The following is a 112741-nucleotide window of genomic DNA, read 5'->3' as shown; positions in this document are numbered from 1 at the left end:
CAGTGTTGATCTGTGAACACATTCAACGGTGGGAGCTGGCTTGCCTGCGATGGCGATTCAAAGGCCACCGCACAACCTTAAATAGGTGACATTTCCTGCGCCAACCCCAGAAACGCCGCCGGCAACCGCGCGCCTTTACGCTCCTTGAGGCAGTACAAATACTCGGGAATCTGCGGCGCATTCTCGATGGTCAACACCCGCAACTGTGGATCATGCGGCACTTCCTGGCGGGCGATGATGCTGATGCCGATATTGCGCAACACCGCCTCGCGAATCGATTCCCGGCTGCCGATTTCCAGCAGCGGGCCGTAGCTCACGCCTGCATCCTGTAGCATTTTTTCGGTCAGGCGCCGCGTGGTAGAGCCGGCTTCACGCATCAACAAGGTATGCCCGGCCAATGCAGTGAGCGGTACATGATCGAGCTTGGCCAGCGGATGGTGACGATGCACCGCGAGCACCAAAGGATCGGTGCCCAGCACACGGCGAATCAGGCGCGGGTCTTCCAGCAGTTGAGAGGAGGCGGCGAGATCGACGCGGTAATCATCCAGCGCTTCGAGCACCTGTTGAGAGTTGCCGATTTCTACCGACACTTCCACGTGGGGCAAGCGTTCGCGAAAGGCTTTGACCAGGTCGAGAATGTAGTAAGGCGCCGTGGCGGCAATCCTCAATGCGCCCTGGACCTGGCCACTGTTGCGCAGGAAAAACTCGATGTCCGCTTCCTGCTGCAACAGCGCCTTGACCATAGGCAGCAGGCGCGCGCCCTCGTCGCTGACGGTGAGGCGGCGGCCGCCGCGGTAGAACAGCTCGACGCCGTATTGGCTTTCCAGGTTACGGACCTGGGTGGTGACCGTGGGTTGACTCAGGCCGAGTTTTTTTGCCGCCTGGGTGATACTGCCCAGGCGGGCGACCATGAAAAACGCCTTTAACTCGGCACTCAGCACACCACCCTCTCATCGTCTATTTGCGCAACAGGCGCAAGCCATTGAACACCACCAGCAGGCTGACGCCCATGTCGGCGAAGACCGCCATCCACATGGTGGCCATGCCCAGGAAGGTGACCGCAAGGAAGATCGCCTTGATCACCAACGCCAGGGCGATGTTCTGCTTGAGGATACTCGACGTTTGCCGCGACAGACGAATGAATGCCGGAATCTTGCGCAAATCATCGTCCATCAACGCCACGTCCGCGGTCTCGATGGCGGTGTCGGTGCCTGCTGCGGCCATGGCAAAGCCGATCTCGGCACGGGCCAACGCCGGGGCGTCGTTGATGCCGTCACCCACCATGCCCACGCGGTGGCCTTGGCCGTAGAGGGTTTCGATGGCTTGCAGTTTGTCGGTCGGCAACAGGTCGCCCTGGGCTTGGTCGATGCCGACCTGGGCGGCAATCGCCTGGGCGGTGTGGGTGTTGTCGCCGGTGAGCATCAGGGTCTTGATGCCCAGATCGTGCAGTTGCTGGATGGCTTCGCGGCTGCTGTCCTTGACCGTGTCGGCCACGGCGAACAGTGCCAGCGGGCCGGACTTGTCGAGCAACAGCACCACGGACTTGCCCTGTTTTTCCAGGGCGAAGAGTTTTTCTTCCAGCTCAGGCGAGCACAGGCCCAGGTCTTCTACCAGGCGGTGGTTGCCCAAGTGATAGGTTTCGCCGTTGATGTCGCCACGCACGCCTCGCCCGGCCAGGGCCTCGAAGTTATCCACAGCGTGGCTCGGCAGGTTTTTATCCACCGCGGCGTTGGCGATCGCCAGCGACACCGGGTGATCGGAACGCCCGGCCAAACTGGCGGCCAAGGCCGGCGCGCTGTCTGCGACATTGGGGAACAGTGCCAGGTAATCGGTTTGCACCGGCTTGCCATGGGTGATGGTGCCGGTCTTGTCGAGGGCCAGGTAGTCGAGCTTGTATCCGCCTTCCAGGTACACGCCGCCCTTGATCAGGATGCCTTTGCGCGCAGCCGCCGCGAGGCCGCTGACGATGGTCACCGGAGTGGAAATCACCAGGGCACACGGGCACGCCACCACCAGCAGCACCAAGGCGCGGTACACCCAGTCGAACCAGACACCGGCCATGAACAGCGGCGGAATCAGCGCTACGCCCAGGGCGAACAGGAACACGGCTGGGGTGTAGATTTTCGAGAAGCTGTCGACAAACCGCTGAGTCGGCGCACGCGCGCCTTGGGCCTGTTCCACCGCGTGAATGATGCGCGCCAGGGTGGAGTTGTTGGCCGCTGCGGTGACTGTGTACTCCAGGGAACCTGCCTGGTTGATGGTGCCGGCGAAGACTTTGTCGCCCACGGTCTTCTCGATCGGCAGGCTTTCACCGGTGATCGGCGCCTGGTCGATGGTGGACTGTCCAGCCGTGACCTCACCGTCCAAGCCGATGCGCTCGCCGGGTTTTACCCGCACGATCGCCCCTAACTCAATGCTTTTGACTTCCTGTTCAGCCCACGAACCGTCGGTTTGCTGCACGGTGGCCTGCTCCGGCGTCATCTGCATCAAGCCACTGATGGCATTGCGCGCACGGTCCAGGGACTTGGCTTCGATCAACTCGGCCACGGTGAACAGGAACATCACCATGGCCGCTTCCGGCCATTGCCCGATCAGGATCGCACCGGTGACGGCGATGCTCATCAAGGCATTGATGTTCAGGTTGAGGTTTTTCAGGGCAATCCAGCCCTTTTTGTAAGTCGTGAGGCCGCCGCTGAGGATCGACACCAAGGCCACCAACGCGATCACCCACGTCGGCGCAGCATTGGCGAAATGCAGCACTTCGGCCCCCAACGCGCCAACGCCGGACAATGCCAGCGGCCACCAGTGTTTCTTGGCAGGCGGTTCAGCAGCCGGAGTGCCTTCCTCGATAGGATCAGCCTGCATCCCCAAGGATTTGATCGCGTCGATGATCGGCGCGGTGCTCGGCAAGTCGTGGGTGACGCCGAGGATACGGTTGATCAGGTTGAATTCCAGTTGCTGCACGCCGGCCAGCTTGCCCAGTTTGTTCTGGATCAGCGTCTGCTCGGTGGGGCAGTCCATGGCTTCAATGCGAAAGGTGCTCAGCCGCGAACCGGCGGTGGGCGCTTCGCTCAGTTGCACCAACGCAGGGGCTGGGGTGCCGGAACAGCAGGAGCCGCCGTGGCCGTGGTCATGCACGGGGGGCAGTTTTTTCGGACCATGGTCGTGATCATGGTCGTGATCGTGTTTATGCGGGGTGTGGATGGAGTCGCTCATTCTGTCGCGTCCGTAAAGGTGCCTGTTGCCAAGTAAAGACCCTGTAGCCACTATAGGGTCAAGCACCCATTTGGAGATTGCTGCGATGAAGATCGGCGAACTGGCCAAACTGACCGACTGCCCGGTGGAAACCATCCGTTACTACGAAAAGGAAGGCCTGCTGCCGCCCCCGGCGCGCACTGACGCCAACTACCGCGTGTACACCCAGGCGCACACCGAGCGGCTGATCTTTATCCGCAACTGCCGCAGCCTCGACATGACCCTGGAAGAAATCCGCAGCCTGCTGGGCTTGCGCGACAGCCCCCAGGACCAGTGCGAAAACGTGAATGCGTTGATCGACGAGCATATCCACCACGTGAAAGCGCGCATCGATGGGCTGCTGGCATTGCAGGAACAGTTGCTGGACCTGCGCCAACGCTGTGGCGGCGGGGATCAGTGCGGGATTTTGCAGCGGCTGGAGGTCAGTGGGAGCGTGCAGGCCAGCGAGGCGGAGCCTTCGCATGTGGGCAGGAGCCACGGCCACTAACTCAAGTGAGCACCGACCAACTGTGGGAGCTGGCTTGTCGGATCGCCGCATTGCTGCGATAGCGGAGTGTCAGCACCTGATTAGGTGACTGATGTACTGCTATCGCAGGCAAGCCAGCTCCCACAGTTTAGACCGAGGCAGTTTTTAGATCGCGACGTCAGCCTTGATGCTTGGGTCGGCGTCGTAGCCCACGATCTCGAAGTCTTCGAACTTGTAGTCGTAGATCGATGCAGGTTTGCGCTTGATCACCAGTTCCGGCAGTTTCTTCGGCGTGCGCGCCAGCTGGGTGCGGATCTGTTCCATGTGATTGCTGTAGGCGTGGGTATCGCCGGTGGTGACGATGATCTCGTGGGGGATCAAGTCGCACTGCTGGGCCAGCATATGAGTGAGCAATGCCAGCGCGGCGGTGTTGTACGGCAGGCCGAGGAAGACATCGGAGCTGCGGATGTACAACTGCATCGACAGGTGGCCGTCGTGCACGAACGCTTGGTACAGCAGGTGGCACGGCGGCAACGCTTGCTTGCCGTTGCGCGCGTTTTCCTGGGGGCTCTTGGTCTCGTCGGGCAGGTACTCGACGTTCCAGCCGTGGAACAGGATACGGCGGCTGTTGGGGTTGGTCTTGAGCGTGTGGACCATGTAGTCGATCTGGTTGATCGTGCCGCCGTCCTTGGTCGGCCAGGCGGTCCACTGTTCGCCGTACACCGGGCCCAGGTCGCCGTCTTCGGTGGCCCATTCGTCCCAGATGCGCACGCCGTTCTCATTCAGCCACTTGATGTTGGTGTTGCCACTCAACATCCAGATCAGCTCGTTGGCGATACTTTTGAAGTGAAGCTTCTTGGTGGTCAGCAGCGGGAAGCCGTCGGCCAAGTTATGCCGATACTGACGGGCAAACACGGCCTTGGTGCCGGTGCCGGTGCGATCGCCCTTGGTCAATCCATTGGTCACGACGTCGTTCAGTAGTTCGAGATATTGCTTCATTTGGGTACCCGTATCGTTGAAGCCCGGACCCTACGGCCCGGGCATTCGAATTTAAAGCGCGGTGTTCTTCAAAGGTTGCGGGCGATTGTACGCCCACCACAGCAAGCCCAGGCCGCCAAGGATCATCGGCAGGCTGAGGATCTGGCCCATGGTCACCCAACCGAACGCCAGGTAGCCCAGCTGCGCATCCGGCACGCGCACGAACTCGACGATAAAGCGGAAGATCCCGTAGAACAACGCGAACATGCCCGACACCGCCATGGTGGGGCGCGGTTTGCGCGAGAAGATGTACAGGATAAGGAACAGCGCCACGCCTTCCAACGCGAACTGATACAGCTGCGACGGGTGGCGTGGCAGTTGCGCGGGGTCGCTGAACGGCGGGAACACCATGGCCCACGGCACGTCGGTCGGCTTACCCCACAGCTCGGCGTTGATGAAGTTACCGATACGCCCGGCGCCCAGGCCGATCGGCACCATTGGCGCAACGAAGTCCATCAGTTGGAAGAACGACTTGCCATTACGACGGCCGAACCACCAGGCGGCAATCATCACGCCGATAAAACCGCCGTGGAATGCCATGCCGCCTTTCCACACTTCAAAGATCAGCGTCGGATTGGCGATGTACGCCGAGAGATCGTAGAACAGCACATACCCCAGGCGCCCGCCGACAATGACCCCCATCGACAGCCAGAAAATCAGGTCGGAGAGCTTCTCCTTGGTCCAGGTCGGATCGAAACGGTTCAGGCGTCGAGAGGCCAGAAACCAGGCACCGCCGATGCCGATCAGGTACATCAACCCGTACCAGTGGATTTTCAGCGGACCAATGGCCAGGGCCACCGGGTCGATCTGCGGGTAAGGCAGCATTGCGACTCCTCGTTAAATCATTCGTTATGGCGTCCGGACCATGCCCGGGCGCGATTAAGACTGCATTACTCAAGTTTTTCAAAACAAAAAATTTATGCCGACACAGAACAACAGCCCGGCGAACAACCGCTTGAGCAGACGCGGCGACAATCGATGTGCCAAGCGTGCACCGAAGCGGGCAAACACCATGCTGGTCAGGGCAATGCCCAGCAGTGCCGGCAAATACACGAACCCTAGACTATGCGCGGGCAACAACGGGTCATGCCAGCCCAGAATCATGAAACTTAACGCACTGGCCAGCGCAATCGGCAGGCCACAGGCGGATGAAGTGGCCACTGCCTGCTGCATCGGCACACTGCGCCAGGTCAGGAACGGCACGGTCAGCGAGCCGCCGCCAATGCCGAAAATCGCCGAGGCCCAGCCGATAAACGTACCGGCGACGGTCAGGCCGAGTTTGCCCGGCACCGTCCGGCTGGCCTTGGGCTTAACGTCCAGTGCAAGTTGAACGGCCACCAGCAAGGCGAACACGCCGATGATCTTTTGCAGGTGAGGGCCGGAAATCGCCTCGGCCGTCAGTGCGCCAAAACCGGCGCCGATCAGGATACCCACGGTCATCCACACAAAGATCGGCCAACGCACCGCACCCCGCCGGTGATGCTCGCGTACGGCATTCACCGAGGTAAAGATGATGGTCGCAAGGGACGTGCCCACAGCCAAGTGGGTCAGCACCTGCGGGTCGAAGCCCTGCAAGGTGAAGCTGAACACCAGCACCGGCACGATGATGATCCCGCCGCCCACGCCAAACAGCCCGGCGAGTACACCCGCACAGGCGCCAAGCAGCAAATACAGCAGAAATTCCATGGGAGCCCCCGAACCAAGTCCGGCATGTTAACGGATGGAAGGCATGCGACCCAACTGGATACGATGGAACGCCTGTGCTTGAGTGGGTAGAGTGGCAAAAAACACAAAAGGGATCGCCTGATGTGCCTGATTGTTTTCGCTTGGCGACCGGGCCACGCCCAGCCGCTGATCGTCGCGGCCAACCGCGATGAGTTCTACGCCCGCCCCAGCCTGCCGTTGGCCCAGTGGGAGGATGCACCCACTGTCTATGCCGGCCGCGATCAGGAAGCAGGCGGCACCTGGCTGGGGGTGAACGCCGAGGGGCGCTTTGCCGCGCTGACCAATATCCGCGATCCGCACCAACCGCCGGCCCGCAAGTCCCGTGGCGAGCTGGTCGCGCGCTTTCTCAACGGTTCACTGCCGGTTGAGCAGTATTTGGCCGACGTTAACGGCCGTTCGATTGAATACGCAGGGTTCAACCTGCTGGTGGGCACACCGGGTGAGCTGTGGCATTACAACGCTAATCACACAGAGCCGACGCAGTTGAAAGCGGGCGTGTATGGGTTATCCAATGCAGGGCTGGATACACCTTGGCCGAAACTGCTTAAGGCCAAAGCCGCGCTGAGTGAGTTGCTGAACGATCCCCAGCCCGAAGCGCTACTGGAGATTCTGAGCGATCCACAGATTGCACCTTTTGCCGAGCTGCCGGATACCGGCGTGGGGTTGGCGACGGAGAGTTTGCTGTCGAGTGTGTTTATCGCCAGCCCGAGTTATGGGACACGGGCGAGCACGGCGTTGATTGTGAATGCCGATGGCACGCGGCGGATGGTGGAGCGAAGCTTTGGACCCCATGGTGGGCGGTTGGGCGAGGTAGACATCAACCTGTAGGAGCGAGGGGGACGCCTAGTTCTTGCTCGCGAAAAACCTGAGAACGCCGCGGGTAATCAGGCACCCCGCGTTATCGTTGACGTTCTTCGCGAGCAAGCTCGCCCCTACAAGGTTTTGGCGGAAGCCGGATTGATCATCCTTGTCAGCCCCAGGTTCTTCAGCGCCAACTGCAGCGAACTGTGGATAACTTGCGGGTTGTCGATGGTCATCAACTCCGCCAGCAAGTCTTTGGCCATGCTCAACTCAACCTGGCGCAGCATCCACTTCACCTTCGGCAAGTTGGTGGCGTTCATCGACAAGCTATCGAAGCCCATCGCCATCAACAGCACCGCCGCCGCCGGATCGCCGGCCATTTCACCGCAGATGCTCACCGGCTTGCCTTCGGCATGAGCGTCGCGCACCACGTGTTGCAGGGCTTGCAGCACCGCCGGGTGCAGGTAGTCGTAGAGGTCGGCCACCCGCGGGTTGTTACGGTCCACGGCCAACAGGTATTGGGTCAGGTCGTTGGAGCCCACCGACAGGAAGTCCACCTGCCGCGCCAGCTCCTTGGCCTGGTACACCGCTGCCGGGATTTCAATCATCACGCCAATCGGCGGCATCGGTACGTCGGCGCCTTCGTCGCGCACTTCGCCCCACGCACGGTGGATCAAGTGCAGCGCCTCTTCCAGCTCGTGGGTGCCGGAGATCATCGGCAGCAGGATACGCAGGTTGTTCAGGCCCTCGCTGGCCTTGAGCATGGCGCGGGTCTGTACGAGGAAAATTTCAGGGTGGTCGAGGGTCACGCGAATGCCGCGCCAGCCAAGGAAGGGGTTGTCTTCCTTGATCGGGAAATAGGACAGTGACTTGTCGCCGCCGATATCCAGGCTGCGCATAGTCACCGGCAACGGGTGGAAGGCCTGCAGTTGCTCGCGATAAATCGCCAGCTGCTCCTTCTCGCTCGGGAAACGCTGGTTGATCATGAACGGCACTTCAGTGCGGTACAGCCCCACGCCTTCAGCGCCGCGCTGTTGCGCCCGGGCCACGTCGGCCAGCAGGCCGGTGTTAACCAGCAACGGCACACGGTGACCATCGGTGGTCACGCACGGCAGTTCGCGCAAGGAATCGAGGCCCAGCGCCAGTTGTTTCTCTTCTTCAACTACTTCGGCGTATTGCTTGCGCAGTACTTCGCTGGGGTTGGTGAACACTTCACCGCGATGGCCATCGACGATCATGCCAATGCCGTCGACCTTGGCATACGGCAGGTCTACCAGGCCCATCACCGTCGGGATGCCCATGGCACGCGCCAGGATCGCGACGTGGGAGTTGCCCGAACCGAGTACCGAAACCAGCCCCACCAACTTGCCCTCAGGCACTTCGCCGAGCATGGTGGCGGTCAGTTCCTCACTGACCAGGATGGTGTTGTCGGGGTAAACCAGGTTGGTGGTGCGGTCTTCCTGCAGCTTGGCCAGCAGACGGCGACCCAGGTCGCGCACATCCGAGGCCCGCTCACGCAGGTAGTCGTCATCCATCATTTCGAAACGGTTGACGTGATCGGTGACCACCTGGCGCAGTGCGCCCTGGGCCCACTGGCCGGTCTTGATCACGGTCTTGACTTCGTTACCCAGGGACGCGTCATCGAGCATCATCTGGTAAACGTCGAACAATGCGCGCTCTTCGGGGCGCAACTGGGTGGCCAGCTTGTTCGACAGGTTGCGCATGTCGGCGCGCACGCCTTCCAGGGCAGTCTTGAACAGTTTGATTTCAGCGTCGATGTCGCTGACGGTCTTGTCCGGCACCACATCCAGATCCGCCGGCGGCAACATGACCACCGCCGTACCGACCGCAGCGCCCGGTGAACCCGGCACGCCCACGAATTTGGCTTCCTGGATGCCCTTGCCCTCACGGCCCAGGCCGCGAATCGAACCGGTGGCTTCGGCGTGAGCGATAACCCCGGCGAGCTGCGCGCTCATGGTCACGAGGAAGGCTTCTTCACCTTCGTCGAACTGGCGGCGTTCTTTTTGCTGGATGACCAACACGCCGACAACGCGGCGGTGGTGAATAATCGGGGCGCCGAGGAACGAGGCGTAACGCTCTTCGCCGGTTTCGGCAAAGTAGCGATAACGCGGGTGATCGGCCGCGTTTTCAAGGTTCAGGGGTTCTTCACGCGTCCCCACCAGGCCCACCAGACCTTCATTGGGCGCCATGCTGACCTTGCCGATCGAGCGCTTGTTCAAGCCCTCGGTGGCCATCAGCACAAAACGGTTGGTCTCGGGGTCCAGCAGGTAAACCGAGCAGACCTGGCTGCCCATGGCTTCCTTGACGCGCAACACAATAATCCCCAACGCCGCCTTGAGATCCTTGGCGGAGTTAACTTCCTGGACGATCTTGCGCAGCGTATTGAGCATGGCTCGGGGTCGAACTCCGTCGTCAGTCGCGCGCTAAAAGGCGCGGGGCAAGCTCTTTGAGAGCGCGACGATAAACTTCGCGCTTGAATGTCACCACCTGGCCCAACGGATACCAATAGCTGACCCAGCGCCAACCATCGAACTCCGGTTTACCGGTCAAATCCATCCGCACCCGCTGCTCATTGGAGATCAGGCGCAGGAGAAACCACTTCTGCTTCTGGCCGATGCACAGCGGTTGGCTGTGGGTACGCACCAGGCGTTGCGGCAAACGATAGCGCAACCAGCCACGGGTACAGGCCAGAATTTGTACATCTTCGCGCTCAAGGCCGACTTCTTCGTTCAACTCACGGTACAAGGCGTCCTCAGGGGTTTCGTCGGGGTTGATTCCACCTTGAGGAAACTGCCAGGCATCTTGGTTGATTCGGCGAGCCCATAGCACCTGTCCGGCATCATTCGTAAGAATGATCCCGACATTAGGACGGAAACCATCGGGGTCGATCACGGCAACAACCTCGCAAACGCATGTCGCCGCATTGTTCCACAAAGGTTGATGAAGCGGCAACGAGGCTTCTTACCTTATGTGCACTCTTGTGAAAAGACCGTATTCTGGACGCCTTTTTACAGACTTTTCAGCGAGTAACTGCAATGCGCCTGGCTTTATTCGACTTGGACAACACCCTCCTCGGCGGTGACAGCGACCACGCCTGGGGCGATTACCTCTGTGAACGCGGGATTCTCGACCCGGTTGCCTACAAGGCCCGCAACGACGAGTTCTACCAGGATTACCTGGCCGGCAAGCTGGACAACGCTGCCTACCTGAACTTTTGCCTGGAAATCCTCGGCCGCACCGAGATGGCCCAGTTGGAAGAGTGGCACAACGACTATATGCGTGACTGCATCGAGCCGATCCTGCTGCCGCTGGCCACTGAACTGCTGGCCAAACACCGCGCCGCCGGTGACAAGCTGGTGATCATCACCGCCACCAACCGTTTCGTCACCGCGCCGATTGCCGCACGCTTGGGCGTGGAAACCCTGATCGCCACCGAATGCGAGATGGAAAACGGCCGCTACACTGGCCGCAGCACTGACGTGCCGTGCTTTCGCGAGGGCAAGGTGACGCGCTTGAATCGTTGGCTGGAAGAAACCGGGTACAGCCTGGAAGGCAGCTACTTCTACAGTGACTCGATGAATGATTTACCGCTGCTGGAGCAAGTGACTCATCCAGTGGCAGTGGATCCGGATCCGAATTTGCGGGCTGAGGCCGAGAAGCGTGGCTGGCCGGTGATTACCCTGCGCAGCTGATGACGCCTTCGCGAGCAAGCCCGCGCCCACATTTTGACCGCATTCTCATGCTGGAACTCGGTCAAGTGTGGGAGCTGGCTTGCCTGCGATGAAGTCGACACGGTCCCAAGCCCTACATAGGCTTGGCGACCATCAAGTAGAAAATCGCCACAAACGCGAGAAACGCCGGCCACCCCAGGCCAAACCACCAGCGCATGTACGTCGCGGCCTTGATCGGCATTGCCGTACCCTCCCGCAACGCCTGCTCCGCCATCTTGTGTACGCGAATCTGCAACCACACCACCGGCAGCCAGCAGATCCCCGCCAACCCATACAAGCCGAACGTCCATTGCAGCCAGCTCTGCTGCAGCGACCAGCCCGCCAGGTACATCAAGCCGATGCCACTCAACGGCTGGAACACCGCCGTGGTCGCGGTAAACGCCCAGTCGGCGAATACCAGGTGCTTGAAGGTCACGGCGATCACTTCCACGTTGCCAGTGCGCCAAGCGCGCAACGCGTAGTAAGCCGAGCCCGCGCCCAGCCCGAACAGGATCGTCGACGATAGGATATGCAGGGTTTTCAGCAGCAGGTAAGCGCTCATCTAAACGGGTTTGGCGCCCATCAACCCGGCAATCGCCACGAACCCCACCAGGCTGACCACCGCCAGCACCAGCGTGAAGTTCAAGCTACCACCCTCGCCTTTGCGCAGGCGATTGAGCCGCGCCACCAGCCAGAACCAGGCCAGCGCCGCCACGCTGTAGAGGATGCTGGAGCCCAGAATCCAGGTCTGCCCCAGCGGCCAACCGATCAGGTGCACCAGCCACCAGCCGGTAAACGGCATGCTCACCACACACACGCCCATCAACAACCAGACGAACGCCCAGGGGCGCTGCACGGTCACTGCCGGGCCGGCGCTGCGTTTGCGCCAGGCGAGCAATGCCAGGCCCAGGCCGCTGAGCAGCAGCAATACCGTGGCCGCGATGTGGATAACTTTCAGGGTGGTCAGCGTTTCCATGTCTCGTCTTCCTTAAAGGCCGCCCCAATCAGCGTAGTCGCTCAACCGAGGAACAGTGTGTAGGCCGGGTTATCGCTCTCATCCCAGTACGGATAGCCGATGGCTTCCAGGGCCGCCGGCACCAGGTGACGCTCGTCCGCCGGCACTTGCAGCCCAGCGACCACACGACCGTCGGCCGCGCCGTGGTTGCGATAGTGGAACATCGATATGTTCCAGCGCCCGCCCAATTTGTTAAGAAAGTTGAACAAGGCCCCCGGACGCTCCGGGAATTCGAAGCGAAACACCACTTCATTACTGACGTGGGCTGCATGGCCACCGACCATATGGCGGATGTGCAACTTGGCCAGCTCGTTCTCGGTCAGGTCCAGCACGGGGAAACCCTGGCGGGTGAGACTGGCGATCAGCGCGCTGCGCGGGTCGTTTTCCGGGTGGGTCTGCACGCCGACAAAGATGTGTGCTTCGCTGCCGGAGTGAAAGCGGTAGTTGAATTCGGTGATCTGGCGCTTGCCCACGGCCTCGCAGAACGCCTTGAAGCTACCGGGCCTCTCGGGAATGGTCACGGCGATGATGGCTTCGCGGCCCTCACCCAGCTCCGCGCGCTCGGCCACATGGCGCAAGCGGTCGAAGTTGACGTTGGCGCCGGAATCGATCGCCACCAGGGTCTGCCCGGTGACGCCACGGGTCTCGACGTACTTCTTGATCCCGGCCACGCCCAATGCCCCTGCCGGCTCGGTGATCGAACGGGTGTCATCGTAGATGTCCTTGATCGCCGCACAGATTTCATCGGTGCTCACGGTGATCACTTCATCCACATAGTCCTTGCAGATGTCGAAGGTGTGCTGGCCGATCTGCGCCACCGCCACGCCATCGGCAAAGATGCCGACGGTCGGCAACACCACGCGCTCGCCCGCCGCCAGGGCGGCTTGCAGGCAATTGGAATCGTCTGGCTCCACGCCGATGATCTTGATATCCGGGCGCAGGTACTTCACATACGCCGCAATACCGGCGATCAGCCCACCACCGCCCACCGGGACGAAAATCGCGTCCAAAGGCCCTGGATGCTGGCGCAGGATTTCCATCGCCACGGTGCCCTGCCCGGCAATGGTGTGTGGATCGTCGTAGGGGTGGATGTAGACGTAGCCTTTTTCGTCGACCAGTTTCAGCGAGTAGGCCAGGGCTTCCGGGAAGGAATCACCATGCAGCACCACTTTGCCGCCACGCGAACGCACGCCTTCGACCTTGATCTCAGGCGTGGTCTTGGGCATCACGATGGTGGCCTTGACCCCCAGCACCTTGGCGGCCAGGGCCAGGCCCTGGGCATGGTTGCCGGCCGACGCCGTGACCACGCCGCGCGCACGCTCTTCAGCGGTCAATTGGGTCAGCTTGTTATAGGCGCCGCGAATCTTGAACGAGAACACCGGCTGCAAGTCTTCACGCTTGAGCCAGACCTGGTTGCCCAGCCGCTCGGAGAGCTGACGGGCGGTCTGCAACGGGGTTTCTACGGCAACGTCGTAAACGCGCGAGGTGAGGATCTTTTTGACGTACTGTTCAAGCATCGGCGGATATCACTGGGCGGGTTGGGCAGGGCCAAGGAGTCTAACCCAGCGTTTGGGCGGGCGACCACACGAATCCAGAGGTTTTGTTGGGTTATACTCGCGCCCCTCGATAACTCCCCGCCCGTTCCGGAGCCCGCATGACCCAGGATCAACTCAAACAGGCAGTGGCCCAGGCCGCTGTCGATTTAATCCTTCCTAAACTCGACGACAAGAGCATCGTCGGTGTCGGCACCGGCTCCACCGCCAACTGCTTTATCGATGCGCTGGCCCAGCACAAGGGCGCATTCGACGGCGCCGTGGCCAGTTCCGAAGCCACCGCCGCACGCCTGAAGGGCCATGGCATTCCGGTGTACGAGCTCAACACCGTGAGCGACCTGGAGTTCTACATCGACGGCGCCGATGAAAGCGACGAACACCTGAACCTGATCAAGGGCGGCGGCGCGGCCCTGACCCGCGAGAAGATCGTCGCAGCCGTGGCCAAGACCTTTATCTGCATCGCCGATGCCAGCAAGCTGGTGCCGGTGCTCGGCGCGTTCCCGCTGCCGGTGGAAGTGATTCCGATGGCCCGCAGCCACGTGGCCCGCGAGCTGGTGAAACTGGGCGGCGACCCGGTGTACCGCGAAGGTGTCTTGACCGACAACGGCAACATCATCCTCGACGTGTTCAACATGCAGATCACCAACCCGGTCGAGCTGGAAACTCAGATCAACGCGATCGTCGGCGTGGTCACCAACGGCTTGTTCGCGGCGCGCCCGGCCGATGTATTGCTGCTGGGCACCCCCGAAGGCGTGAAAACCCTCAAGGCCTAAGCAAGCCGGCTCCACATTGGTTCAGCCGTGTGTTCAGGAACTCGGTTTTTTGAACACATAGAACAGGTTCGGCTCGCTGACGAGGTACAACGCGCCCTCGTCATCCATGGCGATCCCTTCGGCCTGCGGAACCCGCTTCTTCAGGCCATGGCGCCCGTTCAGCAGTGACAGACTGCTCAACGGGCGACCGTCGATATCCAGTTCCAGCACCAGAAACGACTCATCCGACAGCGCCAGCAAATGGCCGCTGCGCTCGTCATATTGCAGGCTCGACAGGTCGCGCACAAACAGTCCGGCGTCACGCTTGGGGTTGTTGATCACGTGTACCGAGTAGGTTTTTTCCGGTTTGAAGTGGGGAAAGCCGTGAACCTCGTAGATCAACATTGGGTCGCGCTCCTTGGCCACGAACAGGCGCTTGCCCACCGAATCGTAGGCCAGGCCTTCAAAGCCCTTGTTGCCACCGACGTGCACGCCCAGGGTCATTTGCTCGGCATCGGCGGCGTCGAGGAACTGAGTGTCGTCGTTCACATGCACCTTGATCAGCCGCTGCTGGCGTTCATCACTGATGACATAAATGTTGTCGCTGATGAACTCCACGGCTTCGGCATCGCCAAACCCCACCAAGGGAATACGCCGCAGAATCTTGCCCTCCAAGGACAGCTCGATCAGCTCGGCGTTTTTGTTAGTGACGGTGAACAGGCTTTTGCGTACCGGATCGTAGGTCAGGGCCGACACATCGTCATCAAGGCCCTCGATTACCTGAGCCTCCAGCGCCACCCGGTAATCCGCCAGGCCGATGGAACGCTCATTGGTCGGCTGGCGCCACGCCTGCCAGTTGAACCAGGCGCGCTCGAACAGGCGAAAATGCTGTGCAACGACCCCGGCGCTGACTAGGGCGATCAATGCAAGCGTAAAGAACAGGGGTTTGGGGCGGGCTAGTCGTCGCATCGGGCGGGCTCAAAGTCAAAAGTGGCGAATGAATATCACGCCCGTCTGAATTTAAACTTAAACACGCCCTGATGTCTGGCGAATGCCGTTCACAGAGAAACATCCGACGTAATTGATCCGCTATTTCTGCTTTTCGAAGCGATAGAACAGATTGGGCTCACTGACCATGTACAGCGTGCCGTCCTCGTCCATGGTCACCCCTTCGGCACGCGGAATCGTGTCTTTCAGGCCATTGAAGCCACCAAGCAACGTCATGAAACTGACTTGCTCGCCCTTCTCGTCCAGCTCCAGCAACAGATGGGAGTCGGCCGACAACGCCAGCAGATGCCCGGTGCGCGGGTCGACAGCGAGTGCGGAGAGGTTACGCATGTCCAGCTCGCTGGTGACCTGTTTCACCTTGTTGCCCGTCAGGGTCTGGCTGCCGTCGCTTTTCCAGGTAAACAATGCCGGTGGACGCTCTTCACCCAGCACCAACTGCTGGTTGCGCTTGTCCCAAGTGATGGCTTCAAAGGCTTTGTTCTGGTCCTTGGACGGGCCCAGGTCATAGCTCTGGAAGTCGGCCTTGTTCAGTGCCGTGGTAGCGGCGTCGACCTTGACGATGGTCAGGCTGTGCTGGCGCTCATCGACCACGGCCATCAGGCCGTTTTCCAGCACCGTCAGCCCTTCGGGGTTGTTCCAGCCATTGAGCGGCATCTTGCGCAGCACATCGCCTTGCAGGGTCAGCTCGACCAGGAACGGATTTTTGCCCATGACGGAGAACAGGGTCTTGGTCTGGGGGTTGTAGGCCAGGTCCGAGGCTTCGTCCTTCTCCATGCCCGGCAGCAACTTGGCGTCGATGACCGCGTGATAGTCCGGCAGCCATACGCTTTCCTGGCGTTCGGCCGGCGTTTCAAAACGCTCCAGCATCCACAGCACGCCGCGATCATCCCAGTGCATGGCCCAGGCGATGCCATACACAATGGCCCCGGCGAGAAACAGCCATGAATACCAGCGCAGGGCAAAACGGGAACGCAACTTGGGGGTGACGGTAGGCAGGGGCACGGCCATTGGGCACTTTATCCGGGAAATCAGCGTTAGGTGATAGCACAGGTTCAGCGGAACCGCGCGCTCGAGCCTGAAGGATTATCCGGATGGCGTGTGAAAAAAATGCAAAAGCACGCAATGGGCGGCTGCACATAAACCCTGTGGGCGTCGAGCTTGCCCGCGATGCAGACGACGCGGCGTGTCAGTGACACCCCGCCGATACTATCGCAGGCAAGCCAGCTCCCACAGTTGAGCGGTGTGCTGCGTTTAACGCACGCTGCTTTCGAAGCGGTTCACACCTGACAGCTCCAACACCAGCTCATCGCCCACATTCAGCGGGCCCACACCGGCCGGGGTGCCCGTGAGGATCACATCGCCTGCCTGCAGAGAGAAGCAGCCGGCCATGTGCTGGATCATCGGGACGATCGGGTTGAGCATCTGCGCGCTGTTGCCATCCTGGCGCACTTCGCCATTGATGCTCAGGCGGATGCCGATGTCGGTCACGTCCGGGAAGGTGCTGCCCACCACGAACGGTGCGATAACGGCCGCACCGTCAAAGGACTTGGCGATTTCCCACGGCAGGCCCTTGGCTTTCAGCTCGGCCTGCTTGTCGCGCAGGGTCAGGTCCAAGGCTGGAGCGAAGCCGGAGATGGCGTCGAGCACTTCCTCGCGGCTGGGCTTGGTCGACAGTGGCTTGCCGATCAATACCGCGATTTCCGCTTCGTAATGCACCGAACCGCGTTCGGTCGGGATGCTGAAACCGCCTTCCAGCGGCACCACGCAGCTGCCTGGCTTGATGAACAGCAGCGGCTCGGTCGGGACCGGGTTGTCCAGTTCCTTGGCATGTTCGGCGTAGTTACGCCCGATACACACCACTTTGCCGACTGGAAAGTGGATGTTGGTGCCGTCGACATACTTGTGCTGGTAGTTCATGGAACGACTCCTTCAAGGCGATTAAACAGCGAAGATCTTGCCAGGGTTCATGATTCCGTTCGGGTCGAACACGGCTTTCACTGCCTTCATGTATTCGATTTCAACCGGCGAGCGGCTGTAAGTCAGGTAGTCACGTTTGGTCATGCCCACACCATGTTCGGCGGAGATCGAACCGTTGTACTTTTCGACGGTTTCAAAAACCCACTTGTTCACGGTGGCGCATTTGGCGAAGAACTCATCCTTGCTCAGGTTTTCCGGCTTGAGGATGTTCAAGTGCAGATTGCCGTCACCGATGTGGCCAAACCAGACGATTTCGAAGTCGGGGTAGTGTTCACCGACGATCGCGTCAATTTCCTTCAAAAACGCCGGCACTTTGGAGACAGTCACCGAGATATCGTTCTTGTACGGGGTCCAGTGGGAAATGGTCTCGGAGATGTACTCGCGCAGTTTCCACAGGTTGTGCAGTTGGGTTTCGCTCTGGCTCATCACGCCGTCCAGCACCCAGCCCTGCTCCACGCAATGTTCGAAGGTTTCCAGCGCGTGGTTGGCGACTTCTTCGGTGGTGGCTTCGAATTCCAGCAGCGCGTAGAACGGGCACTCGGTTTCGAACGGCGCCGGCACGTCGCCACGGCCCATGACCTTGGCCAAGGCCTTGTCGGAGAAGAATTCGAAGGCGGTCAGGTCCAGCTTGCTCTGAAAGGCGTGCAACACCGGCATGATCGAGTCGAAGTCGGTCGTGCCCAGCACCATCGCGGTGAGGTTTTTCGGCGCGCGGTCCAGGCGCATAGTGGCTTCGACCACAAAGCCCAGGGTGCCTTCCGCGCCGATGAACAGCTGGCGCATGTCGTAGCCGGTGGCGTTCTTGATCAGGTCGCGGTTCAACTCCAGCACGTCGCCCTTGCCGGTGACGACTTTCATGCCGGCTACCCAGTTGCGGGTCATGCCGTAGCGAATCACCTTGATCCCGCCGGCATTGGTGCCGATATTGCCGCCAATCTGGCTGGAACCGGACGACGCAAAATCCACCGGGTAGTACAGGCCGTTTTCTTCAGCGACGTTCTGCAATTGCTTGGTGACCACCCCCGGCTGGCACACGGCGGTGCGGTCGGTAAGGTTCACGTCGAGGATCTGGTTCATATAGTCGAACGACACGACCACCTCGCCATTGGCCGCCACAGCAGCGGCCGACAAGCCGGTACGCCCGCCCGATGGCACCAGCGCCACCTTGTGGGTATTGGCCCAACGCACGATGGCCTGGACCTGCTCAGTGGTCTTGGGAAACACGATGGCGGTCGGCGCGGGTGCGAAGTGCTTGGTCCAATCCTTGCCGTAAGCCTCCAGGGAGTCAGCATCGGTCAGCACTTTGCCGGGCTCAACCAGGGTCTTTAGCTCATCAATCAGGGCAGGATGGGTCATCGACAGAACTCTCGAACAATTCATGGTCATCCTGAGAACGCTTCACGTCGCAGGAATAGGTGTTTAGCGGGGCGCGTATGCTAGCATACCGCCCCCGCAGGACAGAGCCCAAGGGCGTTTCTGCGGTGACGGCTTTCCTGCCGTCCGGGTCAGCTTGTGCTGCTCGATTCCCTGCCATTTTTCTCCGGGATACAGGTTTACGCAGATGAGCAAGACTTCTCTCGATAAGAGCAAGATCAAGTTCCTTCTTCTGGAAGGCGTCCACCCATCGGCTGTCGACGTTCTGAAAGCCGCCGGGTACACCAGCATTGAGTACATCACCAGTTCTCTGCCGGAAGCCCAACTCAAGGAAAAGATCGCCGACGCGCACTTTATCGGCATTCGCTCCCGCACTCAGCTGACCGAAGAGATCTTCGATCACGCCAAGAAACTCGTGGCGGTCGGCTGTTTCTGCATCGGCACCAACCAGGTCGACCTCAACGCAGCGCGCGAGCGCGGCATCGCGGTGTTCAACGCACCGTACTCCAACACCCGTTCCGTTGCGGAGCTGGTATTGGCCGAGGCCATCCTGCTGTTGCGCGGCATTCCTGAGAAGAACGCTTCCTGCCACCGTGGCGGCTGGATCAAAAGCGCAGCCAACTCCTTCGAAATCCGCGGCAAGAAGCTGGGTATCGTCGGTTACGGCTCGATCGGTACTCAGCTGTCGGTCCTGGCTGAAGGCCTCGGCATGCAGGTGTTCTTCTACGACACCCTGACCAAGCTGCCATTGGGCAACGCCACTCAAGTGGCCAGCCTGACCGAGCTGCTGGGCATGTCCGACATCGTGACCCTGCACGTTCCGGAAACCGCTGAGACCCAGTGGATGATCGGCGAGAAGGAAATCCGCGCCATCAAGAAAGGCGGCATCCTGATCAACGCTGCCCGTGGCACCGTGGTCGAGCTGGACGCCCTGGCCGACGCGATCAAGGACAAGCACCTGATCGGCGCCGCTATCGACGTGTTCCCGGTGGAGCCTCGCTCCAACGACGACATCTTCGAAAGCCCGCTGCGTGGCCTGGACAACGTGATCCTGACCCCGCACATCGGCGGCTCCACCGCTGAAGCCCAGGCCAACATCGGCCTGGAAGTGTCGGAGAAGCTGGTCAAGTACAGCGACAACGGTACCTCGGTGTCGTCCGTGAACTTCCCGGAAGTGGCCCTGCCGGCTCACCCTGGCAAACACCGTCTGCTGCACATCCACCAGAACATCCCTGGCGTGATGATGGAGATCAACAAGGTCTTCGCGGAAAACGGCATCAACATCTCCGGTCAGTTCCTGCAGACCAACGAGAAGGTCGGCTACGTGGTGATCGACGTCGACGCCGAGTACTCGGACTTGGCGCAAGAGAAGCTGCAGCACATCAACGGCACCATCCGTAGCCGCGTGTTGTTCTAACGCTTCAACCGCACCACGAAAAAGGGAGCCCCTCGGGCTCCCTTTTTTGCATCTGAACAAATCTTACTTAACGTTAACCGTGATCACTTTCGAGGCTACAGTCGGGTTGAACTGCATGTGCAGTTTGTCGCCGGCGACCAGCTGCAAGGTGTGTTTGCCTGGGGTGAGGGTCAGTTCGGTTTCAGTCTGGGCCTTGCCGTAGTGGATCACGGTGTCGGTGGCCGGGATCGGCACGCTGGCGTCAGGCAGGGCTTTCTGGTCGACCAGCAGGTGGTGGTGACCGGTGCCGGGTTCCTGGTCAGTGGCCGGGGCCAGTTTCAGGCCTTCCATGCCGAATTTGACAGTGAAGGTCTTGTCGACGGTGGCGCCGTCTTTTGGCGACACGATAAATACTTTGGCGCCTTCAGGTGGCGCGCTGCGCGGGATACCGTCGGCGGCTGTGGCCAGCATGGAAGCACCCAACAGCAGGGAGGTCAGGGTTGCACGGGACAAAAGGGCTTTCATTCGCTTCTCCAGTTTTTCTGTGAAATCTGTAGGGTTATGACAACTTCGCGACAAATTGCTGTCCAAGGCACTCAACACCATAGCAAAGCGATGCTGAACGGCGCCTCGCACATTAAAAATCTCTAGGAGTGACCATGCGCTTTTCGCCTGGCCTGTTACTGCTGCTGCCCCTTCTGAGCCCCTTGGCTCATGCCGAACTGATCGATGATGTATTCGACCGTGGCGAACTGCGCATTGCCCTTGAAGCCAACACCCCGCCGTTCAACTTCAAGGAAGGCGACAAACTCACCGGCTTCGAAGTGGAGTTGGGTGAACAACTGGCTAAAGAGATGGACGTGCGCCCGTCATTTATTACCACCGATGACGCTGACCTGCTGCCGGGCGTGGAAACCGGCAAGTACGACGTGGCCATCAACCATATCGCTATGACTGCCGAGTTGCAGGATCGGTTCGATTTCAGTGAGCCTTACAGCGAGAAGCCTGAGCTGGCGATTCCGTTCCAGAAGGGCAATCCGGCGTTCAAGGCGAGTTTGGATAAGGCGCTGGGGCGTGTGAAGGCCGATGGCCGATTGAAGGCGTTGGCGCAGAAGTGGTTTGAAGACGAGAAGCCCGTCGCCAAGGCGCAGTAATTTTTCGGATTTGACTCGGTCAGCTCCCACATTTGATCTATACAGGTTTCGTTAGCTGCGTCAGAGCCGCTGCCGCCTCGGGCAACTCCAACTCACTGAACACCTGCACACCATGCTGCTTGAGCAACGCCGCCGTCACGCCCTCGCCTGTCACCTTCACGCCGCTGAACGTGCCGTCGTAGGTGTGCAGGTTGCCGCACGACGGGCTATTGGCCTTGAGCACGGCGATGCGGATGTTGTGGCACTGCACCAGCGCCAGGGCCTGGCGAGCACCGTCAAGGAACGCGGCGCTGAAATCTTCGCCCTCGGCGGTCAGCACCTGGGCGCGGCCGTCCCAGACATCCACACCTTGCCCGCCGGGTATTTCGGCAGCGGGTCGGGGCGTCGGCAAACCACCTGATACTTCCGGGCAGATCGCAACCACACGCCCCTCGGCCTGCCACGCGGCCAACGGATCGAACGGCCCGCTGGCCCCGCCGTCGTAGCGAACCTTGTGCCCCAGCAGGCAACGGCTGACCAGAATCTTTTCCATGTTTAAAACGGCTCGTTGCCCCGCCGACGAAACCACCCTGTCAGGGACAGGCGTTCGCGCGTGGCGGGCATGACTTCATGGGGCACCTCGCCCGACAGGAACACCACCAGGCAACCGCCGGTGGGCACCACATCGTATTCGACGCCGTCCTTGAGGTACATGCGCAATTGGCCGCCATGTTCGGGCAGCCAGGCGTCGTTCAAGTAAATCACCGCCGAGACCATGCGTCGGTCATCGTCGCGGAAGCGGTCCAGGTGCTTGAGGTAAAACGCCCCTGGCGGGTACATCGCGAAGTGGCTTTCGAAATCTTCCAGGCCCAGGAAAAGGCTGCGGTTCATCGCCAGGCGCAGGCTGTCCATCAGCGCCATATAGGTGTCGCAGACCGCCGCGTCACCGTCCTCCAGCCACTGGATATGATCACCGCGAATACCTTCGCGAATCTCCTGGGCCGGGCCACGCCCCACCGCCGCCGGGGCCAGCTCACCCTCTGCCGCACGTTTACGGCACTCAGCCGCCAGTTCCAGTGTCAGAGCCTGGGGCAGGAAGCCGTTCTGCCGGGACCAGCCCTTCTCGGCCAGGTCGTCGACAATACGTTGCAGCAAGGGGTGATCGAGGGGTATTTGCATGGCGCGCATAGTATCCATACGCCTGTGAATCCGACAGAGCCGCCGGGCGTCTGAATACACTTTAGTCAGGTGACTGATAGGACTTCTCGACAAATCCTACGCCCGACACGGACAATAGTGGCCGACTGACAGGAGTCCATATGCGTCGTTTGTTTTTTTCCTTGCTGATGTTCTGCGTTTTGCCCGCCTGGGCAGACGGCCATGACCAGTTGTACAAGGTCGCCGGCTGGGCCGAACAACGTGCGCATTTTAATGACGCTCTCAATGCTGCCCAGCAACGCTACCGCAACAGCCTGCCGCCAGCGGTGTACCAGGCGCTGGTGGACAACAGCAATAAACGCTTCGCCGCCCAGGCCGTGGACCAGCGCGCTGAAGCGCAATTGCGCAAGAACCTCGCAGACCCCAAGCCTGCCCTGGCGTTTTTTCAATCGCCCCTGGGCCGCAAGATTGTCGCCGCCGAGCTGCTCGCCACCCGTCGCGACCAACTGGCGAAGAACGCCCAGGGCCTGCCGAAAATCGAAGCCGACGCTACTCGCAGCCTGATCATCGGTCATCTGGCCCAGGCCCTGCCGGCCCGTGAAGCAGGCGCGGAAGTCAGCCTGGCGATTGCCGGTGTGGCGGCCGATAGCCTGAGCCAGATGATTCCCGGCCTGTTGGGGGGTGGACAAGCCCAAGGCATGCTGAACGGCCAGCGCGAGCGGTTGATGCAGCAGATCGACAAGGATCTGAACAACACGCTGCTGTATGTCTACCAGGATTTGTCCGACCCAGAGCTGGAAGAGTTCGCGACGTTTGCCGAGTCCCCGGAGGGCAAAGCGTATTACCAAGCCGCCCTTGCAGCCATTCGCGCCGGCTTGGCGGTCGGCCAGAGCACCTCAAGCCTGACGCCGTAGCCCGTTCCCGCATTTACACCTTATGACGTCAGGTGATCCGTCAGGTACTTAAAGTACTCATCGCGAATCTGCGGAATCTCATTCGCCAAATGATGCCTGCCACGCGGCAGCATCAACACCTCGGGCTGGTCGAACTTGCCGCGCAACACTTGCAGGTTGTGCTGCCAGTCCACCGTCATGTCTTCCTCACCCTGAACGATCACCGGCCGCCGGGCACTGCGCGGTGCGGCTTCGATGCGTTTGATCCAGCGCGCCAGGGCGCCCACCCAGGCGGTAGGCAATTGGCGCGGCTGCAGCGGGTCGGCTTCCAGGAACGGCTTGAACGCCGGGTCGTTAGTGTTCTCGCTGAATCGCCGTGCGATGCCTTTGACGAACGGGCGCAGCAGGTAATAGCTGACCTGCGACCATCCCCAGGCACGTGGCCGCACCAGGGGTGACAGCAGGAAGGTCTTGCCCTGGGCAGGGCTGTCGGCGCCATGGTTGAGCAGATGATCCACCACCACCGCACCGCCGGTACTTTGCCCGAACAGGTGCCAGGGTTGCGGCAGTTGCAGGGCTTGCGCCTGGGCAAACAGCGCCTGCAACACCTGTTGATACACCGCAAAATCATCGATGCTGGCACGCACGCCACTGGACAGACCGTGCCCCGGCAAATCGCAGGCGATCACCACGAAGCCTTGGTCAAGCGCCCACTTCAGCACATGGCGATACAGCCCCATGTGGTCGTAGAAACCGTGGAACATGAATATCGTCGCCACCGGCGTGGGCGGCCACCACACTTGCGCCACCACCTCAAATCCATCCACCTCGAAGCGCCCCAGGCGGCTCACGGCCTGGTCGAGCCCGTAGAAACGCTGATAGACCCGCGCCTCGGCTGAAAGCGGTTGCGCATCCACCAGGGGTCGCAAGCTTTCGCGCAGATGATCAGGGTCAAAGGTAACGGGCATAAAGGCTTCCAGACTTGCGGCAAAGATGAATATCGAGCTGCGATATTCATCTGTCAGGACAAGCATGGCAAGCTACGCGACCTTCGAGGATACATCTGAATGCGACAGCCCTACCGCACCGCCTTGTTTGCCAGCCTGATCCTGATTATCTGCGCCGGCATGCTGTGGGCGGCGTATGACTGGTTCCAGGGCCGCTACCTGCGTGCCTTCAGCGAGCACACGGCGGTGTTTTCCGGCGACCCATTGAAGTTGCCTGCCAACCTCGCCGGCCCCGGCCCGATCCGCCTGGTGCACTTCTGGGACCCGGCCTGCCCGTGCAACGTCGGCAACCAGCAGCACCTGGGCGAATTGATCGAGCAATACGCGCCCCAGGGGGTCGAGTTCTACGCCCTGCAAAAACCCGGCAGCCACGGCCAATTGCCCGACAACCTGCGCACGATGAAAACCCTCACCGCCCTTCCCGGCGCCGAGCAGGTGCCGGCCAGCCCGGCCGTAGGCATCTGGGATCGCAGCGGCAAGCTCGCGTATTTCGGGCCCTACAGCGAAGGCCTCACGTGTAATTCCAGCAACAGTTTTATTGAGCCGATCTTGAAGGCCCTTGAAACAGGACGTGAGGTAAATGCCACGCACACCCTGGCGGTGGGCTGCTATTGTTCGTGGCCAAAAGGCTCTTAAATCGCCCCCCACTCTTGGTAAGGAATGTTCATGAAGCGCGTCTTGCGGGTTCTCGCGGTTCTTGTCGTGCTGGTCGCCCTCGGTGCCGGTTGGTACGTGTACAGCAAGCAGCCCACCCGCCAGGGCACGGTCACACTGGCCAACCTGCAAGGCTCGGTCACGGTGCGTTACGACGACCGTGGCGTGCCGCACATTCAAGCCGAGAACGAGACCGACCTGTACCGCGCCCTGGGCTATGTGCACGCCCAGGACCGGCTGTTCCAGATGGAGATCATGCGGCGCCTGGCCCGTGGCGAGCTGGCCGAGGTGCTGGGGCCCAAGGTGCTGGACACCGACAAGCTGTTCCGCAGCCTGCGCATTCGCGACCGCGCGGCCACTTATGTAGCGCAACTTGACCATGAGTCGGCGCACTGGAAGGCCCTGCAAGCCTATCTGGACGGGATCAACCAATATCAGGACAGCCACGCCCGCCCCATGGAGTTCGACGTGCTGGGCATCCCCAAGCGGCCGTTTACCGCTGAGGACACCATCAGCGTCGCCGGGTATATGGCCTACAGCTTTGCCGCCGCGTTTCGTACCGAGCCGGTGCTGACTTTCATCCGCGACCAACTGGGCAGCGATTACCTGAAAGTCTTCGACCTGGACTGGCAGCCCAAGGGCGCCCTCAACCTCGCCGCCAGCGATTGGCAGACCCTCGGCGCCATTGCCTCCCTGAGCGAACAGGCCCTGGCCGACAACGGCCTGCCGCAGTTCGAAGGCAGCAACGCCTGGGCCATCAGCGGCAACCGCACCAAAAGCGGCAAACCGTTGCTGGCGGGTGACCCGCACATCCGTTTCTCGGTGCCGTCGGTGTGGTACGAGGCGCAGCTGTCGGCGCCGGGTTTCGAGCTGTATGGCTATCACAACGCACTGGTGCCGGTGGCGTTCCTGGGGCACAACCTGGATTTCGGCTGGAGCCTGACCATGTTCCAGAACGATGACCTCGACCTGATCGCCGAGAAGGTCAACCCCGATGACCCCAACCAAGTCTGGTACCACGACCAGTGGGTCGACATGACCCGCACAGAGCAACAGATCGCCGTGAAGGGCCAGGCGCCGGTGACGCTGATCCTGCGCCAGTCACCCCACGGCCCGATCATCAATGACGTGCTGGGCGAGAACGCCGGCAAGACACCGATTGCCATGTGGTGGGCATTCCTCGATACCCAGAACCCGATCCTTGAAGGTTTCTACCAGCTCAACCGCGCCGACACCCTGGTGAAGGCCCGTGCGGCGGCAGCCAAGGTGTCTGCGCCGGGGCTGAACATCGTGTGGGCCAATACCAAGGGCGATATCGGCTGGTGGGCGGCGGCGCAGTTGCCGATTCGTCCAGCCGGGGTCAACGCCGGTTTTATACTCGACGGCAGCACCGCCCAGGCCGACAAGCTGGGCTTCTACCCCTTTAGCGCCAACCCCCAGGAAGAAAACCCGGTACGCGGTTACGTGGTGTCGGCCAACGCCCAGCCCGTCTCGCCGACTGGCCTGGAGATCCCCGGTTACTACAACCTCGCCGACCGTGGTCAGCAGTTGAACGCGCAATTGAGCGACAAGAGCGTGAAGTGGGATGTAAACAACAGCCAGGCCTTGCAGCTCGGCACCACCACCGCCTTCGGCCCGCGCCTGCTGGCGCCGCTGTTGCCGGTGCTGCGCGAGGTGGTCAAGGACCCGGCGCAACTTAAACTGGTGGAGCAACTTGCAAGCTGGAAGGGTGACTATCCGCTGGACTCCACCAGCGCCACCCTGTTCAACCAGTTCCTGTTCAACCTGGCCGACGCTGCCTTCCACCCGAAGCTCGGCGACAATCTGTTCAAGACCCTGCTCGGCACCCGCGTGATCGACGCCGCCCTCCCACGCCTGGCCGCCGCGCCGGATTCACCATGGTGGGACGGCAAGCGCGCCGAAACCGTCAAGCTTGCCTGGGACAACAGCCTCGCGCACCTAAAGGCCACCTTCGGCGATGACCCGAGCCAATGGCAGTGGGGCAAGGCCCATACCCTGACCCACGGCCACCCACTGGGCTCGCAGAAACCGTTGGACCTGATCGTCAATGTTGGCCCGTTCCCGGCGCCAGGCACCCACGAAGTGCCGAACAACCAATCGGCCAATATCGGTCCGGCACCGTGGCCCGTTACCTACGGGCCTTCGACTCGCCGCCTGATCGATTTCGCCGATGTAGCACACGCATTGACCATCAACCCGGTCGGCCAAAGCGGCGTGCCATTTGACCGACACTATGGCGACCAGGCGGAAACCTACATCGAGGGCGGCTACGAACAGGCGCACTTCACCGATGAGGAAGTGACCGCCAACACCCGTGGCATCCTCAAGCTGCTACCCGCCCGATGAACGCAGGCGCCCCGGCGCCTCGCCATAGGTCTCCTTGAATTTCTTGCTGAACGCTGCCTGGGACTGGTAGCCCACCTGGGTGGCGATATCCAGCAGGCTCAGGTGCGACTGGCGCAACAGGTTGAAGGCCAGCTCCATGCGCAACTGCGTCAACAGCCCCCACGGCGACACGCCCGCCACCTTCACGAACGCCCGCATGAAGGTGGCGCGTGACATCGTCGCGGCAGCCGCCAGGCTGTCGATGGTCCACTCATGCCCCGGATCGGCCAGCATGGCTTGCCAGGCCTTGCTCAGGCGCTTGTCGACGAGCAACGCGAAGGTGCCGGCAACAGGTGTCTGGCGGGCCAGCCAGGTGCGCAGGATCAGGGTGAACAGCGCCGATGACAACGCATCGATAAAGGAGCGCGCGCCCAGTTGCTGGCCGTCCGCCTCGCTGCGCAATAACGCGATCAACGCCGCCAGTTGGCCGTCGCCCTGCCACTCTCGGCTGGACACCACCAGGTACTCCGGCAACGCGCCGAGCAGCAGTGACTGGCGGTTGTAGTGGAAGCTGCCACACAGCATGTCCAAGTCCGGTCGGTCACCGCCCAGGCGGTGCACTTTGAGTACGCCGCCTTCAATCACCTTGGGTTGTACCGGCCGAATCCGCGCGCCCTGACTGCGCAACAAGTGAGTGGCACCGCCAGGCATCAGCAGGATGTCACCCTCCTCCAGCGTCACGTGCTGCCCGCCGGACAACTCGGCACGACAGGTGCCGCTGAGCACGATGTGGTAAGGCGCCACGCCGAGGGTCTCCGGCGGGTGGTCCAGCGCCCATTCCCCTTGAAACTGACACCGTAAATCCAGACTGCCGCGCAGGTTGGCCAGCGCGATGAGCGTGTCGATCGAGTTCATTTGCGAGCATCGGTCAAAAAGATGAGCGGATTGAACAATAACGCCGCCCTCGAACGGAAGAGACTGGTTCCACACCAACCCTCGTTCAGGAGTTACCGCAATGTTCAATAACTGGTCCGACTTGCTGCCTACCGTGAAGAAAGCCTTTGGCGCGCTGGGCAAGAGCAACCCGAAGATGGTCAAAGCCTACATGGCGCTGGGCGAGGCTGCCGAGGAAAACAACGTGCTCGACGCCAAGACCCGTGAACTGATTTCCATCGCCGTGGCCATCACCACTCGCTGCGATGGCTGCATCGGTGTGCATGCGGATGCTGCGATCAAGGCCGGTGCCACCCGTGAAGAAGTCGCCGCAACACTGGCCACCGCCATCTCGCTGAATGCGGGTGCGGCGTATATCTTCTCGCTGCGTGCGCTGGAAGCCTACGACACGCTCAAACCGGCGCCGCAAAATTAAGCCGGAACTGTTGCGGCGTGACGCCCAGCCTGCGGTTGAACACACTGCGCATGTGCTGGGCGTCGCGAAAGCCGCACTGATAGGCGACGGTCTTGAGCGGTGCGCGGCTGCTTTCGAGCATGACCCGCGCCGCATCAACCCGCGCCCGTTCGACAAATTCCGCCGGTGTGATCCGCGCCTCACGGGCAAACACCCGAGAGAAATTGCGCGCGCTCATATTGGCCGCCTTGGCCAGGTCGGCAATGGTCAAATCCCCGGTGAGGTTCGCCAACACGTACAGCTGCACCAGCGCCACTGCCGAGGTGGTTTCGGCGTGGGGCGTGAGAAACGGGCTGAACTGCGACTGCCCGCCCGACCGCTGGGTAAACACCACCAGGCGCTTGGCCACGCTCAGTGCGACTTCCGGGCCGTGGTCCTGAGCCAGCAGATACAGCGACAGATCGATGCCCGCCGTGACCCCGGCCGATGTGTAGAGGTTGCCGTCCTGCACGTAGAGGCGGTCGGCGTCGACCTGGGCCGTGGGGCACAGGCGCGCCAGATCGGCCGCGTCATTCCAATGGGTGGTGACGGTTTTGCCATCCAACAGCCCGGCGCGCGCCAGCATGAAGGCGCCGTTGCAGATCGAGCCGAAGCGTTGCGCGCGAGCAGTGGCGCTGCGCAGCCAGTCATCAAATTCGGCACCGAAGTCTTCGAACGGCAACTGCGGGCCGCCGGCGACCAGCAATAGGTCATAGGCTTGCAAGGCCTCGCTGTAATGCCGATGGGCCTGCAATGACAGGCCGTTGGAGGCCGCCATGCTGCCGTGGCCCAGACCGATGACGTCCAGTTGGTAATGATCCTGCGGCGACAGAAAACGATTGGCCTCGCAGAACACATCCAGGGGGCCGGTCACGTCCAGCGACTGGACGCCAGGAAAGATCAGAATGGCGACGGTTTTATGCATGGGTAAACCTTTATATCCGGGCGGACGCAAACCCTGTGGGAGCCGGGCTTGCCCGCGATGCTGGCGACTCGGTCCATCAGGTATACCGAGGTGACGCTATCGCAGCAATGCGGCGATCCGACAAGCCAGCTCCCACATGTGAGCGTGCCTGGCGCTGGCACGATGTGACGGCACATTGGCCGACATCGCTCCCTCGCCGCGATAGCCCCCTGACTGGCGCGCGACCAGACTGGGGACTTTACAGAGGAGAACACCCATGAGCACCACCATCGCCGGCATCCAGATCCCGGACAGCGCCCTGGCCAAAGCCACCACCGAATACATCCGCGACGTCGAATCGGACCTGCTCTACCACCACTCCCGCCGGGTCTTTCTGTTCGGCGCCTTGAGCGGCGAACGCAAGCAACTCGCCTACAACCCGGAGTTACTCTACGTCGGCGCGATGTTCCACGACCTGGGCCTGGTCGAAGGTCATCGCAGTGACAACGAGCGCTTCGAAGTCGACGGTGCCAACGCCGCCGCTGCCTTCCTCAAGCCTTACGGGCTGAGCGATGACGATATCGAACAGGTGTGGCTATCCATCGCCCTGCACACCACGCCGGGCGTGCCGCAGCATCTGCGCCCGACCGTGGCGCTGGTGACGGCCGGTGTGGAAATGGACGTGCTGGGCATGGACTACGCCGCGTTTTCAACCGTGCAGCGCGAAGCCGTGGTGCATGCGCACCCACGCGGTGAAGGGTTCAAGGAGTGCATTATCTGCGCCTTTGCCGACGGCTTGCGCCATCGCCCGCAGACCACGTTTGGCAACGTGAAGACGGATGTCTTGGTGGATCAGGAGCCGGGGTTCAAGCCGATGAATTTTGTCGAGGTCATCCGCACATCCCCCTGGACGGCTTAATCAGCCTGAAACGCAATCAAATGTGGGAGCGGGCTTGCTCGCGAATGCGTTGGATCAGTCGATACATCTGGTGACTGATACACCGTATTCGCGAGCAAGCCCGCTCCCACAGTTTGATCCGGATCAGACCGGTGCAGGCGCCCGGCGCTTGTCCGGCTGTTTCCAGCCATCTGCCGCCGCTTCTTCAATCGCTTGCTGGATGGCTTTCTTGCGGTGTTCTTCGGCACGACGGCTGAAGAACCACACCAGGAAGGTCACCAGCGACACTGCCAACAGAATCAGGCTGGCCACGGCGTTGATCTCAGGCTTAACCCCAAGGCGCACCGCCGAGAACACTTCCATCGGCAGGGTGGTCGACCCCGGACCCGACACGAAACTCGCCAGCACTAGGTCATCCAGGGACAGTGCGAACGACATCATGCCGCCCGCCGCCAACGATGGCGCGATCATCGGGATGGTGATCAGGAAGAACACCTTCCACGGCCGCGCCCCCAGGTCCATCGCCGCCTCTTCGATCGACAGGTCCAGCTCACGCAGGCGCGCCGACACCACCACCGCCACATACGCCGCACAGAACGTGGTGTGGGCGATCCAGATGGTGACGATGCCACGCTCCTGGGGCCAACCGATCATCTGTGCCATGGCCACGAACAGCAGCAACAGCGACAGACCGGTGATCACTTCCGGCATTACCAACGGCGCGGTCACCAGGCCGCCGAACAGCGTGCGGCCCTTGAACTGGCTGATGCGCGTCAGCACGAAGGCCGCCAACGTACCCAACGCCACTGCGGCCACCGCCGTGTAGCAGGCAATTTCCAGGGAGCGCGCCACCGAGCCCATCAACTGGGTATTGTCCAGCAGGCCTACGTACCACTTGATCGACCAACCGCCCCACACCGTCACCAGCTTGGATTCGTTGAACGAGTAGATCACCAGGATCAGCATCGGCAGGTAGATAAACAACAACCCCGCCACCAGCATGAAACTCGAGAAACTGAAGCGCTTCATATCTTGCCCTCCATCTCTTTGGCTTGGCTGCGGTTGAACAGGATGATCGGCACGATCAGGATCGCCAGCATCACCACCGCCAGGGCAGAGGCCACCGGCCAGTCACGGTTGTTGAAGAATTCTTGCCACAACACTTTACCGATCATCAGGGTTTCCGGGCCGCCCAGCAGTTCCGGGATCACGAACTCGCCCACCACCGGGATGAACACCAGCATGCAGCCGGCGATGATGCCATTCTTGGACAGCGGCACGGTGATCTTCCAGAAGCTGTTGAAGGTGCTCGAACCCAGGTCGGATGCGGCTTCCAACAGGCTCTGATCGTGCTTCACCAGGTTGGCGTACAGCGGCAGGATCATGAACGGCAGGTACGAATAGACCACGCCGATGTACACCGCGATGTTGGTGTTGAGGATCTGCAGCGGTTCGTTGATCAACCCCATGGACATCAGGAAGCCATTGAGCAGGCCGTTATTGCTGAGAATGCCCATCCACGCATACACGCGGATCAGGATCGCGGTCCAGGTCGGCATCATGATCAGCAGCACCAGCACGGTCTGCATCTCTTTGCGCGCACTGGCAATGGCGTAGGCCATCGGGTAACCGATCAGCAGGCACAGCAGCGTGCTGAAGAACGCCATTTTCAGCGAGCCCAGGTACGCGGCGATGTACAACTCGTCGTCGCCGAGCATCGCGTAGTTGCCCAGGTTGAGCACCAACTGCAGTTTCTGCTCAACGAACGTGTAGATCTCGGTGTACGGCGGAATCGCGACGTCGGCTTCGGCAAAACTGATCTTCAGGACGATGAAGAACGGCAGCATGAAGAACAGGAACAGCCACAGGAAGGGAATGCCAATGACCGCATGACGGCCACTGGGCGTTATTCGTTGCAGGCGGCGCTTGAGCTTCTTCATGTTCATGAGCGAAGTACCACGCCGCTGTCGTCTTCCCACCACACGTAGACCTGGTCACCCCAGGTCGGCCGCTGCCCACGACGCTCGGCGTTGGCAACGAAGGACTGCACCAGTTTGCCGCTCGGCAGCTCCACGTAGAACACCGAGTGGCCGCCCAGGTAGGCGATGTCGTGCACCTTGCCGCTGGACCAGTTGTGCTCGCAGGTCGGCATTTCGGTGGTGACCAGCAGTTTTTCCGGGCGAATCGCGTAGGTCACCGACTTGTCTTCCACCGAAGTGGCGATGCCGTAGCCCACGTAGATGTCGCGGTCCAGGTCCGGGCACTTGAGCACCGCGTGGCCTTCGGCGTCATCGACCACTTGGGTGTCGAAGATGTTGACGTTGCCGATGAACTCGCACACCAGACGGCTGGTTGGCGTTTCGTAGATGTCGATCGGGCTGCCGATCTGGGCGATCCAGCCCAGGTGCATGATCGCAATGCGCTCGGCCATGGTCATGGCCTCTTCCTGGTCGTGGGTCACCATCACGCAGGTCACGCCGACGCGCTCGATGATTTCCACCAGTTCCAGCTGCATCTGCGAACGCAGCTTCTTGTCGAGAGCGCCCATGGGCTCATCGAGCAGCAACAGTTTCGGGCGCTTGGCCAGGGAACGGGCCAGGGCCACACGCTGACGCTGACCGCCGGACAACTGGTGCGGCTTGCGCTTGGCGTACTGGCTCATCTGCACCAGCTTGAGCATCTCGGCCACGCGGGCGTCGATCTCGGCCTTGGGGATCTTGTCCTGTTGCAGGCCGAAGGCGATGTTCTGAGCCACGGTCATATGTGGGAACAAGGCGTAGGACTGGAACATCATGTTGATCGGCCGCTCGTAGGGCGGCATGTCTGTGATGTCTTCGCCGTCGAGGTAGATACGGCCCTCAGTCGGGCGCTCGAAACCGGCGAGCATGCGCAGCAAGGTGGACTTGCCCGAACCCGAACCGCCGAGCAGGGCGAAGATCTCGCCTTTCTTGATTTCCAGGGACACATCGTCCACGGCAATCGTCTCGTCGAACTTCTTCGTGACCCGGTCGATTTTGACCAGCACCTTCTTCGGTGTCTGGTCCCCTTCGAGGGCTTTCTTATAGGCGCCGGAGGCAACTGCCATTTACGAAACTCCCAGAAAAAAAGAGTGCAGAACGTCCAATACGGACGAACCTTGGATAGGTTGAGCCTTACTTGCCCGTCTTGACCTTGGTCCAGCTACGGGTCATCAAACGTTGCACTTTCGGGGGTAGCTCGAAGTTGACGAATGTCCTGTCGAGTACCGCCTGCGGTGGGTAAACCGCCTCGTCCGTGCGTATCGATTGCTCCATCAGCTTGTCCGCCCCTGGGTTAGGGTTGGCGTAACCGACGTAATCACTGACCTGGGCGATCACCTCAGGTTGCAGCAAATAGTTGATGAAGGCGTGGGCCTCTTTGACGTTGGTGGCATCCTTGGGGATGGCCAGCACGTCGAACCACAGGTTGCCGCCTTCTTTCGGAATCGTGTAGGCGATGTTCACGCCCTTGCCGGCCTCCGCCGCGCGGGCCTTGGCCTGGAACACATCGCCGGAGAAACCTGCCGCCACGCAGATGTTGCCGTTGGCCAGGTCCGAAATGTATTTGGAAGAATGGAAGTAGGTCACGTACGGCCGCACTTTCAGCAGCTTCTCTTCGGCCTTCTTGTAATCGTCCGGGTTCGTACTGTTAGGGTTCAGGCCCATGTAATTGAGCACCGCCGGCAGCATTTCATCCGCCGAGTCTATGAACGACACACCGCAGGTCGCCAGCTTCTTCATGTTCTCCGGCTCGAACAGCACGGCCCAGGAATCGATATGGTCGACGCCCAGCACTTCCTTCACTTTATCGACGTTGTAGCCGATGCCATTGGTGCCCCACAGGTACGGCACGGCGTACTGGTTGCCGGGGTCATTCTTTTCCAGGCGTTTGAGCAGCGCCGGGTCGAGGTTGGCGTAATTCGTCAGCAATGACTTGTCGAGTTTCTGGAACGCCCCGGCCTTGATCTGCTTGCCCAGGAAGTGGTTGGACGGCACCACCACGTCGTAACCGGTACGCCCGGCCAGCAGCTTGCCTTCCAGGGTTTCGTTGGAATCAAACACGTCATACACAGGCTTGATGCCGCTGGCCTTTTCGAAGTTGGTCAGGGTGTCGGTGCCGATGTAATCCGACCAGTTATAAATATGCACAGTCGGTGCGGCCTGCACGCTCAACGTCAGCGTGATACCTGCACCCACCAGCATGGCTTTGCGAAATAAAGAAATTGGCAAGTGGAGGTCCTCTTAAATAGTTGGGCCCAAAGTTGTTGCCCGGCAACAAAACCGGCGCGCAACTTACCCTCGATAAACCGATCCGGCAAAACTTTCTGTCATTTAATTGTTTCGATAACCACCGCGCCAGGCGCGGTGGTTAGCAAAGACCGGTTATTTACCGGACTTGATCTTGGTCCAGCTGCGTGTCATTTCACGCTGGGTCGCAGCCGGCAGGTCAGCAATGGCGTAGAGCTTGGCCTGTACGTCCGCTGGCGGGTAGATGCCCGGGTCGCTGGTGATTTCCTTGTCGACCAGTGCGGTGGCTTTCTCGTTACCGTTCGGGAAATGCACGCTGTTGGTGATTTCAGCCATGACTTGCGGCTTGAGCAGGTAGTTCATGAACTTGTAGGCGGCGTCGACGTTCTCGGCATCCTTGGGGATGGCGACCATGTCAAAGAAGCTGCCAGCACCTTCTTTCGGAATGTCGTAGGCCACTTTGACCTTGCCACCGGCTTCAGCCGCACGGGACTTGGCCTGTTCGATGTCACCCGAGTAACCCACGGCCACGCAGATATTGCCGTTGGCCAGGTCGGAGATGTACTTGGACGAGTGGAAGTAGCCGATCGAAGGACGGATTTTCAGGAACAGGTCTTCGGCCTGTTTCAGATCAGCTTTCTTCTGCGTGTCGGTTGGCAGGCCCAGGTAATGCAGTGCAACCGGCAGCATTTCGGTCGGCGAATCGAGGAAGCTCACGCCGCAGCTTTTCAGCTTGGCGATGTTCTCTGGCTTGAGCAGCACGTCCCACGAATCGATCTTGTCCACGCCCAGCGCGGCCTTGACCTTCTCCGGGTTGTAGCCAATGCCGATCGAGCCCCACATGTACGGGAAGGCGTGCTTGTTGTCCGGGTCGCTGACCGACACGGCTTTAAGCAGGGATTTGTTCAGGTTGTCGTAGTTGGACAGCTTGGACTTGTCCAGCTCCTGGTAGACACCGGCCTTGATCTGCTTGGCGAGGAAGTTGTTCGACGGTACGACGATGTCGTAACCGGACTTGCCTGCCAGCAACTTGGCCTCCAGGGTTTCGTTGCTGTCGAACACGTCGTACACCACTTTGATGCCGGACTCTTTTTCAAAGTTGGCGATGGTGTCCGGTGCAATGTAGTCGGACCAGTTGTAGACGTGCAGCACTTTGTCGTCTGCCTGGGCCGCGCCCGCCATTGCGCCCATCAGGGACAACGCGAGGAGGGTCTTGCCAGCGTTCTTCAAACCTAATGCCTTCATTTGGTGATGCTCCAATTTTTTCTTTTTTGGGCCACAAGCTTCATATGTTTCGAGGCCCAGCCAAAGGGCAACAAAACAGGGCGACAGTCTGGCAAGTTCAAGGGCCGGCTTTCAACCAAGGCCCTCATATTTCTGACTGCTCAGACGCAGCGCCCGAAAGCCGCTGCGTCCTGAGCCTAGCACTTAGCCCTGCAGTGCCGCCAAAGTCAGGTCCAGGCACTGACGAGCCTTGGTCACCAACTCGTCGATTTCTGCCTTGCTGATCACCAGCGGTGGCGAAATGATCATGGTGTCGCCCACGGCGCGCATGATCAGGCCATTTTCAAAGCAGAACGTACGGCAAATCATGCCAACGCCCTTGCCTTCGTAACGCTTGCGCGTGGCTTTGTCCTGTACCAGTTCAATGGCACCGAGCATACCCACACCACGCACTTCGCCCACCAGCGGATGATCCGCCAATTCCCTCAGACGTTTCTGCAAATACGGTGCCGTTTCGTCGTGCACACGATTAACGATTTTTTCATCACGCATGATGCGGATGTTTTCCAGCGCCACTGCCGCCGCAACCGGGTGACCGGAGTAAGTGAAGCCGTGGTTGAAATCACCGCCCTCGTTGAGGACTTCCACCACTTCATCGCGAACGATCAGGCCGCCCATCGGGATGTAACCCGACGTCAGGCCCTTGGCGATGGTCATCATGTGCGGCTTGAGGTCGTAGAAATCGCTACCGAACCACTCACCGGTGCGGCCGAAACCGCAGATCACTTCGTCGGCAATGAACAGGATGTCGTACTTGGCGAGGATTTCCTTGATGCGCGGCCAGTAGGTCGCAGGCGGCACGATCACGCCACCGGCGCCCTGGATCGGCTCGGCAATAAAGGCACCGACGTTGTCCACGCCCAATTCCAGAATCTTTTCTTCCAACTGGTTGGCGGCCCATACACCGAACTCTTCGGGGCTCATGTCGCCGCCTTCGCCAAACCAGTACGGCTGTGCGATGTGGGTGATGCCCGGGATCGGCAAGTCGCCCTGCTCATGCATATAGGTCATGCCGCCGAGGCTGGCGCCGGCCACCGTGGAGCCGTGGTAGCCATTCTTGCGGCTGATGATGGTTTTCTTGTTTGGCTGGCCCTTGATCGCCCAGTAGTGGCGGACCATACGCAACATGGTGTCGTTGCCTTCGGAGCCGGAACCGGTGAAAAACACGTGGTTCATGCCGGCCGGCGCGATGTCGGAAATGGCTTTTGCCAGCTCCAGCACCGGCGGGTGAGCGGTCTGGAAGAACAGGTTGTAGTACGGCAGTTCTTTCATCTGCTTGGCGGCGGCGTCTGCCAGTTCATCGCGACCGTAACCGATCGCCACGCACCACAGGCCGGCCATGCCGTCGAGGATCTTGTTGCCTTCGCTGTCCCACAGGTAGACGCCGTGGGCTTTGGTGATGATGCGCGGGCCTTTCTCTTTCAACTGCTTGAAGTCGCTGAACGGCGCCAGGTGGTGATCACTGCTCAAGGCTTGCCATTCACGGGTTTGCGGGTTGTTGCTGGACATACCAATCTCCTAGACTTTTCAGGTGAGGGCGCGCCGTGTGAAGGACGCGCCCGGCGCATCAGACGGCGAAGAGCAGGAATTCCCGCTCCCACGAACTGATCACGCGCTTGAAGTTTTCATGCTCGGCCCGCTTGACCGCGACGTAGCCCGTGATGAATTTTTGACCCAGGTATTTTTCGATGGTCTTGCTGTTTTCCATGCGCTCCAAGGCGTCTTCGATGGTCAACGGCAGGCGCAGGTTGCGCCGTTCGTAACCACGACCCACCACCGGCGCGCTCGGGTTATGGCCTTCGACCATGCCGATGTAGCCGCACAACAGGCTGGCGGCGATCGCCAGGTACGGGTTGGCGTCAGCGCCCGGCAGGCGGTTTTCCACGCGACGGTTCTGTGGGCCGGCATCCGGAACACGCAGGCCGACGGTGCGGTTTTCTTCGCCCCACTCCACGTTCACCGGCGCCGAGGTGTCCGGCAGGAAGCGGCGGAACGAGTTCACGTTGGGGGCGAACAGCGGCAGCAATTCAGGGATGAATTTCTGCAGGCCGCCAATGTGGTTGAGGAACAGCTGGCTCATGGTCCCGTCTTCATTGGAGAAGACGTTCTTGCCAGTAGCGATGTCGATGATGCTCTGGTGCAGGTGCATCGCGCTGCCCGGCTCGCCAGTCATCGGCTTGGCCATGAAAGTGGCGGCCACGTCGTGCTTGAGCGCGGCTTCTCGCATGGTGCGCTTGAACACCAGGATCTGGTCCGCCAGGGACAGGGCATCGCCGTGACGGAAATTGATTTCCATCTGCGCGGTGCCGTCTTCGTGGATCAGGGTGTCGAGGTCCAGCTCCTGCAGCTCGCACCAGTCGTAGACGTCTTCGAACAATGGGTCGAATTCGTTGGCGGCTTCTATAGAGAAAGACTGCCGGCCGGTTTCCGGACGGCCGGAACGACCAATCGGCGGTTGCAGCGGGAAGTCCGGGTCTTCACAGCGCTTGGTCAGGTAGAACTCCATCTCCGGCGCCACAATGGGCTGCCAGCCTTTGTCGGCGTAGAGCTTGAGGACTTTCTTGAGCACGTTGCGCGGCGACAGCTCGATCGGGTTGCCTTGCTTGTCGTAGGTGTCGTGGATCACCTGGGCGGTGGGCTCGATGGCCCAGGGCACCAGGAACACCGCGTTCTGGTCGGGGCGGCAGATCATGTCGATGTCGGCCGGGTCGAGCAATTCGTAATAGATGTCGTCTTCGACATAGTCGCCGGTCACGGTCTGCAACAGCACGCTCTCGGGCAGGCGCATGCCTTTTTCGGCGATGAACTTGTTGGTCGGCGAGATCTTGCCCCGGGTGATACCGGTGAGGTCGCCAATCATGCATTCGACTTCTGTGATCTTGTGGTCTTTCAACCAATCGGTGAGCTGGTCGAGGTTGTTACTCATAAATGCCTCTGGGCTGGGTTTCCTGGCATCCATTAAAGGCCAGGCGTTGGTTGACGCAGCATCCGCGTCGTTTTTTCATTCAGGGTAGGAGCTTACCTGCCATTTGCTGCTGCGTTGCATTCCTCACGCCAAAGTTGTGCGCAATCTTGAGCAGCAGGCGAGGCGCATGCCGTTCTGTGGCAAATGAGGAGGCAAGAAAGAGGTCGGCCCGGGCGTCAAGAATATTGGCCGGTGCGCGGGCATTCACGCGGGAGGATTGGACGGGTGACACAGCCTGACTGAAGCAGGCCAAGACGCCGTTGGGCGGCAGGTGACACATGAAGCACCCCGGTATTATTGCTGTTATGGGTTTGAATCGAGCTTAGCCTTGTTCATTTTTTTACACAACACCCCCGTAAAAAATACAACACGGCCCGCTCAAGCCTGCGAGTCCCAAGCCCTTCAAACCCAAAAAACCGCCCCAAAAAGCCCCAAAAAAGCCTTCGCGGCGCTTTTTTAGGGCAAAAAAGGCCTCGCTTGACTTCGGCATGCCGTTCGGGTTGACTGAAACCAGAAAAGATCAATGATTGATATTTTTAACAACAAAGGTGTTGCATCATGTCGGTACCCCCGCGTGCCGTTCAGCTTAACGAAGCGAACGCGTTCCTTAAGGATCATCCTGAGGTTCTGTACGTAGACCTTCTAATTGCGGATATGAATGGTGTGGTGCGCGGCAAGCGCATCGAACGCACCAGCCTCCACAAGGTTTACGAGAAGGGCATTAACCTGCCTGCCTCTTTATTTGCCCTGGATATCAACGGCTCTACGGTGGAAAGCACCGGCCTGGGCCTGGACATCGGTGATGCTGACCGAATCTGTTATCCAATCCCCGACACCCTGTGCAATGAACCTTGGCAAAAGCGCCCTACCGCGCAATTGTTGATGACCATGCACGAACTTGAAGGTGAACCTTTCTTCGCCGATCCGCGCGAAGTGCTCCGCCAAGTTGTAAGCAAATTTGACGACCTCGGTCTGACCATCTGCGCCGCCTTCGAGCTTGAGTTCTACCTGATCGACCAGGAGAACGTGAACGGCCGCCCACAACCGCCCCGCTCGCCTATCTCCGGCAAACGCCCGCACTCGACACAGGTCTACCTGATCGACGACCTCGACGAATACGTCGACTGCCTCCAGGACATTCTGGAAGGTGCAAAAGAGCAAGGCATCCCGGCCGACGCCATCGTCAAGGAAAGTGCCCCGGCGCAGTTCGAAGTGAACCTGCACCACGTGGCCGACCCGATCAAGGCTTGCGACTACGCGGTGCTGCTCAAGCGCCTGATCAAGAACATCGCCTACGACCATGAGATGGATACCACCTTCATGGCCAAGCCTTACCCAGGCCAGGCAGGCAACGGTTTGCACGTGCACATTTCAATCCTGGACAAAGACGGCAAGAACATCTTTGCCAGCGAGGATCCCGAGCAGAACGCCGCATTGCGTCACGCGATCGGCGGTGTGCTGGAGACCCTACCCGCCCAAATGGCGTTCCTGTGCCCCAACGTCAACTCCTACCGTCGTTTCGGCGCACAATTCTACGTGCCGAACTCGCCGTGCTGGGGCCTGGACAACCGTACCGTGGCGATCCGCGTACCGACCGGCTCGTCCGACGCGGTCCGTATCGAACACCGCGTGGCCGGCGCCGACGCCAACCCTTACCTGCTGATGGCTTCGGTCCTGGCAGGCGTGCACCACGGCCTGACCAACAAGATCGAGCCGAACGCACCGGTGGAAGGCAACAGCTACGAGCAGAACGAACAGAGCCTGCCGAACAACCTGCGCGATGCCCTGCGTGAGTTGGACGACAGCGAGGTGATGGCCAAGTACATCGATCCTAAGTACATCGATATCTTCGTCGCCTGTAAGGAAAGTGAGCTGGAAGAGTTCGAACACTCCATCTCCGACCTTGAGTACAACTGGTACCTGCATACCGTTTAAACGGTTGCTGCAAAAAAACGCCGCAGACCTTAGGGGTTTGCGGCGTTTTTTTGTGTTTTTTTCAGTTAGATCGAGTTGGCTTCATCGCAGGCAAGCCAGCTCCCACATTCGAATGTATTCACAGATCAAAATGTGGGAGCTGGCTTGCCTGCGATGGCGGCCTGGCAGACAACACACCTTCCTGCTCATACAATGCCCGCTGCCTTGTAGGAGACTTCCATGACCACCCGCCCCGCCGCCCCTCGCAAACCCCGCGCTCGCAGCCAGGCCCGGATCGACGCGATCCTCGACGCTGCCCGCACTTTGCTGGCTGCCGAAGGCGTGGCGGGTTTGTCGATCTACAGCGTGGCCGAGCGGGCGCAGATCCCACCGTCGTCGGTGTATCACTTCTTCGCCAGCGTGCCCGCATTGTTGGAGGCGTTGACCGCTGACGTGCACGCCGCTTTCCGGGCAGCCATCCAGGCGCCCATCGAGCATGACTCACTCAAACACTGGCGCGACCTGTCCTACATCGTCGAGCAGCGCATGCTCACTATCTATGATCATGACGCCGCCGCGCGCCAGTTGATCCTGGCGCAGCACGGGCTTACCGAAGTGACCCAGGCCGACCGTCAGCATGACCTGGAACTGGGTGACTTGATGCTCACCGTGTTCAACCGTCACTTTGAAGTGCCGACATTGCCCAGCGATGTGGACGTGTTTGCCTTGGCGCTGGAGTTGAGCGACCGCGTGTATGCGCGCTCGGTGCATCAGCATGGGCTGATTACGCCACGCATGGCGGATGAAGGGATGCGGGTGTTTGATGCGTATGTGGGGCTTTATTTACCGGCGTATTTGCCTAAGCGGCCGGCTGCGCACTAAGTCTTGTACCGATTGGGGCGGCCTCTTCGCGAGCAAGCCCGTTCACACATCAAAATGTGGGAGCGGGCTTGCTCGCGAAGGCGATCTCGAAAGCGACAACGATCCTCGATCACAACTTGGCGATCGACACCTCGGTGGACTTCACAAAGGCAATCACTTCGCTGCCAATCACCAGCTCCAGCTCTTTGACCGAACGGGTGGTGATCACGGAAGTGACGATGCCGGAAGCGGTCTGCACGTCGATCTCCGACAGCACGTCGCCTTCGACGATTTCTTTGATGGTGCCTTTGAACTGGTTACGCACGTTGATAGCTTTAATAGTCATGTCGTTCTCTCTTCATGGGACAAGTGAGTTATTGAGCCCAGCGCAATTGCGTAGGCAGCGGTGAAACAGGTTCGGGTTCCGGCGGTGAGCCCGGCAGGGACAACACACGGTTGAGCACTTCGGCTTCCAGCGCGGCCAGGCGATGTGATCCCCGGGCACGTGGGCGTGGCAGGTCGACGATAAGGTCCAAACCGATTTCACCGTCTTCGATCAGGATCACCCGGTCGGCAATCGCCACGGCTTCACTGACATCGTGGGTGACCAGCAACACGGTGAAACCGTGCTTCTGCCACAGGTTTTCGATCAGTTGCTGCATCTCGATACGGGTCAAGGCATCCAGCGCGCCCAACGGCTCATCCAACAGCAACAAACGCGGTTGATGGATGAGCGCGCGGGCCAGGGCCACGCGTTGCTTCTGCCCGCCGGACAGCGCCGCCGGCCATTCATTGGCACGTTCAGCCAGGCCGACCGCTTCCAAGGCTTCCAGCGCTTTGGGGCGCCAGTCGCCTTTAAGCCCCAGCCCCACGTTGTCGATGATCTTCTTCCACGGCAGCAGCCGTGCTTCCTGGAACATTAGCCGCGTGTCTTCAATCGCTTCGCTCAATGGCGCGGAACCGGCCAGCAGCTCGCCGCCGCTGGCCTTATCCAGACCGGCCAGCAGGCGCAGCAAGGTACTTTTGCCGCAACCGCTGCGCCCGACCACCGCCACGAATTGGCCGGCCGGAATATGCAGGTCGATGTCCTTGAGCACTTCGCGCGCGCCAAAGGCCTTGCGCAACTTGCGTACCGCCAGGGGAATGCCCTTCAGCAGGCGCGGGGGTTGTTGAGCTGTCATGCCACACCGCCTTTGTTCACTTGATACGCCGGGTGCCAACGCAGCCACACACGCTCCAGGCCACGAGCCGCCAGGTCCGCGAGTTTGCCGAGGATGGCGTACATGACGATGGCCAGTACCACCACATCGGTTTGCAGGAATTCACGGGCGTTCATCGCCAGATAACCGATACCGGCACTGGCCGAGATGGTTTCCGCCACGATCAGCGTCAGCCACATGAAGCCCAGGGCAAAGCGCACGCCCACCAGGATCGACGGCAGCGCGCCCGGCAGGATCACCTGGCGGAACAGGCTGAACCCGGACAAGCCATAGCTGCGCGACATTTCCACCAGTGCCGGATCAACGTTGCGGATGCCGTGATAGGTGTTGAGGTAGATCGGGAACAGCGTGCCGAGGGCGACCAGGAAAATCTTCGCCGTCTCGTCAATGCCGAACCACAGGATCACCAGCGGGATCAGTGCCAGGTGCGGCACGTTACGGATCATCTGCACCGAGCTGTCCAGCAGGCGTTCGCCCCACTTCGACAGGCCGGTGATGAAGCCCAGGGCCAGGCCGATGCTGCCACCGATCAGGAAACCCAGGCCGGCACGCCAGCCACTGATGGCCAGGTGGGTCCAGATTTCGCCGCTGGCGACCAGGTTGATACCGGCTTCAATCACTGCGCTGGGGGCCGGCAGGATACGGGTCGACAACCAGCCCGCCGATACCGACAACTGCCACACCACCAGCAATAGAACCGGCAGTACCCAGGGCGCCACACGGTGGCTCAATTTTTCATAGTTCATGGCGCTGCCTTAGCTCTGTGACGCAGCTTTGGGAAGGATGTCGTTGGCGACCATCTCGCCAAACGGGCTCACGTAGCCGGCGCTTTTCGGCAGCTCGGGACGCTCGATATCCAGGTGGGGAAACAGCAGCTCCGCGACGCGATACGACTCTTCCAGGTGTGGATAACCGGAGAAGATAAAGGTGTCGATGCCCAGCGCTGCGTACTCCTTCACGCGTGCCGCCACCGTTGGGCCATCGCCCACCAGCGCGGTGCCCGCACCGCCACGGACCAGGCCGACGCCGGCCCACAGGTTGGGGCTGACTTCGAGGTTGTCGCGGTTACCACCATGCAAGGCGGCCATGCGCTGCTGGCCGACGGAATCGAAACGCGCCAGGGAGGCCTGGGCACGGGCGATGGTGTCGTCGTCCAGATGGGAGATCAGTTTGTCGGCGGCTTTCCACGCTTCATCGTTGGTTTCACGCACGATCACATGCAGGCGAATACCGAAGCGCACGGTGCGTCCGACTTTTGCGGCCTTGGCCCGCACCTGTTCGATTTTTTCCGCGACGGCCGCCGGCGGCTCGCCCCAGGTCAGCACCATTTCCACCTGCTCGGCTGCCAGGTCCTGGGCCGCTTCGGAAGAACCACCGAAGTATAGCGGCGGGCGCGGTTGCTGGATCGGCGGGTAAAGCAGCTTGGCGCCTTTGACGCGGATGTGCTCGCCGTCGTAATCCACGGTTTCGCCTTCCAGCACACGGCGCCAGATACGGGTGAATTCCACCGAGGCCTGGTAGCGCTCTTCGTGGCTGAGGAACAAGCCGTCACCGGCCAGTTCTTCCGGATCACCGCCGGTGACCAGATTAAACAACGCACGGCCACCGGACAGACGATCCAGGGTTGCTGCCTGACGCGCCGCTACCGTCGGGGAAATGATCCCGGGGCGCAGTGCGACAAGGAATTTCAGACGCTGGGTCACCGGGATCAGCGAGGCGGCCACCAGCCACGAGTCTTCGCAGGAGCGCCCGGTAGGGATCAGCACCCCGCCGAAACCCAGGCGATCAGCGGCCTGGGCCACTTGCTGCAGGTAACCGTGGTCAACGGCGCGAGCGCCTTCGGCAGTGCCAAGGTAATGGCCGTCGCCGTGGGTAGGCAGGAACCAGAAAATAGTGAGGCTCATGGAGTTGTCTCCTGAAGAAGTCGGATTACGGCGCTGTGGCCACGGCGGCGGGTGGCGTCCAGATCACGTCCTTGATGTTCAAGGGCTTGGGGATCAGTTTGAGTTGGTAGAAGCTGTCGGCGATCTTCTGCTGGGCCGCCACCACTTCAGGGGTCAGGAACAGTGCACCGTAGCCTTGGCGTTTCACCGAGGTCAGGGTGATGTCAGCCGGCAGGCCAAGCAGCGGCGCCACTTGTTCAGTCACTTCCTGTGGGTTGGCCTTGGACCATTCGCCCACGGCGCGTACCTCCTCCACCAGCGCCTTGATCACTTCGGGGTGCTGTTGGGCGTATGGCTTTGTCGCCAGGTAGAACTGGTGATTGTCGGCGATGCCGGTGCCATCACGCAGGGTGCGGGCTTGCAGTTGTTTTTCGGCGGCGGCCTGGTACGGGTCCCAGATGACCCAGGCGTCCACGCTGCCACGCTCGAAGGCGGCACGGGCATCGGCGGGCGGCAGGAACACGGCCTGCACGTCGGTGTATTTCAAGCCGGCATCTTTCAAGGCACGTACCAACAGGTAATGCACGTTGGAGCCTTTGTTGAGCACGACTTTCTTGCCCTTGAGCTCAGCCACGGATTTGATCGGTGAATCTTTCGGCACCAGGATCGCTTCGCTGGTCGGTGCAGGCGGCTCGTAGGCCACGTAGAGCAAGTCGGCACCGGCTGCCTGGGCGAAGACCGGTGGGGTTTCGCCGGTCACGCCGAAGTCGATGGAGCCGACGTTCAAGCCTTCCAGCAATTGCGGGCCGCCAGGGAACTCAGTCCACTGCACGTTCACGCCTTGGGCAGCCAAACGTTTTTCCAACGTGCCCTTGGCCTTGAGCAGCACCAGCGTGCCGTACTTCTGATAACCGATCCGCAAGGTCTCGGCGGCTTGAGCTTGAACAATGGCGCCGAAGGACACAGCCGCAGCAAACAGTGCGACCAGACCACGACGCAAGATGACAGTGCGCATGGCGCTCTCTCCAAATAATGCGTTTAGGGGGTTGGCTGCACCTGCTTGGCCGTTGGCGGCTGAGTAAGGTGAGTTTTTTACATTTCGGTTTTACATTTCGATGTGGCTTAAATGCTCCAGCGAGCACTCAACAAACGTTCATTCAACACGTGGGGGTCCAGCGGTTTCGGGCGACGGGCCATGGCGTCGTACAGCGTCTCCAGTGCCTCGTGCAAACGGTGTTCGAGTACCGGCACCAGTTGTGCCTGGGCACTGCCTTCGCCGTAAGCGATCTGACTGTCCTCGGCAAAGATACCGTGGAGCAACTCCTGTGCCTTCAGCGCCGACAGCACCGGCTTCAAGGCATAGTCCACGGCCAGCATGTGGGCGATGCTGCCACCCGTGGCCATCGGCAACACGACCTTGTGGGCCAGGGCGCGCTCGGGCAGCAGGTCCAACACGGTTTTCAGCGCGCCGGAGAACGAAGCCTTGTACACCGGCGTGGCGATCACCAGGCCATCTGCATTAGCCACTTGTTGCAGCAGGTCGATGACCTTGGGACTGTCGAAGCGCGCATGCAGCAGGTCTTCAGCCGGGAAATCCCGTATCTGGTAACTCACCACTTCGACGCCTTTTTCTTGCAACCACTGACGGGTTTTATCCAGCAGCACCCCTGAGCGGGAGCGCTGGCTGGGACTGCCTCCAAGTGTTACGACCAACATGCAGGAATTCCTTGCGCAGGTGTCAGCGGTTCGCTGTGTGGCGATAGCGCCAAGATGGAACAGACCTTATCAGCTGATTTATATATCTATAAATCTTATTTTTTCATTTGTTTATTCCTTAAAGAAATATACAGATGATGAATCGCCGGACGAAAAAAAAGGCCGTAAAAACGGCCTGAAAACCCCTGCTGTGTGAGCCTTGAAATGCGATTTACATGTGGGAGCGGGCTTGCTCGCGAAAGCGGTGTGTCATTAAAGGATGCATCGACTGACAGCCTGCCTTCGCGAGCAAGCTCGCTCCCACATTGGGCCTGCGTTAACGATTCGGCTGAGGGGTAAGCCGCAGATACGGCTTCACCGCCCGGTAACCCTTCGGAAAGCGCTGCTTGATCTCGTCCTCATCCTTGAGCGACGGCACGATCACCACCTCATCACCGTCCTGCCAGTTGGCGGGCGTGGCGACCTTGTGATTGTCGGTCAGTTGCAGCGAGTCGATGACGCGCAGGATTTCGTGGAAGTTGCGGCCGGTGCTGGCCGGGTAGGTGATGGTCAGGCGGATCTTCTTGTTCGGGTCGATCACGAACAAGGAGCGCACGGTGAGGGTGTCACTGGCGTTGGGGTGGATCAGGTCGTACAGGTCGGACACTTTACGGTCGGCGTCGGCCAGGATCGGAAAGTTGACGACCGTGTTCTGGGTTTCGTTGATGTCTTCGATCCACTTGTGGTGCGAGTCCACCGGGTCAACCGACAGGGCGATAGCCTTGACGCCGCGCTTGGCGAATTCGTCCTTGAGCTTGGCGGTGAAACCCAGCTCGGTGGTGCACACCGGGGTAAAGTCCGCCGGGTGGGAAAACAACACACCCCAGCTATCGCCCAGCCACTCGTGGAAACGAATTTTGCCGGCGCTGGAATCCTGTTCGAAGTCGGGGGCGATATCGCCCAGTCTTAGGCTCATGGTGTGGCTCCTGATGAGTGCTTATGGAACCCACTGTGCATGGTTTGCGGATTATTTAAAAAGAATAAATATCGATTTATCTAGACGATAAAGGAATATTAAAAATCTGTTCATTGGACGTAGGCAAAGGCGAAGAGCAACATCGTTTCCAAGGTTCGAGAAGGCCTTGAGACGCTGTACAAAGAGGGGTTCAGGAAGGGCTTGCGGGGGTTTAGCCCGACTTGAACGGCAAGACACCCTGCCCGGCGTTGCGCCGGGCAAGGTTTTACAGGCTTACAACAGCGGGATCGAGTAGCTGACGATCAGACGGTTTTCGTCTTGATCACGCGCGCCAGCGATGTCGGTGCGCCACATAGCGTTCTTCCACGCCACGCCGAGGTTTTTCAGCGGACCTTCTGGAATCACGTAGGCAACGGTGATGTCACGTTCCCACTCGGACTGACCGTTGAACTGTGTACGAGAAGCGGTGTTAGCTACGGTGTCGATGTCGCTGCCTTTGAGGTAGACAACACCGGCGGTCAGACCAGGAACGCCAACCTTGGCGAAGTCATAAGCGTAGCGAGCTTGCCAGGTACGTTCGCCGGCACGGGCAAACTTCTGGATCTGCATGTCAGTGGTCAGGTAAGCCGACGAACCGTCGCCCTGGTTCAACCAAGGGAAGTCGCTGCTGCCGTTGCTGACTTGATAACCACCACCGAAGGTGTGACCGGCAACGGTGTACAGGAACAGGCCGCTGTACAGATTGTTGTCGACCTTGCCCTTACCGGCGCGGAAGCCTTGGTAGTTGCCAGTGGTGAAGTAAGCGGATTCGTTACCGTTGGCGCCATCATCGGAGCTGTTGAAGTAACGCAGATCAGACTTCAAAACACCCGGGCCGATAGCCCAGTTGTGGGTCAGACCCAGGAAGTGCTGCTTGTAGAAGTCTTCCAGATTGCCGTAGTAATACTGGGCAGTCAGGTCTTTGGTGATCTTGTAGTCACCACCGGCGTAGATGAATTTGTTGCTGTCACGCCAGGTAGCGCCACGGCTGTTAGCACCCGACAACGACAGGTTTTCGTTGCTGCTGGAGTTACGGCCCTTGGCTTTTTCGATCTGACCGCCGACCAGCGTCAGGTCCTTGATATCGTTGGTAGTGATCTGGCCACCCTGGAACGTCTGTGGCAACAGACGACCATCGTTGGTGATGATCACAGGCAACTTAGGCTGCAAGGTACCCAGCTTCAGTTCGGTCTGAGAGATCTTGGCTTTGGCCGTCAAACCCAGGCTGGAGTAGTCATTAACGGCCTTGCCGTTATGCTCGCTAGGGAAGATGGTGCCGCCGTAGGAGCCTGGGTTGGCGCCGCTTGGCTTGGTGGCGCCGTTGGTGCCGCCGCCCGAATCCAGGCGAACACCCAGCAGGCCAATAGCGTCAACACCGAAGCCAACAGTGCCTTGGGTATAACCGGAGATGAAACGCAGATCGAAGCCTTGACCCCATTCTTCGTTCTTGTTCGCGCCGGTACCGTTACGGTTGTCGGTATTGATGTAAAAGTTACGCAGACCCAGTGTTGCTTTACTGTCTTCAACGAAACCGGCAGCGCCTGCTTGCTGAGCGATTGCGCCCAGGGCTACAGCCAGTGCCAAGGTGGACTTCTTCATGTACCGCTCCTCTCATTTCTAATTTTTGTATTTCTTTGGTCTCGGGTCTGACGCCCTCGATCCACAGATGCGCGATTAGCGCCAGATAGTGACTACCAAGTCAATCGTAACCTTGTATGTCTACTACCTTCGTCTAATCGCAGTTGATTTGGTCCCTGCAGGGTAATGAGTTTTTCATACACCCAAAAAGAATTATTTCATTCTTTTTCATACGATTTGGGAATAAGCCTTTCCATGATGCTGGCCTGTCAGGTTAGACGAACCGCTCCATAAGCTAATTCCTAAAGGGTATTTGTTAGCGCTTTTTTAGATCGATTAGTGTGGCCGTACAGTTGCATACGTCACCCACGATCAAAAAGGCGACGCCATCATGGCCAAACGCACATCCTCCCGTCAATTTGTTACAGTTTTTGTGTCACTAATACTTTCTTTTGGTGTCGAAGCGGCCGATTTAACCATCGGCTACCAAACCGGCATCGATCCCAGCAAAGTCCCACAGGCCGACGGCCTCTATGAGAAGGCCATCGGCGAGAAAATCGCCTGGCGCCGTTTCAACAGTGGGCCGGAAGTCGTAAACGCTATTGCCTCAGGCGATGTGCAGATTGGCAATCTCGGTTCCAGCCCCCTCGCGGCAGCGGCTTCTCGCAATCTACCCATCGTCGCGTTCATCGTATCGGCCCAGATCAATACTTCTGAAGCATTGGTGGTGCGTAACGGCAGCCACATTGACGCACCCAAGGATCTGATCGGCAAAACCATCGCTACGCCATTTGTCTCAACCTCGCATTACAGCCTGCTCGGCGCACTGAAGCACTGGGGCCTGGACACCAGGCAAGTCAAGGTGGTGAACCTGCAACCGGCCGAAATTGCCGCCGCGTGGAAACGCGGCGATATCGACGGTGCATTCGTGTGGTCGCCGGCCCTGGGCGAAATCCGCAAGACCGGCAAGACCCTGACAGACGCGGCCCAGGTGGGTCAGTGGGGCGCGCCGACGTTTGAAGTGTGGGTGGCGCGCAAGGATTTTGCGGAAAAACATCCTGACATAGTGGCCAAGTTCGCCAAGGTTACGCTGGATTCATTTGCCGAGTATGCGGCCCATAAGGACGGCTGGACCGTGGATTCCGAGCCGGTCCAGAAAATCGCGAAACTGACAGGCTCAAATGCTGTGGACATTCCTGAACTGCTCGCCGGGACGACGTTCCCAGACGCGCAAGCACAGCAAACCGATGCGCTGCTTAAAGGCGGGACAGCAACGGCGATTGGGGAGACGGCGAAGTTCTTGAAGGAACAAGGGAAGGTTGAAACGGTATTGCCGGATTACTCGGCCTTCGTGACCGACACATTTATCTCGAAATAAATGCGCTCCCTGTGGGAGCTGGCTTGCCTGCGATGCAAGCGCCTCGGTGCTCAGTTGAACCGAGGTGATGCTATCGCTGGCAAGCCAGCTCCCACACAAGCCAGCCCCAGCTTTTAGTTACAGCGCCTTTTCGAAAATCTTCGAATTGCGCTGATAGTTGTACAGCGAAGCCCGCGCCGACGGCAGACGGTCCACGCTGCTCGGCTCAAAACCTCGCTCACGGAACCAGTGGGCGGTGCGGGTGGTGAGGACAAACAAGGTCTTCAATCCCTGGGCTCGGGCACGGGATTCGATACGCTCCAGCAACACATCTCCGCGCGCGCCGTGGCGATATTCCGGGTTCACCGCCAGGCACGCCAGCTCCCCCGCATTCGAATCCGCGATCTGATACAGCGCCGCGCAGGCGATGATCATGCCTTCGCGCTCCACCACGCTGAATTGCTCGATCTCGCGCTCCAGCACTTCCCGCGAACGGCGCACCAGGATGCCCTGCTCTTCCAACGGGCTGATCAGGTCGAGCAAGCCACCGACATCTTCAATCGCCGCTTCGCGCACCAGTTCGAATTGCTCCTGGGCCACCAGCGTACCGCCCCCGTCGCGGGTGAACAGTTCGGTGAGCAACGCGCCGTCTTCGGCGTAGCTGACAATATGACTGCGCCCTACTCCGCCACGGCAGGCCTCCGCGGCCGCATCCAACAGCTCGGCCTGGTAGTTGCTGCTGCCCAGGCGCTGCAGGTGTGCGGGCACTTGTTGCGGACGCAGTTCGCGCACCAGACGACCGTTTTCATCGATCAGGCCCATGTCTGCGCCAAACAGCAGCAGCTTGTCGGCACCCAGGTCGATGGCGGCGCGAGTGGCGACGTCCTCGCAGGCCAGGTTGAAGATCTCACCGGTAGGCGAGTACCCCAATGGCGACAGCAGCACGATGGAACGCTCGTCCAACAGGCGATTGATACCCTTGCGATCGACGCGGCGCACTTCGCCGGTGTGGTGGTAGTCCACGCCTTCCAATACTCCGATAGGACGCGCGGTGACCAGGTTGCCGCTGGCTACCCGCAGGCGCGAACCCTGCATTGGCGACGACGCCATGTCCATGGACAGGCGCGCTTCAATGGCGATACGCAGTTGGCCAACCGCGTCGATCACACACTCCAGCGTTGCCGCATCAGTGATGCGCAAGCCTTCGTGGTAAGCCGGGGTCAGGCCACGGGCTTCAAGGCGCGCTTCGATCTGTGGGCGCGAGCCGTGGACCAATACCAGGCGCACGCCGAGGCTGTGGAGCAACACCAGGTCGTGGACGATGTTGCCGAAGTTGGGATGTTCCACACCGTCGCCGGGCAGCATGACCACAAAGGTGCAGTCGCGGTGCGCGTTGATGTAAGGGGAAGCGTGACGAAGCCAATTTACGTAGTCGGGCATGGAACCTGGGCCTGTAATAAAAAGCAGCCGAAAAAGGATGAGTCGTGAAAACGCACAGCGGGCTGATGGTTATCGTCGGAACAGGCTTGGCGACACGCTCACTCTCCTTCTATGTACGAACAATCAGGGGTTAATTTATGCAGGCTTCAGGCAGTAATGTTCGATCAGTTCCCGCAATAGACGCACTGTAGGCGTCAAGCGTGACATTTCGAGGTACTCGCCCGGCTGGTGGGCGCACGCGATGTCGCCGGGGCCGAGCACCAGGGTTTCACAACCAAGGCGCTGAAGATAAGGCGCTTCGGTGCCGAACGCTACTGCTTCGGCACGATGGCCGGTCAATCGTTCCGCCACCCGCACCAGTTCGGCGTCTTCCGGTTGCTCGAAGGGAGGGACTGCGGGGAACAGTGGCGCGTAGTCGATCTTGACCTGATGGCGCTCGGCGAGCGGTTCAAGCTTCTGCCGGATCGCGGCGCGCAGCACCTCGGGATCCATGCCCGGCAAAGGCCGCAGATCAAACTCCAGGGAACACTGGCCGCAGATGCGGTTGGGGTTATCGCCGCCGTGGATGCAGCCGAAGTTCATGGTCGGCTGCGGCACGCTGAATTGGGGGTTGCGATACTCGCGCTGCCAGCCCAGGCGTAGGCCACGCAGTTCGCCGATGGCGTCGTGCATGGCTTCGAGGGCGCTGTGGCCCAGGCTGGGATCCGACGAATGGCCGCTTTGACCGAGAATGTCGATGCGTTCCATCATCACGCCTTTGTGCAAGCGGATCGGCTTGAGCCCGGTCGGCTCGCCAATCACCGCTGCACGGCCCAGCGGACGCCCTGCCTCGGCCAATGCACGGGCACCGGACATGGAGCTTTCTTCATCGCAGGTGGCGAGGATCAGCAGCGGCTGCTTGAACGGCTCGTCCAGCAGGGGCAGCACCGCTTCGATGGCCAGGGCGAAAAAGCCTTTCATGTCGCAACTGCCCAGTCCCACCCAGCGGCCGTCGACTTCCGTCAGCTTGAGCGGATCGGTCTTCCACAGTGCGGCGTCATAGGGGACCGTGTCGCTATGCCCCGCCAGCACCAGGCCACCGGGACCACTGCCGAAGCTGGCCAGCAGGTTGAACTTGCCAGGGCTGACTTGCTGGATGTCGATGGCGAACCCCAGGTCCCCCAGCCAACTGGCAAGCAAATCGATCACCGGGCGGTTGGTCTGGTCGAGAGATGCCTGGGTGCAACTCACAGAAGGCGCTGCAATCAATGCGGCGAACTGCTCTTTCATGGACGGTAACGGCATGCGCGGTCTCTCAGCTTCCCGGATGAACCTCACTATAGAGCCATCTGCACGACACAATAAACCGTTGCGGCACGTTGCCGGGCTCACTCCTGTACACTGCACGACCTTGGCAGCCACTCTTTTCCCCGGCTGCGCTCCCGATCCTGGATGTACCGGCCATGCAAAAAGAAACTGAAATCAAACTCCGCGTCAGCCGCGAGACCCTCGCGGCGCTGCGTGAGCACCCGCTCCTGAAAAAACGCAACAAAAGTGGCTGGGAACGCCGTGAGTTGATGAACCAGTATTTCGACACCCCCGAGCGCGACCTGGCCCAGGCCAAAGTCGCCCTGCGCCTGCGCAAGGACGGTGACGACATCATCCAGACCCTCAAGACCCGCGGCCAAAGCGTCGCCGGCTTGTCGGAACGCAACGAATACAACTGGGACCTGCCCAAAGCCAAGCTCGACGTGAAAAAACTCGACGGCGAATGCTGGCCCGAGCAATTGGCCGAGTTGGACAAAAAGACCCTCAAGCCGATCTTCACCACCGACTTCGTGCGCGAACGCGCCGAAATCGCCTGGGGCCGCGGCAAGGCCAAGGTAGTCATCGAAGCCGCCCTGGACCTGGGCCACGTGGTCGTCGGCAAGCAGAAAGAAGAGATCTGTGAGCTGGAGCTGGAACTGCGCGAAGGCGAACCGGCTGCATTGCTGGAGCTGGCCGCCGAACTGGCCGCCACCCTGGCACTGATGCCATGCGATATCAGCAAGGCCGAGCGCGGCTACCGCCTGTACGACGCCAGCAGCTATTCCCTGAGCCTGCCGGCGCCACAGCTGCACGCCGAAATGCCATTGGACGACGCCTTCGCCGCGATCATGTGGCACCTGCTGGGCAGCAGCCAGCGCCTGGCCGAGCAGTACCGCTTCAATGGCCACTGGCGCCTGCTGCAAGACTGGGTCGACAACCTCGGCGAACTGCGCGCCCTGGTCGGCAGCCTCGGCCAGGCCGCACCGCGTCAATCCACCAGCGAACTGCGCAGCGCACTGGATGCCCTGCTGGAAGACTGGCGCCCACTGGTTCAAGCCGGTGACGACGACGAAGACATCCGCAAAGCCGCGCCGGAACAGTTCACCGAAGAACTGGAAGACGTGCGCTGGGGCCTGTTTTCCCTGAACGCCTCGCGCTGGCTGCTCGCCCGTACCTGGACTGCCGACCGCAACGTGCGTGGCAACCGCCAGGGCGCTGCGCAACTCACCAACTGGCTGCCGCGCCTGCTCGCCGAGGACGCCGTCGCCCTGCAACTGCCGCGCTACCAGCAACAGCCGGAAGACCTGGCCGAGCAACTGCCGCGTATCGAACGCATCCAGGCCTGGCTGCACCATGCGCGTCAGGTGGTGGACATTCCGGAGCTGGACCGTTTGTACGGTGAGCTGAACAAGTTGGCCCAACTGGCCAACCAGCCGATCACCGATGAGTCGCTGGATGCGCGGATGCATCAGGCGATTGCGGTGTATCAGAACCGGGCCTGGAAGACTTTGTTGCGTCTGTAACGATGTCATCGCGGGCAAGCCCGGCTCCCACGCTGATTGTGTTCACAGACAGGTAGCTGTGAACTCAATCCACTGTGGACTTGCCCGCGATGAGGCCGGCCCTGTCAGCGCAACACTGGCAGGCTGGTGGTGGACTTGATCTCCGACAACGCCACAATCGAATTGACCTCCTGAATCCCCGGCACCATCGACAACTTCTCGAAGAAAAACCGCTCATAGGCCTCAATGTCCGAGGTAACGATGCGCAGCAGAAAATCCACCGCCCCCATCAGCACATAACACTCCAGCACTTCCGGAAACCCGCGAATCGCGTCGGTGAACTCGGTGAAGTTGGAGCGCCCGTGGGCGTTGAGTTTGACCTCGGCGAAGATCTGCGTATTGAGGCCGATCTTCTTGCGATCCAGCAAAGTCACCTGGCCGCGAATCACGCCCTCTTCCTTGAGACGTTGAATACGCCGCCAGCAAGGTGACTGAGAAAGGCCCACCTGTTCGGCGATCTGTGCGCTGGACAGCGAGGCGTCCTCTTGCAGCAAGGCCAGGATACGGCGGTCGTAAGCGTCCAACTCGCTGTGCATATAAATACCTTCAATGGTGCCTATCTTGAATTGATCAATTCGATCATTCCTAAAACAGGCTCATCTTAGATAAGAAATCTCCGCTGGCGAATGTAAAAATTTCTCCAGTCGAATCTGGAGCTTTCCCATGCACGCCGTCGAAACCAACTACCCCGTTACCCGCGTCGACGCGTGGGCCGTCAACAGCGTTCATTGCCAGGCGCATTACCGAATCGTCGCCGAGGCGGAGCCCGACCTGTTGTGCCGGGTCCTCAACTATTTCGCCCTGCAATTCCTCACGCCGCGACAGGTCATGGTGAACCGCGAAGAGGACCTGCTGAACATCGACATCGTGATGGACGGCCTGAGCTGGCACCGGGCCCAGGTGATCGGTGAAAAGATTCGAAACCTGATCAGCGTGTGCACTCTGGATATGTGGTCGGCTGATTCCGTAGGGCCTCAAGCGGTGGTGGCGGTCGCCCAGTAAAAGCCTGCAATACACACTGGGAGGAAGATATTCAGCGGCTGGCTAGCCTGGGACTTACGCCCTCAGCCACCCAGGAAAACCTTCATGCCGGTTGATCAACGATTGGAACTGCATCAACTGTTGCCGGCTTTGGTCGAAGGGCGGCTGATCACGCCAGAAATCGCCCAACGCTTGTCGGCGCTGCCGGCCAGCAACACCCTGCACCCATTGGAGAGCATCGCAGCCCAAGGCCTGTGCCTGGAAACCCTGACCGAATGGCTCGCCCAACGGGCCGGGCAACCTTATCTGCGCATCGACCCATTGAAAATCGACGTGGCGACGGTAGTGCCACTGATGTCCCACGCGTTCGCCCAACGCCACGCCATCCTCGCGGTGGCGGTGGATGCCCAAACCGTCACCGTCGCCAGCGCCCAGCCCCATGTCACCAGTTGGGAAGCCGGGCTTTCGCAGGTGCTCAAGCGTTCGATCAAACGCGTGGTCGCCAATCCCCAGGACATTACGCGCTGTATCGGTGAGTTCTACCGGCTGGCGAAGTCCGTCAGCGGTGCCGATCAAAAGGTGGTGGCACCTGGCAACGTCGATCTGCTCAACCTCGGCGCCCGCGAACAGGAACCGGATGCCAATGACGCACACATCGTCAATATCGTCGACTGGCTGCTGCAGTACGCTTTCGCCCAGCGCGCCAGTGATATCCACATTGAACCGTGCCGTGAACAGGGGCGTGTGCGCTTTCGTATCGACGGGCTGCTGCATGATGTCTACCAGTTTCCGCCCCAGGTAACGATGGCGGTAGTCAGCCGCCTGAAAAGCCTGGGCCGCATGAACGTGGCAGAAAAACGCAGGCCCTAGGACGGCCGGGTCAAAACCAAAAGCCCGACGGGCGCTGAGGTTGAGCTACGCCTTTCCACCTTGCCCACGGCATTTGGCGAGAAGTTGGTGCTGCGGATTTTCGACCCGCAGGTGTTGCTCAAGGGCTTTGACCAGCTTGGCCTGTCGGCGGATGACCAGCGACGCTGGCAATCCATGACGCGCCAGACTCACGGCATCATCCTGGTGACCGGCCCGACCGGTTCGGGCAAGACCAGCACGCTCTACACCACACTCAGGCAACTGGCGACCCGGGAGGTCAACCTGTGCACCGTGGAAGACCCGATCGAGATGGTCGAGCCCACGTTCAACCAAATGCAGGTGCAGCACAACATCGACCTGACCTTCGCCAGCGGCATCCGCGCCCTGCTGCGCCAGGACCCGGACATCATCATGATTGGCGAGATCCGCGACCAAGAGACCGCCGAAATGGCGATCCAGGCCGCGTTGACTGGGCATCTGGTGCTGTCGACCCTGCATACCAACGACGCCCCCAGCGCCATCAGCCGTTTGCAGGAACTGGGCATTGCTCATTATTTGATCAAGGCCACCTTGCTGGGGGTGATGGCGCAGCGGCTGGTGCGGGTGTTGTGCCCTCATTGCAAGCGGACGCTGGGTGACGCCCATGAAGCGGTCGGATGCGGGGAGTGTCGACAGAGCGGTTATCGGGGGCGAGCCGGTGTTTACGAAATCATGGTGCTGAATGAAGCACTCAAAACCCTGATCACACCCGGCGCCGATCTACACGCCCTGCGCGAGAAAGCGATTGCCCAAGGTATGTGCAGCCTGCGCATGGCCGGCGTGAAAAAGGTCGAGGCGGGGCTGACCACGATGGCAGAAGTATTACGAGTAACACCTGGGGATTCGGTAACAAATCCTTTGTTTGATAAGCAGTGAAACCGTTCTTATCGGTGACAACACCGTTACAATCGGCTCAACGTCGTTTCACTGAAACATTCAGATAGGGAATCGCTATGCAGATCGGAACCGTACTGCTTCTTTTCGTAGGATTGGCCATTGCCATCCTATTCATGGGTTTCAAGGTGGTCCCACAGGGGTACCAGTGGACGGTCGAGCGTTTCGGCCGCTACACCAACACCCTCAAACCTGGCCTGAACATCATCATCCCGGTCATGGACCGCATTGGTCGCAAGATCAACGTGATGGAAAGCGTGCTGGATATCCCACCCCAGGAAGTCATCACCGCCGACAACGCCACTGTGCAGATCGACGCCGTGTGTTTCTTCCAGGTGGTCAACACCGCCCAGGCCGCGTACGAGGTCAACAACCTCGAACACGCCATCCGCAACCTGCTGCAAACCAACATCCGTACCGTACTCGGGTCCATGGAGCTGGATGCCATGCTCAGCCAGCGTGATGGCATCAACGAAAAACTGCTGAAGACCGTAGACGAAGCCACCGCGCCGTGGGGCATCAAGATCACCCGTATCGAGATCAAGGACATCAGCCCGCCCGCCGACCTGATGGCCGCCATGTCGGGCCAGATGAAAGCCGAGCGAATCAAGCGTGCACAGATCCTTGAAGCGGAAGGGCTGCGAGCATCGGCAATCCTGACCGCCGAAGGCAAGAAACAGGCGCAGATCCTTGAGGCCGAAGGTAGCCGGCAGGCGGCGTTCCTGGAGTCTGAAGCCCGCGAACGTCAGGCCGAAGCAGAAGCCCGCGCGACGCAAGTCGTGTCGGAAGCGATCGCGTCGGGCAATGTGCAAGCGGTGAACTACTTCGTCGCGCAAAAATACATTGATGCACTGGGCAAGCTGGCATCGGCCAACAACAGCAAGGTCATCCTGATGCCGCTGGAAGCCAGCCAGGTGATCGGTGCAGTCGGTGGTATCGGCGAGATCGTCAAGGCAACGTTCGACAACAAGAAAGGCTGAGGCCAGCGCCATGTGGGATTTCCTGCAGCATCTGTCGTTTTGGGATTGGCTGGCACTGGGTACGGTGCTGTTGATCCTTGAGGTATTCGGTGCCGGTGGTTACCTGCTGTGGATGGGCATCGCGGCGGCGGCCGTGGGTGTGATCAAGTTCCTGGTGCCACCCTTGGGGCTGGAGTGGCAACTCCTACTGTTTGCCGTGTTGTCGATCCTGACCGCGGTGTATTGGTGGAGGCGCCAGCGCAGCAGTGCCAAGGCCAGCGACCAGCCGGGACTGAACGAGCGTGGCTCGGAGCTGATCGGCCACACCTTCGTGGTGCATCAGGCAATTGTGGATGGGCGAGGCAAGATAAAGGTCGGTGACGGCGTATGGATGGTCACCGGCCCGGACAGCGCTGCAGGTGCTCAAGTCCGGGTGATTGGCCAAGAAGGCGTGGTGTTAAGGGTTGAAACTGTTTAGTCAGTGAGGGAACTCGGTCGGGATAACTACAATCATAATGTACAGATAACCCACCCGGAGTCACCCATCATGCGTCTCAAATATGCTGTCGCAACCCTCGCTGTGCTTTCCCTCCCTGTCGGTTCAGCCATGGCCGACAGTTTCTGGCGCAATGTCATCTCGTCGGGCGCCACCACTGGCTCGACGTACCTGACCTTCAAGGACCACAAGCTGGTGGTCGCCGCCCAGGATGACGCAGGCAGCTTTGTTGCCAGCGACGGCGGCATCCGCGGCCCGTACCTGGAAGCGGCCATGCAGAAAGTCCGCGCCGACAACCCTGGCCTGCAAGCCACGGATATGGAACTGGCCAACGCCATTCTCGCGAAAAACGCAGTTACCGAATAACTCGGGTTCGATAAAAAATGCCGCTTTAAACAGCGGCATTTTTTTGTCTTCAGCTCCTACGGTCATCGCACCTGAGCACTACATAAATGTTCCTGCTTTCACAGCTGAATACGGACAAGTCCTGTGGAGCCTCTTCCTGCCGGGCAACAAGCTAAGGGTTCCTTTTTGAATAAAGCGAATCACTGCCCATGCACAAGATTGCCTACGCTCTGCTGCTCTCTGCATTTGCTACCGCCTACGCCCAGGCAGAAAGCTGGTACGGATCAGCCAAATTCAACAATGCCCGCCAGAACCTCTCCAGTTCGTTGCTCACCAGCCCTCGCGTGACTGAACGGGTGGACGCCCCGGACAGCAGCAAGTCATTCGTGGCCTCTTTCGCCGCTGGCTATAGCTTTGACAATGGCTGGCGACTGGAAGGGGAATACACGCTGCCGAACAACTCGACATTCAAATCCTACTGGGCCCCCTTTAATGCCAACGTCAACAGTTTGCAGGTCCAGAGCCAACGCTTGATGCTCAACGGCTATAAAGATATCCCTATCAACCAGTGGTTGTCGTTTTACGGTATGGCAGGTGTCGGCGTCGCACGCATTGAAGCCGAAGGCTATCAAACCAATGAAAGCCGCCGTTTCGCCAACAACCGCCAACACAACCTCGCCTATAGCGTAGGCATGGGTCTGGAAGCGAAGGTTAGCCAGCAACTGAGTCTGGGAGCGGGCTATCGTTACATCGCCATGGGTGACGTGGAAACCGGCTACAACACCTTCGCAAACCGTGTGAACGCTCGTGATGAACAACTCAAAGGCAAGCTCAAAGAGCAGAACGTGTTCCTGGAAGCGCGGTACACCTTCTGAGTCCCATTAGAGAATGCCGCTTTTGAAGCGGCATTTTTTTGCCCAACCGACGACGATTCATTCACAGGCGACAGGCTATATTCAGTCAAGCCGTGCAACCATGCCGGTACTGCTACCTCGCCCACTCAACGCCACTCTGAAACGGATGCCTTCGTCGTCATGAGCCAACAGCCCTTCCTGCCGTTCTCCAAACCCACCATCGATGAAGCCACCATCTCGGCGGTCGGCGATGTACTGCGCTCAGGCTGGATCACCAGTGGGCCGAAAGTGCAGGCGTTCGAGGCTCAGTTGTCGGAATACTTTGGCGGCCGGCCGGTGCGCACCTTCAACTCCGGGACGTGCACCATGGAGATTGCCTTGCGCATTGCCGGGATTGGGCCGGGCGATGAAGTGATTACCACGCCGATCTCCTGGGTTGCCACGGCCAACGTGATCCTGGAAGTGGGCGCCACGCCGGTGTTTGCCGATATCGACCCGGTCACCCGCAACATCGACCTGGCCCAAGTGGAGGCCGCGATTACCCCGCGCACCAAGGCGATCATCCCGGTTTACCTGGCCGGCCTGCCCCTGGACATGCCGATGCTGTATGCGCTGGCAAACAAGTACAACCTGCGCATCGTCGAGGATGCTGCTCAGGCGCTGGGTTCCAGCTGGGATGGCGAGCGTATCGGCGCCACCGGTGATTTCGTGTCTTTCAGCTTCCAGGCCAACAAGAACATCACGTCTTCCGAGGGCGGTTGCCTGGTCTTGAACAACGCCGAGGAAGCGCGGCTGGCGGAAAAATATCGTCTGCAGGGCGTTACCCGCACCGGCTTCGACGGTTTGGATGTGGATGTGCTGGGCGGCAAATTCAATATGACCGACATCGCCGCCGCCATTGGCCTGGGGCAGTTTGCCCATATCGAGCAGATCACCACGCATCGTCAGAATCTGGCGCGGCATTATTTCAAATGCTTTGGCAGTGATTTTGAAGAGCAATACGGCGCACAACTGCCACCGGCCGACTTCGAAAACAGCAACTGGCACCTGTTCCAACTGGTGCTGCCGGAACGCCAGGACGGTCTGCCGGCCCGCGCCACCTTCATGGAGCAGATGCAGGCCCACGGCGTCGGCATTGGCTATCACTACCCACCGATCCACCTGCTGAGCCTTTATCGCGCGCAGGGGTTCAAGGAAGGTATGTTCCCGGTGGCAGAAAAGGTAGGTCGTTTGATCGTGTCGTTGCCGATGTTCACAGCAATGACAGAAGCGGATGTGGAGCGGTCGGTGGCAGCAGTGAAGGCGGTCCTGAAAGCCGGCTAGCCATAATCAGCTGTGGGAGCTGGCTAGCCTGCGAGTGCATCACCTGGGTATCACTGATACACCGAGGTGCCCGCATCGCAGGTTAGCCAGCTCCCACATTGTTTTGAGCCGGTCCAGCTATTGGCGTTTACTCGCCGATGGCGGCTTTGTAGCCAGCAGCATCCAGCAGTTTTTCCAGATCAGCCGGGTCGTTTGGCTTGAGCTTGAAGATCCACGCGCCGTACGGGTCGGAGTTCAACAGCTCTGGCTCGTCGCTCAAGGCCTCGTTCACCGCGATCACTTCGCCAGCTACCGGCGAGTAGATATCCGAAGCGGCCTTCACCGACTCCACCACACCCGCCTGGGCCGCCGCGTCAAACACGCTGCCGACTTCGGTCAGCTCAACGAACACCACATCACCCAACGCTTCCTGTGCATGGTCGGAAATACCGACGGTCACGGTGCCGTCGGCTTCCAGGCGTGCCCATTCGTGGCTTTCGGCGAAACGCAGGTCGGCAGGGATATCGCTCATAATCTGTGTCCTCAAGAGGTAATGTCAGCGGCCATTGGCCTGCCGAAAATAGGTTAGATCAAGGTTTTGCCATGGCGCACGAAGGTCGGTTTGACCACTCGAACCGGGTACCACTTGCCGCGGATTTCCACTTCGGCCCGATCGGCAGTGGCCGTCGGTACACGCGCCAGGGCAATGGATTTGCTCAGCGTAGGAGAGAAACTACCACTGGTGATCTCCCCTTCGCCAATATTGGCGATACGAACCACCTGATGAGCACGTAAAACCCCGCGCTCTTCCAGTACCAGGCCGACCAGTTTGAACTGGACACCCGTCGCTTTTTCCGCTTCCAGCGCAGCACGACCAATGAAGTTACGCTCGGCGGGCTCCCAGGCAATGCTCCAGGCCATGTTCGACGCCAGGGGCGAAATATCCTGGTGAATGTCCTGACCGTAGAGGTTCATGCCTGCTTCCAGGCGCAGGGTATCGCGGGCGCCAAGGCCGATGGGTGAAATACCGGCACCTACCAGGTCGTTGAAAAAGCCCGGTGCCTGATCGGCCGGCAGGACAATCTCCAGGCCGTCTTCACCGGTGTAACCCGTGCGCGCGATAAACCAATCGCCATCGGCCTGGCCTTCGAAGGGCTTGAGCTGGTGAATCAGCGTGCTGCGAGACTGGGTAACCAGCTCGGCAATCTTCTGCCGGGCGTGAGGGCCTTGGATAGCGAGCATGGCCAGCTCAGGGCGTTCATGCAGCTGCACCTGGTAATTGCCCAGCTGCGCGTGCATCCACGTCATGTCCTGGTCGCGCGTGGAGGCATTGACCACCAGGCGATAAGCGGACTCGGTGCGGTAGACAATCATGTCATCCACCACGCCGCCCTTTTCGTTAAGCATGGCGCTGTACAACGCACGACCGCAGTCGTGCAGACGTTCGACATCATTGGCCAGCAGGTACTGGAGCCATTCCTTGGCCTGGGGGCCGGTGATATCGATCACGGTCATATGAGATACATCGAACACCCCGCAGTCGCGTCGCACCTGATGGTGTTCTTCAACTTGCGAGCCGTAGTGCAGAGGCATATCCCAACCGCCAAAATCGACCATTTTCGCGCCAAGGGCGAGATGCAGGTCATACAGAGGCGTACGCTGTCCCATGGGTTTCTCCTTCCGGGCGTGGCGAAGGTGCGCGGAGCTACTGTTCGTGCCGAACACCTTGAATTACAAGGTCTGCAGCACGTTCAGCGACCCGCTCCGAAAGACGAAGCGCACCGAATGCCGCGCATTGTAGCCGCAAGCTGTAGGACTGGCACCTAACCGATTTGGCGGGCAGAGCGCCGAATCAGCCCGATCACCGGCAACAGGCCTACCAGCACCAGTGTCAACGCGGGCAAAGAAGCCCGCGCCCATTCGCCTTCACTGGTCATTTCAAAGATCCGCACGGCCAGGGTGTCCCAGCCGAACGGGCGCATCAGCAGGGTCGCGGGCATTTCCTTGAGCACATCGACAAAGACCAGCAGCGCTGCGCTCAAGGTCCCCGGCAGCAGCAACGGCAGATACACTTTGCAAAACAGTCGTGGACCGCATACGCCAAGACTGCGCGCGGCTTCCGGCAAGGAGGGCCGGATGCGCGCCAGGCTGTTTTCCAAGGGTCCATAGGCCACCGCCAGGAATCGCACCAGATACGCCAGCACCAGTGCCGACAGGCTGCCCAACAGCAATGGCTTGCCCGCGCCGCCGAACCAGCCGGACAACGGCACCACCAGTTCACGGTCCAGATAGCTGAACGCCAACATGATCGATACCGCCAGCACCGAACCCGGCAAGGCATAACCGACATTGGCCAGACTGATGCCGGAGCGGATCGCCCGCGTTGGCGCCAGCCGGTTGGCAAAGGCCAGCACCAGCGCCACGCTGACCGTGATCAAGGCGGCGATCCCGCCCAGGTAAAGGGTGTGGATGATCAGGCCCGAATAACGCTCATCCAGATCGAAGCGACCACGCTGCCAGAACCAGACGACCAGTTGCAGCATCGGGATGACAAACGCACAGGCGAACACCAGCCCGCACCAGCCACTGGCCGCCGCCGCCTTGACCCCCCGCAGACGGTACAGCGCCTTGCCCCGTGGTCGCTCGTTGCTCGGTCGGCTGGCACCCCGAGCGCGACGCTCGCCATACAGCACCAGCATCACCACCAACAGCAACAGGCTGGCCAACTGGGCAGCGCTGGAAAGGCTGAAAAAGCCGTACCACGTCTTGTAGATGGCGGTGGTGAACGTGTCGAAGTTGAACACCGAAACCGCACCGAAATCCGCCAGGGTCTCCATCAACGCCAGCGCAACCCCGGCGCCAATCGCCGGCCGCGCCATAGGCAAGGCCACGTGCCAGAACGCTCGCCATGGCGATTGCCCCAGCACCCGTGCAGCCTCCATCAAGCCTTTGCCCTGGGCCAGGAATGCAGTGCGCGCCAGCAGGTAGACGTAGGGGTAGAACACCAGCACCAGGACGATGATCACACCGCCGGTGGAGCGCACCCGTGGCAGGCGCAGCCCGGTGCCGAACCATTCGCGCAGCAGGGTTTGCACAGGCCCGGAGAAGTCCAGCAGCCCCACAAACACGAACGCCAGAACATACGCAGGGATGGCGAAGGGCAGCATCAACGCCCAGTCAAGCCAGCGCCGGCCGGGGAATTCGCAGAGGCTGGTCAGCCACGCCAGGCTGACACCCAGCACGGTTACGCCGACACCGACTCCCGACACCAGGGTCAGTGTGTTGCCCAGCAGGCGCGGCATCTGGGTTTCCCAGAGGTGCGACCAGATTTGTGCGTCGATACTTTGCCAGGACAGCAGCAGTACGCTCAGCGGCAGCAGCACCAGGGCGGCAACGGTGAAGACCGGCAGGTACCAGCGGCGTTGGGCGGGGTGGGCCAAGGAAAAGCTCTCAGGCAAATGAAGATTTTGAAGTCACCGCTAACCCATGTGGGAGCTGGCTTGCCTGCGATGCAGGCACCTCGGTGTATCAGTGATACCCAGGTGATGCTATCGCAGGCAAGCCAGCTCCCACATTTGATCGGCGGTGCAGTTGAGGCCGAGCTTAGTTCCAGCCAGCTCGATCCATCAACCGGATCGCCTCGGCCTGGCGCTTGCCCGCCACTTCCACCGGCAAGGTGTCCGCCACGAACTTGCCCCAGCTCGCCACTTCCGCCGACGGCGCCACGGCCGGGTTGGCCGGGAACTCCTGGTTCACGTCGGCAAAGATCTTCTGCGCCTCAGGCGTGGTCATCCACTCCACCAGCGCCTTGGCGGCTTCCGGGTGCGGCGCGTGCTGGGTCAGACCGATGCCCGACAGGTTCACATGCACGCCACGGTCGCCCTGGTTCGGCCAGAACAGTTTTACCGCCAGGTCCGGCTTCTGCTTGTGCAGGCGGCCGTAGTAGTAGGTGTTGACGATGCCTACGTCGCACTGCCCGGCGTTGATCGCTTCCAGCACGGCGATGTCATCGGAGAACACGTCGGTGGACAGGTTGTTCACCCAGCCCTTGACGATTTCTTCGGTCTTGGCCGCACCGTGGGTTTCGATCAAGGTGGCGGTCAGCGACTGGTTGTAGACCTTTTTCGCCGTGCGCAGGCACAGGCGGCCCTCCCACTGCTTGTCGGCCAAGGCTTCGTAGGTGGTGAGGTCGCCCGGTTTTACCCGGTCGGTGGAATAGGCGATGGTCCGCGCGCGCAGGCTCAAGCCGGTCCAGGTATGTTTTGAAGAGCGATATTGCAGGGGGATGTTCTTGTCGATCACCGGGGAGGTGAACGGTTGCAGAATGCCCATCTGCTCGGCCTGCCAGAGGTTGCCGGCGTCGACGGTAAGCAGCAGGTCGGCGGTGGCGTTTTCGCCCTCGGCCTTGATACGCTGCATCAGCGGGGCTTCCTTGTCGGTGATGAACTTCACCTGCACGCCGGTTTTCTGGGTGTAGGCATCGAACACCGGCTTGATCAGTTCATCGATGCGCGAGGAGTAGACCACCACTTCGTCGGCGGCCTGCACGGTGGTGCTGCCGATCAAGGTGAGTGCCAGAGCAGTCAGGAGGCGCTTGGGTGCCAACATGGGGGCAGTCTCTCATTTGCAAAAAGAGGGCAAATGATAAGGACTCACATTTGGTAGCGCTTGGTGGAGGCGTTACCAGATGTTGCATAGCCAGCATTTTGCGGTGGAGCTGATGGCCTCTTCGCGGGCAAGCCCGCTCCCACAGGGACCGGGCTTCAATGTCAGGGTTTGGCCAGGTCAGGGAGATCGCCGGTCAGGCCCAGCGCCTGGCGTACAAACACGGCCTTGGCTTCGGGCATCTGGTCGACCAGCTTCAAACCGGCATTACGCAACCAGCGCAGCGGTAGTTGGTCAGCCTGGAACAGCCGCTCGAAACCTTCCATCGCCGCCATCAGCGCCAGATTGTGCGGCATGCGTCGGCGTTCGTAGCGGCTCAGCACCTTCACATCTGCCAGGCGCTCGCCGCGCTCGGTCGCCGACAGCAGCACTTCGGCCAGTGTCGCGGCGTCAAGAAAGCCCAGGTTCACGCCCTGCCCTGCCAATGGGTGGATGACGTGGGCCGCGTCGCCGATCAATGCCAGGCCTTCGGCCACGTAGCGTTTGGCGTGACGCTGGCGCAACGGCACGCAGACGCGCGGGTCGGCGCTCAGCACCGTACCGAGACGACCTTCAAAAGCCCGCTCCAGTTCGCGGCAGAAGCTTTCATCATCCAGCGCCATCAAGCGCTCGGACTCGGCCGGCGTCGTCGACCAGACGATCGAACACCAATCCTCCTGCCCGTCCCGCACAAGCGGCAGGAACGCCAGCGGGCCGGTGTCGGTAAAGCGTTGCCACGCCGTGCGCTGGTGCGGCTCGCTGCTGCGCACGCTGGTGACGATGGCGTTATGCAGGTAGTCCCATTCGCGGGTCGCGGTGCCGGTCAGGCGGCGCACGGCGGAGTTGGCACCATCGGCAGCCACCACCAGCGGCGCGCGCAACGTGCGGCCGTCGGCCAGGGTCAGCAACCAGTCATCGCCGGAGCGGCGCATCTGTTCCAGGCGTGCATTGGCCAGCAGGCCCAGGTCGCAGTCATGCAGGCGGTCGAGCAAGGCATCCTGCACAACGCGGTTCTCGACGATGTGCCCGAGCACCTCGGCATGCACGCTGGCCGCCGAGAAGTGGATCTGCCCGGTGCCGCTGCCGTCCCACACCTGCATCTCGCCGTAAGGACTGGCGCGCCGAGACACGATGCCATCCCACACGCCCAGGCGCTCGAGGATGCGCTGGCTGGCGGCCGACAAGGCGCTCACCCGTGGCTCGAAGGCCGCGTCACGGTCGAACGGCTTGACGCTCAGCGGGCTGCCGTCAAGCAGCAGCACCTGCAGGCCACTGCCCTGCAACGCCAGCGCCAGGGCGCTTCCGACCATTCCGGCCCCGACAATCAGCACATCTGCGCGCATGTCCATGCTTTAAGCCTGTCTCACTGGCGGCTTGCGCCGCACGTAAAGGGTTTTGTCGACCCGCGCCACCAGGGTGCCGGAGCCGTCATGAATCTGCACCTTGAGGTGGGGCAGGTACTTCTCGCCACCTTCGGTGTGTCGACGAATCTCGTCCAGCAAGGCTTCGTCGATGGAAAATTCGGCATACACCGGGCCTTTGCCCGGCGAGACAAAGTCGATGCTCGCGGCCTTGTCCCACACGATGTAGTCGCGGCCCAGGTTCTCCATCAGCATCAGCATGTAGAACGGATCAACCATCGAATACAGGCTGCCGCCGAATTGCGTGCCGACATAGTTGCGGTTGTACCAGCCCAGGCCCATGCGCACTTTAACCTGACGAAAATCGGCGCTCATATGCCGCACGCTGACCCCCGCGCCCAGGTACGGTGGATACAGGGTCATGATCCAACGCAACAACCGCGCCTTGCCGAGGCGTTCGATCAACCACTTACGCATCGGGGCGCGTGCCCAGGCCCATGGCCTGACGGGCGAACCAGCGCTTGGCCGGCGGCAACAGATCCAGGCCCAGCAGGCCCATGTTGCGACCCAGCGCGACCAACGGCTGGGCGCTGCCGAACAGGCGCGTGACCTGGTCGGAGAAGCCCACGGTGAGTTTCTGGTCGAGGCGCTGTCGGTCCCGATAGCCCTGCAAGGTGGCCAGGTCACCCGGCACTTGCGGCCCGGCCAGCAAAGCATCGGCCAACGCATTCGCATCACGCAGGGACAGGTTGAAGCCCTGTCCGGCAATCGGGTGCAGGCTGTGGGCGGCATTGCCAAGGACCGCCAGGTGCGAGCGCACTTGTTCCTCGGCTTCAACCAACGTCAGCGGGTACAGATGACGAGCGCCCACTTGCTTCAGCGTGCCCAGGCGGTAGCCGAACACGCCCTGCAATTCACTCAGGAAGCTGCGTTCGTCGAGATTGGCCAGGCGTTGCGCGTCCATGCCGATGCGGGTCCACACCAGCGCGCAGCGGTTGTCCGGCAGTGGTAGCAAGGCCATCGGGCCTTCATCGGTGAAACGCTCGAACGCTTCGCCGTTATGGGATTCGCTGGGGGTGATGTTGGCGATCAGCGCGCTCTGGTTGTACGGGCGGGTTTTCACGCCAATACCCAATTGCTCGCGCAGGCCGGAGCGGCCACCGTCAGCCAGTACGGCGAGGTCGCATTCCAGGACGGTTTCATCGTTGAGCGTCAGGCGGTAGCCATCGGGCAGCGGCTCCATGCGCGTGACTTCCGCCGGACAACGCCAGCTGACCACGTCTTTATCCAGGCCTTGCCACAGGCATTGGCCCAGCCAAGCGTTTTCCACCACATAACCGAGCGCCGGCACGCCCTCTTCCATGGCAGACAGCCGCGCGGTAGAGAAGCGTCCACGGTCGGACACGTGGATCTGTTTGATCGGCTCGGCGCGACGGGCGATGTCCTGCCACAGGCCCAGGCGCTGATAGATCTGCCGCGCGCCGTAGGACAAGGCGGAAGAGCGCGCATCGTAGCTTGGCTGGTAGTGGTCGCCCGGCGCGAAGGGTTCGATCAGCACGATCTTCCAGCCCCGCGCCTTGGCCCCGGCCTGCAACGCCAACGCCAGGCTGGCGCCTACCAGGCCGCCGCCGATGATTGCCAGATTGACCCGGCTCATCGGGCAGCCGCCATCAGCGCTTCGATGTCGGCCACGGTTTTGGGCACACCGCCGGTCAGGATTTCACAGCCTTGCTTGGTCACTACCACGTCGTCCTCGATGCGTACGCCAATGCCACGCCATTTCTTTGCCACAGTCTGGTTGTCCGGCGAAATATAGATGCCCGGCTCCACGGTCAACGCCATGCCGACTTCCAGCACCCGCCATTCACCGCCCACTTTGTACTCGCCCACGTCATGCACATCCATGCCCAGCCAGTGGCCGGCGCGGTGCATGTAGAAGGCTTTATACGCTTCGTTGGCGATCAGCTCGTCAACGTCACCTTGCAACAATCCCAGCTTCACCAGCCCGGCGGTGATGACCTGCACCGTCGCCTCGTGGGCCTGGTTCCAATGCTTGTCCGGAGCGATCTCGGCAAACGCGGCTTCCTGGGAAGCCAGTACTATTTCGTAGATCGCCTTCTGTTCCGGCGAAAACTTGCCATTGACCGGCCAGGTGCGGGTGATGTCACTGGCGTAGCAGTCGATCTCACAACCGGCGTCGATCAGCACCAGGTCGCCGTCCTTGAGCACCGCGTCATTCTGCTGGTAATGCAGGATGCAGCTGTTGCGCCCGGCGGCGACGATGGAGCCATAGGCTGGCATCTTCGCGCCGCCTTTGCGAAATTCATAATCCAGCTCGGCTTCCAGGCTGAACTCATGCAAGCCGGCCCGGCTGGCCTGCATCGCCTTCACGTGGGCCGCGCAGGAGATTCGCGCGGCCTCGCGCATCACCTTCACTTCTGCCGCCGATTTATACAGGCGCATGTCGTGGAGCAGATGATCCAGGGCAACGAATTCGTTCGGCGGTTGGGCGCCCAGATGGGCTTTGGAGCGGATCACATTGATCCAGTCCATCAGGTGCCGATCGAACTCGGCGTTGCTGCCCATGGCCGAATACACCCGGTCGCGGCCTTCGATAAGGCCGGGCAGGATGTCGTCGATATCGGTGATGGGGAACGCGTCGTCCGCGCCAAAGTCACGGATCGCGCCTTCGGTGCCGGCGCGCAGGCCGTCCCACAGTTCGCGTTCGGCATTGCGCTCACGGCAGAACAGCACGTACTCGCCGTGCTGGCGACCCGGCATCAGCACGATCACCGCTTCCGGCTCGGGGAAGCCACTCAGGTACTGGAAGTCACTGTCCTGGCGGTACACGTGCTCGACATCACGGTTGCGGATCGCCACGGCAGCGGCCGGCAGGATCGCGATGCTGTTGGGTTCCATCTGCGCCATGAGCGCCTTGCGGCGCCGGGTGTATTCCGCTCGGGGGATATGGATCATGGGCAGATGGGCTTCCTTTTTAGTGCAGCGACGGCTTGGGTGCAGCAGGCTCAGCGGACTTCTTGGTCTCGGTGAACAGCAGCAACGGCGCGACGCGCAGGTATTCCATGACTTCCATGTAGTCGCCTTCACCGTCTTCGGATTCTTCCAGGGCATCTTGCACCTGGGAGATGGCGGCCAAGTCCTGCAACACTTCCTTGGCGTCGGTGCTCAGTTCCAGGCCGCCGGCGTTGACGCCGAAACCGTGGAGGAAGCCTTGGCACCATTGGCCCAGGGCGGCGGCGCGCTCGGCGAGCGGCGCGTCGTCGGTCGGCAGCAGCAGGACCACGGTGACGTCATCACCGGTCAGCTCGCCCTTGACCATCTCTTGCAGGCCGATCAGCGCGTTGCGCACGTTGTCGGTCGGTTCGGTTTCCAGCAGCTCGGCCACGTCTGCCAGCCAGTTGTCGGCATCAAAGCCAACGCCGGTGCAACTGCGGCCCAGCAACACGCCGTGCAGTTCGGCAGGCGAGCATGGGTGGCCGCTGGTGCTCAGCAGTTTGGAAAAAGCGTCGTACGGGGAGTTCTGAATAGGCATGGTGAGCTAGGCGCCAGACGGCGCAATGTCTAGAATGGAGCGCTGTATCCTAGCACCGGCAGACGTACCAAGACTATCAAGGGCGTCAGATCGTTTATCCTGCAGTTGCCATTCATCAGACAAATCCAGTGGAACCCAATGGAAGACACCGACCTGCAAGCGCTGATGGCCAGACTCGAATTGCTAATTACTCGGGTCGAGCAACTTAAGAGTCAAAACGGACTCCTATTAGCTCAGGAAAAGACCTGGCGCGAGGAACGCGCTCACCTCATTGAAAAAAACGAAATCGCCCGGCGTAAGGTCGAATCGATGATTTCGCGCCTGAAGGCCCTGGAGCAAGACTCATGAGTTCAAGCAATAGCGTCACCGTGCAGATCCTCGACAAAGAGTATTCGATCATTTGCCCCCAGGAGGAGCGCAGCAACCTGGTGAGCGCCGCCCGCTACCTGGATGGCAAGATGCGTGAGATCCGCAGCAGCGGCAAAGTCATCGGCGCCGACCGCATCGCCGTGATGGCCGCCCTGAATATCACCCACGATTTACTGCATAAGCAGGAACGCCCTGACGTGCAGGCCAGCGGCTCGACGCGTGAGCAGGTGCGTGACCTGCTGGAGCGTGTCGATCTGGTGCTTTCCAGCGATTCAGACGCACCCAAGGGCTGATTGCGGCGACTGTTTAAGGTATACTCGCCCCACTCCCTGGCGTGTTTGCCAGTCGGCGATGTCCCTGAGCCGATTCGCACTACCCTGGAAGTTGCACGTTGGGCTGGTGTGCATGTCCGCTAGACGGAAAGCCTTAAAGCCTACTGCATCTTCCACCTTGAACTTTCGGGTTCAAGGGCTAAGTCGACAGCGGCTCTGTCGGGGAGCCTGAATTCCCAAACTCAATGCCAGTCCTCGGACTGGCATTGTTTTATGAGCCGAAACCATGACCGAACCTGCGCCGCTTTCCCGTCCGCAACTTCGACGCATGTTGCGCAAAGCCCGCCGCGCCCTCACGCCGAGCGAGCAGCGCAAGGCCGCCCACGGCCTGTATCGGCAACTGGCACAGCACCCGCTGTTTCGTCGGGCCAAACATATTTCCTTGTATCTACCGACGGACGGTGAAATCGATCCGCGCCTGCTGTTGCGTGCAGCCCAGCGCCGGGGCAAGGCCACCTACCTGCCGGTGCTCAGCGCCTGGCCACGGACCAAGATGGTGTTCCAGCGCGTAAGGCCCGGGGAAAAGCTGCTGCCCAATCGCTTTCGTATCCTGGAACCACGGGTGAATATCAGCCGCCAACGCAAGGTCTGGGCGCTGGACCTGGTGCTGCTGCCGTTGGTGGGTTTCGATGATGCAGGAGGACGCCTGGGCATGGGCGGCGGGTTCTACGATCGCAGCCTGGCCTACCTGGCGCGCCGTCAGAGCTGGCGCAAGCCGACGCTGCTGGGCCTGGCCCACGAATGTCAGAAGGTCGATCGATTGGCACAGGCAAGCTGGGATGTGCCGCTGGCGGGCACCGTCACCGATAAGCGTTGGTATATTGCGAAGACGCCACTGGAGTCAGCGGCGCCTTAGAAGAGGGGTCAGCGTTTGAACGGTTGCGGCTGCTGCTGAGCCAGTTCAACGGGTGCATCGGTCTTGTTCGACCATAAGCTTTGGGCATACCCGGTGGTCACGACGCCCAGACCAAACAAAATCACCAAAATCCATAGTAAATCCGGTTTACGTTGCATCGATTGCCCCCCTGCAGGCACCTCGTACACGATGACAACAACGTTCCAAAGTAGTCCGTTGCAGCTGCGTCAAGCTTTAAAAGCCGGCATTCTGCGGTAACGTGAACCAACACGCAAACCTTGACGCCAACCGACTGTCGGTTTGTCATCAAATTGCCTGACAACTTGCCCACTGCTTTTTTCAGGAGCCCAAAAATGGCCTATTGGCTGATGAAATCCGAGCCCGACGAACTCTCTATCAAAGGCCTGGAAAAGCTCGGCGAAGCCCGCTGGGACGGGGTGCGCAATTACCAGGCGCGCAACTTCCTGCGTGCCATGGCGGTGGGTGACCTGTTTTTCTTCTACCACTCCAGCTGCCCGGAGCCAGGCATTGCCGGCATCGGTAAAATCGTTGAAGCGGCCTACCCGGACCCGACCGCGCTGGAGCCCGAAAGCCACTACTTCGACGCCAAAGCCACCCCGGAAAAAAATCCGTGGAGCGCGATCACCGTCGCCCATGTCCAGACTTTTCCCAACGTGTTGGGCCTTGGTTACCTGAAGCAGCAAACCGCCCTGGCCGAACTGCCCCTGGTACAAAAAGGCAGCCGGTTATCGGTGATGGCCGTCACGCCCGAGCAATGGGCTGCCGTGATCAATTTGCTTTAACTGATCGGTATCAAGGCCCCGCCGGGGCAAACCGTTCAAACTAGGACGCTAATGCCGCAGGAAGCAGCCATGTCGACGAATCACCACACCTCCCGTCTTTTCGCCATCGCCCTCATCGCCCTGTTGTTGGGTGCCGGTGGCTTCGGCTACTGGCGCTCCACCCAGGACCGCCTGCCCGAGGGCCTGAGCATGGGCAATGGCCGCCTGGAATCCACCGAAGTGCAGATTGCCGCCAAGATCCCCGGGCGCCTCGCCGAAGTGCGGGTGGACGAAGGCGACAAGGTGCTCAAGGGCCAGCTACTTGCACGCATGGACACCCGCACGCTGGAAGCCCAACGCGCACAGGCCGAAGCCGAAGTACTGCGCGCCAAGGAAAACTTCGCCGCTGCCGAAGCCAATGTGCAACTGCGACAAAGCGAACAACTGCTGGCGAACCAGGAACTCAGGCGCACCCAAGAGTTGTACAAGCGCGGCTTCGCCAGCAGCCAACTGATCGACCAGCAGCAAGCGCGTCAGAACACCGGCAATGCGGCGGTGGTTGCCGCACAAGCCCAGGTAGCCTCGGTGAAAGCCGCCATCGGCGCAGCCCAAGCCCAGGTGGCCCAACTCACCAGCGAGATCGATGACAGCAGCCTGCGCGCGCCCATCGACGGAATTATCCAATTGCGTCTGGCCGAGCCTGGCGAAGTGCTGGGCGCGGGAGGACGCGTACTGTTGCTGATCGATCCCAACGACCAATACATGAACCTCTACCTGCCCGCCTCCGTCACCGGCCGCCTCACCGTTGGCAGCGACGCACGCATCCTGCTCGATGCCCTGCCCGACCAACCACTGCCGGCCAAGATCAGCTTTGTAGCCGCCAAATCCCAGTTCACGCCCAAAGAAGTGGAAACCCGCGACGAACGCCAGAAACTGGTGTTTCGCGTCAAACTGCGCCTGACCCAACCCAGCGCCGTGCCGCAAGCCAAACCCGGCATGCCCGGCGCAGGCTACGTGCGCACGGCTGACATCGACTGGCCGGCCAACCTGCGATGAGCGCCCTGGCGCTGCAGGCGACGGGGATCAACCACCGCTACGGCCAGGAACAGGCCCTGGTCGACATCACTTTCAACCTGCCGGCCGGTACGCGCTGCGGGTTGATCGGCCCGGATGGCGCGGGCAAGTCGAGCCTGCTGGGCTTGATCGCCGGGGTTAAAAAGCTTCAGGACGGTCAGTTGAACGTGCTTGGCGGTGCGATTGAAGATCGCCGCCACCGCAATAGCCTGTACCCGCGCATCGCCTTCATGCCTCAAGGGCTGGGCGGCAACTTGTATCCCGAGTTGTCCATCAGCGAAAACATCCGTTTCTTTGCCACACTGTTTGGCCTGTCGAAAGCCGACTGCGAACAGCGCATGCACAACCTGCTGCTGTCCACCGACCTTGCGCGCTTCGCCGACCGCCCGGCCGGCAAACTCTCCGGAGGAATGAAACAAAAGCTCGGCCTGTGTTGCGCGCTGATCCACGACCCGGACTTGTTGATCCTCGACGAGCCCACCACCGGCGTCGACCCGCTTTCACGCAGACGCTTCTGGGAGCTAGTCGAAAGCGTACGCGGCGAACGCCCGCAACTGACACTGCTGGTGGCCACGGCCTACATGGAGGAAGCCGAGCAATTCGAACATTGCCTGATGCTCGATCGCGGCAAGCTGATTGCGGACGGGCTGAGCAGTGAATTGGCTGACGCAACACCCAGCGGCAAACTGGACGAGGCCTTCACCCACTTCCAGGGCAACAGCGCCCACAGCAACCAGCCGCTGCTGATCCCACCGCGAGAAAGCGACACCACCGACATCGCCATCGAAGCCCACGACCTGACCCTGCGTTTCGGCGATTTCACGGCGGTAAACAAGGTCAGCTTCGCCATCGGCCGAGGCGAGATCTTCGGCTTCCTCGGCTCCAACGGCTGCGGCAAGACCACCACCATGAAGGTGCTCACCGGGCTGATGCCCGCCACCGAAGGCAGCGCGACCCTGCTGGGCAACCCGGTCAACGCCAAGGACCTGGCGACCCGCAAGCGCGTGGGTTTCATGTCGCAAAGCTTCTCACTGTATGGCGAGCTCAGCGTGCGCCAGAACCTGGTGCTGCATGCGCAACTGTTCGACTTACCCAAGGCCGAGAGTGGCCCGCGCATTGATGAGCTGATCCAGCGCTTCGATCTCGGTGACGTCGCCGAACAACCGTCCGGTGAACTGCCCCTCGGCCTGCGCCAGCGCTTGTCATTGGCGGTGGCGGTGCTGCATCGCCCGGAAGTGCTGATCCTCGACGAACCCACGTCGGGCGTCGACCCGGCCGCACGGGATGACTTCTGGCGGTTGCTGATCGAGCTGTCCCGCGAACAAGGTGTGACCATCTTCCTGTCCACCCACTTTATGAACGAAGCCCAGCGCTGCGACCGCATCTCCCTGATGCACGCGGGCGAGGTGCTGGCCTGCGATACGCCGGATGCGCTGCAACGGCAATTCCACGGCGATACGCTGGAAGCAGCGTTCGTCACCTGCCTGGAACAGGCTCAAGGCGAAGCCAAATCCGCTGCCCCCACCGCAACCGTCAGCGAAACCGGGGCGCCGCCCGTGAGCAAACGCGGTTTCAGCCTGGCTCGCCTGTTAGCCGTGGCCAGCCGCGAAGGCAAGGAACTGCTGCGCGACAAAGTACGCATGGCCTTCGCGCTGCTGGGCGCGATGTTCATGATGGTGATCTTCGGCTACGGCATTTCCCTGGATGTGGAAAACCTCGCCTTCGCCATCTACGACCAGGACCAGACGCCGCAAAGCCGTGCCTACCTGGAGGGGTTTCGCAGTTCACGCTATTTCGCCGAGCAGCCGCCCATCCGGGACTCGAATGAACTGCACCGGCGCCTGCAACGCTCGGAAATCAAACTGGCCCTGGAGATCCCTCCCGGTTTTGGTCGCGACCTCTACGCCGGTCGCCAGCCCAGCGTAGCCGCATGGCTCGATGGCGGCATGCCGTTTCGCGCGGAAACCAGCCGTAACTATGTAGAGGCCGTGCACCAGGAGAACCTGCAGCAACTGGCCGAACTGAGCAGCCTGCCCCGCAACCACCCAGCGGCCGCCAAGCTGGAAACGCGCTTTCGCTATAACCAGGACGTGGTCAGCGTCAACGCCATCGGCCCCGGTGTGATGGCGCTGATCCTGGCGTTCATCCCGGCGATGCTCACCGCCCTCGGCATCGTGCGCGAGAAGGAGTTGGGCTCTATCACCAACTTCTACGCCACGCCGCTGACCCGTCTGGAATTCCTGCTCGGCAAACAAACGCCGTACCTGGCCGTGAGCCTGGTCAACCTGGCGGTATTGGTGGCAATGAACCGCTGGCTGTTCGGCGTGCCGTTCAAGGGCAGCGGCCTGACGCTGGCGTTTGGCGGCCTGCTCTACGTGCTGGCGACCACCAGCATGGGCCTGCTGATTTCTGCGTTCACCCGTACGCAGATCGCGGCGATCCTCGGCACCATGATCATCACCAGTCTGCCGACCATCCAGTTCTCCGGGCTGATCGTGCCGCGCTCGTCCCTGGAAGGTGCGGCGGCATTGATGGGCATGCTGTTCCCGGCAGGGCACTTCCTGGATATCGCCGTGGGCACGTTCACCAAGGCCCTGGACCTGCGCCAGTTGTGGCCACAGTGCTTGGCGCTGTTCGGGTTTTTCGTCGGGTTCACCGGACTGAGCCTGATCATGCTCAAGAAGCAGGAGGCCTGATGCATAAGTTCGCGCACATCCTGCGTCTGGGCATAAAGGAACTGACCAGCCTGCGCCACGACGGCGTGTTGCTGCTGTTTCTGTTCTACGCCTTCACCGTCGCCATCTATATGCCCGCCGCCGGTTCAGTGATCGGCGTGCACAATGCCAGCGTGGCATTTGTCGATGAAGACCACAGCTCGCTCTCCCGCCAGATGGCCGAGGCGCTGCAACCGCCCGAGTTTCAAGCGCCCATTCCTCTGGCCTATGACCAGTTGGACAAGGTCATGGACAGCGGCGAATACACCTTCGTGATCAATGTGCCGGCGAACTTCCAGGCAGACCTGCTGGCAGGGCGCCAACCGGGCGTGCAGGTGAATGTCGACGCCACGGCGATGAGCCAAGCGTTCATGGGCGCGGGCTATATCGGGCGGATTTTCCAGCGGGAACTGCTGACCTATAGCGGGCAAGCCGCCGCCAACCAGGCGCCCGCCCTGCTCACTACCCGCGCGCTGTTCAACACCAACCTGGAAGGCGGCTGGTTCCTGGCGGTGATCCAGATCGTCAACAACATCACTATTCTCGCCATTATCCTGACCGGCACCGCGCTGCTGCGCGAACGCGAGCACGGTACCCTCGACCATTTGCTGGTGCTGCCGCTGACGGCGCTGGAGATCATGTTGGCAAAAATCTGGAGCAATATGCTGGTGGTGGTGCTGTGCACCTGGCTGTCGCTGGAAGTGGTGGTCAAAGGACTGCTTGGCGTGCCGCTGGCCGGGTCGCTGGGGCTGTTCCTGTTCGTGACGGCGCTGTACCTGTTTGCCAGTACGGCGCTGGGGATTTTCCTCGCGACGCTTGCCCGCTCGACACCGCAGTTCGGCCTGCTGGCGATTCCAGTCATTATCCCGATGCTGCTGCTCTCAGGCGGCAGCACGCCGCTGGACAGCATGCCCGAGTGGTTGCAGTGGGTGATGCAGGGCTCGCCATCGACGCACTTTGTGAGTTTGAGTGCGGCGATTCTGTTTCGCGATGCAGGCGTGAGCGTGGTGTGGCCGGACGTGCTGGCGCTGGCGGGGATTGGGTTGCTGTTTTTTGCAGTGGCGTTGGCGAGGTTCCGCAAGAGCCTCGCGTCGTAGCCTGTCGGAGCCTGCTCACAATAGAAGCCAGGCCCCATGGGGCTTAGGTGGATTACTGGATGATCAGGTTGTTGAACAACAGGTCTTCCACCACCGGCTTGCCCGTCTCGTCGCTCATCACTTGTTGGGTTTGCTTGAGCGCTTCCTGGCGCAGCTTTTCCTTGCCTTCGACGGTGCTCATGGCCTCGTTGGTCTGCTGGGTGAACAGCGCTACCAGCTGGTTGCGGATCAATGGATCATTGGCTTTCACCAGTGCCGCCGCTTCGGCGCCCGTCACGCGCAAAGCGATGTCGGCCTTGAATACCTTGAGTTTCGCCGTGCCATCCAGGCCATAGTTACCCACGAACGGCGGGCTCAGGCTGATATAGCTGACCTTCGGCGCCTCGCCTTCTTTGGCTTCTTCGGCCTGGGCTGCCATCGGCAAAGTCAGGGCCAGCATCAACAGGATCCACGCTTTCACAGTTCATTCCTCAAATTCGGTTGCCGGGTAGCATAACGCTAGCAAGGCTGAGCACAAGCTTATGGCGGCTTATCAGGCCGGGGCATGCTTGTTGACCCACGCGCCTGCCCTCCTACACTTATCGGCCACGACGCCAAAAGGAATAGTCCGATGAAAGCTGTGCTGTGCAAAGCCTTCGGCCCTGCCGAAACCCTGGTGCTGGAAGATGTCGCAAGCCCAACGATCAAGAAGAACGAGATCCTGTTGGACGTGCATGCCGCCGGGGTCAATTTCCCGGACACGCTGATCATCGAGGGCAAGTACCAGTTCAAACCGCCCTTCCCGTTTTCGCCGGGTGGCGAAGCAGCGGGCGTGGTCAGTGAAGTGGGGGAAAAGGTCAGCCACTTGAACGTCGGTGACCGCGTCATGGCGCTGACGGGCTGGGGCAGCTTTGCCGAACAAGTCGCAGTGCCCAGCTACAACGTGCTGCCGATCCCACCGAGCATGGACTTCAACACTGCAGCGGCTTTCAGCATGACCTACGGCACGTCCATGCACGCGCTGAAACAACGGGCCAACCTGCAACCCGGCGAAACCCTGTTGGTACTCGGCGCCTCCGGTGGCGTGGGCCTGGCCGCCGTGGAAATCGGCAAAGCCATGGGCGCACGGGTGATCGCTGCTGCCAGTAGCGCCGATAAACTCGAAGTGGCCAAGGCCGCTGGCGCCGATGAGCTGATCAACTACAGCGAAGCCAGCCTGAAAGACGAAATCAAGCGCCTCACCGACGGCAACGGCGCCGATGTGATCTACGACCCGGTGGGTGGCGACCTGTTTGATCAGGCGATCCGCGCCATTGCCTGGAACGGCCGTTTGCTGGTGGTGGGGTTTGCCAGCGGGCGCATTCCGGAGCTGCCAGTGAACCTGGCGCTGCTCAAGGGCGCGGCGGTGGTTGGGGTGTTCTGGGGCTCGTTTGCCCAGCGCCAGCCGCAGGACAATGCGGCGAATTTCCAACAGCTGTTCACGTGGTATGCCGAGGGCAAGTTGAAGCCGTTGGTGTCCCAGGTGTATCCGCTGGAACAGGCCGCCCAGGCAATTAATGATTTGGGACAGCGCAAGGCGGTGGGCAAGGTAGTCGTGCAAACTCGCTAAACGATGTGAAATGCGGTCAATGTGGGAGCGGGCTTGCTCGCGAATGCGGTGGTTCAGTGACACATGCACTGGCTGACCCACCGCTTTCGCGAGCAAGCCCGCTCCCACCTTTGGATCTCCAGCGTCTCACAAACTCAATCACGACCAGCACTTATCTAATCGCGACATGTTCATAAGAGAACATGCAATTGCTCTCATTTCCTGTGTTTGCAGATAAGAGGCGATGCTATTTTCGGTAACGAAACTGTAACATTCGCATCCGCAGTCAAAACAAGAAATTTGGAGCTCTTGAATGTTTGCTTTCTTTCGTCCTGCCGCACATCAGGCGCCCCTGCCTGAAGAAAAAATAGACAGTACCTACCGACGCCTGCGCTGGCAGATCTTCGCCGGCATTTTCTTCGGGTACGCCGGGTACTACCTGCTGCGCAAGAACTTCTCCCTGGCTATGCCCTACCTGATCGACGAGGGTTATACCCGAGGCGAACTCGGCCTGGCGATGTCGGCTATTGCGATTGCCTACGGCCTGTCCAAGTTCCTCATGGGCCTGGTGTCCGACCGCTCCAACCCACGCTACTTCCTGCCCTTCGGCCTGCTGGTTTCCGCCGGGGTGATGTTCATTTTCGGTTTCGCACCTTGGGCGACGTCCAGCGTGACCATGATGTTCATTTTGCTGTTCATCAACGGTTGGGCCCAAGGCATGGGCTGGCCGCCAAGTGGACGCACCATGGTGCACTGGTGGTCGCAGAAAGAACGCGGCGGCGTGGTTTCCGTATGGAACGTGGCGCATAACGTCGGCGGCGGCCTGATCGGTCCGCTGTTCCTGCTGGGCATGGCTTGGTTCAACGACTGGCATGCGGCGTTCTACGTGCCGGCCACCGTGGCATTGCTGGTGGCGGCGTTTGCCTTCATTACCATGCGCGACACCCCGCAATCGGTAGGCCTGCCGCCTATCGAGAAGTACAAGAACGACTACCCGGAAGGTTACGACGCCAGCCACGAAGACGAATTCAGCGCCAAGGAAATCTTCGTCAAATACGTGCTGCGTAACAAAATGCTGTGGTACATCGCCTTCGCCAACGTATTCGTCTACCTGCTGCGCTACGGCGTGCTGGACTGGGCGCCGACCTACTTGAAAGAAGCCAAGCACTTCACGGTCGACAAGTCGTCGTGGGCGTACTTCTTCTACGAGTGGGCCGGTATTCCGGGCACCCTGCTGTGCGGCTGGATGTCGGACAAGATCTTCCGTGGCAACCGTGGCCTCACCGGCATTGTGTTCATGGCACTGGTGACCGTGGCGACCCTGGTGTACTGGCTCAACCCGCCGGGCAACCCGATGGTCGACATGATCGCGCTGTTCTCCATTGGCTTCCTGATCTATGGCCCGGTGATGCTGATCGGCCTGCAGGCGCTGGAACTGGCACCGAAGAAAGCCGCCGGCACCGCCGCGGGTTTCACCGGTCTGTTCGGTTATCTGGGGGGTTCGGTGGCGGCCAGTGCGGCCATGGGCTACACCGTGGACCATTTCGGCTGGGACGGTGGTTTCGTGCTGCTGATCGGCGCGTGTCTATTGGCCATCGCCTTCTTGATCCCAACGCTGTGGCACACCAACAGCGTCAGCTCGGCGCGCTAACCGCCTGAGCAACTCTTTGCACAACGCTTGAGCCGCGCCTCCAGGTTCTTATCTGGCATGGCGTGGCTACGCAGGGCGTTGACGGTCTGCTCGACATAATCGCGAGTCGTGCCGTAACGCCCGCAAGCGCTCTGCAACACATGGTTCAGCACAACGTCGGGCAAGTTGCCGGCATAGCTGGGCAAGTGCCGCTCCAAGACAAATCCCAACGCCTGCACCGTACTGCCATCTTCGAGACGGCAACTGAGCCAATGCGGCCGGTAGGAGGGATAAGGCATCTCGCGCTGCCACAAAGCGTAGAGCGAGGCCTCCAGCTGATCTTCCGGCAAGCGGTAGGCAAACCCGCTGCAGGAGCCGCCGCGATCCAGCCCAAAGACCAACCCCGGAATTTCCGGTGTTCCCCGATGCTCATGGGACCACAGGTACAGGCCCCGGTGATAACCATGAACCCGTGCCCGCATCCGCTCGGTCGACGAGCATTCAGGGCGCCAGATCAGCGAACCATAAGCGAAAAGCCAGACCGGCCCACCCTTATGCAGGGCCATGGTGGCCTGCATCGAGCTCATTAACTGTTCGTGAGTGAGTTGCGGCCCAAGATCGAGCCGCGGAGGGTAAGCCAATTGCAAAAGATCAGTTTCAATGGCGGTCATGACGAAGAGCGTTACGCCTCCTATGTATTACCAGTTGTAAGCAACTTTACCGTAATAAAACCTGCAGCAATAAGCCGCCTGTCTCAGATATAGCTTAAGGACATTTGTATAAGACACTAAATACCGTAAGTGAATAAGTACGGATATATGCCCGACAGCCATTCGTCAGCATTACGCGTGCCAATTCCGTCACTTTCAGCCCCGGTTCAGCCTGGGAGCGCACCAAACCGTCAACATAGTGCACACCCATCACGACCCACCTAGCCGTCCATCACACCGACTATCGAGGTCGTACCCATGAAAAGATTCCGACTGCCTGGCCTGCTGTTCCTGGCCCAGGCCACCACCGCACTGGCGGGCGAAATACCCGCAACCGATGACGACAAAGGCTTCTGGTACGCACAGACGAGCGTCTACACCCGGCATTTTGCGCCCGACCCCGAGCACAACAACAACCAGGACCTGATCGGCCTGGAGCGCAATGAAGCGTCAGGCTTTGTGTATGGCGGGGCGACGTTTCGCAACTCGTTCCGGCAGCGCTCGTACTATGCGTACGCAGGCAAGCGCTACGATATGGCCGACTATCCGGTGTATGTGAAGCTGACGGGCGGGGCGATCCAGGGCTATCGCGGCAAGTACCGCGACAAGATCCCGTTGAACCGTTTTGGCGTAGCGCCGGTGATCATTCCGTCGGTGGGCACCCATTACGGGCCAGTGGCGGCGGAATTAGTGTTGCTGGGGTTCAATGCCGCGATGGTGACCACAGGCGTGCGCTTCTGACACAGACACGACGCAGTCCACTGTGGGAGCGGGCTTGCTCGCGAATGCGGAGTATCAGTGTGCAAATATGTTGACTGACACTATGCATTCGCGAGCAAGCCCGCTCCCACAGTTTGATCAGCGTACATCCGTGATGCAGGTGATCGCTTCAGGGCCGAGGGGCGTAAGCAAACACGTCCGCACGCATCTGGTGCGCGTCCATACCGGCATCCACCAGCGCATCCAGGGTGCCGTATATCATCGCCGGTGAACCGCTGGCGTAGACGTGCACCGACTTGAGGTCGGCAATGTCTTCGCACACCGCTTCATGCAACAGCCCGCAGCGCCCTTCCCAACCGCACAGGTCGCTGACGACTTTGTGCAGGAACAGGTTGGGCAGTTGCAGCCACTGGTCCCAGTGTTCGATCTGGTAGAAATCTTCCGGACGGCGCACGCCCCAGTACAGGTGGACAGGGTGCTTGAAGCCGGAGGCGCGGCAATGCTCGATCAGGCTGTGCATCTGCGCCATGCCGGTGCCAGCGGCGATCAACACCAGCGGCCCGTCCGGCAGCTCGGCTAGGTGAGTATCCCCAAAAGGCAGCTCTACGCGAGCCATTTGGTTGCGTTGCAGTTGCGCAAGCAAGGTGCGCGCGCTGTCCTCGCGGGCCAGCACATGCAGCTCCAGCTCGCGCCCGGCATGGGGTGCCGAGGCCAGGGAGAACGCGGACTGCTCACCGCTCTCGCGCTCGATCATCAGGTATTGCCCGGCGTGGTAACGCACCGCCTTGCCGGCCGGCGCACGTAGGCGCACGCGCCACACATCGCCACCCACCTCGACGCATTCACTCAATTGGCACGACAACTTGCGCAACGGCAACTCTCCCGGCGCCAGCACGCCATCCCACAACACAATGCAATCTTCCAGCGGCTCGGCGATACAGGTGTAGAACTCGCCGTGATCACGCACTTCACCGGCCTGCTGCACCCGGCCTTCCACCAAGAGCGCGGCGCACACATGGCACACGCCGTTGCGGCAGGCCTGGGGGCATTCGTAGCCCAGGCGGCGCGCGCCTTCGAGGATTCGCTCGCCAGGGACCAGCTCCAGCACGGCGCCGGAAGGTTGCAGGGTTACTCGCATCAATCTATTCCCAATTCTTTCCAGATCGCATCGACACGGGCGGTGACGGCTTCATCCTTGACGATCACCCGGCCCCACTCGCGGGTGGTTTCACCCGGCCACTTGTGGGTGGCGTCCAGGCCCATCTTCGAACCCAGGCCCGACACCGGCGAGGCGAAGTCGAGGTAGTCGATCGGCGTGTTGTCGATCATCACCGTGTCGCGCTTGGGATCCATACGCGTAGTGATGGCCCAGATCACGTCGTTCCAGTCGCGGGCATTGATGTCGTCATCGGTGACAATAACGAACTTGGTGTACATGAACTGTCGCAAAAACGACCACACACCGAGCATTACCCGCTTGGCGTGACCTGGGTACGACTTCTTCATGGTCACGATGGCCATGCGGTACGAGCAGCCTTCCGGCGGCAGGTAGAAGTCGGTGATCTCCGGGAATTGCTTCTGCAGGATCGGCACGAACACTTCGTTGAGCGCCACGCCCAGGATAGCCGGCTCATCCGGCGGACGGCCGGTGTAGGTGCTGTGGTAGATCGGCTTGATCCGGTGGGTGATGCGCTCGACGGTGAACACCGGGAAGCTGTCGACTTCGTTGTAGTAGCCGGTGTGGTCGCCGTACGGGCCTTCATCGGCCATTTCACCCGGATGAATCACGCCTTCCAGGATGATTTCGGCAGTGGCCGGTACTTGCAGGTCGTTGCCGCGGCACTTCACCAGTTCGGTGCGGTTACCGCGCAACAGGCCGGCGAAGGCATATTCGGACAGACTGTCGGGCACCGGGGTCACGGCGCCGAGGATGGTGGCCGGGTCGGCACCCAGTGCCACGGAGACCGGGAACGGCTTGCCGGGGTGTTTTTCGCACCATTCGCGGAAGTCCAACGCGCCGCCACGGTGGCTCAACCAACGCATGATCACCTTATTGCGGCCGATCACTTGCTGGCGGTAGATACCGAGGTTCTGGCGATCCTTGTTCGGACCTTTGGTGACGGTCAGGCCCCAGGTGATCAGCGGGCCGACGTCGCCAGGCCAGCAGGTTTGCACCGGGAGCATGGCCAGGTCGACATCATCGCCTTCGATGACTACTTCCTGGCACACCGCGTCCTTGACCACTTTGGGGGCCATGGCAATGATCTTGCGGAAGATCGGCAGCTTCGACCAGGCATCCTTGAGCCCCTTGGGCGGCTCGGGCTCCTTGAGGAAGGCCAGCAACTTGCCAATCTCGCGCAATTCGCTGACTGACTCGGCGCCCATGCCAAAGGCCACGCGTTCGGGCGTACCGAACAGGTTGCCGAGCACCGGGATATCAAAGCCGGTCGGGTTCTCGAACAGCAGCGCCGGGCCCTTGTTACGCAAGGTACGGTCGCAAATCTCAGTCATTTCCAGCACCGGGGAAATCGGCATCTGGATACGTTTCAACTCTCCGCGCTGCTCAAGTTGCTGCACGAAATCCCGAAGATCCTTGAATTTCATTAACCATGCCACCCGTAAAATAGGCGTACATCCTACCTGCTATGGCGGCGGCTGGCAGCTTATCGCGATGTATTTGGTTACGGAGAATGCTTAAAAAACGGCACAAAAAAAATGGCACCCCTGAGGGCGCCATTCTTTCGGACCTGAAACGTCGTATTACTTACGCTTCATCGACAGGAAGAACTCGTCGTTGGTCTTGGTGGTTTTCAGCTTGTCGATCAGGAACTCGATGGCAGCCACTTCATCCATCGGGTGCAGCAGCTTGCGCAGAATCCACATGCGCTGCAGTTCGTCGTCGGCGGTCAGCAACTCTTCGCGGCGGGTGCCGGAGCGGTTGATGTTGATCGCCGGGAACACGCGTTTTTCCGCGATGCGACGGTCCAGGGGCAGTTCCATGTTACCGGTACCCTTGAACTCTTCGTAGATCACTTCGTCCATCTTCGAACCGGTTTCAACCAATGCGGTGGCGATAATGGTCAGCGAGCCGCCTTCTTCGATGTTCCGCGCGGCGCCGAAGAAACGCTTCGGTTTCTCCAGGGCGTGGGCATCGACACCACCGGTCAATACCTTGCCGGAGCTCGGGATCACGGTGTTGTAGGCACGGGCCAGACGGGTGATGGAGTCGAGCAGGATCACCACGTCCTTCTTGTGTTCGACCAGGCGCTTGGCCTTCTCGATCACCATTTCGGCAACCTGTACGTGACGGGTTGGCGGTTCATCGAACGTGGAGGCAACCACTTCGCCGCGCACGGTGCGCTGCATTTCGGTCACTTCTTCCGGACGCTCATCGATCAACAGCACGATCAGGTGAACTTCAGGATTGTTACGCGCGATGTTCGCTGCAATGTTCTGCAGCATGATGGTCTTACCGGCTTTCGGCGGTGCAACGATCAGACCACGCTGGCCTTTGCCGATCGGGGCGCACAGGTCGATCACACGACCGGTCAAGTCTTCGGTGGAACCGTTACCGGCTTCCATCTTCATGCGCACGGTCGGGAACAGCGGGGTCAGGTTCTCGAAGAGAATCTTGTTCTTCGCGTTCTCGGGACGATCGAAGTTGATCGTGTCGACCTTGAGCAGGGCGAAGTAACGCTCGCCTTCCTTCGGAGGGCGGATCTTGCCAACGATGGTGTCACCGGTGCGCAAGTTGAAGCGACGGATCTGGCTCGGCGAGACGTAGATATCGTCTGGGCCGGCAAGATAGGAGGCGTCAGCAGAGCGGAGGAAGCCGAAGCCGTCCTGGAGAATCTCCAGCACGCCATCACCGGAGATTTCCTCGCCGCTTTTCGCGTGCTTTTTCAGCAGGGAGAAAATCACGTCCTGCTTGCGCGAACGGGCCATATTTTCTATGCCCATTTCTTCGGCCAGCTGGAGCAGGTCGGTAATCGGCTTTTGCTTGAGTTCAGTCAGATTCATATAGGAATGACGTAATCATTTATGGAGGGGGGAAATTAAGCTTTTGGCTTAATGAGGCCGCGCCGCAGAGAAGGCGACAGGATCGCGTACTAATCGAAAAGGAGTGCGTCGGCGACGGCATGCAGGGGGCAGTGGAGAAACCAGTGCGGGGCCGAATGTACCACCTGAGTTTCGGAGCGTCTAGCCCTGTTTCACGAAAAAGCCCCGCTATTTTGCGGGGCCTTTTTGACGACGCTTAGATGTTCGCGTCAAGGAACGCTTGCAACTGAGACTTCGACAGCGCGCCTACTTTGGTCGCTTCGACGTTACCGTCCTTGAACAGCATCAGGGTCGGGATACCACGCACGCCGTGCTTGGCCGGGGTTTCCTGGTTGTCGTCGATGTTCAGCTTGGCAATGGTCAGCTTGCCTTCGTAGGTGGTCGCAATGTCGTCCAGGACTGGAGCGATCATTTTGCAAGGGCCGCACCATTCAGCCCAGTAGTCAACCAGCACCGGGCCTTGAGCCTTGAGTACTTCGGCCTCAAAGGTCGCGTCGGTGACGTGCTTGATAAGATCGTTGCTCATGGATGTCTCCGGATTGTAAGCAAAAAAAACGTGGCCCATCATAGCCGCCCTTCCACCGTTCAGGAAGCCGCCTCTGATTGAGTCTTGCTATGGCGGTGCATGAGTTTGGGTATAGCCCAACTCACGGCGTGACGGGAGTCACGAAGGCAATGCCCGTGCGCAACGCCGCATTGCGCACGTGTTCCTGCATGCTTTTCTGCGCCGCCGCACTGGCGCGCCGGGCCAGGGCGCGCAGGATCCTGCGATGTTCCTGCCAGGTTTCCATGGCCCGCTCCGGCCGGATGAACGGTAGCTTCTGGCTCTCCAGGAACACCTCGGCGCTGGCACTCAGGATGCTCACCATCGCCTGATTACCGCTGGCCAGCAGGACGCGCTGGTGGAATTCGAAGTCCAGCCGGGCAGCGGCTTCAAAGTCGCCGGCCTTGAGCACCTTGCGCATGGCCTCAACGTTATCTTCCAGGCTGTCCAGCTCATCGACAGTCAGCGTCACCGCCGCCAACCCCGCCGCAAACCCTTCCAGCGCATAGCGCAACTGGAAGATATCCAGCGGCGTGGCCTGAGCCGCAAAGGGCCAGGTAAACCCCGGCGACTCCTCGGCCGCCTGCACGAACACACCCTTGCCAGGCTGAACACTGACCACACCCAGGGCACTCAAGGACGACAACGCCTCGCGCAACGACGCTCGGCTCACCCCCAATTGCACTGCCAGATCCCGTTGCGACGGCAAGGCATCGCCCGGCCCGAAGCCCTGGTCCTTGATCAGTTTGCGAATGGCCTGCAGGGCCGCTTCCGGTACGGCTTGGGCGATGGAATTCATAGAAAACTCAAGGTTCCAGTCAACTGAGCGGCTAGTTGTAAAGCTATTCGCCGTCGGCGGCAAGCCACGCCCCAAAGGGGCTCGCGAGGTTTTGCCGACGCTCGAAAAGGGTGCGAAAAACCCGCGAACTGTTCAGACCAGTCCGACCATCGCAACGCAATAAATCCCTGGCTTGCAGGCTTTATTGAGAGTGATGGCATGGGCTGTGCACTGAGCAAATCCAGAAAATTCCTTCGCCCTTCTCGGAGAGTTGCCATGACCAAGCGCTACAGCGCCCTGCTTACTGCCCTGTTTGCCAGCCTGATGCTGAGCCAGGCACCCGCCCAGGCCAACGGTCTGGACGACATCGTCGCCCGTGGCACCCTCAAGGTCGCCGTGCCCCAGGACTTCCCGCCCTTCGGCTCGGTCGGCCCTGACATGAAGCCCCGCGGCCTGGACATCGACACCGCCAAGCTGCTGGCTGACCAACTCAAGGTCAAGCTGGAACTCACCCCGGTCAACAGCACCAACCGTATTCCCTTCCTCACCACGGGCAAGGTCGACCTGGTGATCTCCAGCCTGGGCAAGAACGCCGAGCGGGAAAAGGTCATTGACTTCTCCAAGGCTTACGCACCGTTCTACCTGGCCGTGTTCGGCCCGCCTGAAGCGGCCATCAGCAGCACCGACGACCTCAAGGGCAAGACCATCAGCGTGACCCGTGGCGCCATTGAAGACATCGAGCTGACCGCCGTGGCACCCAAGGAGGCCACCATCAAGCGCTTCGAAGACAACAACTCCACCATCGCCGCCTACCTCGCCGGCCAAGTCGACCTGATCGCCAGCGGCAACGTAGTGATGGTGGCTATCAGCGAGCGCAGCCCGAAACGCGTGCCCGCGCTGAAAGTGAAACTCAAGGACTCGCCGGTGTACGTGGGCGTGAACAAAAACGAGCCGGCGCTGCTGGAGAAGGTCAACCAGATCCTGGTCGCGGCCAAAGCCGACGGCAGCCTGGAAAAGAACGCTATGCAATGGCTGAAAGAGCCACTGCCCGCCGATCTCTGAAGCGACGGAGCTGACTCATGGCGTATCAATTTGACTTCGTGCCAGTGCTGGCCAATACCGATCTGCTGTTGCGTGGCGCGCTGTTCACCCTTGAGCTGACGGCCATCGGCGCCATCCTCGGTGTAGCCCTGGGCACCGTCGGCGCCGTGGTGCGGGCGTGGAAGATCCAGCCGTTTGCGTGGTGCTTCGGCGTGTATGTCGAGTTGATCCGCAACACGCCGTTCCTGGTCCAGTTGTTCTTCATCTTCTTCGGCCTGCCGTCCCTGGGGCTGAAGATCACCGAGTGGCAAGCCGCCGTGCTGGCAATGGTGATCAACCTGGGCGCCTATTCCACTGAAATCATCCGCGCCGGTATTCAGGCTATTCCGCGCGGACAGCTTGAAGCCGCCGCCGCACTGGCCATGACACGCTTCGAAGCCTTCCGCCACGTCGTGCTGCTGCCGGCGCTGGGCAAAGTGTGGCCGGCCCTGAGCAGCCAAATCATCATCGTGATGCTCGGCTCGGCGGTGTGCTCCCAGATCGCTACTGAAGAACTGAGTTTTGCCGCCAACTTTATCCAGTCGCGCAACTTCCGCGCCTTTGAAACCTATGCCCTGACCACGCTGGTGTATCTGTGTATGGCGTTGATGATTCGCCAGTTGCTCAACTGGATCGGCCGCCGCTTCGTGATGAGGAACAGCCGATGAGTGATTTTTCCTTCTGGGACATCGTGCGCAACCTGGCCACGGGCCTGCAATGGACCTTGCTGCTGTCATTGGTGGCCTTTGTCGGCGGCGGTGTGATCGGTTTGCTGGTGATGGCGATGCGCATCAGCCGCAAGGCCTTCCCGCGCAACCTTGCGCGCACCTATATCGAACTGTTTCAGGGCACGCCGCTGTTGATGCAACTGTTCCTGGTGTTTTTCGGTATCGCCCTGCTCGGTGTGGATATCTCGCCCTGGCTGGCGGCGGCGATTGCCCTGACATTGTTCACCAGCGCCTATCTCGCCGAAATCTGGCGTGGCTGCGTCGACTCCATCGCCCACGGGCAATGGGAAGCCTCGGCCAGCCTGGCGCTTAACCCGCTGGAGCAACTGCGCTACGTAATCCTGCCCCAGGCGCTGCGGATTGCCGTCGCGCCTACCGTGGGGTTTTCGGTGCAGGTGGTCAAAGGCACCGCCGTCACCTCGATCATCGGCTTCACGGAACTGACTAAGACCGGCGGCATGCTCGCCAACGCTACCTTCGAACCCTTCATGGTCTACGGCCTGGTGGCCCTTGGTTACTTTTTGCTCTGTTACCCCTTGTCCCTCAGTGCGCGCTACCTGGAAAGGAGACTGCATGCCTCTGCTTAGAATTTCCGCCCTGCATAAGTATTACGGCGATCACCATGTACTCAAGGGCATCGACCTGACCGTCGAAGAAGGCCAGGTGGTGGCGATCATCGGCCGCAGCGGTTCGGGCAAATCCACCTTGCTGCGCACCCTCAATGGCTTGGAGTCGATCAACGACGGGGTGATCGAAGTCGATGGCGAATACCTCGACGCCGCCCGCGCCGACCTGCGCAGCCTGCGGCAGAAAGTCGGCATGGTGTTCCAGCAATTCAACCTGTTCCCGCACCTGACCGTCGGCGAAAACGTGATGCTTGCGCCGCAAGTGGTGCAGAAAGTGCCGAAGGCCAAGGCGGCCCAATTGGCCAAGCAAATGCTGGAGCGCGTCGGACTGGGCGAAAAGTTCGACGCCTTCCCCGATCGCCTGTCCGGCGGCCAGCAACAACGCGTGGCGATTGCGCGTGCCCTGGCCATGTCGCCCAAGGTGCTGCTGTGCGACGAAATCACCTCGGCCCTCGACCCGGAACTGGTCAACGAAGTGCTCAGCGTGGTGCGCCAACTGGCCAAGGATGGCATGACCCTGATCATGGTGACCCACGAAATGCGCTTCGCCCGTGAAGTCGGCGACAAGCTGGTGTTCATGCACCAGGGCAAGGTGCATGAAGTAGGCGACCCCAAAGTGTTGTTCGCCAGCCCGCAAACCGCCGAGCTGGCCAACTTCATTGGTTCGACGGAACAGTCGCACTGACCAGTTCGAACTGGCCATGCCCCTCCAGCAGCACCTCTCGACGGACCGAGAGGGCATTGGCCGGCAATTGAACCGCTATTTCCACCTGGGCCGTCAACCGACGGCCCGTCACCGGCGCACCGCCTGCGCTCGCATACAACGCACGACCCGGTAACAGCTGCCCGTTGCCGGCTTCATCGGGCTGCCACGATACCGGCCTGCCGTCGACCTGAGCCTGCCTCAGGCTCAAGGTAAAACGCCCTTGCCGCCCGAACTGAAAGCCTTGGGCATCGGCGGCGACACCGCTGAAACGCAGCGCCATCGTCGAAGCATTCGTGCAAAGCACGCTCAGGTGCAGCGTACGTGGCGTGTCCAGCGTCACTGTCGCCCGGCCGGAGGTCGCTTGCGAAGGACGAATCACCCCATAGTCGACCCGGGGCTCGCTCAAGGTCATCCGGCAGTTGTCGGCTTGCGCCTGGCTCGCCACAACGGCCACCCACAACAGCCACAGGCTCCTGCGCTTAGCGAACATGGCAGACCACCGGTGCGGTTTCGTAGAGTGTGTCATCGTCAGGCTCTTGCTCAGGATTGACTTGCAGCCGGCAGGATTTGGCGTCCGGCAGTGAAACTGTCAGGGTTTGCGGCCCATCGATATTGCTCAGGAACACCATGCCTTCACCCACTACGCTGGTCACAAAGTTGTTGTCTTCACCGAACACTGCGGCACCTTGAGGCAGTGGTCGGCCCTCTTCGTCCTGGGCTTCAAGCAATAGGCGACGGACTTTCACCACGTCAAAGTTGAGAATATTGACTGAGCCCCGACCGGCAGCGAGCACCTTGGTCCCGTTCTTCAAGTCGACGCGCTTGGGCAGCGACTGGGTCTGCACCTGCAGATGGTTGTTGCTGTAGGCCTGCAGCCCGGGGATCACTGCCTGGCCGCTGAAATCGGTCCATACCGGCCCTTGGGGTGTCGAAACCTTGGCCGCTCCGATATCGCCCACCGAGACAATGCCAAACGTGTCCTGCACCGCATACGGCGAGAAGGTCACGCCGTGCTCATGGGCCACGATGCCGCCTTGCAGTTGGCCGGAGTAATGGGTGTTCGACGGATCACGGTCGACGCCCAAGCTCACGCGGGTATACAGCGGCAAGACGTCCACACGGCCGCGCACGCTTTGCTCTCGCTCTTTCATGTCCCGATCGACACCGACCTCGTAGTTCACATAGTCGTTGACCCGCTCGCTGAGGGCGGTACCGGCATCCAGCCGGTCACCTCGACGACTGACGTAAGTGCTCATACTCCGATCAGTCCCGAGGGGCACCGTGACTTGCAGCCTGACAGACGTGCCCTCGTCCAGCCGATCGTTGCGGCGGCCGCCCCGAATCGGCTCCAGGCTCCGAGGCGCGGTCGCGTCTACCTGAGCGTCGGCGATCAGTGCGACACCCACGCCGTTGAACGTGTTGTTCCACGAGGCAAAGAGGTGATCGTTGGATTGCCCGTCAAATTGCGAGCTACGGGTGAAACCGAGGGAGAAACCACCCAGGGACGGGGCCGCCCAGCTCAAACCGGCCGTGTACTGGCGCTTGAAACGCGCATCGAGGTCGTACCCCCGCGACGCCTGGCCGGCGTCCAGTACCTCCCGGTAACCACGGCTCTGTGCCGAGGCACTCAGGTTGATATCAAGGTTGGCAAATAACGGAATCCCCAAAGACAGCGTGCTCCGCGCACCTCTTACCTCATCTTGAGCATCACGGGACAGGTTATGGCGCACGCCCACGGTCACCTGATGGAAAAACACACTGCTCAGGGATCCGCCTGCCGACTGATATTCGTCGGTACTCAGCAAACCGAAACCCAGCGACGAGCGCTGGCCCAACCCCCAGGTGCCGCTGCCCATGGCAACCACTGGGGATTGCTGGTTGTCGAGGGTCGTCTCACGCACCTTACCGAGGGAAAAATAGTACCCCGGCTCCACCGGAGCCCCACCAAGAAAGGACGCAGCGGGCACCACGAAGCTGCGCTTTGCCCCACGCACGTCAATCACGCTCACGTCGAGGTCGCTGGTGCTGTTCAGCAACGGTAAACCGGTCAGCCTGAACGGACCTTCCGGCACCAGGGTGGAGTGGATCAATGCGCCCGACTGACGGACTTCGACGCGTGACTGGCTTTGAGCCAGCCCTTCAACGACGACATTGCTGTCGCCCGCACCGGAGCGCTGCTGGCCATCCGGGAAGAACTGCAAGCCCGTCAGTTGTACCCCGCCGAATATAGGGTTGTTGGTGGAAATTTGCCCCACCTGGAAGGTCGACTGCAACGCCGCGATATCACGCTGGGCATAGGCATTCACCTGTTCGGTGCGCGTCTTGCCATTGTCGGACACATAAAACTGGCGGCTGCGTACAATCCAATTACCCAGGTTGAATCCCGCCTCGGTATAGGCCGACACGAAACGACTTGACCCACTGCGCGCGTGGGTATCGAAACCCAATACGTCGTAGTTGAAGAGCGCGGCCGCGCCACCCTCGGAAAAACTCCCGCCCTCCCACTCCGGCGCACGCAGGGACTGGGTCGGCACCACCAGTGTGACCTCGTCGCTGCTGGGGCGCAGTCGCACCATGGTCGCCGGATATTCCCCAACGAAATCATGGCAGGCCTGGTCAGGGGTGATGCCCTCGCGCAGAACCTTGGACGGGGTAACCAGACCGGCTTTTGCCAGCAACGCAGGGGTGAAGCACAACTGCCCCTGGTAATCGAAACGGGCGTCAACCAACCCCAGCGGCGTGCCATTGACTCGCAGTCCGACCACATGGACACCTTCGCGAAAGCGCGCTGCGCTACGGAAGTATTCAGACACCTGCGGATCAATCCCAAGGGAGGTCAGCGCGGCCAGATCAAAGCCTTCCCCCAACCCAACCGCTGCGCTGCTACCTGGCAGACTCCACAGCGTCGCAAGCCCCAGCAGAATTCTGGAGCGAGCCTGGGAAATAGTGCTCGGCACGCTATTGGCAGAGCGACGGGTATGCCTGATTTTTTTCATAGGCCCGTCAATCCGCCTCAGCCGTAACGGGCGCGCGGTAACTGTCCACCGTAAACCCGTAGACCGTGGCCGGTTGAATCCCCACGGCCACCACGCCCGCCACCGAGCCTTCCGACGCGAGCGTCAGCACTTCGCCCGGCAGGATGTACGTTCGCGGCAACGTTGCAACGCTTGCCTGCGGATGCAGTTGTACTTCCATCCCCAGGCGCACGACGTAAGGGCTGTTGTTGTGGACCCGCAACTGATCCCCTTCACGCTTCCATGTCAGCAACTGCCAGGGCGCGTCATGCCTGGCCAAGCCTTTGGGGTGCAGGATCAATGGCAGGCTCTGGCGCAGGGTGATACCAATGGTCGCACCGCCAGGCGCACGTGCCTCGGGGATGCCTTCAAAGGAAACTCGTTTCAGGCGTTGGGTCTTGAGCGGTTTCTTCGTGGTACTGATGAAGCGAACCAGTTGAGTGTCGCCCGCCTCCACCCGCGTAATCGGAGGCGTCACGATCAACAAGGGTTCGAGGTCTTCCGGTATGTTTTGTATGACTGAATGAAGTAACGCAGGGCGGGGGTCCGTGTTTTTAACATTAAGTGTCGCCTCACCTTCTTCTTCATTCAGTATGACAACGGTTGTCTCGGGCTGCATTCCGTCCGCGACTGCCATACCGCACAAAAAAAGGCAAAAGCTTATATAGCGCAGCAACGACGTCACGATTATTGATAGAACATTCACCGATTTTCCCCACAGCCATAAAGTTGAACACCCACAAACGCACACGCTAAAACAGCCGACACTTAACAAAGGCAAGTAAGTGCCTTTGCGTTTATGTCGGCTATTAATGACGTACTTAGATGTAATCCACTGACAGACTGGTGCGACCATCCAGCGTTACATCACGGGTCAGGTCCAAATCCTGCGTGCGGTTGATAACGGCTTTCACTTCAAGCGTGCCTGTAATACTGTTAACGAATGCCGGCACCACAGTGGTGCCGCTACGCCATGAATACTGGGAAGGCGATTGGGCGACTTTACCGTCACTGTTCTGCCAGGCCGCCCCCTGACTGCTGCGCATGATAGGGGTCAGGGTCCCGCTGGAAGATTGCAGGTTTTTGAGAGTTACGGAGTACCCACCGGTACGCTTGCTATTGGCAAGGCCCAGGCCATAGTTCTGAGCCTCGGTGAACCCGGCACCGAGGATGCCTGTCACCTTGCTGGCGGATTGCAGGTCGCTCAGCATCACTCGAAACTGCGCCGGTGCTTGGCCGCAACTGATGTTCAAGCCCACGGTTTTTGCTGCAAGAGGCGTGAACTGCGTCGGCGACAAGCTTGAGGCGGGAATTGTCTGGTAATCGACGATGCCGCCACCGGCGAGGCTAAGGTTGCACGCCACCGGTTTGATAGTCCCTCGTACAATCAGTTCAGCAACATTCGTTGCATGAGCCCCGATACTGGCGGCCAAGCAAAGAGCACCCACTGTCACACCAAGCATTTTTTTCATATTCAACCTGTCATCTCTAATGAGTAGGTGCATTTACGACGGCCGAAAATTCCGAGCCTAAATAAATAACACCACGGCGTAATTGCCGGATGACAGTCTGTCGTTTTTGTACCTGACTAAAGAATCAGATTAGGCATCAGTCATTGTGGGAACTGTAAAAACAAATAGTGAGCCAAGCCGAACGACTAAGTAGGCGCAAATACAAAACCAACAAGCTATTAATCGCTTCCTTGTAGGCAAAATCACAAACAGTATAAAAACAACAAAATGTTAATAACTCCTACAAAGATAAATCCCCGTTCTCTTTGAACTTAGAAAACCGCCCTACATTTCCCACAAGAATTCCTCACAGACACCTGCAGGAAAATTACCGAAGCGGTACGCGTTGGCACCAAAGGTCGATCGTGGCACGATGGCTGGGTTATCGACCGAGACCCCCTTACCATGCCGCAATCCCAAGCCAAGAATCTGTCCCTGATCGCCGCCATCGACCTGGGCTCCAACAGCTTTCACATGGTCGTGGCCAAGGCCCAGAACGGCGAAATCCGCATCCTTGAGCGGCTCGGCGAGAAAGTGCAACTGGCTGCCGGCATCGACGACGAGCGTCAGCTCAACGAAGAATCCATGCAGCGCGGGCTCGACTGCCTCAAGCGATTTGCCCAGTTGATCAACGGCATGCCCTTGGGTGCCGTGCGAATCGTCGGCACCAACGCGTTGCGTGAAGCCCGCAACCGTGGCGATTTCATCCGCCGCGCCGAGGAGATCCTTGGGCATCCGGTCGAAGTCATCTCCGGCCGAGAAGAGGCGCGTCTCATCTATCTAGGCGTGTCCCATACCTTGGCCGACACCCCCGGCAAACGCCTGGTCGCCGACATCGGCGGCGGCAGTACCGAATTCATCATTGGCCAACGCTTCGAACCGTTGCTGCGCGAAAGCCTGCAAATGGGGTGCGTCAGCTACACCCAGCGCTATTTCAAGGACGGCAAGATTACCCCGGCGCGCTATGCCCAGGCCTATACGGCGGCGCGGCTGGAGATCATGAGCATCGAGCACGCCTTGCACCGCCTGACCTGGGATGAAGCCATCGGCTCGTCCGGCACCATCCGCGCGATCGGCCTGGCCCTGAAAGCCGGCGGCCACGGCACTGGCGAAGTGAATGCCGAAGGCCTGGCGTGGCTCAAGCGCAAGCTGTTCAAGCTGGGGGATGCCGAGAAAATCGACTTTGACGGCATCAAGCCCGATCGTCGCACCATCTTCCCGGCCGGCCTGGCGATTCTCGAAGCGATCTTCGACGCCCTTGAGCTGCAACGCATGGACCACTGTGACGGCGCCCTGCGCGAAGGTGTGCTCTATGATCTGCTAGGCCGCCACCACCATGAAGACGTGCGTGAGCGCACGCTCACTTCGTTGATGGAGCGTTATCACGTCGACCTGCAACAGGCCGCCCGTGTGGAGCGCAAAGCCCTGCACGCCTTCGACCAGGTGGCCGAAGACTGGGACCTGGAAGACGGCGTATGGCGCGAGCTGCTGGGCTGGGCCGCCAAGGTGCATGAAGTGGGCCTGGATATCGCCCACTACCATTACCACAAGCACGGCGCTTACCTGATCGAGCACTCGGACCTGGCCGGCTTCTCCCGCGAAGACCAGCAAATGCTCGCCCTGCTGGTGCGCGGCCATCGTCGTAACATCCCCAAGGACAAATTCGCTGAATTCGGTGACGAAGGCATCAAGCTGATCCGCCTGTGCGTGCTGCTGCGCTTTGCGATCCTGTTCCACCATATTCGTGGTACCCAGGAAATGCCCCAAGTGACCCTGCGTGCCAACGGCGACAGCCTGGACGTGGTGTTCCCGAAAGGCTGGCTGGATGAAAACCAACTGACCCAGGCGGATTTTGGTCAGGAAGCCGAGTGGCTGACGCGGGTGGGGTTCAACCTGAACCTGCGCTGACCCGATCTAGACAACACCATACAACCAATGTGGAAGGGGGCTTGCTCCCGATTACGGTGGTTCAGTCAACGTATCCAGTGACTGACATACCGCAATCGGGAGCAGGCCCCTTCACACATTGGCCCGCGCAAAAACACCTTGCCCCTCCCGTTAGCCACTCATGCAGACCTGTCAGATATGACAGTTGTGCATATCTGCTGATCAATCTTTACTCCCGCTCACCCCTCTCGCGTAACAGGCAGTAACGCAGAGCACCCGTAGACCGCATCACCCCAAGGAAGGACTCACTATGAAATTATCGGCTATCACCCTTCTGGGCTTAGGCCTCTATGCGACAGGCCTGAGTGTCGCCCATGCAGCCACATGGACGCCTTTCGCCGTAACCGTAGGTGCGCAATGCGCGCCGATCGACATCAATGATAGCGGCATCACCGTGGGCAACTGCACGCCGGCCAGCACTACCGCCAACGATATTCCGTGGGTGGCCGTCGGTAGCGGATCCCAGGTCGCGCTCCCGCCCCTGGCGACCGGCCAACCGTGCCGCGTTTGGGCAGTGTCCAACACCGGGAAAGTAGTGGGCGATTGCAGGGACGCCAGCAACTCGCATTTCGGGACGACCTGGGAAGCCACATCCCCCAGTACCGCGCCCACCAAACTGAACCCGCTGCCTTCCACGTGGTTAATTCCGCTGCTACGCCCCCAAGATGTCGCCACCGAAGGCGTTGCGATCAATGACCAAGGCGACGTGGCGGGGTCAAGCTATAACGCCGATAGCCGGGGTACCGTGGTGTTTTATGCGACCGGTAGCAGCACCCCGGAACGCGTGTCCGACTGGGGCGATAATTGCACCGTCGCGGACCTCAACCTGCCCGCCACCGGCACCCCCCAAATCGCGCTCAATTGCCCGAACAATGCCGGCAACACCACCGCACGAGTCGCGGAAAAAACCGGATCGTTCTATACCCTGACCAACCTGCCCCTGCCCCCTGGCGCCACTAACTGCATAGTCAACAGTGCCACTAAGGCCTCAAGCTTCGTCGGCACATGCCTCTATCCAAACTCGGCGGTGAATGTGGCGAAAAGTGCATTCTGGAGCAGCAAAACTGCCACCCCCTTGGTGCTGACCTTATCCTCGGGGTCTAAAAACATGGTTATCAATATCAACGAGATAGGCCAGGTATTGGTCTCCCAGAACACCGCCGATGGACGAAACCAGTACATGACCTGGCTACCCTCAACACTTCCCATCCCGATCATCACATTCATTCTTTTTCCGAGTGGAAGCGTATGGGGCGAAGCCGGTGCAATCGTCGGCGGTAATGTCGTTGGGCTGAATATCCTCACCAACGACCAATACTCACTGGGTTGCACCTGGACGCAGACGACGGGAAGCGTGTGCCTGCCGTCGATTGGCGGAGGCAAAAACAACCGGGTGACGGCTATCTCCAAAAACGGCGCGCATATGGCCGGTGTGGTCATGGATGCCACGCAAACCGCTATTGCTGTAACGGCGACGCTTCCGTGAAAAGCGGGGGATGCATGGCGTGTAAAGACTGAACAGGGTTAGCGCTATGACGCCAGCACTGCTGCGTATTGGCGGCAGTCCGTGAAAACTGACCTGGGTAATGGTTATGCCGCTGCTTGTACTAAGGAAGGAGTTGCACTCATGAAATTCAAAATGGTTGTCAGTGGGTTCCTGTGTATGTGGGCCGTTAGCCAAGTAATGATGCCAAAACCCGCTGAGGCTGGAACTTGGGTAAACGGAACTTATTACCTAGGAGGCTCATATCCAAATAATTGGAGACTTTTGGAAGAGTTATTCGAACGCAAAGAAAAACCCACCGAGCGAACAGGAGCCGGGTCCCCTGCAGAGAAAAATGCCCCTAATCCTGCCGTTTGCAAAGGTGGCTACCGATGGGGGCGCGTGAGTCCTGGCGATGTAATAACAAAGATTTATTGCTAATGCCTTAACCGAAACACATCGAAAACCAATGTGGGAGCAAACCCCCTCCCACATTTTTTTGACCGCGTTGGGTTTTAATTCACGGTGAGAATCGGGCTACCCAACTTCTCCAACAACGTCGCCTGCGCACTGCGCGGGTTCTGGTTGCCGGTCGGCGTGTTGCGCACATAGCGGCCGTCCGACTGCAGGCTCCAGCTGTGGGTGTTGTCGGTGAGGTAGCTTTCCAGCTCTTTCTTGACCCGCATGATCAGCTTCTTGCCTTCCACCGGGAAGCACGTCTCGACACGCTTATCGAGGTTGCGCTCCATCCAGTCGGCACTGGAGAGGAACATCTGCTCTTCACCGCCGTTGAGGAAGTAGAACACCCGCGTGTGCTCCAGGAAGCGGCCGATGATCGAGCGCACATGAATGTTGTGCGACACCCCGACAATGCCAGGGCGCAGGCAACACATGCCACGCACCACCAGGTCGATGCGCACGCCGGACTGGCTGGCCTTGTACAGCGCGCGGATGATCTTCGGATCCGTCAGCGAGTTGAACTTGGCGATAATGTGCGCCGGCTTGCCGTCGAGGGCGAACTGGGTCTCGCGGGCAATCATATCGAGCATGCCCTTCTTGAGGGTGAACGGCGCGTGCAGCAGCTTCTTCATGCGCAAGGTCTTGCCCATGCCGATCAACTGGCTAAACAGTTTGCCGACGTCTTCGCACAAGGCATCGTCGGAGGTCAGCAGGCTGTAGTCGGTGTAGAGCTTGGCGTTGCCGGCGTGGTAGTTACCGGTGCCCAAGTGGGCGTAGCGCACGATCTCACCGGCCTCACGGCGCAGGATCAGCATCATCTTGGCGTGGGTCTTGAAGCCCACCACGCCGTAGATCACCACCGCACCCGCCGCTTGCAGACGACTGGCCAGTTGCAGGTTGGATTCCTCATCGAAGCGCGCACGCAGCTCAATCACCGCCGTGACTTCCTTGCCGTTACGCGCGGCGTCGACCAGGGCATCGACGATTTCCGAGTTGGCGCCGGAGCGGTACAGGGTCTGGCGTACGGCCAGGACATGCGGGTCCTTGGCGGCCTGGCGCAGCAGGTCGACCACCGGTGTGAAGGACTCGAACGGGTGCAGCAACAGGATGTCCTGCTTGCTCACCACACTGAAAATGTTCTCGCTGTTCTGCAGCAGTTTCGGGATCTGCGGGGTGAACGGCGTGTATTGCAGCTCCGGGTGGCTGTCCAGGCCAGTGATGCTGAACAGGCGCGTCAGGTTGACCGGACCATTGACCTGGTACAGCTCGGATTCGGCCAGGTTGAACTGTTTGAGCAGGTAGTCCGACAGGTGTTTCGGGCAGGTATCCGCTACTTCAAGCCGCACCGCATCACCGTAGCGCCGCGAGAACAACTCGCCGCGCAGGGCACGGGCCAAGTCTTCGACATCTTCGGAGTCCAGTGCCAGGTCGGCGTTACGGGTCAGGCGGAACTGGTAGCAGCCCTTGACCTTCATGCCCTGGAACAGGTCATCGGCGTGGGCATGGATCATCGACGAGAGGAATACATAGTTATCGCCAGCCCCCCCCACCTCTTCCGGTACCTTGATGATGCGTGGCAACAGGCGTGGGGCCGGGATGATGGCAAGGCCAGAATCGCGACCGAAGGCGTCGATACCTTCCAGCTCGACGATGAAGTTGAGGCTCTTGTTCACCAGCAATGGGAACGGGTGCGTCGGGTCGAGGCCGATCGGGGTGATGATCGGCGAGATCTCGTCACGGAAGTAACGGCGCACCCAGGTCTTGATCTTGGTGGTCCAGTGACGACGACGGATGAAGCGGACCTGATGTTTTTCCAGTTCCGGCAACAGGATATCGTTGAGGATCGCATATTGGCGGTCCACATGACCGTGCACCAACTCGCTGATACGTGCCAGGGCCTGATGCGGCTGCAGGCCGTCGGCGCCGGCTTGCTCGCGGGCGAAGGTGATCTGCTTCTTGAGGCCGGCGACACGGATTTCGAAGAATTCATCCAGGTTGCTGGAGAAGATCAGCAGGAATTTGAGCCGCTCCAGCAGCGGATAGGACTCGTCCAGCGCCTGCTCCAGCACGCGGATGTTGAATTGCAGTTGTGACAGCTCACGGTGGATGTACAGGCTGCTGTCATCCAGGTTGGTCACGGCGACCACCGGGGCCGGCACGGGCGGTTCGGCCACCACGGCAGGCGCGGCGGGCTCATGCTCCGGCGGGGTCTCGGTGACTTGTTCAACCACCGGGTGAGCGTCTTTTACGGCAACTTCTGAGAGTCCTTCGGTATTCATCGAATGTTCCTGTGAGGGCTATTGTTGCTCTCTAAGCAATTGGGCGGCGCGGGCGGCGAAGTAGGTCAGAATGCCATCAGCCCCGGCGCGTTTAAAGGCTGTCAGGGATTCAAGGATCACCCCTTCACTCAGCCATCCATTCTGTATTGCAGCCATGTGCATCGCGTACTCGCCGCTGACCTGATAGACAAACGTCGGCACCTTGAATTCTTCTTTGACCCGATAAAGGATGTCCAGGTACGGCATCCCCGGCTTGACCATCACCATGTCAGCGCCTTCGGCCAGGTCGGCCGCTACTTCGTGCAGGGCTTCATGGCTGTTGGCCGGGTCCATCTGGTACGAAGCCTTGTTGGCCTTGCCCAGGTTCAGCGCCGAACCCACCGCGTCGCGGAACGGGCCGTAATAGGCGCTGGCGTACTTGGCCGAGTAGGCCATGATCCGCACATTGACGTGACCCGCCAGCTCCAGGGCTTCGCGAATCGCCTGGATGCGACCGTCCATCATGTCCGACGGCGCAACCACCTGGGCACCTGCCGCTGCGTGGGACAAGGCCTGCTTGACCAGTGCATCGACGGTGATGTCGTTCTGAACATAGCCGTCTTCGTCAAGAATGCCATCCTGACCGTGGGTGGTGAACGGGTCCAGCGCCACGTCAGTGATCACCCCAAGCTCCGGGAAACGCTCGCGCAAGGCGCGGGTGGCACGCTGGGCGATCCCTTCCGGGTTCCAGGCTTCGGCAGCATCCAGGGACTTGAGTTCAGAAGGCGTGACCGGGAACAGCGCCAATGCAGGAATTCCCAGCTCGACCCAACCGGCGGCCTCTTCAAGCAGCAGATCAATGGTCAAACGCTCCACACCGGGCATCGATGCCACCGCTTCCCGACGATTTTCTCCGTCCAGTACAAAGACCGGCAGGATCAGATCGTTGCTCGTCAGTACGTTTTCCCGCACCAGGCGGCGAGAGAAATCATCACGACGATTGCGACGCAGACGGGTGGCGGGGAACAGGCGATTGGCAGGGGTAAAGCTCACGACAGACTCCTGAGCCCGGGTTTACGGGCGAGCGTTGCAGTTATAAGCGGCCATTATGACGAAGGTATGACAGTTGTGCTTAAGGATGCGACCTGAAGTCGCATTCGTCACTTCTGTAGGAATTGTTCACTTCGTGACACATCTCGATACTTTCATGAATCTTCATGAAGGCGTAGGCTGCGCGTTCATTTCGCCAGCACCCCAGACCATGCTTCAACAATTTCTGCATGACTTCGGCTACTTTGCGCTCTTCCTGGGCACCTTCTTTGAAGGCGAGACCATTCTGGTTCTCGCGGGCTTCCTGGCGTTCCGTGGCTACATGGATATCAACCTGGTGGTGGTCGTTGCCTTTTTCGGCAGCTATGCCGGCGATCAGCTTTGGTATTACATGGGCCGCAAGCACGGCCGTAAGCTGTTGGCGCGCAAGCCGCGCTGGCAATTAATGGGTGACAAGGCTCTGGAGCACATCCGCCGGCACCCGGATATCTGGGTGTTGAGCTTCCGCTTCGTCTACGGATTGCGCACGGTCATGCCGGTGGCGATCGGCCTTTCTGGCTATCCGCCATTGCGCTACCTGATCCTCAACGGTATTGGCGCCGCGATCTGGGCTTTGGCCTTAGGCGCTGCGGCCTATCACTTCGGGGCAGTGCTGGAAGGCATGCTGGGCAGCATCAAGAAATACGAGCTGTGGGTATTGGGCGCGTTGCTGCTACTGGGCTTCGGCCTGTGGCTGCGCCGCCGTATCAAGAATGCGCGCATTGCCCGCGAGGCCTGTGCCAAGGCCCGGCTCGCCGCCGAGCCGGTCCCGGTCGAAACGCCTAAGACACCAGTCGAGTAAACCGGCTTCTGCAGCAGTAGAGGCCAATCACGCTGAGCAGGCTGTAGCTCAGCAGGCCCAGCCAGCCCAGGTGGCTGGCTGGCCATAGCCCGACCAGCGGCGCCAGCCAAACCAGCGGCACATTCAGCACCAGCCGTAAAAGCTCGGCCTTCAGCGCCCATGGGCGATTCTCCAGGGCCACACCCAAGGTAAACAACCCCAGCGCCATGGCACTCCAGCCCAGGACCAGCGCAGCCGTGGGCAGCCCTTCGCCGACGTTCATCAAATAGCTGCCAAAACCCACATACGCCGCAAATTGCAGGGCGATATAGATCTGCTGACGTACATCCAGCGGCACCTCGAATTTACGAAACTGCGTCAGGTCATGCTTGGCCAACGGGTACTTGGCCTTCACGTCCGCCGGGCGCCAGCCAGTGCGCATGAACCAGATACGCAACTTGTCCCACCCACGCTCGGTACGCCGCGCATCACTCCACAACTGCGCATAAAACTGCAGGTTGGCCCACAGTGGATTCCAGCTGGCCAAGGGCGTGGTCACGCCGAAAATCACCGGTTCGTTGTCGTCTTCTTCCTGGAAGGTGCCGAACAGCCGGTCCCAAAAAATGAACACCCCGCCGTAGTTGCGATCCATGTAGAGAGCGTTCTGTGCATGGTGGGCCCGATGATTGGACGGCGTGACGAAAAACCACTCATACCAGCCGAGCTTCGGTACATGCCGGGTGTGTACCCAGAATTGATAGAGCAAATTGAGCGATGCCACGCTGATAAACACCACCAATGGCACGCCGAGTACGGCCAGGGGCAGGTAGAAGACCCAGCTCAGCAGGAAACCGGTGCTGGTCTGGCGCAGGGCGGTGCTGAGGTTGTAGTCCTCGCTCTGGTGATGCACCGAGTGCGCGGCCCACAGGATGTTGCGTTCGTGACCCATGCGATGCAGCCAGTAGTAGCAGAAGTCGTAGAACACGAAGGCGAACACCCAGGTCCAGACACTCTGGGCCGGCAGATCGAACACGGCGAGATGCTTGAGGGCGAACGCGTAGGTCAACAGCCCCACGCCCTTGGTCAGCAGCCCCGTGGTGGTCGAGAGCACGCCGGTGCTGAGGCTGTTGATGGCATCCGCCACCCGGTAGTTGCGCTCGCCGCGCCAGCGGTCGGCAAGCAGCTCTACCACGATCAAGGCGATGAAAAACGGTACCGCGTAAGGCACGAAGTCCATGGTCTGGTCCGGTCTATTTTTGTTACATCAAGATTAGGTGCAGCGACGCGAGATCCCATTGGCAACAGATGACAAATTAGTAGACATTTAACGCCAAGACCCCAGGAGAAATGCCCATGAGCAAAAAGATTGCAGTGATCCTTTCCGGCTGCGGCGTGTATGACGGCGCAGAGATCCAAGAAAGCGTGATCACCCTGCTGCGCCTGGACCAGCGCGGCGCTCAAGTCCAATGTTTTGCCCCGAACATCGCGCAACTGCACGTGATCAACCACCTCACCGGCGAAGAAATGCCCGAGTCACGCAACGTACTGGTGGAGTCGGCCCGAATTGCCCGCGGTGATGTGAAAGACATCCGCGAAGCCAATGCCGAAGACTTCGACGCGCTGATCGTGCCCGGCGGGTTTGGCGCGGCGAAGAACCTGTCGAACTTTGCCGTGGAAGGCGCCGGCTGCAGCGTCAACCCGCAGGTATTGGAGCTGGCCGAGGCCTTTGCCGAAGCCGGCAAGCCTGTGGGGCTGATCTGTATCTCACCGGCCCTGGCGGCGAAGATCTATGGCCCGGGCGTGACCTGCACCATCGGCAATTGTGCCGACACGGCTGCCGCACTGGACAAAATGGGCGCCACCCACCAGGAGTGCACGGTGGAAGATATCGTCGAGGACAAGGCGCGCAAGCTGGTGAGCACGCCGGCCTATATGCTCGGCAAAAACATCAGTGAGGTCGCTTCGGGGATCAACAAGCTGGTGGACCGGGTGTTGGAACTCACCCACGAAAACGACTGACGGGCAGCCAATCATTCAACCGTGGTGCGCAGGCTCCCCTACCGAGGTCAAGCCGGACGCATCAACTTAGTGAGAATGCGGTCCAGAGCATTGGCAAAGGCCTGCTTTTCCTTCTCGCCATGGGGCGGTGGACCACCGCCCATTTGGCCCTGTTCACGCAGGTCAGTGAACAGGTTACGCACCGCCAGGCGTTCGCTCATGTTCGCCGGGCTGAACTCCTTACCCCGTGGATCGAGGGCGGTGACGCCCTTTTTCACCAGGCGGTCGGCCAGCGGCACGTCGCTGCAGATCACCAACTCGCCAGGCACCGCGTGCTCTACAAGGTAGTCATCCGCTGCATCCGGGCCGCTGGGCACTACGATCAGCTTCACACACGAAAAGCTCGGCTTGATCTGGCTCTGACCGGCCACCAGCACGACCTCGAACTGGCGCTTGAGGGCGAACTTCACCACCTGGCCCTTGGCTGCACGAGGGCAGGCATCGGCATCGATCCACACCCGCATGTCAGGCCGCCACTCGGCGCTTCTCGGCCACTCGGCTGCGGCCGTACAGCACCACGATCGCCAGGATCGCCACAGCCTGCGCACTCAGCGAGTATGCATCGGCGTGGATGCCCAGCCAGTCGAAGTCAAAGAACGCCACCGGGCGAGTACCGAAGATGCCGGCTTCCTGCAACGCCTTCACGCCATGCCCCGCAAATACTACCGACAGCGCGCACAGCAACGCCGCGTTGATGCCGAAGAACAGCGCCAGCGGCAACTTCGCCGAACCACGCAGGATCACCCACGCCAGGCCCACCAGCAGCACCAGCGCCGTCGCACCACCCGCCAGCACGGCGTTGTGTCCAGCCGGGCCGGCTTGCAGCCACAGGGTTTCGTAGAACAGGATCACTTCGAACAGCTCGCGGTACACCGAGAAGAACGCCAGCATCGCGAAGCCGAAACGCCCGCCGCCGCCTACCAGGCTGCTCTTGATGTAGTCCTGCCAGGCGGCGGCGTGGCGGCGGTCGTGCATCCACACGCCGAGCCACAGCACCATCACACTGGCAAACAGCGCCGTGCAGCCTTCAAGCAACTCGCGCTGGGCGCCACTCACGTCAATCACATACGCGGCCAATGCCCAGGTCGCCAGACCCGCCAACAGCGCCAGCCCCCAACCCACGTTGACGCTGCGCACCGCCGACTGCTGGCCGGTGTTACGCAGGAACGCGAGGATCGCCGCCAGCACCAGAATGGCTTCCAGGCCTTCGCGCAGCAGGATCAGCAAGCCGGAGATGTAGCTCAGCGACCAACTCAGGCCATCACTGCCCAGCAAGCCGGCGGACTCGGTGAGTTTGCCCTTGGCCACATCCAGGCGTTGCTGCACCTGCTCCACCGGCAAACCGTCCTGCAACGACTGCCGGTAGGCCATCAGCGCCTTCTCGGTGTCCTTGCGCACGTTGGCGTCGACGTTATCCAGCGAGCTTTCCACCAGCTCAAAGCCTTCCAGGTACGCGGCTACCGACAGGTCGTAGGCTTGTTCGTGGTCGCCGTTGCGGAATGCGGCCAGGCTCTTGTCCAGGGTGGTGGCGGTGTAATCGAGCAACTGCGCCGGGCCACGCTTGACCTGCGGCGGTTGCGCACGCTGGGCGCGGAACGTCGCGGCAGCAGCAGGGCCACTCGCGGCCAGTACTTCATTGGGGGTCTGGCGTGCCAGGTCCGCAAGGTTGAACGGTTGCTCGCTTTTCGCGGCGGTCGGGTCTGCGGTGAAGCCGGCGATATAGGTGGCCAGGTCCCAGCGCTGGCGGTCGTCCAGTTGGTCGGAGAAGGACGGCATGTCGGTGCCTTCAACGCCCAGACCGAGGGTGTTGTAGACCGCATAGAGGCTCAGGCGGTCCAGGCGCACAGGGTCACGCAGATTGGCCGGTGGCGGCGTCATACCGACGCTGGCCGGGCCATCACCGGCCCCCGTCGTGCCGTGGCACACCGAGCAATGTTGGGCGTAGAGCGGCTCGCCGCGCGTTGGGTCAGGGGTAATCGCCGGGGCTTGGCTGACCTCATAGGCCACGGCCAGTTGAGCGCCCAATTGACGGGCTTGCCGGGCGACTGTCGCACCGTCCTGACGGGCAGTGACAGCCGCTAACAGTTCATCGACGCCGTTGACCAACGCAGCGCGCTCCGGCCGCTGAGGGAGTTCTGCCACCAGGCCTTGCAGCACCCCGAGAAACTCAAGCTGTTCGCGGTATTCGGATTCATCGATCACCTTGCCCGCCTCCACCGTCGGTGGATAGTCAGCGCCAATGTAGTCCAGCAAATGCAGGGCTTGTGGGGCGCCCTCGGCAGTCGCGGCCAACAGGTTGAAGCTGCACGACATCAACGCCGGCAACAGTAGCCAGACGAGAAAACGGAAGGGGGCAGTCATGAACGAATCTCAAATGGAAATACGAAGTAACACATTGTTAGGCTTTAACGGGTTTGACTCAAGGCGTAAGTGATTTGGCGTTTTTAGAGTGGGCACTATCACATCGAGTGGCAGGCGACAGGAGATGATCTCGGCGTTTACCGCACGCAACACAAATCAAATGTGGGCGCTGGCTCGCCTGCGATGCAGACACCCCCGTGTTTCAGAAACACCGAGGTGATGCTATCGCCGGCAAGCCAGCGCCCACATGTTTGATCCGGTTTCGTCAGTTATGCCGTTGCGCGATGCAGGCTGGCGAGAAAGCCCGCCGCCCCCACAAACAACCCCGCAAACGTACGGTTCAGACGTTTCTGTTGCTTAGGCGTACGAAGCAGGCGCAACACCTTCGACGCCAACCCCGTATAACCCGCCATCACCACCATATCGACGCAGATCATCGTCGCACCCAGGATCAGGTACTGGATCAGCAGCGGCGCCTGCGGGTTCACGAACTGCGGCAGCACCGCCAGCATGAACACTAGGGCCTTGGGGTTGCTGGCATTCACCAGAAAGCCGCGGAACATCATCGCCATCGGCTTGCCGATCGGGCGCACGGCCGCTTCATCGGTCATGTCCATGGGCAAAGCGCGCCATTGCTTGATGGCCAAGTACACCAGGTACGCCACGCCAAACCATTTGATCGCATAGAAGGCGGTGGAAGACGTCGCCAGAATGGCACCCAGGCCGCAAGCAACGACGGCAATCTGCATCGCCAGGCCCAGTTGCAGGCCGATGGCGTTCCAGTAACCACGCAGGAAACCGTATTGCAGGCCGCTGGACATCGAGGCGATGGCGCCAGCGCCAGGAGAAAGGGAGATGATCCAACTGGCCAGGAAAAAGGCCAGCCACGTATCGAGTGCCATTGCACACCTCGGAAGGGAGTTCGCTGTTGTGCCTTAAGCTAACTCCGCCGACCAAAGGCTGGCTATAGATTTTTACAAGATGTGAATGCTAGCGGTCGCCCGGAAACACGTGGGTACCTGGCCACCGCCGAACAGAACGCTGGAAAAACAGACTGTTGGGCACTTGCACCATCGCGCTGTCAGTACCCGCCTCTGCCACTTCGATCAACGTGGTGTAGAGCAGATTGATCGCCACGACACGACCCTTCACCCCCGGTTTGTCGACGGTATCCACCAATTCGACGATATCGCCCAGGCGAAACGGCCCGACAGTGAAGATCAGAATGGCGCACAGCAGGTTGGACAGTACCGACCACATGGCGAAGAACGCCACCGCGGCGACCGCGACAAACCCCGACAGCGCCGTCCACAACACCGTGGCAGACACACCCAGGCGGCCCAGCACAAAAATCAACGCACTGCCCATGATCAGCCAGCGCAGGCCCCCGCGCAGCGGCATCAGCAGTTGCGGCGGAAACGGGTAGCGCTCACCCAAGCGAGTGAGGCCCTTGGCGACAAAGCGCTGGGCGAGGTAGCCGGCCAGCAGGATCAGCAGGATTTGCACGCCGACCCAGACGGGTTCGACCCACTGCGTCGGTATTGGCAGTTGCAACGCTTCCATCAGGACAGCGCCTCCAGCTCCGCTTGCAGGGTTTCGAGCAGTTCGAGGGCTTCCATCCAGGTTTCCTCCAATTGCCCTTCGCGTACCTTGAGCTTGGCCTGTTCAGCCAGCAGGTCGCGCAACTCGTCCTTGCGGGCAGCCTCGTAGACGGCGCTGTCGCCCAGGCTGGTCTCGATCTTGGCCAGGCGCTCGTGCACCTTGCCCAACTCGGCTTCCAGCTTGTCGGCTTCACGCTTGTGCGGCGCCAATTGTTGGCGTAACGCAGCGGCAGCCTGACGTTGGGCTTTCTTGTCGGTCTTGTCGGGGTTGACCGGGGTATTGCTGACCGGCGCGTTGCGCAGGCGGTAATCCGTCAGCCAGCGCGCGTAGTCGTCCAGGTCACCGTCGAACTCTTCGACTTTACCGTCCGCCACCAGCAGGAAGTTGTCCGTGGTGCTCTTGAGCAAGTGGCGATCGTGAGACACCACCAGTACCGCACCGCTGAATTCCTGGAGGGCCATGGTCAGCGCCAGGCGCATTTCCAGGTCCAGGTGGTTGGTCGGTTCGTCGAGCAGCAACAGGTTCGGACGGTCCCAGGCGATCAATGCCAGGGCCAGGCGGGCTTTTTCGCCGCCGGAGAAGTTCAGCACTGGTTCGTCGATGCGCGCACCACGGAAGTCGAACCCCCCGAGGAAATCGCGCAGCGTCTGCTCGCGCTCGGTCGGCGCCAGACGCTGCAGGTGCAGCAACGGGCTAGCCTTGGAATCGAGAGAATCCAGCTGATGCTGGGCGAAGTAGCCCACCACCGTATTCTCGCCACGGGTCAGGCGGCCGGCCAGAGGCGAAAGCTCGCCCGACAGGTTCTTGATCAGTGTCGATTTACCCGCACCGTTGGGGCCGAGCAAACCGATGCGCGCACCCGGCGTGAGCTGCAGCTTCACTTTTTCCAGGATGGTTTTGTCGCCATAACCCAGGCGTGCATCGGAAAGATCCAGCAGCGGACTGGAGATCTTCACCGACTCGCGGAACACGAAGTCGAACGGCGAATCGACGTGCGCCGCCGACAGTTCCTCCATGCGCTCCAGCGCCTTGATCCGGCTCTGGGCCTGGCGGGCCTTGGTGGCCTGGGCCTTGAAGCGGGCGATGTAGCTTTCCATGTGCGCGCGCTGCGCCTGCTGCTTCTCGTAGGCCTGTTGTTGCTGGGCCAAGCGTTCGGCGCGAGCACGTTCGAACGCGGTGTAGCCGCCACGGTAGAGCGTGATTTTCTTTTGTTCGACGTGGGCAATGTTGTCGACCACGGCGTCGAGAAAATCCCGGTCGTGGGAGATCAGCAGCAAGGTGCCCTGATAATTCTTGAGGAAGTCTTCCAGCCACAGGATCGCATCGAGGTCCAAGTGGTTGGTCGGTTCGTCGAGCAGCAACAGGTCCGAAGGGCACATCAGCGCCTGTGCAAGGTTCAAGCGCATGCGCCAGCCGCCAGAGAAGTCGGCGACCGGGCGGTCCATCTGTTCGTTGGTAAAACCAAGGCCGGCGAGCATCTTGCGGGCGCGGGCGTCGGCGGTGTAGCCGTCGGCGCTGTCCAACTCGGAATGCAGGCGAGCCTGGGCGGCGCCGTCCTGGGCTTTCTCGGCCTCGGCCAGGTCGTGTTGCACCTGGCGCAGGCGCAGGTCGCCATCGAGCACGTAGTCGATCGCGATGCGGTCCAGGGTGTCGATCTCCTGGCGCATATGGGCGATGCGCCAGTCGGCGGGCAGCAAGCAGTCCCCGGAATCCGGGGTCAGCTCACCCAGCAGCAGGGCGAACAACGTGGATTTGCCGGCGCCGTTGGCACCGATCAGGCCGGCTTTGTGACCGGCGTGCAGGGTCAGCTCGGCGTCTTCGAGAAGACGTTGCGGGCCACGCTGTAATGTTAGGCTTTGAAGTCGGATCATAATGGCGGCGGAGTCTACCAGCTTCGTTGGCCGCTGGCTTGGGTGTGAATATGAACGCTGACCTGTGGAGCTTTGCCCTCACGACCTACGCCCGTCCGGGTGTCGAAGCCGCATGCCTGCGTTTGCAGGAGCAAGGTGCAGATGTGTGCCTGTTGCTGTGTGGTGCGTGGTTGGAGCAGCGCGCTGTGGCAGTAACCACCGAGCGTCTGCAAGCGCTGAGACAGATTGCCAGGCCGTGGCGGACACAAGTGATCGAACCGTTACGTCGAGTACGCACACAATGGCGTGGCATGGCGCAGCAGGATGAAGATCTGGCGGGGTTACGCGAGCGGGTAAAGGCCCTGGAGCTGGACGCCGAACGGCAGTTGCTGGCGCGACTGGAAGCACTGGCACAATCGTGGCCGGCAGGCGATGCGATGGACCCGCAACTGTGGCTGGAAGGACTGGCGGCTGAGGATGCCGCCAACCTTGACCACGGCGCGCTGCATCAGCTGCGCCCCGTGGCCACCAGCACTTAGGAAGCGCTGGTTGGGTTGGTGCTTGGCGCTACCGGAGCAGGGGTGCTGCTGGCCGGTGCAGTTGGGGCGGTGGATGCTACCGGGGCAGCAGCAGGTGTTGCTGGCTTGGCCGCTGCTGGTTTTGCGGCAGCTGGCTTGGCAACGGCTGGCTTTGCAGCGGGTTTTGCCGCAGCAGGTTTAGCGGCTGGCTTGGCGGCCGGTTTTGCAGCAGCGGTTTTAGCAGCTGGCTTGGCGGCTGGTTTTGCAGCAGCAGGTTTGGCAGCTGGCTTGGCGGCTGGTTTTGCAGCAGCGGTTTTTGCAGCTGCCTTGGGCGCAGGTTATT

108 protein-coding genes, 1 other RNA gene and 2 pseudogenes are annotated in these 112741 nt (G+C 60.5%); 43 read left to right on the top strand and 68 right to left on the bottom strand.

Going from position 1 to position 112741, the window contains the following annotated elements; genetic code table 11:
- Nucleotides 1–77: 77 nt before the first annotated feature.
- Together AC4PS7_RS21185 and AC4PS7_RS21180 are read right to left on the bottom strand one after the other, a co-directional pair.
- A complete protein-coding gene (locus tag AC4PS7_RS21185) occupies nt 78–941 on the bottom strand; it encodes a LysR family transcriptional regulator (protein WP_042571406.1) in 864 nt (287 codons plus the stop codon).
- Nucleotides 942–957: 16 nt separating this feature from the next.
- On the bottom strand, nt 958–3216 hold the full coding sequence (locus tag AC4PS7_RS21180) for a heavy metal translocating P-type ATPase (RefSeq protein ID WP_492179733.1): 2259 nt from the start codon (nt 3214–3216) through the stop codon (nt 958–960).
- Between the two features lie 85 nt (nt 3217–3301).
- Between AC4PS7_RS21180 and cadR the strand changes: the two genes are divergently transcribed.
- Nucleotides 3302–3742: a Cd(II)/Pb(II)-responsive transcriptional regulator gene (gene cadR, locus AC4PS7_RS21175; protein WP_010207294.1), complete on the top strand. Its 441-nt coding sequence runs from the start codon at nt 3302–3304 to the stop codon at nt 3740–3742.
- A 144-nt stretch (nt 3743–3886) separates the two neighbouring features.
- Here the strand turns inward: cadR and AC4PS7_RS21170 are convergent, their stop codons facing one another.
- The 3 genes from AC4PS7_RS21170 to AC4PS7_RS21160 form a co-directional block, all read right to left on the bottom strand.
- On the bottom strand, nt 3887–4720 hold the full coding sequence (locus tag AC4PS7_RS21170) for a thymidylate synthase (RefSeq protein WP_010207295.1): 834 nt from the start codon (nt 4718–4720) through the stop codon (nt 3887–3889).
- Between the two features lie 51 nt (nt 4721–4771).
- Nucleotides 4772–5584, bottom strand: coding sequence for a prolipoprotein diacylglyceryl transferase (gene lgt / locus AC4PS7_RS21165; protein WP_010207296.1), 813 nt, complete (start codon nt 5582–5584; stop codon nt 4772–4774).
- A gap of 78 nt (nt 5585–5662) precedes the next feature.
- On the bottom strand, nt 5663–6445 hold the full coding sequence (locus tag AC4PS7_RS21160) for a sulfite exporter TauE/SafE family protein (RefSeq protein ID WP_010207297.1): 783 nt from the start codon (nt 6443–6445) through the stop codon (nt 5663–5665).
- Between the two features lie 120 nt (nt 6446–6565).
- Between AC4PS7_RS21160 and AC4PS7_RS21155 the strand changes: the two genes are divergently transcribed.
- Nucleotides 6566–7312, top strand: a complete 747-nt coding sequence (locus AC4PS7_RS21155) for an NRDE family protein (protein ID WP_010207298.1) — start codon at nt 6566–6568, stop codon at nt 7310–7312.
- 104 nt (nt 7313–7416) lie between these two features.
- Here AC4PS7_RS21155 and ptsP read toward each other — a convergent pair whose 3' ends face one another.
- Both ptsP and AC4PS7_RS21145 read right to left on the bottom strand, forming a co-directional pair.
- On the bottom strand, nt 7417–9696 hold the full coding sequence (ptsP, locus tag AC4PS7_RS21150; protein WP_010207299.1) for a phosphoenolpyruvate--protein phosphotransferase: 2280 nt from the start codon (nt 9694–9696) through the stop codon (nt 7417–7419).
- Nucleotides 9697–9718: 22 nt separating this feature from the next.
- Nucleotides 9719–10198, bottom strand: a complete 480-nt coding sequence (locus AC4PS7_RS21145) for an RNA pyrophosphohydrolase (RefSeq protein ID WP_003176750.1) — start codon at nt 10196–10198, stop codon at nt 9719–9721.
- A gap of 143 nt (nt 10199–10341) precedes the next feature.
- Here AC4PS7_RS21145 and AC4PS7_RS21140 point away from each other — a divergent pair, with 143 nt between their 5' ends.
- On the top strand, nt 10342–10998 hold the full coding sequence (locus AC4PS7_RS21140; protein WP_460114187.1) for a histidinol-phosphatase: 657 nt from the start codon (nt 10342–10344) through the stop codon (nt 10996–10998).
- A gap of 112 nt (nt 10999–11110) precedes the next feature.
- On the opposite strand, the gene AC4PS7_RS21135 is transcribed toward AC4PS7_RS21140, so the two are convergent.
- From AC4PS7_RS21135 to ilvA, 3 genes are read right to left on the bottom strand one after another with little or no spacing between them, the layout of a single operon-like run.
- Nucleotides 11111–11578: a DUF2269 family protein gene (locus AC4PS7_RS21135; RefSeq protein WP_010207302.1), complete on the bottom strand. Its 468-nt coding sequence runs from the start codon at nt 11576–11578 to the stop codon at nt 11111–11113.
- Entirely contained in the window at nt 11579–11992 is a 414-nt protein-coding gene (locus AC4PS7_RS21130) for a DUF2269 family protein (RefSeq protein ID WP_021492649.1), read from the bottom strand. It abuts the gene before it with no gap.
- A 41-nt stretch (nt 11993–12033) separates the two neighbouring features.
- Nucleotides 12034–13548 carry a threonine ammonia-lyase, biosynthetic gene (ilvA, locus tag AC4PS7_RS21125; RefSeq protein ID WP_010207306.1) on the bottom strand — a complete coding sequence of 505 codons (1515 nt, stop codon included), beginning with the start codon at nt 13546–13548 and terminating at the stop codon, nt 12034–12036.
- 137 nt (nt 13549–13685) lie between these two features.
- Here ilvA and rpiA point away from each other — a divergent pair, with 137 nt between their 5' ends.
- Nucleotides 13686–14357, top strand: coding sequence for a ribose-5-phosphate isomerase RpiA (gene rpiA, locus AC4PS7_RS21120; protein WP_010207308.1), 672 nt, complete (start codon nt 13686–13688; stop codon nt 14355–14357).
- Nucleotides 14358–14390: 33 nt separating this feature from the next.
- Here the strand turns inward: rpiA and AC4PS7_RS21115 are convergent, their stop codons facing one another.
- From AC4PS7_RS21115 to AC4PS7_RS21100, 4 genes are all read right to left on the bottom strand, one after another.
- Entirely contained in the window at nt 14391–15305 is a 915-nt protein-coding gene (locus AC4PS7_RS21115; protein WP_010207309.1) for an SdiA-regulated domain-containing protein, read from the bottom strand.
- 120 nt (nt 15306–15425) lie between these two features.
- A complete protein-coding gene (locus AC4PS7_RS21110) occupies nt 15426–16352 on the bottom strand; it encodes an SdiA-regulated domain-containing protein (protein ID WP_010207310.1) in 927 nt (308 codons plus the stop codon).
- 243 nt (nt 16353–16595) lie between these two features.
- Entirely contained in the window at nt 16596–17261 is a 666-nt protein-coding gene (locus AC4PS7_RS21105; RefSeq protein ID WP_010207311.1) for a fumarylacetoacetate hydrolase family protein, read from the bottom strand.
- 21 nt (nt 17262–17282) lie between these two features.
- A complete protein-coding gene (locus AC4PS7_RS21100; protein ID WP_010207312.1) occupies nt 17283–18677 on the bottom strand; it encodes an FAD-binding oxidoreductase in 1395 nt (464 codons plus the stop codon).
- A gap of 205 nt (nt 18678–18882) precedes the next feature.
- Between AC4PS7_RS21100 and serA the strand changes: the two genes are divergently transcribed.
- On the top strand, nt 18883–20112 hold the full coding sequence (gene serA / locus AC4PS7_RS21095; protein ID WP_003195214.1) for a phosphoglycerate dehydrogenase: 1230 nt from the start codon (nt 18883–18885) through the stop codon (nt 20110–20112).
- A gap of 63 nt (nt 20113–20175) precedes the next feature.
- Here the strand turns inward: serA and AC4PS7_RS21090 are convergent, their stop codons facing one another.
- Nucleotides 20176–20616 (bottom strand): DUF4399 domain-containing protein, encoded by a 441-nt coding sequence (locus AC4PS7_RS21090; RefSeq protein ID WP_010207318.1) that lies wholly within the window; start codon nt 20614–20616, stop codon nt 20176–20178.
- Nucleotides 20617–20750: 134 nt separating this feature from the next.
- Here AC4PS7_RS21090 and AC4PS7_RS21085 point away from each other — a divergent pair, with 134 nt between their 5' ends.
- On the top strand, nt 20751–21245 hold the full coding sequence (locus AC4PS7_RS21085; RefSeq protein WP_010207320.1) for a transporter substrate-binding domain-containing protein: 495 nt from the start codon (nt 20751–20753) through the stop codon (nt 21243–21245).
- Between the two features lie 37 nt (nt 21246–21282).
- On the opposite strand, the gene AC4PS7_RS21080 is transcribed toward AC4PS7_RS21085, so the two are convergent.
- Complete coding sequence (locus AC4PS7_RS21080; protein WP_431480321.1) at nt 21283–21777, bottom strand: 2-thiouracil desulfurase family protein; 495 nt, start codon at nt 21775–21777, stop codon at nt 21283–21285.
- A gap of 2 nt (nt 21778–21779) precedes the next feature.
- Nucleotides 21780–22412: a 2OG-Fe(II) oxygenase gene (locus AC4PS7_RS21075; RefSeq protein WP_044288034.1), complete on the bottom strand. Its 633-nt coding sequence runs from the start codon at nt 22410–22412 to the stop codon at nt 21780–21782.
- Between the two features lie 131 nt (nt 22413–22543).
- Here AC4PS7_RS21075 and AC4PS7_RS21070 point away from each other — a divergent pair, with 131 nt between their 5' ends.
- A complete protein-coding gene (locus AC4PS7_RS21070) occupies nt 22544–23296 on the top strand; it encodes a DUF2059 domain-containing protein (protein ID WP_010207325.1) in 753 nt (250 codons plus the stop codon).
- A gap of 20 nt (nt 23297–23316) precedes the next feature.
- Here AC4PS7_RS21070 and bipL read toward each other — a convergent pair whose 3' ends face one another.
- Complete coding sequence (bipL, locus tag AC4PS7_RS21065; RefSeq protein WP_492179731.1) at nt 23317–24243, bottom strand: phospholipase BipL; 927 nt, start codon at nt 24241–24243, stop codon at nt 23317–23319.
- A 99-nt stretch (nt 24244–24342) separates the two neighbouring features.
- On the opposite strand from bipL, the gene AC4PS7_RS21060 reads away from it, so the two are divergent.
- Together AC4PS7_RS21060 and AC4PS7_RS21055 are read left to right on the top strand one after the other, a co-directional pair.
- On the top strand, nt 24343–24918 hold the full coding sequence (locus tag AC4PS7_RS21060; RefSeq protein WP_021492643.1) for a DUF6436 domain-containing protein: 576 nt from the start codon (nt 24343–24345) through the stop codon (nt 24916–24918).
- A 30-nt stretch (nt 24919–24948) separates the two neighbouring features.
- Nucleotides 24949–27303, top strand: a complete 2355-nt coding sequence (locus tag AC4PS7_RS21055; RefSeq protein ID WP_305375394.1) for a penicillin acylase family protein — start codon at nt 24949–24951, stop codon at nt 27301–27303.
- Here AC4PS7_RS21055 and AC4PS7_RS21050 read toward each other — a convergent pair.
- Nucleotides 27289–28197, bottom strand: coding sequence for an AraC family transcriptional regulator (locus tag AC4PS7_RS21050; RefSeq protein WP_137205800.1), 909 nt, complete (start codon nt 28195–28197; stop codon nt 27289–27291). The two genes, AC4PS7_RS21055 and AC4PS7_RS21050, sit on opposite strands and share 15 nt — an antisense overlap.
- A gap of 100 nt (nt 28198–28297) precedes the next feature.
- Here AC4PS7_RS21050 and AC4PS7_RS21045 point away from each other — a divergent pair, with 100 nt between their 5' ends.
- Nucleotides 28298–28651, top strand: a complete 354-nt coding sequence (locus AC4PS7_RS21045; RefSeq protein ID WP_492179730.1) for a carboxymuconolactone decarboxylase family protein — start codon at nt 28298–28300, stop codon at nt 28649–28651.
- Here the strand turns inward: AC4PS7_RS21045 and AC4PS7_RS21040 are convergent.
- Nucleotides 28629–29594 carry a GlxA family transcriptional regulator gene (locus tag AC4PS7_RS21040; protein ID WP_010207330.1) on the bottom strand — a complete coding sequence of 322 codons (966 nt, stop codon included), beginning with the start codon at nt 29592–29594 and terminating at the stop codon, nt 28629–28631. The genes AC4PS7_RS21045 and AC4PS7_RS21040 overlap by 23 nt on opposite strands.
- A gap of 256 nt (nt 29595–29850) precedes the next feature.
- On the opposite strand from AC4PS7_RS21040, the gene AC4PS7_RS21035 reads away from it, so the two are divergent.
- Nucleotides 29851–30492 carry an HD domain-containing protein gene (locus tag AC4PS7_RS21035; protein ID WP_010207332.1) on the top strand — a complete coding sequence of 214 codons (642 nt, stop codon included), beginning with the start codon at nt 29851–29853 and terminating at the stop codon, nt 30490–30492.
- A 123-nt stretch (nt 30493–30615) separates the two neighbouring features.
- Here AC4PS7_RS21035 and AC4PS7_RS21030 read toward each other — a convergent pair whose 3' ends face one another.
- From AC4PS7_RS21030 to AC4PS7_RS21000, 7 genes are all read right to left on the bottom strand, one after another.
- Complete coding sequence (locus AC4PS7_RS21030) at nt 30616–31500, bottom strand: ABC transporter permease subunit (RefSeq protein WP_010207334.1); 885 nt, start codon at nt 31498–31500, stop codon at nt 30616–30618.
- Nucleotides 31497–32417: an ABC transporter permease subunit gene (locus tag AC4PS7_RS21025; protein WP_010207335.1), complete on the bottom strand. Its 921-nt coding sequence runs from the start codon at nt 32415–32417 to the stop codon at nt 31497–31499. The genes AC4PS7_RS21030 and AC4PS7_RS21025 overlap by 4 nt, the downstream gene beginning before the upstream one ends.
- Nucleotides 32414–33556 carry an ABC transporter ATP-binding protein gene (locus AC4PS7_RS21020; RefSeq protein ID WP_010207336.1) on the bottom strand — a complete coding sequence of 381 codons (1143 nt, stop codon included), beginning with the start codon at nt 33554–33556 and terminating at the stop codon, nt 32414–32416. Before AC4PS7_RS21020 ends, AC4PS7_RS21025 begins: the two co-directional genes overlap by 4 nt.
- 67 nt (nt 33557–33623) lie before the next feature.
- Nucleotides 33624–34718: a polyamine ABC transporter substrate-binding protein gene (locus AC4PS7_RS21015; RefSeq protein ID WP_492179729.1), complete on the bottom strand. Its 1095-nt coding sequence runs from the start codon at nt 34716–34718 to the stop codon at nt 33624–33626.
- A gap of 153 nt (nt 34719–34871) precedes the next feature.
- Complete coding sequence (locus tag AC4PS7_RS21010) at nt 34872–35966, bottom strand: polyamine ABC transporter substrate-binding protein (protein WP_010207339.1); 1095 nt, start codon at nt 35964–35966, stop codon at nt 34872–34874.
- Nucleotides 35967–36164: 198 nt separating this feature from the next.
- Nucleotides 36165–37529 (bottom strand): aspartate aminotransferase family protein, encoded by a 1365-nt coding sequence (locus tag AC4PS7_RS21005; RefSeq protein ID WP_010207340.1) that lies wholly within the window; start codon nt 37527–37529, stop codon nt 36165–36167.
- 58 nt (nt 37530–37587) lie between these two features.
- Nucleotides 37588–38946 carry a glutamine synthetase family protein gene (locus AC4PS7_RS21000; RefSeq protein ID WP_003176780.1) on the bottom strand — a complete coding sequence of 453 codons (1359 nt, stop codon included), beginning with the start codon at nt 38944–38946 and terminating at the stop codon, nt 37588–37590.
- A gap of 597 nt (nt 38947–39543) precedes the next feature.
- Here AC4PS7_RS21000 and AC4PS7_RS20995 point away from each other — a divergent pair.
- Nucleotides 39544–40920: a glutamine synthetase family protein gene (locus AC4PS7_RS20995; protein WP_010207341.1), complete on the top strand. Its 1377-nt coding sequence runs from the start codon at nt 39544–39546 to the stop codon at nt 40918–40920.
- 219 nt (nt 40921–41139) lie between these two features.
- Nucleotides 41140–41781 (top strand): TetR/AcrR family transcriptional regulator, encoded by a 642-nt coding sequence (locus tag AC4PS7_RS20990; protein ID WP_010207342.1) that lies wholly within the window; start codon nt 41140–41142, stop codon nt 41779–41781.
- 109 nt (nt 41782–41890) lie between these two features.
- On the opposite strand, the gene AC4PS7_RS20985 is transcribed toward AC4PS7_RS20990, so the two are convergent.
- From AC4PS7_RS20985 to ssuE, 6 genes are all read right to left on the bottom strand, one after another.
- Nucleotides 41891–42106: a TOBE domain-containing protein gene (locus AC4PS7_RS20985; RefSeq protein ID WP_003213899.1), complete on the bottom strand. Its 216-nt coding sequence runs from the start codon at nt 42104–42106 to the stop codon at nt 41891–41893.
- Between the two features lie 28 nt (nt 42107–42134).
- The gene (gene ssuB / locus AC4PS7_RS20980) at nt 42135–42941 is read right to left on the bottom strand and encodes an aliphatic sulfonates ABC transporter ATP-binding protein (protein ID WP_010207344.1); all 807 of its coding nucleotides are present in this window, start codon (nt 42939–42941) and stop codon (nt 42135–42137) included.
- Complete coding sequence (ssuC, locus tag AC4PS7_RS20975; protein WP_010207345.1) at nt 42938–43726, bottom strand: aliphatic sulfonate ABC transporter permease SsuC; 789 nt, start codon at nt 43724–43726, stop codon at nt 42938–42940. The genes ssuB and ssuC overlap by 4 nt, the downstream gene beginning before the upstream one ends.
- Before the next feature lie 9 nt (nt 43727–43735).
- The gene (gene ssuD, locus AC4PS7_RS20970) at nt 43736–44884 is read right to left on the bottom strand and encodes an FMNH2-dependent alkanesulfonate monooxygenase (RefSeq protein ID WP_492179728.1); all 1149 of its coding nucleotides are present in this window, start codon (nt 44882–44884) and stop codon (nt 43736–43738) included.
- 25 nt (nt 44885–44909) lie between these two features.
- Entirely contained in the window at nt 44910–45878 is a 969-nt protein-coding gene (locus tag AC4PS7_RS20965; RefSeq protein WP_042570913.1) for a sulfonate ABC transporter substrate-binding protein, read from the bottom strand.
- 107 nt (nt 45879–45985) lie between these two features.
- Nucleotides 45986–46579: an NADPH-dependent FMN reductase gene (ssuE, locus tag AC4PS7_RS20960; protein ID WP_010207349.1), complete on the bottom strand. Its 594-nt coding sequence runs from the start codon at nt 46577–46579 to the stop codon at nt 45986–45988.
- On the opposite strand from ssuE, the gene AC4PS7_RS20955 reads away from it, so the two are divergent.
- Complete coding sequence (locus tag AC4PS7_RS20955) at nt 46578–46775, top strand: hypothetical protein (RefSeq protein ID WP_176331951.1); 198 nt, start codon at nt 46578–46580, stop codon at nt 46773–46775. The two genes, ssuE and AC4PS7_RS20955, sit on opposite strands and share 2 nt — an antisense overlap.
- A gap of 120 nt (nt 46776–46895) precedes the next feature.
- Here AC4PS7_RS20955 and AC4PS7_RS20950 read toward each other — a convergent pair whose 3' ends face one another.
- Entirely contained in the window at nt 46896–47534 is a 639-nt protein-coding gene (locus AC4PS7_RS20950; protein ID WP_010207351.1) for a peroxiredoxin, read from the bottom strand.
- A 273-nt stretch (nt 47535–47807) separates the two neighbouring features.
- Nucleotides 47808–49172, bottom strand: a complete 1365-nt coding sequence (locus tag AC4PS7_RS20945) for an OprD family porin (RefSeq protein ID WP_010207352.1) — start codon at nt 49170–49172, stop codon at nt 47808–47810.
- Between the two features lie 370 nt (nt 49173–49542).
- Between AC4PS7_RS20945 and tauA the strand changes: the two genes are divergently transcribed.
- Complete coding sequence (tauA, locus tag AC4PS7_RS20940) at nt 49543–50529, top strand: taurine ABC transporter substrate-binding protein (protein ID WP_492179727.1); 987 nt, start codon at nt 49543–49545, stop codon at nt 50527–50529.
- Between the two features lie 117 nt (nt 50530–50646).
- Here the strand turns inward: tauA and argA are convergent, their stop codons facing one another.
- Both argA and argE read right to left on the bottom strand, forming a co-directional pair.
- Complete coding sequence (gene argA / locus AC4PS7_RS20935; protein ID WP_010207355.1) at nt 50647–51948, bottom strand: amino-acid N-acetyltransferase; 1302 nt, start codon at nt 51946–51948, stop codon at nt 50647–50649.
- Between the two features lie 135 nt (nt 51949–52083).
- Complete coding sequence (argE, locus tag AC4PS7_RS20930; protein ID WP_106119509.1) at nt 52084–53232, bottom strand: acetylornithine deacetylase; 1149 nt, start codon at nt 53230–53232, stop codon at nt 52084–52086.
- Nucleotides 53233–53390: 158 nt separating this feature from the next.
- On the opposite strand from argE, the gene AC4PS7_RS20925 reads away from it, so the two are divergent.
- Nucleotides 53391–54758, top strand: a complete 1368-nt coding sequence (locus AC4PS7_RS20925; protein WP_010207357.1) for a CYTH domain-containing protein — start codon at nt 53391–53393, stop codon at nt 54756–54758.
- Between the two features lie 104 nt (nt 54759–54862).
- Here the strand turns inward: AC4PS7_RS20925 and AC4PS7_RS20920 are convergent, their stop codons facing one another.
- Nucleotides 54863–55333: an Lrp/AsnC family transcriptional regulator gene (locus tag AC4PS7_RS20920; protein WP_010207358.1), complete on the bottom strand. Its 471-nt coding sequence runs from the start codon at nt 55331–55333 to the stop codon at nt 54863–54865.
- 127 nt (nt 55334–55460) lie between these two features.
- Between AC4PS7_RS20920 and AC4PS7_RS20915 the strand changes: the two genes are divergently transcribed.
- From AC4PS7_RS20915 to AC4PS7_RS20885, 7 genes and pseudogenes are all read left to right on the top strand, one after another.
- Nucleotides 55461–55799 (top strand): ACT-like domain-containing protein, encoded by a 339-nt coding sequence (locus tag AC4PS7_RS20915; protein WP_010207359.1) that lies wholly within the window; start codon nt 55461–55463, stop codon nt 55797–55799.
- Nucleotides 55800–55883: 84 nt separating this feature from the next.
- Nucleotides 55884–57563 (top strand): annotated as a pseudogene (locus tag AC4PS7_RS20910) (GspE/PulE family protein).
- Between the two features lie 77 nt (nt 57564–57640).
- Entirely contained in the window at nt 57641–58561 is a 921-nt protein-coding gene (locus tag AC4PS7_RS20905; protein ID WP_010207363.1) for an SPFH domain-containing protein, read from the top strand.
- A 10-nt stretch (nt 58562–58571) separates the two neighbouring features.
- Nucleotides 58572–59018, top strand: coding sequence for an NfeD family protein (locus tag AC4PS7_RS20900; protein WP_465822259.1), 447 nt, complete (start codon nt 58572–58574; stop codon nt 59016–59018).
- Nucleotides 59019–59087: 69 nt separating this feature from the next.
- A complete protein-coding gene (locus tag AC4PS7_RS20895) occupies nt 59088–59402 on the top strand; it encodes a DUF2388 domain-containing protein (protein WP_003176799.1) in 315 nt (104 codons plus the stop codon).
- A 188-nt stretch (nt 59403–59590) separates the two neighbouring features.
- Nucleotides 59591–60256 carry an outer membrane protein gene (locus AC4PS7_RS20890; protein ID WP_010207367.1) on the top strand — a complete coding sequence of 222 codons (666 nt, stop codon included), beginning with the start codon at nt 59591–59593 and terminating at the stop codon, nt 60254–60256.
- 159 nt (nt 60257–60415) lie between these two features.
- The gene (locus AC4PS7_RS20885) at nt 60416–61558 is read left to right on the top strand and encodes a DegT/DnrJ/EryC1/StrS family aminotransferase (RefSeq protein ID WP_010207369.1); all 1143 of its coding nucleotides are present in this window, start codon (nt 60416–60418) and stop codon (nt 61556–61558) included.
- 127 nt (nt 61559–61685) lie between these two features.
- Here AC4PS7_RS20885 and gcvH read toward each other — a convergent pair whose 3' ends face one another.
- From gcvH to AC4PS7_RS20840, 9 genes are all read right to left on the bottom strand, one after another.
- Complete coding sequence (gene gcvH, locus AC4PS7_RS20880; protein WP_010207370.1) at nt 61686–62069, bottom strand: glycine cleavage system protein GcvH; 384 nt, start codon at nt 62067–62069, stop codon at nt 61686–61688.
- Nucleotides 62070–62122: 53 nt separating this feature from the next.
- Nucleotides 62123–63205 (bottom strand): glycine cleavage system aminomethyltransferase GcvT, encoded by a 1083-nt coding sequence (gene gcvT, locus AC4PS7_RS20875; protein ID WP_492179726.1) that lies wholly within the window; start codon nt 63203–63205, stop codon nt 62123–62125.
- 155 nt (nt 63206–63360) lie between these two features.
- The gene (locus tag AC4PS7_RS20870) at nt 63361–64977 is read right to left on the bottom strand and encodes an ABC transporter permease (RefSeq protein ID WP_154847765.1); all 1617 of its coding nucleotides are present in this window, start codon (nt 64975–64977) and stop codon (nt 63361–63363) included.
- Between the two features lie 163 nt (nt 64978–65140).
- Nucleotides 65141–66145: an extracellular solute-binding protein gene (locus tag AC4PS7_RS20865; RefSeq protein ID WP_010207376.1), complete on the bottom strand. Its 1005-nt coding sequence runs from the start codon at nt 66143–66145 to the stop codon at nt 65141–65143.
- A gap of 161 nt (nt 66146–66306) precedes the next feature.
- Nucleotides 66307–67524 (bottom strand): 2-octaprenyl-3-methyl-6-methoxy-1,4-benzoquinol hydroxylase, encoded by a 1218-nt coding sequence (locus AC4PS7_RS20860; protein WP_175439656.1) that lies wholly within the window; start codon nt 67522–67524, stop codon nt 66307–66309.
- A gap of 9 nt (nt 67525–67533) precedes the next feature.
- Entirely contained in the window at nt 67534–68019 is a 486-nt protein-coding gene (locus AC4PS7_RS20855) for a DUF4442 domain-containing protein (protein ID WP_010207379.1), read from the bottom strand.
- A complete protein-coding gene (gene ubiH, locus AC4PS7_RS20850; protein ID WP_010207380.1) occupies nt 68012–69199 on the bottom strand; it encodes a 2-octaprenyl-6-methoxyphenyl hydroxylase in 1188 nt (395 codons plus the stop codon). The genes AC4PS7_RS20855 and ubiH overlap by 8 nt, the downstream gene beginning before the upstream one ends.
- Nucleotides 69196–70518, bottom strand: coding sequence for a Xaa-Pro aminopeptidase (gene pepP / locus AC4PS7_RS20845; protein ID WP_021492631.1), 1323 nt, complete (start codon nt 70516–70518; stop codon nt 69196–69198). Before pepP ends, ubiH begins: the two co-directional genes overlap by 4 nt.
- A 19-nt stretch (nt 70519–70537) precedes the next feature.
- The gene (locus AC4PS7_RS20840; RefSeq protein ID WP_021492630.1) at nt 70538–71095 is read right to left on the bottom strand and encodes a YecA/YgfB family protein; all 558 of its coding nucleotides are present in this window, start codon (nt 71093–71095) and stop codon (nt 70538–70540) included.
- Nucleotides 71096–71233: 138 nt separating this feature from the next.
- Here AC4PS7_RS20840 and AC4PS7_RS20835 point away from each other — a divergent pair, with 138 nt between their 5' ends.
- The 4 genes from AC4PS7_RS20835 (at nt 71234) to AC4PS7_RS20820 (ending at nt 72652) form a co-directional block, all read left to right on the top strand.
- On the top strand, nt 71234–71443 hold the full coding sequence (locus AC4PS7_RS20835) for a TIGR02449 family protein (RefSeq protein WP_007982902.1): 210 nt from the start codon (nt 71234–71236) through the stop codon (nt 71441–71443).
- Complete coding sequence (locus AC4PS7_RS20830) at nt 71440–71757, top strand: cell division protein ZapA (RefSeq protein ID WP_010207385.1); 318 nt, start codon at nt 71440–71442, stop codon at nt 71755–71757. The genes AC4PS7_RS20835 and AC4PS7_RS20830 overlap by 4 nt, the downstream gene beginning before the upstream one ends.
- 30 nt (nt 71758–71787) lie before the next feature.
- Nucleotides 71788–71966, top strand: a non-coding RNA gene (gene ssrS / locus AC4PS7_RS20825) — 6S RNA.
- Between the two features lie 56 nt (nt 71967–72022).
- Nucleotides 72023–72652, top strand: a complete 630-nt coding sequence (locus tag AC4PS7_RS20820; RefSeq protein ID WP_010207386.1) for a 5-formyltetrahydrofolate cyclo-ligase — start codon at nt 72023–72025, stop codon at nt 72650–72652.
- A gap of 8 nt (nt 72653–72660) precedes the next feature.
- Here the strand turns inward: AC4PS7_RS20820 and AC4PS7_RS20815 are convergent, their stop codons facing one another.
- A complete protein-coding gene (locus AC4PS7_RS20815) occupies nt 72661–72810 on the bottom strand; it encodes a hypothetical protein (RefSeq protein ID WP_010207387.1) in 150 nt (49 codons plus the stop codon).
- A 195-nt stretch (nt 72811–73005) separates the two neighbouring features.
- Between AC4PS7_RS20815 and AC4PS7_RS20810 the strand changes: the two genes are divergently transcribed.
- The 4 genes from AC4PS7_RS20810 to AC4PS7_RS20795 all read left to right on the top strand — a co-directional run bounded on the left by AC4PS7_RS20810 (nt 73006) and on the right by AC4PS7_RS20795 (nt 78319).
- Complete coding sequence (locus tag AC4PS7_RS20810) at nt 73006–73455, top strand: EVE domain-containing protein (RefSeq protein WP_010207388.1); 450 nt, start codon at nt 73006–73008, stop codon at nt 73453–73455.
- 69 nt (nt 73456–73524) lie between these two features.
- Nucleotides 73525–74490: an HlyD family secretion protein gene (locus tag AC4PS7_RS20805; protein ID WP_021492627.1), complete on the top strand. Its 966-nt coding sequence runs from the start codon at nt 73525–73527 to the stop codon at nt 74488–74490.
- On the top strand, nt 74487–77204 hold the full coding sequence (rbbA, locus tag AC4PS7_RS20800) for a ribosome-associated ATPase/putative transporter RbbA (protein ID WP_431480317.1): 2718 nt from the start codon (nt 74487–74489) through the stop codon (nt 77202–77204). Before AC4PS7_RS20805 ends, rbbA begins: the two co-directional genes overlap by 4 nt.
- Nucleotides 77204–78319, top strand: a complete 1116-nt coding sequence (locus AC4PS7_RS20795; RefSeq protein WP_010207394.1) for an ABC transporter permease — start codon at nt 77204–77206, stop codon at nt 78317–78319. Before rbbA ends, AC4PS7_RS20795 begins: the two co-directional genes overlap by 1 nt.
- Nucleotides 78320–78371: 52 nt before the next feature.
- Here AC4PS7_RS20795 and AC4PS7_RS20790 read toward each other — a convergent pair whose 3' ends face one another.
- Entirely contained in the window at nt 78372–78779 is a 408-nt protein-coding gene (locus tag AC4PS7_RS20790; RefSeq protein WP_010207395.1) for a flagellar basal body-associated protein FliL, read from the bottom strand.
- A gap of 150 nt (nt 78780–78929) precedes the next feature.
- Here AC4PS7_RS20790 and AC4PS7_RS20785 point away from each other — a divergent pair, with 150 nt between their 5' ends.
- A complete protein-coding gene (locus AC4PS7_RS20785; protein ID WP_021492625.1) occupies nt 78930–79907 on the top strand; it encodes an NADPH:quinone oxidoreductase family protein in 978 nt (325 codons plus the stop codon).
- A 292-nt stretch (nt 79908–80199) separates the two neighbouring features.
- A complete protein-coding gene (gene glpT, locus AC4PS7_RS20780; RefSeq protein ID WP_010207397.1) occupies nt 80200–81537 on the top strand; it encodes a glycerol-3-phosphate transporter in 1338 nt (445 codons plus the stop codon).
- Here glpT and AC4PS7_RS20775 read toward each other — a convergent pair.
- Nucleotides 81534–82187: a gamma-glutamylcyclotransferase gene (locus AC4PS7_RS20775; protein WP_021492624.1), complete on the bottom strand. Its 654-nt coding sequence runs from the start codon at nt 82185–82187 to the stop codon at nt 81534–81536. The genes glpT and AC4PS7_RS20775 overlap by 4 nt on opposite strands.
- Nucleotides 82188–82484: 297 nt before the next feature.
- Between AC4PS7_RS20775 and AC4PS7_RS20770 the strand changes: the two genes are divergently transcribed.
- A complete protein-coding gene (locus tag AC4PS7_RS20770) occupies nt 82485–82967 on the top strand; it encodes a hypothetical protein (protein ID WP_010207399.1) in 483 nt (160 codons plus the stop codon).
- Nucleotides 82968–83115: 148 nt separating this feature from the next.
- On the opposite strand, the gene AC4PS7_RS20765 is transcribed toward AC4PS7_RS20770, so the two are convergent.
- From AC4PS7_RS20765 to AC4PS7_RS20745, 5 genes are all read right to left on the bottom strand, one after another.
- Nucleotides 83116–84084, bottom strand: a complete 969-nt coding sequence (locus AC4PS7_RS20765) for a CDP-6-deoxy-delta-3,4-glucoseen reductase (RefSeq protein WP_492179725.1) — start codon at nt 84082–84084, stop codon at nt 83116–83118.
- The gene (gene ubiD / locus AC4PS7_RS20760; RefSeq protein ID WP_003176824.1) at nt 84084–85550 is read right to left on the bottom strand and encodes a 4-hydroxy-3-polyprenylbenzoate decarboxylase; all 1467 of its coding nucleotides are present in this window, start codon (nt 85548–85550) and stop codon (nt 84084–84086) included. The genes AC4PS7_RS20765 and ubiD overlap by 1 nt, the downstream gene beginning before the upstream one ends.
- A gap of 156 nt (nt 85551–85706) precedes the next feature.
- Nucleotides 85707–86966 (bottom strand): transcription termination factor Rho, encoded by a 1260-nt coding sequence (gene rho / locus AC4PS7_RS20755; RefSeq protein WP_003176825.1) that lies wholly within the window; start codon nt 86964–86966, stop codon nt 85707–85709.
- A 235-nt stretch (nt 86967–87201) separates the two neighbouring features.
- On the bottom strand, nt 87202–87531 hold the full coding sequence (trxA, locus tag AC4PS7_RS20750; RefSeq protein ID WP_010207403.1) for a thioredoxin TrxA: 330 nt from the start codon (nt 87529–87531) through the stop codon (nt 87202–87204).
- Nucleotides 87532–87652: 121 nt separating this feature from the next.
- Nucleotides 87653–88348, bottom strand: a complete 696-nt coding sequence (locus AC4PS7_RS20745; RefSeq protein WP_010207405.1) for a FadR/GntR family transcriptional regulator — start codon at nt 88346–88348, stop codon at nt 87653–87655.
- A gap of 255 nt (nt 88349–88603) precedes the next feature.
- On the opposite strand from AC4PS7_RS20745, the gene AC4PS7_RS20740 reads away from it, so the two are divergent.
- From AC4PS7_RS20740 to AC4PS7_RS20725, 4 genes are read left to right on the top strand one after another with little or no spacing between them, the layout of a single operon-like run.
- On the top strand, nt 88604–89389 hold the full coding sequence (locus AC4PS7_RS20740) for a transporter substrate-binding domain-containing protein (RefSeq protein WP_010207406.1): 786 nt from the start codon (nt 88604–88606) through the stop codon (nt 89387–89389).
- A 17-nt stretch (nt 89390–89406) separates the two neighbouring features.
- Nucleotides 89407–90075: an amino acid ABC transporter permease gene (locus tag AC4PS7_RS20735; RefSeq protein WP_010207407.1), complete on the top strand. Its 669-nt coding sequence runs from the start codon at nt 89407–89409 to the stop codon at nt 90073–90075.
- Complete coding sequence (locus AC4PS7_RS20730) at nt 90072–90722, top strand: amino acid ABC transporter permease (protein WP_198729532.1); 651 nt, start codon at nt 90072–90074, stop codon at nt 90720–90722. The genes AC4PS7_RS20735 and AC4PS7_RS20730 overlap by 4 nt, the downstream gene beginning before the upstream one ends.
- Nucleotides 90709–91446, top strand: a complete 738-nt coding sequence (locus AC4PS7_RS20725) for an amino acid ABC transporter ATP-binding protein (protein ID WP_010207409.1) — start codon at nt 90709–90711, stop codon at nt 91444–91446. The genes AC4PS7_RS20730 and AC4PS7_RS20725 overlap by 14 nt, the downstream gene beginning before the upstream one ends.
- On the opposite strand, the gene AC4PS7_RS20720 is transcribed toward AC4PS7_RS20725, so the two are convergent.
- The 4 genes from AC4PS7_RS20720 to AC4PS7_RS20705 form a co-directional block, all read right to left on the bottom strand.
- Entirely contained in the window at nt 91418–91957 is a 540-nt protein-coding gene (locus AC4PS7_RS20720; protein ID WP_198729533.1) for a DUF1120 domain-containing protein, read from the bottom strand. The genes AC4PS7_RS20725 and AC4PS7_RS20720 overlap by 29 nt on opposite strands.
- Nucleotides 91947–94463: a fimbria/pilus outer membrane usher protein gene (locus tag AC4PS7_RS20715; RefSeq protein ID WP_252959182.1), complete on the bottom strand. Its 2517-nt coding sequence runs from the start codon at nt 94461–94463 to the stop codon at nt 91947–91949. The genes AC4PS7_RS20720 and AC4PS7_RS20715 overlap by 11 nt, the downstream gene beginning before the upstream one ends.
- Nucleotides 94464–94470: 7 nt before the next feature.
- Entirely contained in the window at nt 94471–95172 is a 702-nt protein-coding gene (locus AC4PS7_RS20710; protein ID WP_370737445.1) for a fimbria/pilus chaperone family protein, read from the bottom strand.
- Nucleotides 95173–95302: 130 nt separating this feature from the next.
- Complete coding sequence (locus tag AC4PS7_RS20705; RefSeq protein WP_492179724.1) at nt 95303–95953, bottom strand: DUF1120 domain-containing protein; 651 nt, start codon at nt 95951–95953, stop codon at nt 95303–95305.
- Nucleotides 95954–96397: 444 nt separating this feature from the next.
- On the opposite strand from AC4PS7_RS20705, the gene ppx reads away from it, so the two are divergent.
- Nucleotides 96398–97900: an exopolyphosphatase gene (gene ppx, locus AC4PS7_RS20700; RefSeq protein WP_010207414.1), complete on the top strand. Its 1503-nt coding sequence runs from the start codon at nt 96398–96400 to the stop codon at nt 97898–97900.
- A 289-nt stretch (nt 97901–98189) separates the two neighbouring features.
- Entirely contained in the window at nt 98190–99425 is a 1236-nt protein-coding gene (locus AC4PS7_RS20695; RefSeq protein ID WP_010207415.1) for a hypothetical protein, read from the top strand.
- Nucleotides 99426–99937: 512 nt separating this feature from the next.
- Here AC4PS7_RS20695 and ppk1 read toward each other — a convergent pair.
- Together ppk1 and hemB are read right to left on the bottom strand one after the other, a co-directional pair.
- Nucleotides 99938–102160 (bottom strand): polyphosphate kinase 1, encoded by a 2223-nt coding sequence (gene ppk1, locus AC4PS7_RS20690; RefSeq protein ID WP_010207416.1) that lies wholly within the window; start codon nt 102158–102160, stop codon nt 99938–99940.
- 18 nt (nt 102161–102178) lie between these two features.
- Nucleotides 102179–103192, bottom strand: a complete 1014-nt coding sequence (gene hemB / locus AC4PS7_RS20685; protein ID WP_010207417.1) for a porphobilinogen synthase — start codon at nt 103190–103192, stop codon at nt 102179–102181.
- Between the two features lie 208 nt (nt 103193–103400).
- On the opposite strand from hemB, the gene AC4PS7_RS20680 reads away from it, so the two are divergent.
- Entirely contained in the window at nt 103401–104030 is a 630-nt protein-coding gene (locus AC4PS7_RS20680) for a DedA family protein (RefSeq protein ID WP_010207418.1), read from the top strand.
- Here the strand turns inward: AC4PS7_RS20680 and AC4PS7_RS20675 are convergent.
- Nucleotides 104011–105246: a sterol desaturase family protein gene (locus AC4PS7_RS20675; protein WP_010207419.1), complete on the bottom strand. Its 1236-nt coding sequence runs from the start codon at nt 105244–105246 to the stop codon at nt 104011–104013. The genes AC4PS7_RS20680 and AC4PS7_RS20675 overlap by 20 nt on opposite strands.
- 116 nt (nt 105247–105362) lie before the next feature.
- Here AC4PS7_RS20675 and elbB point away from each other — a divergent pair, with 116 nt between their 5' ends.
- Nucleotides 105363–106028: an isoprenoid biosynthesis glyoxalase ElbB gene (gene elbB, locus AC4PS7_RS20670; RefSeq protein ID WP_010207420.1), complete on the top strand. Its 666-nt coding sequence runs from the start codon at nt 105363–105365 to the stop codon at nt 106026–106028.
- Nucleotides 106029–106075: 47 nt separating this feature from the next.
- Here the strand turns inward: elbB and AC4PS7_RS20665 are convergent, their stop codons facing one another.
- The 5 genes from AC4PS7_RS20665 to AC4PS7_RS20645 form a co-directional block, all read right to left on the bottom strand.
- Nucleotides 106076–106531, bottom strand: coding sequence for a YaiI/YqxD family protein (locus AC4PS7_RS20665; protein WP_154847772.1), 456 nt, complete (start codon nt 106529–106531; stop codon nt 106076–106078).
- A 1-nt stretch (nt 106532) separates the two neighbouring features.
- On the bottom strand, nt 106533–108428 hold the full coding sequence (locus tag AC4PS7_RS20660) for an FTR1 family protein (RefSeq protein ID WP_154847774.1): 1896 nt from the start codon (nt 108426–108428) through the stop codon (nt 106533–106535).
- A gap of 269 nt (nt 108429–108697) precedes the next feature.
- Nucleotides 108698–109330, bottom strand: a complete 633-nt coding sequence (locus tag AC4PS7_RS20655) for a LysE family transporter (RefSeq protein WP_010207423.1) — start codon at nt 109328–109330, stop codon at nt 108698–108700.
- An 88-nt stretch (nt 109331–109418) separates the two neighbouring features.
- A complete protein-coding gene (locus tag AC4PS7_RS20650) occupies nt 109419–109991 on the bottom strand; it encodes a mechanosensitive ion channel family protein (protein WP_010207425.1) in 573 nt (190 codons plus the stop codon).
- Entirely contained in the window at nt 109991–111901 is a 1911-nt protein-coding gene (locus tag AC4PS7_RS20645) for an ATP-binding cassette domain-containing protein (protein ID WP_010207427.1), read from the bottom strand. Before AC4PS7_RS20645 ends, AC4PS7_RS20650 begins: the two co-directional genes overlap by 1 nt.
- A gap of 50 nt (nt 111902–111951) precedes the next feature.
- Here AC4PS7_RS20645 and AC4PS7_RS20640 point away from each other — a divergent pair, with 50 nt between their 5' ends.
- Complete coding sequence (locus AC4PS7_RS20640; protein ID WP_021492614.1) at nt 111952–112419, top strand: TIGR02444 family protein; 468 nt, start codon at nt 111952–111954, stop codon at nt 112417–112419.
- 64 nt (nt 112420–112483) lie between these two features.
- On the opposite strand, the pseudogene AC4PS7_RS20635 reads toward AC4PS7_RS20640, so the two are convergent.
- Nucleotides 112484–112736: pseudogene (locus AC4PS7_RS20635) on the bottom strand (hypothetical protein); the annotation flags it as partial.
- Nucleotides 112737–112741 lie beyond the last annotated feature (5 nt).

Source organism: Pseudomonas sp. DW-iso3, assembly GCF_058725305.1.
The sequence above is the reverse complement of the archived record's forward strand: the minus strand, read 5'-3'. Positions and strand labels throughout refer to the sequence as shown.

Coding starts and splice junctions, on each gene's coding strand:
- AC4PS7_RS21155 (WP_010207298.1), top strand. CDS start 6,566: ATGTGCCTGATTGTTTTCGCTTGGCGACCGGGCCACGCCCAGCCGCTG.
- AC4PS7_RS21115 (WP_010207309.1), bottom strand. CDS start 15,305: ATGCGACGACTAGCCCGCCCCAAACCCCTGTTCTTTACGCTTGCATTG.
- AC4PS7_RS20865 (WP_010207376.1), bottom strand. CDS start 66,145: ATGTTGGCACCCAAGCGCCTCCTGACTGCTCTGGCACTCACCTTGATC.
- AC4PS7_RS20890 (WP_010207367.1), top strand. CDS start 59,591: ATGCACAAGATTGCCTACGCTCTGCTGCTCTCTGCATTTGCTACCGCC.
- AC4PS7_RS20705 (WP_492179724.1), bottom strand. CDS start 95,953: ATGAAAAAAATGCTTGGTGTGACAGTGGGTGCTCTTTGCTTGGCCGCC.
- AC4PS7_RS20955 (WP_176331951.1), top strand. CDS start 46,578: ATGCAGGAATTCCTTGCGCAGGTGTCAGCGGTTCGCTGTGTGGCGATA.
- AC4PS7_RS21105 (WP_010207311.1), bottom strand. CDS start 17,261: ATGAACTACCAGCACAAGTATGTCGACGGCACCAACATCCACTTTCCA.
- AC4PS7_RS20770 (WP_010207399.1), top strand. CDS start 82,485: ATGAAAAGATTCCGACTGCCTGGCCTGCTGTTCCTGGCCCAGGCCACC.
- gcvT (WP_492179726.1), bottom strand. CDS start 63,205: ATGGGACAGCGTACGCCTCTGTATGACCTGCATCTCGCCCTTGGCGCG.
- AC4PS7_RS20725 (WP_010207409.1), top strand. CDS start 90,709: ATGCCTCTGCTTAGAATTTCCGCCCTGCATAAGTATTACGGCGATCAC.
- ssuB (WP_010207344.1), bottom strand. CDS start 42,941: ATGACAGCTCAACAACCCCCGCGCCTGCTGAAGGGCATTCCCCTGGCG.
- AC4PS7_RS20950 (WP_010207351.1), bottom strand. CDS start 47,534: ATGAGCCTAAGACTGGGCGATATCGCCCCCGACTTCGAACAGGATTCC.
- AC4PS7_RS20815 (WP_010207387.1), bottom strand. CDS start 72,810: ATGCAACGTAAACCGGATTTACTATGGATTTTGGTGATTTTGTTTGGT.
- argA (WP_010207355.1), bottom strand. CDS start 51,948: ATGCCCGACTACGTAAATTGGCTTCGTCACGCTTCCCCTTACATCAAC.
- rpiA (WP_010207308.1), top strand. CDS start 13,686: ATGACCCAGGATCAACTCAAACAGGCAGTGGCCCAGGCCGCTGTCGAT.
- ssuD (WP_492179728.1), bottom strand. CDS start 44,884: ATGAGCCTCACTATTTTCTGGTTCCTGCCTACCCACGGCGACGGCCAT.
- AC4PS7_RS21040 (WP_010207330.1), bottom strand. CDS start 29,594: ATGCATAAAACCGTCGCCATTCTGATCTTTCCTGGCGTCCAGTCGCTG.
- AC4PS7_RS20895 (WP_003176799.1), top strand. CDS start 59,088: ATGCGTCTCAAATATGCTGTCGCAACCCTCGCTGTGCTTTCCCTCCCT.
- AC4PS7_RS20680 (WP_010207418.1), top strand. CDS start 103,401: ATGCTTCAACAATTTCTGCATGACTTCGGCTACTTTGCGCTCTTCCTG.
- AC4PS7_RS20715 (WP_252959182.1), bottom strand. CDS start 94,463: ATGAAAAAAATCAGGCATACCCGTCGCTCTGCCAATAGCGTGCCGAGC.
- AC4PS7_RS20995 (WP_010207341.1), top strand. CDS start 39,544: ATGTCGGTACCCCCGCGTGCCGTTCAGCTTAACGAAGCGAACGCGTTC.
- AC4PS7_RS21000 (WP_003176780.1), bottom strand. CDS start 38,946: ATGAGTAACAACCTCGACCAGCTCACCGATTGGTTGAAAGACCACAAG.
- tauA (WP_492179727.1), top strand. CDS start 49,543: ATGGCCAAACGCACATCCTCCCGTCAATTTGTTACAGTTTTTGTGTCA.
- AC4PS7_RS20795 (WP_010207394.1), top strand. CDS start 77,204: ATGCATAAGTTCGCGCACATCCTGCGTCTGGGCATAAAGGAACTGACC.
- AC4PS7_RS20675 (WP_010207419.1), bottom strand. CDS start 105,246: ATGGACTTCGTGCCTTACGCGGTACCGTTTTTCATCGCCTTGATCGTG.
- gcvH (WP_010207370.1), bottom strand. CDS start 62,069: ATGAGCGATATCCCTGCCGACCTGCGTTTCGCCGAAAGCCACGAATGG.
- AC4PS7_RS20740 (WP_010207406.1), top strand. CDS start 88,604: ATGACCAAGCGCTACAGCGCCCTGCTTACTGCCCTGTTTGCCAGCCTG.
- AC4PS7_RS20695 (WP_010207415.1), top strand. CDS start 98,190: ATGAAATTATCGGCTATCACCCTTCTGGGCTTAGGCCTCTATGCGACA.
- AC4PS7_RS21045 (WP_492179730.1), top strand. CDS start 28,298: ATGTTCAATAACTGGTCCGACTTGCTGCCTACCGTGAAGAAAGCCTTT.
- AC4PS7_RS20785 (WP_021492625.1), top strand. CDS start 78,930: ATGAAAGCTGTGCTGTGCAAAGCCTTCGGCCCTGCCGAAACCCTGGTG.
- serA (WP_003195214.1), top strand. CDS start 18,883: ATGAGCAAGACTTCTCTCGATAAGAGCAAGATCAAGTTCCTTCTTCTG.
- AC4PS7_RS20945 (WP_010207352.1), bottom strand. CDS start 49,172: ATGAAGAAGTCCACCTTGGCACTGGCTGTAGCCCTGGGCGCAATCGCT.
- ubiH (WP_010207380.1), bottom strand. CDS start 69,199: ATGAGCCGGGTCAATCTGGCAATCATCGGCGGCGGCCTGGTAGGCGCC.
- rho (WP_003176825.1), bottom strand. CDS start 86,966: ATGAATCTGACTGAACTCAAGCAAAAGCCGATTACCGACCTGCTCCAG.
- AC4PS7_RS20925 (WP_010207357.1), top strand. CDS start 53,391: ATGCAAAAAGAAACTGAAATCAAACTCCGCGTCAGCCGCGAGACCCTC.
- cadR (WP_010207294.1), top strand. CDS start 3,302: ATGAAGATCGGCGAACTGGCCAAACTGACCGACTGCCCGGTGGAAACC.
- AC4PS7_RS20985 (WP_003213899.1), bottom strand. CDS start 42,106: ATGACTATTAAAGCTATCAACGTGCGTAACCAGTTCAAAGGCACCATC.
- AC4PS7_RS21080 (WP_431480321.1), bottom strand. CDS start 21,777: ATGGAAAAGATTCTGGTCAGCCGTTGCCTGCTGGGGCACAAGGTTCGC.
- AC4PS7_RS20735 (WP_010207407.1), top strand. CDS start 89,407: ATGGCGTATCAATTTGACTTCGTGCCAGTGCTGGCCAATACCGATCTG.
- AC4PS7_RS21170 (WP_010207295.1), bottom strand. CDS start 4,720: ATGAAGCAATATCTCGAACTACTGAACGACGTCGTGACCAATGGATTG.
- pepP (WP_021492631.1), bottom strand. CDS start 70,518: ATGATCCATATCCCCCGAGCGGAATACACCCGGCGCCGCAAGGCGCTC.
- AC4PS7_RS20745 (WP_010207405.1), bottom strand. CDS start 88,348: ATGAATTCCATCGCCCAAGCCGTACCGGAAGCGGCCCTGCAGGCCATT.
- AC4PS7_RS20660 (WP_154847774.1), bottom strand. CDS start 108,428: ATGACTGCCCCCTTCCGTTTTCTCGTCTGGCTACTGTTGCCGGCGTTG.
- AC4PS7_RS21100 (WP_010207312.1), bottom strand. CDS start 18,677: ATGACCCATCCTGCCCTGATTGATGAGCTAAAGACCCTGGTTGAGCCC.
- AC4PS7_RS21055 (WP_305375394.1), top strand. CDS start 24,949: ATGAAGCGCGTCTTGCGGGTTCTCGCGGTTCTTGTCGTGCTGGTCGCC.
- AC4PS7_RS20810 (WP_010207388.1), top strand. CDS start 73,006: ATGGCCTATTGGCTGATGAAATCCGAGCCCGACGAACTCTCTATCAAA.
- ptsP (WP_010207299.1), bottom strand. CDS start 9,696: ATGCTCAATACGCTGCGCAAGATCGTCCAGGAAGTTAACTCCGCCAAG.
- elbB (WP_010207420.1), top strand. CDS start 105,363: ATGAGCAAAAAGATTGCAGTGATCCTTTCCGGCTGCGGCGTGTATGAC.
- AC4PS7_RS20830 (WP_010207385.1), top strand. CDS start 71,440: ATGAGTTCAAGCAATAGCGTCACCGTGCAGATCCTCGACAAAGAGTAT.
- ubiD (WP_003176824.1), bottom strand. CDS start 85,550: ATGAAATTCAAGGATCTTCGGGATTTCGTGCAGCAACTTGAGCAGCGC.
- AC4PS7_RS21140 (WP_460114187.1), top strand. CDS start 10,342: ATGCGCCTGGCTTTATTCGACTTGGACAACACCCTCCTCGGCGGTGAC.
- AC4PS7_RS21110 (WP_010207310.1), bottom strand. CDS start 16,352: ATGGCCGTGCCCCTGCCTACCGTCACCCCCAAGTTGCGTTCCCGTTTT.
- AC4PS7_RS21180 (WP_492179733.1), bottom strand. CDS start 3,216: ATGAGCGACTCCATCCACACCCCGCATAAACACGATCACGACCATGAT.
- rbbA (WP_431480317.1), top strand. CDS start 74,487: ATGAGCGCCCTGGCGCTGCAGGCGACGGGGATCAACCACCGCTACGGC.
- AC4PS7_RS20645 (WP_010207427.1), bottom strand. CDS start 111,901: ATGATCCGACTTCAAAGCCTAACATTACAGCGTGGCCCGCAACGTCTT.
- ilvA (WP_010207306.1), bottom strand. CDS start 13,548: ATGCTTGAACAGTACGTCAAAAAGATCCTCACCTCGCGCGTTTACGAC.
- trxA (WP_010207403.1), bottom strand. CDS start 87,531: ATGAGCAACGATCTTATCAAGCACGTCACCGACGCGACCTTTGAGGCC.
- AC4PS7_RS20965 (WP_042570913.1), bottom strand. CDS start 45,878: ATGCGCACTGTCATCTTGCGTCGTGGTCTGGTCGCACTGTTTGCTGCG.
- AC4PS7_RS20860 (WP_175439656.1), bottom strand. CDS start 67,524: ATGCGCGCAGATGTGCTGATTGTCGGGGCCGGAATGGTCGGAAGCGCC.
- AC4PS7_RS20655 (WP_010207423.1), bottom strand. CDS start 109,330: ATGGCACTCGATACGTGGCTGGCCTTTTTCCTGGCCAGTTGGATCATC.
- AC4PS7_RS20720 (WP_198729533.1), bottom strand. CDS start 91,957: ATGTTCGCTAAGCGCAGGAGCCTGTGGCTGTTGTGGGTGGCCGTTGTG.
- AC4PS7_RS21060 (WP_021492643.1), top strand. CDS start 24,343: ATGCGACAGCCCTACCGCACCGCCTTGTTTGCCAGCCTGATCCTGATT.
- argE (WP_106119509.1), bottom strand. CDS start 53,232: ATGCCGTTACCGTCCATGAAAGAGCAGTTCGCCGCATTGATTGCAGCG.
- AC4PS7_RS21030 (WP_010207334.1), bottom strand. CDS start 31,500: ATGAAGCGCTTCAGTTTCTCGAGTTTCATGCTGGTGGCGGGGTTGTTG.
- ppx (WP_010207414.1), top strand. CDS start 96,398: ATGCCGCAATCCCAAGCCAAGAATCTGTCCCTGATCGCCGCCATCGAC.
- AC4PS7_RS20730 (WP_198729532.1), top strand. CDS start 90,072: ATGAGTGATTTTTCCTTCTGGGACATCGTGCGCAACCTGGCCACGGGC.
- AC4PS7_RS20665 (WP_154847772.1), bottom strand. CDS start 106,531: ATGCGGGTGTGGATCGATGCCGATGCCTGCCCTCGTGCAGCCAAGGGC.
- AC4PS7_RS20920 (WP_010207358.1), bottom strand. CDS start 55,333: ATGCACAGCGAGTTGGACGCTTACGACCGCCGTATCCTGGCCTTGCTG.
- AC4PS7_RS20885 (WP_010207369.1), top strand. CDS start 60,416: ATGAGCCAACAGCCCTTCCTGCCGTTCTCCAAACCCACCATCGATGAA.
- AC4PS7_RS20775 (WP_021492624.1), bottom strand. CDS start 82,187: ATGACCGCCATTGAAACTGATCTTTTGCAATTGGCTTACCCTCCGCGG.
- AC4PS7_RS20640 (WP_021492614.1), top strand. CDS start 111,952: ATGAACGCTGACCTGTGGAGCTTTGCCCTCACGACCTACGCCCGTCCG.
- AC4PS7_RS21070 (WP_010207325.1), top strand. CDS start 22,544: ATGCGTCGTTTGTTTTTTTCCTTGCTGATGTTCTGCGTTTTGCCCGCC.
- ssuE (WP_010207349.1), bottom strand. CDS start 46,579: ATGTTGGTCGTAACACTTGGAGGCAGTCCCAGCCAGCGCTCCCGCTCA.
- AC4PS7_RS21035 (WP_010207332.1), top strand. CDS start 29,851: ATGAGCACCACCATCGCCGGCATCCAGATCCCGGACAGCGCCCTGGCC.
- AC4PS7_RS20765 (WP_492179725.1), bottom strand. CDS start 84,084: ATGCGAGTAACCCTGCAACCTTCCGGCGCCGTGCTGGAGCTGGTCCCT.
- AC4PS7_RS20820 (WP_010207386.1), top strand. CDS start 72,023: ATGACCGAACCTGCGCCGCTTTCCCGTCCGCAACTTCGACGCATGTTG.
- AC4PS7_RS20900 (WP_465822259.1), top strand. CDS start 58,572: ATGTGGGATTTCCTGCAGCATCTGTCGTTTTGGGATTGGCTGGCACTG.
- ppk1 (WP_010207416.1), bottom strand. CDS start 102,160: ATGAATACCGAAGGACTCTCAGAAGTTGCCGTAAAAGACGCTCACCCG.
- glpT (WP_010207397.1), top strand. CDS start 80,200: ATGTTTGCTTTCTTTCGTCCTGCCGCACATCAGGCGCCCCTGCCTGAA.
- AC4PS7_RS21160 (WP_010207297.1), bottom strand. CDS start 6,445: ATGGAATTTCTGCTGTATTTGCTGCTTGGCGCCTGTGCGGGTGTACTC.
- AC4PS7_RS21025 (WP_010207335.1), bottom strand. CDS start 32,417: ATGAACATGAAGAAGCTCAAGCGCCGCCTGCAACGAATAACGCCCAGT.
- AC4PS7_RS20855 (WP_010207379.1), bottom strand. CDS start 68,019: ATGCGTAAGTGGTTGATCGAACGCCTCGGCAAGGCGCGGTTGTTGCGT.
- AC4PS7_RS21085 (WP_010207320.1), top strand. CDS start 20,751: ATGCGCTTTTCGCCTGGCCTGTTACTGCTGCTGCCCCTTCTGAGCCCC.
- AC4PS7_RS21050 (WP_137205800.1), bottom strand. CDS start 28,197: ATGAACTCGATCGACACGCTCATCGCGCTGGCCAACCTGCGCGGCAGT.
- ssuC (WP_010207345.1), bottom strand. CDS start 43,726: ATGAACTATGAAAAATTGAGCCACCGTGTGGCGCCCTGGGTACTGCCG.
- AC4PS7_RS21075 (WP_044288034.1), bottom strand. CDS start 22,412: ATGCGCGCCATGCAAATACCCCTCGATCACCCCTTGCTGCAACGTATT.
- AC4PS7_RS20835 (WP_007982902.1), top strand. CDS start 71,234: ATGGAAGACACCGACCTGCAAGCGCTGATGGCCAGACTCGAATTGCTA.
- lgt (WP_010207296.1), bottom strand. CDS start 5,584: ATGCTGCCTTACCCGCAGATCGACCCGGTGGCCCTGGCCATTGGTCCG.
- AC4PS7_RS21020 (WP_010207336.1), bottom strand. CDS start 33,556: ATGGCAGTTGCCTCCGGCGCCTATAAGAAAGCCCTCGAAGGGGACCAG.
- AC4PS7_RS20905 (WP_010207363.1), top strand. CDS start 57,641: ATGCAGATCGGAACCGTACTGCTTCTTTTCGTAGGATTGGCCATTGCC.
- AC4PS7_RS21135 (WP_010207302.1), bottom strand. CDS start 11,578: ATGAGCGCTTACCTGCTGCTGAAAACCCTGCATATCCTATCGTCGACG.
- AC4PS7_RS20840 (WP_021492630.1), bottom strand. CDS start 71,095: ATGCCTATTCAGAACTCCCCGTACGACGCTTTTTCCAAACTGCTGAGC.
- AC4PS7_RS21005 (WP_010207340.1), bottom strand. CDS start 37,529: ATGTCCAGCAACAACCCGCAAACCCGTGAATGGCAAGCCTTGAGCAGT.
- AC4PS7_RS20650 (WP_010207425.1), bottom strand. CDS start 109,991: ATGGAAGCGTTGCAACTGCCAATACCGACGCAGTGGGTCGAACCCGTC.
- AC4PS7_RS20915 (WP_010207359.1), top strand. CDS start 55,461: ATGCACGCCGTCGAAACCAACTACCCCGTTACCCGCGTCGACGCGTGG.
- AC4PS7_RS20805 (WP_021492627.1), top strand. CDS start 73,525: ATGTCGACGAATCACCACACCTCCCGTCTTTTCGCCATCGCCCTCATC.
- AC4PS7_RS21090 (WP_010207318.1), bottom strand. CDS start 20,616: ATGAAAGCCCTTTTGTCCCGTGCAACCCTGACCTCCCTGCTGTTGGGT.
- AC4PS7_RS21130 (WP_021492649.1), bottom strand. CDS start 11,992: ATGGAAACGCTGACCACCCTGAAAGTTATCCACATCGCGGCCACGGTA.
- bipL (WP_492179731.1), bottom strand. CDS start 24,243: ATGCCCGTTACCTTTGACCCTGATCATCTGCGCGAAAGCTTGCGACCC.
- AC4PS7_RS20990 (WP_010207342.1), top strand. CDS start 41,140: ATGACCACCCGCCCCGCCGCCCCTCGCAAACCCCGCGCTCGCAGCCAG.